At 51.8% G+C, this 113116-nt stretch carries 95 protein-coding genes and 1 pseudogene (1 of these 96 cut by a window edge); 44 read left to right on the forward strand and 52 right to left on the reverse strand.

Translation table 11 applies throughout. The features are described from left to right. The 10 genes from FHS90_RS06540 to FHS90_RS06585 form a co-directional block, all read right to left on the reverse strand. A protein-coding gene (locus tag FHS90_RS06540) for a Gfo/Idh/MocA family protein (RefSeq protein WP_182512435.1) crosses the window boundary here: on the reverse strand, nt 1–1307 show its 5' portion. Its footprint begins 88 nt before the window's first position; only the first 1307 of its 1395 coding nucleotides appear in the window; its start codon is at nt 1305–1307; its stop codon lies off the left edge, out of view. A 40-nt stretch (nt 1308–1347) separates the two neighbouring features. Beyond that, the gene (locus tag FHS90_RS06545) at nt 1348–2670 is read right to left on the reverse strand and encodes an Sb-PDE family phosphodiesterase (RefSeq protein WP_246386728.1); all 1323 of its coding nucleotides are present in this window, start codon (nt 2668–2670) and stop codon (nt 1348–1350) included. A gap of 72 nt (nt 2671–2742) precedes the next feature. After that, nucleotides 2743–3918, reverse strand: a complete 1176-nt coding sequence (locus FHS90_RS06550; protein ID WP_066831847.1) for a phospholipase D-like domain-containing protein — start codon at nt 3916–3918, stop codon at nt 2743–2745. A gap of 357 nt (nt 3919–4275) precedes the next feature. Next, on the reverse strand, nt 4276–5532 hold the full coding sequence (locus FHS90_RS06555) for a DUF5689 domain-containing protein (RefSeq protein ID WP_182512436.1): 1257 nt from the start codon (nt 5530–5532) through the stop codon (nt 4276–4278). 25 nt (nt 5533–5557) lie between these two features. After that, entirely contained in the window at nt 5558–7018 is a 1461-nt protein-coding gene (locus FHS90_RS06560) for a SusD/RagB family nutrient-binding outer membrane lipoprotein (RefSeq protein ID WP_066831851.1), read from the reverse strand. Between the two features lie 13 nt (nt 7019–7031). Continuing rightward, nucleotides 7032–10310 (reverse strand): SusC/RagA family TonB-linked outer membrane protein, encoded by a 3279-nt coding sequence (locus FHS90_RS06565; RefSeq protein WP_066831853.1) that lies wholly within the window; start codon nt 10308–10310, stop codon nt 7032–7034. Nucleotides 10311–10343: 33 nt separating this feature from the next. Further along, nucleotides 10344–11720 carry a glycerol-3-phosphate transporter gene (glpT, locus tag FHS90_RS06570; RefSeq protein ID WP_066831855.1) on the reverse strand — a complete coding sequence of 459 codons (1377 nt, stop codon included), beginning with the start codon at nt 11718–11720 and terminating at the stop codon, nt 10344–10346. Nucleotides 11721–11888: 168 nt separating this feature from the next. Next, nucleotides 11889–12617 (reverse strand): MIP/aquaporin family protein, encoded by a 729-nt coding sequence (locus tag FHS90_RS06575; RefSeq protein ID WP_182512437.1) that lies wholly within the window; start codon nt 12615–12617, stop codon nt 11889–11891. 5 nt (nt 12618–12622) lie between these two features. Next, nucleotides 12623–14143, reverse strand: coding sequence for a glycerol kinase GlpK (gene glpK, locus FHS90_RS06580; RefSeq protein ID WP_066831861.1), 1521 nt, complete (start codon nt 14141–14143; stop codon nt 12623–12625). Nucleotides 14144–14148: 5 nt separating this feature from the next. Beyond that, nucleotides 14149–15714 carry a glycerol-3-phosphate dehydrogenase/oxidase gene (locus tag FHS90_RS06585; protein ID WP_182512438.1) on the reverse strand — a complete coding sequence of 522 codons (1566 nt, stop codon included), beginning with the start codon at nt 15712–15714 and terminating at the stop codon, nt 14149–14151. Between the two features lie 554 nt (nt 15715–16268). Between FHS90_RS06585 and agaR the strand changes: the two genes are divergently transcribed. Beyond that, nucleotides 16269–17039, forward strand: coding sequence for a transcriptional repressor AgaR (gene agaR, locus FHS90_RS06590; RefSeq protein WP_066831863.1), 771 nt, complete (start codon nt 16269–16271; stop codon nt 17037–17039). A gap of 55 nt (nt 17040–17094) precedes the next feature. Here agaR and FHS90_RS06595 read toward each other — a convergent pair whose 3' ends face one another. Continuing rightward, nucleotides 17095–18030 (reverse strand): hydrogen peroxide-inducible genes activator, encoded by a 936-nt coding sequence (locus FHS90_RS06595; RefSeq protein WP_066831865.1) that lies wholly within the window; start codon nt 18028–18030, stop codon nt 17095–17097. Between the two features lie 502 nt (nt 18031–18532). On the opposite strand from FHS90_RS06595, the gene FHS90_RS06600 reads away from it, so the two are divergent. The 9 genes from FHS90_RS06600 to FHS90_RS06640 all read left to right on the forward strand — a co-directional run bounded on the left by FHS90_RS06600 (nt 18533) and on the right by FHS90_RS06640 (nt 28694). Beyond that, nucleotides 18533–19009, forward strand: a complete 477-nt coding sequence (locus FHS90_RS06600) for a Dps family protein (protein WP_066831869.1) — start codon at nt 18533–18535, stop codon at nt 19007–19009. Nucleotides 19010–19054: 45 nt separating this feature from the next. Beyond that, on the forward strand, nt 19055–19612 hold the full coding sequence (locus tag FHS90_RS06605; RefSeq protein ID WP_066831871.1) for a peroxiredoxin: 558 nt from the start codon (nt 19055–19057) through the stop codon (nt 19610–19612). 752 nt (nt 19613–20364) lie between these two features. Then, nucleotides 20365–20949, forward strand: a complete 585-nt coding sequence (locus tag FHS90_RS06610) for a carboxymuconolactone decarboxylase family protein (protein ID WP_066831873.1) — start codon at nt 20365–20367, stop codon at nt 20947–20949. Between the two features lie 588 nt (nt 20950–21537). Then, on the forward strand, nt 21538–22494 hold the full coding sequence (locus tag FHS90_RS06615; protein ID WP_182512439.1) for a glycosyltransferase family 2 protein: 957 nt from the start codon (nt 21538–21540) through the stop codon (nt 22492–22494). Further along, the gene (locus FHS90_RS06620; protein WP_182512440.1) at nt 22491–23729 is read left to right on the forward strand and encodes a glycosyltransferase family 4 protein; all 1239 of its coding nucleotides are present in this window, start codon (nt 22491–22493) and stop codon (nt 23727–23729) included. The genes FHS90_RS06615 and FHS90_RS06620 overlap by 4 nt, the downstream gene beginning before the upstream one ends. Nucleotides 23730–23742: 13 nt before the next feature. Next, nucleotides 23743–24657 (forward strand): glycosyltransferase, encoded by a 915-nt coding sequence (locus FHS90_RS06625; protein ID WP_153042603.1) that lies wholly within the window; start codon nt 23743–23745, stop codon nt 24655–24657. A 10-nt stretch (nt 24658–24667) separates the two neighbouring features. Beyond that, nucleotides 24668–26344, forward strand: a complete 1677-nt coding sequence (locus FHS90_RS06630) for an ATP-binding cassette domain-containing protein (protein ID WP_182512441.1) — start codon at nt 24668–24670, stop codon at nt 26342–26344. A 10-nt stretch (nt 26345–26354) separates the two neighbouring features. Then, nucleotides 26355–27566: a glycosyltransferase gene (locus tag FHS90_RS06635; protein ID WP_182512442.1), complete on the forward strand. Its 1212-nt coding sequence runs from the start codon at nt 26355–26357 to the stop codon at nt 27564–27566. 21 nt (nt 27567–27587) lie between these two features. Next, nucleotides 27588–28694 carry a glycosyltransferase family 4 protein gene (locus FHS90_RS06640; RefSeq protein WP_182512443.1) on the forward strand — a complete coding sequence of 369 codons (1107 nt, stop codon included), beginning with the start codon at nt 27588–27590 and terminating at the stop codon, nt 28692–28694. Nucleotides 28695–29525: 831 nt separating this feature from the next. Here FHS90_RS06640 and rny read toward each other — a convergent pair. From rny to radC, 6 genes are all read right to left on the reverse strand, one after another. Beyond that, on the reverse strand, nt 29526–31118 hold the full coding sequence (gene rny / locus FHS90_RS06645) for a ribonuclease Y (RefSeq protein WP_182512444.1): 1593 nt from the start codon (nt 31116–31118) through the stop codon (nt 29526–29528). A 54-nt stretch (nt 31119–31172) separates the two neighbouring features. Continuing rightward, entirely contained in the window at nt 31173–31463 is a 291-nt protein-coding gene (locus FHS90_RS06650) for a cell division protein ZapA (RefSeq protein ID WP_066831888.1), read from the reverse strand. Between the two features lie 170 nt (nt 31464–31633). Further along, a complete protein-coding gene (locus tag FHS90_RS06655) occupies nt 31634–31930 on the reverse strand; it encodes a hypothetical protein (RefSeq protein ID WP_182512445.1) in 297 nt (98 codons plus the stop codon). 1 nt (nt 31931) lies between these two features. Then, the gene (pheT, locus tag FHS90_RS06660; protein WP_182512446.1) at nt 31932–34346 is read right to left on the reverse strand and encodes a phenylalanine--tRNA ligase subunit beta; all 2415 of its coding nucleotides are present in this window, start codon (nt 34344–34346) and stop codon (nt 31932–31934) included. Between the two features lie 355 nt (nt 34347–34701). After that, on the reverse strand, nt 34702–35310 hold the full coding sequence (locus tag FHS90_RS06665; protein WP_182512447.1) for a DUF1684 domain-containing protein: 609 nt from the start codon (nt 35308–35310) through the stop codon (nt 34702–34704). Nucleotides 35311–36237: 927 nt separating this feature from the next. Further along, nucleotides 36238–36945 (reverse strand): RadC family protein, encoded by a 708-nt coding sequence (radC, locus tag FHS90_RS06670; protein ID WP_182512448.1) that lies wholly within the window; start codon nt 36943–36945, stop codon nt 36238–36240. 150 nt (nt 36946–37095) lie between these two features. Here radC and FHS90_RS06675 point away from each other — a divergent pair, with 150 nt between their 5' ends. The 6 genes and pseudogenes from FHS90_RS06675 (at nt 37096) to FHS90_RS06700 (ending at nt 43106) form a co-directional block, all read left to right on the forward strand. Next, nucleotides 37096–38331 (forward strand): metallophosphoesterase, encoded by a 1236-nt coding sequence (locus tag FHS90_RS06675; RefSeq protein WP_182512449.1) that lies wholly within the window; start codon nt 37096–37098, stop codon nt 38329–38331. 249 nt (nt 38332–38580) lie between these two features. After that, nucleotides 38581–39408, forward strand: coding sequence for a hypothetical protein (locus FHS90_RS06680; RefSeq protein ID WP_153042690.1), 828 nt, complete (start codon nt 38581–38583; stop codon nt 39406–39408). Between the two features lie 75 nt (nt 39409–39483). Then, nucleotides 39484–40173, forward strand: a complete 690-nt coding sequence (locus FHS90_RS06685; protein ID WP_182512450.1) for a carboxypeptidase-like regulatory domain-containing protein — start codon at nt 39484–39486, stop codon at nt 40171–40173. A gap of 78 nt (nt 40174–40251) precedes the next feature. Then, nucleotides 40252–41229, forward strand: a pseudogene (locus FHS90_RS06690) (PLP-dependent cysteine synthase family protein); the annotation flags it as partial. A 177-nt stretch (nt 41230–41406) separates the two neighbouring features. After that, on the forward strand, nt 41407–42687 hold the full coding sequence (locus tag FHS90_RS06695; protein ID WP_182512452.1) for a sensor histidine kinase: 1281 nt from the start codon (nt 41407–41409) through the stop codon (nt 42685–42687). After that, nucleotides 42684–43106 (forward strand): response regulator, encoded by a 423-nt coding sequence (locus FHS90_RS06700; RefSeq protein WP_066834263.1) that lies wholly within the window; start codon nt 42684–42686, stop codon nt 43104–43106. Before FHS90_RS06695 ends, FHS90_RS06700 begins: the two co-directional genes overlap by 4 nt. A 584-nt stretch (nt 43107–43690) precedes the next feature. On the opposite strand, the gene FHS90_RS06705 is transcribed toward FHS90_RS06700, so the two are convergent. From FHS90_RS06705 to FHS90_RS06720, 4 genes are all read right to left on the reverse strand, one after another. Then, nucleotides 43691–44347: a hypothetical protein gene (locus FHS90_RS06705; protein ID WP_182512453.1), complete on the reverse strand. Its 657-nt coding sequence runs from the start codon at nt 44345–44347 to the stop codon at nt 43691–43693. A 264-nt stretch (nt 44348–44611) separates the two neighbouring features. Then, entirely contained in the window at nt 44612–45136 is a 525-nt protein-coding gene (locus FHS90_RS06710) for a hypothetical protein (RefSeq protein ID WP_182512454.1), read from the reverse strand. A gap of 216 nt (nt 45137–45352) precedes the next feature. Further along, a complete protein-coding gene (locus FHS90_RS06715) occupies nt 45353–45739 on the reverse strand; it encodes a hypothetical protein (RefSeq protein ID WP_182512455.1) in 387 nt (128 codons plus the stop codon). A 167-nt stretch (nt 45740–45906) separates the two neighbouring features. Then, the gene (locus tag FHS90_RS06720; protein WP_182512456.1) at nt 45907–46434 is read right to left on the reverse strand and encodes a hypothetical protein; all 528 of its coding nucleotides are present in this window, start codon (nt 46432–46434) and stop codon (nt 45907–45909) included. A 501-nt stretch (nt 46435–46935) separates the two neighbouring features. On the opposite strand from FHS90_RS06720, the gene FHS90_RS06725 reads away from it, so the two are divergent. Both FHS90_RS06725 and FHS90_RS06730 read left to right on the forward strand, forming a co-directional pair. Further along, nucleotides 46936–47178: a hypothetical protein gene (locus FHS90_RS06725; RefSeq protein ID WP_066839336.1), complete on the forward strand. Its 243-nt coding sequence runs from the start codon at nt 46936–46938 to the stop codon at nt 47176–47178. Between the two features lie 211 nt (nt 47179–47389). Continuing rightward, complete coding sequence (locus tag FHS90_RS06730) at nt 47390–48010, forward strand: 3'-5' exonuclease (RefSeq protein WP_182512457.1); 621 nt, start codon at nt 47390–47392, stop codon at nt 48008–48010. An 82-nt stretch (nt 48011–48092) separates the two neighbouring features. Here FHS90_RS06730 and FHS90_RS06735 read toward each other — a convergent pair whose 3' ends face one another. Together FHS90_RS06735 and FHS90_RS06740 are read right to left on the reverse strand one after the other, a co-directional pair. Then, nucleotides 48093–49022, reverse strand: coding sequence for a glycerophosphodiester phosphodiesterase family protein (locus tag FHS90_RS06735; protein WP_074988007.1), 930 nt, complete (start codon nt 49020–49022; stop codon nt 48093–48095). A 189-nt stretch (nt 49023–49211) separates the two neighbouring features. Beyond that, the gene (locus FHS90_RS06740) at nt 49212–49790 is read right to left on the reverse strand and encodes a histidine phosphatase family protein (protein WP_182512458.1); all 579 of its coding nucleotides are present in this window, start codon (nt 49788–49790) and stop codon (nt 49212–49214) included. A gap of 207 nt (nt 49791–49997) precedes the next feature. On the opposite strand from FHS90_RS06740, the gene FHS90_RS06745 reads away from it, so the two are divergent. Both FHS90_RS06745 and FHS90_RS06750 read left to right on the forward strand, forming a co-directional pair. Further along, nucleotides 49998–51221 (forward strand): outer membrane beta-barrel protein, encoded by a 1224-nt coding sequence (locus FHS90_RS06745; protein ID WP_182512459.1) that lies wholly within the window; start codon nt 49998–50000, stop codon nt 51219–51221. Nucleotides 51222–51477: 256 nt separating this feature from the next. Next, nucleotides 51478–52299, forward strand: coding sequence for an IS982 family transposase (locus FHS90_RS06750; RefSeq protein ID WP_182512460.1), 822 nt, complete (start codon nt 51478–51480; stop codon nt 52297–52299). A gap of 79 nt (nt 52300–52378) precedes the next feature. Here the strand turns inward: FHS90_RS06750 and FHS90_RS06755 are convergent, their stop codons facing one another. From FHS90_RS06755 to FHS90_RS06765, 3 genes are read right to left on the reverse strand one after another with little or no spacing between them, the layout of a single operon-like run. Next, on the reverse strand, nt 52379–52906 hold the full coding sequence (locus FHS90_RS06755) for a GNAT family N-acetyltransferase (protein ID WP_182512461.1): 528 nt from the start codon (nt 52904–52906) through the stop codon (nt 52379–52381). A 9-nt stretch (nt 52907–52915) separates the two neighbouring features. After that, nucleotides 52916–53440, reverse strand: coding sequence for a 5-(carboxyamino)imidazole ribonucleotide mutase (gene purE / locus FHS90_RS06760; RefSeq protein ID WP_182512462.1), 525 nt, complete (start codon nt 53438–53440; stop codon nt 52916–52918). Beyond that, on the reverse strand, nt 53437–54564 hold the full coding sequence (locus FHS90_RS06765) for a 5-(carboxyamino)imidazole ribonucleotide synthase (RefSeq protein ID WP_182512463.1): 1128 nt from the start codon (nt 54562–54564) through the stop codon (nt 53437–53439). The genes purE and FHS90_RS06765 overlap by 4 nt, the downstream gene beginning before the upstream one ends. 163 nt (nt 54565–54727) lie before the next feature. Here FHS90_RS06765 and FHS90_RS06770 point away from each other — a divergent pair, with 163 nt between their 5' ends. The 3 genes from FHS90_RS06770 to hemE all read left to right on the forward strand — a co-directional run bounded on the left by FHS90_RS06770 (nt 54728) and on the right by hemE (nt 57103). Next, nucleotides 54728–55222: a hypothetical protein gene (locus tag FHS90_RS06770; protein WP_153042702.1), complete on the forward strand. Its 495-nt coding sequence runs from the start codon at nt 54728–54730 to the stop codon at nt 55220–55222. Nucleotides 55223–55329: 107 nt separating this feature from the next. Beyond that, nucleotides 55330–55947, forward strand: coding sequence for a MarC family protein (locus FHS90_RS06775; RefSeq protein ID WP_182512464.1), 618 nt, complete (start codon nt 55330–55332; stop codon nt 55945–55947). A 124-nt stretch (nt 55948–56071) separates the two neighbouring features. Continuing rightward, complete coding sequence (hemE, locus tag FHS90_RS06780) at nt 56072–57103, forward strand: uroporphyrinogen decarboxylase (RefSeq protein WP_182512465.1); 1032 nt, start codon at nt 56072–56074, stop codon at nt 57101–57103. A 97-nt stretch (nt 57104–57200) separates the two neighbouring features. Here hemE and FHS90_RS06785 read toward each other — a convergent pair whose 3' ends face one another. From FHS90_RS06785 to FHS90_RS06805, 5 genes are all read right to left on the reverse strand, one after another. Continuing rightward, nucleotides 57201–58226 (reverse strand): bifunctional heptose 7-phosphate kinase/heptose 1-phosphate adenyltransferase, encoded by a 1026-nt coding sequence (locus FHS90_RS06785; RefSeq protein ID WP_066839615.1) that lies wholly within the window; start codon nt 58224–58226, stop codon nt 57201–57203. 113 nt (nt 58227–58339) lie between these two features. Then, nucleotides 58340–59548, reverse strand: a complete 1209-nt coding sequence (locus FHS90_RS06790) for a pyridoxal phosphate-dependent aminotransferase (protein WP_182512466.1) — start codon at nt 59546–59548, stop codon at nt 58340–58342. Between the two features lie 256 nt (nt 59549–59804). Further along, entirely contained in the window at nt 59805–61721 is a 1917-nt protein-coding gene (locus tag FHS90_RS06795) for a glycosyltransferase family 2 protein (protein ID WP_182512467.1), read from the reverse strand. Nucleotides 61722–61908: 187 nt separating this feature from the next. Then, complete coding sequence (recR, locus tag FHS90_RS06800; protein ID WP_182512468.1) at nt 61909–62517, reverse strand: recombination mediator RecR; 609 nt, start codon at nt 62515–62517, stop codon at nt 61909–61911. A 15-nt stretch (nt 62518–62532) separates the two neighbouring features. Beyond that, a complete protein-coding gene (locus tag FHS90_RS06805) occupies nt 62533–62814 on the reverse strand; it encodes an ATP-dependent Clp protease adaptor ClpS (RefSeq protein ID WP_182512469.1) in 282 nt (93 codons plus the stop codon). A gap of 200 nt (nt 62815–63014) precedes the next feature. Here FHS90_RS06805 and FHS90_RS06810 point away from each other — a divergent pair, with 200 nt between their 5' ends. The 4 genes from FHS90_RS06810 to FHS90_RS06825 all read left to right on the forward strand — a co-directional run bounded on the left by FHS90_RS06810 (nt 63015) and on the right by FHS90_RS06825 (nt 69067). Next, nucleotides 63015–65171 (forward strand): S9 family peptidase, encoded by a 2157-nt coding sequence (locus tag FHS90_RS06810; RefSeq protein WP_182512470.1) that lies wholly within the window; start codon nt 63015–63017, stop codon nt 65169–65171. A gap of 348 nt (nt 65172–65519) precedes the next feature. Beyond that, nucleotides 65520–67190 carry a M28 family metallopeptidase gene (locus tag FHS90_RS06815; protein ID WP_182512471.1) on the forward strand — a complete coding sequence of 557 codons (1671 nt, stop codon included), beginning with the start codon at nt 65520–65522 and terminating at the stop codon, nt 67188–67190. Nucleotides 67191–67416: 226 nt separating this feature from the next. Next, nucleotides 67417–67968, forward strand: coding sequence for a hypothetical protein (locus FHS90_RS06820; RefSeq protein ID WP_066835216.1), 552 nt, complete (start codon nt 67417–67419; stop codon nt 67966–67968). A 1-nt stretch (nt 67969) separates the two neighbouring features. Next, complete coding sequence (locus FHS90_RS06825; RefSeq protein ID WP_182512472.1) at nt 67970–69067, forward strand: patatin-like phospholipase family protein; 1098 nt, start codon at nt 67970–67972, stop codon at nt 69065–69067. Nucleotides 69068–69370: 303 nt separating this feature from the next. Here the strand turns inward: FHS90_RS06825 and FHS90_RS06830 are convergent, their stop codons facing one another. After that, on the reverse strand, nt 69371–70711 hold the full coding sequence (locus FHS90_RS06830) for an IPT/TIG domain-containing protein (protein ID WP_182512473.1): 1341 nt from the start codon (nt 70709–70711) through the stop codon (nt 69371–69373). Between the two features lie 208 nt (nt 70712–70919). Between FHS90_RS06830 and FHS90_RS06835 the strand changes: the two genes are divergently transcribed. Further along, nucleotides 70920–71564, forward strand: coding sequence for a ferritin-like domain-containing protein (locus tag FHS90_RS06835; RefSeq protein WP_182512474.1), 645 nt, complete (start codon nt 70920–70922; stop codon nt 71562–71564). A gap of 190 nt (nt 71565–71754) precedes the next feature. Here the strand turns inward: FHS90_RS06835 and FHS90_RS06840 are convergent, their stop codons facing one another. The 6 genes from FHS90_RS06840 to FHS90_RS06865 all read right to left on the reverse strand — a co-directional run bounded on the left by FHS90_RS06840 (nt 71755) and on the right by FHS90_RS06865 (nt 78181). Further along, complete coding sequence (locus tag FHS90_RS06840) at nt 71755–72432, reverse strand: porin family protein (protein ID WP_066835229.1); 678 nt, start codon at nt 72430–72432, stop codon at nt 71755–71757. Between the two features lie 250 nt (nt 72433–72682). After that, nucleotides 72683–73168 carry an RlpA-like double-psi beta-barrel domain-containing protein gene (locus FHS90_RS06845; RefSeq protein ID WP_066835231.1) on the reverse strand — a complete coding sequence of 162 codons (486 nt, stop codon included), beginning with the start codon at nt 73166–73168 and terminating at the stop codon, nt 72683–72685. Nucleotides 73169–73510: 342 nt separating this feature from the next. Continuing rightward, a complete protein-coding gene (locus FHS90_RS06850; protein WP_182512475.1) occupies nt 73511–74029 on the reverse strand; it encodes a 3'-5' exoribonuclease domain-containing protein in 519 nt (172 codons plus the stop codon). Nucleotides 74030–74127: 98 nt separating this feature from the next. Then, nucleotides 74128–74631, reverse strand: coding sequence for a hypothetical protein (locus tag FHS90_RS06855; RefSeq protein WP_182512476.1), 504 nt, complete (start codon nt 74629–74631; stop codon nt 74128–74130). 69 nt (nt 74632–74700) lie between these two features. After that, on the reverse strand, nt 74701–75630 hold the full coding sequence (locus FHS90_RS06860) for a M20/M25/M40 family metallo-hydrolase (RefSeq protein WP_182512477.1): 930 nt from the start codon (nt 75628–75630) through the stop codon (nt 74701–74703). A 151-nt stretch (nt 75631–75781) separates the two neighbouring features. Further along, a complete protein-coding gene (locus tag FHS90_RS06865; RefSeq protein WP_182512478.1) occupies nt 75782–78181 on the reverse strand; it encodes a heavy metal translocating P-type ATPase in 2400 nt (799 codons plus the stop codon). Nucleotides 78182–78467: 286 nt separating this feature from the next. On the opposite strand from FHS90_RS06865, the gene FHS90_RS06870 reads away from it, so the two are divergent. From FHS90_RS06870 to FHS90_RS06890, 5 genes are all read left to right on the forward strand, one after another. Next, nucleotides 78468–78962 (forward strand): hypothetical protein, encoded by a 495-nt coding sequence (locus FHS90_RS06870; RefSeq protein WP_182512479.1) that lies wholly within the window; start codon nt 78468–78470, stop codon nt 78960–78962. A gap of 18 nt (nt 78963–78980) precedes the next feature. Then, on the forward strand, nt 78981–79490 hold the full coding sequence (locus FHS90_RS06875; protein ID WP_182512480.1) for a cupin domain-containing protein: 510 nt from the start codon (nt 78981–78983) through the stop codon (nt 79488–79490). Nucleotides 79491–79723: 233 nt separating this feature from the next. After that, a complete protein-coding gene (locus FHS90_RS06880) occupies nt 79724–80680 on the forward strand; it encodes a hypothetical protein (RefSeq protein ID WP_182512481.1) in 957 nt (318 codons plus the stop codon). A gap of 139 nt (nt 80681–80819) precedes the next feature. Continuing rightward, nucleotides 80820–83255, forward strand: a complete 2436-nt coding sequence (locus FHS90_RS06885; RefSeq protein WP_246386730.1) for a SusC/RagA family TonB-linked outer membrane protein — start codon at nt 80820–80822, stop codon at nt 83253–83255. Nucleotides 83256–83261: 6 nt separating this feature from the next. Continuing rightward, nucleotides 83262–83444: a hypothetical protein gene (locus tag FHS90_RS06890; protein WP_182512483.1), complete on the forward strand. Its 183-nt coding sequence runs from the start codon at nt 83262–83264 to the stop codon at nt 83442–83444. 60 nt (nt 83445–83504) lie between these two features. Here the strand turns inward: FHS90_RS06890 and FHS90_RS06895 are convergent, their stop codons facing one another. The 4 genes from FHS90_RS06895 to FHS90_RS06910 all read right to left on the reverse strand — a co-directional run bounded on the left by FHS90_RS06895 (nt 83505) and on the right by FHS90_RS06910 (nt 87859). Further along, nucleotides 83505–84218 (reverse strand): response regulator transcription factor, encoded by a 714-nt coding sequence (locus tag FHS90_RS06895; protein ID WP_182512484.1) that lies wholly within the window; start codon nt 84216–84218, stop codon nt 83505–83507. 272 nt (nt 84219–84490) lie between these two features. Next, on the reverse strand, nt 84491–85597 hold the full coding sequence (locus FHS90_RS06900) for a DNA alkylation repair protein (protein ID WP_182512485.1): 1107 nt from the start codon (nt 85595–85597) through the stop codon (nt 84491–84493). 52 nt (nt 85598–85649) lie between these two features. Beyond that, nucleotides 85650–86228, reverse strand: coding sequence for a hypothetical protein (locus tag FHS90_RS06905; RefSeq protein ID WP_066835249.1), 579 nt, complete (start codon nt 86226–86228; stop codon nt 85650–85652). Nucleotides 86229–86578: 350 nt separating this feature from the next. Continuing rightward, entirely contained in the window at nt 86579–87859 is a 1281-nt protein-coding gene (locus FHS90_RS06910; protein ID WP_066835251.1) for a sensor histidine kinase, read from the reverse strand. 403 nt (nt 87860–88262) lie between these two features. Between FHS90_RS06910 and FHS90_RS06915 the strand changes: the two genes are divergently transcribed. Beyond that, nucleotides 88263–91523 (forward strand): DUF3098 domain-containing protein, encoded by a 3261-nt coding sequence (locus FHS90_RS06915; RefSeq protein WP_246386732.1) that lies wholly within the window; start codon nt 88263–88265, stop codon nt 91521–91523. A gap of 497 nt (nt 91524–92020) precedes the next feature. On the opposite strand, the gene FHS90_RS06920 is transcribed toward FHS90_RS06915, so the two are convergent. The 4 genes from FHS90_RS06920 to FHS90_RS06935 all read right to left on the reverse strand — a co-directional run bounded on the left by FHS90_RS06920 (nt 92021) and on the right by FHS90_RS06935 (nt 97402). Continuing rightward, nucleotides 92021–92932 (reverse strand): universal stress protein, encoded by a 912-nt coding sequence (locus FHS90_RS06920; RefSeq protein WP_066835255.1) that lies wholly within the window; start codon nt 92930–92932, stop codon nt 92021–92023. Nucleotides 92933–93240: 308 nt separating this feature from the next. After that, nucleotides 93241–93882, reverse strand: coding sequence for a DsbA family protein (locus tag FHS90_RS06925; protein ID WP_066835257.1), 642 nt, complete (start codon nt 93880–93882; stop codon nt 93241–93243). Nucleotides 93883–94029: 147 nt separating this feature from the next. Continuing rightward, nucleotides 94030–94812, reverse strand: a complete 783-nt coding sequence (locus FHS90_RS06930; protein WP_066835259.1) for an SDR family NAD(P)-dependent oxidoreductase — start codon at nt 94810–94812, stop codon at nt 94030–94032. A gap of 352 nt (nt 94813–95164) precedes the next feature. Then, nucleotides 95165–97402, reverse strand: coding sequence for a TonB-dependent receptor (locus tag FHS90_RS06935; protein WP_343049618.1), 2238 nt, complete (start codon nt 97400–97402; stop codon nt 95165–95167). Between the two features lie 371 nt (nt 97403–97773). Between FHS90_RS06935 and FHS90_RS06940 the strand changes: the two genes are divergently transcribed. Next, on the forward strand, nt 97774–98148 hold the full coding sequence (locus FHS90_RS06940) for an endonuclease domain-containing protein (RefSeq protein WP_066835264.1): 375 nt from the start codon (nt 97774–97776) through the stop codon (nt 98146–98148). 428 nt (nt 98149–98576) lie between these two features. Here the strand turns inward: FHS90_RS06940 and FHS90_RS06945 are convergent, their stop codons facing one another. After that, nucleotides 98577–99818: a DEAD/DEAH box helicase gene (locus FHS90_RS06945; RefSeq protein WP_066835266.1), complete on the reverse strand. Its 1242-nt coding sequence runs from the start codon at nt 99816–99818 to the stop codon at nt 98577–98579. Nucleotides 99819–100059: 241 nt separating this feature from the next. On the opposite strand from FHS90_RS06945, the gene FHS90_RS06950 reads away from it, so the two are divergent. The 8 genes from FHS90_RS06950 (at nt 100060) to FHS90_RS06985 (ending at nt 107763) form a co-directional block, all read left to right on the forward strand. Continuing rightward, nucleotides 100060–100296 (forward strand): DUF433 domain-containing protein, encoded by a 237-nt coding sequence (locus tag FHS90_RS06950; RefSeq protein ID WP_182512487.1) that lies wholly within the window; start codon nt 100060–100062, stop codon nt 100294–100296. After that, nucleotides 100296–100649: a DUF5615 family PIN-like protein gene (locus FHS90_RS06955; protein ID WP_182512501.1), complete on the forward strand. Its 354-nt coding sequence runs from the start codon at nt 100296–100298 to the stop codon at nt 100647–100649. The genes FHS90_RS06950 and FHS90_RS06955 overlap by 1 nt, the downstream gene beginning before the upstream one ends. 520 nt (nt 100650–101169) lie before the next feature. After that, entirely contained in the window at nt 101170–102159 is a 990-nt protein-coding gene (locus tag FHS90_RS06960; protein WP_182512488.1) for a hypothetical protein, read from the forward strand. Between the two features lie 132 nt (nt 102160–102291). Further along, nucleotides 102292–103335, forward strand: coding sequence for a DUF4238 domain-containing protein (locus FHS90_RS06965; RefSeq protein WP_182512489.1), 1044 nt, complete (start codon nt 102292–102294; stop codon nt 103333–103335). 246 nt (nt 103336–103581) lie between these two features. Next, complete coding sequence (locus tag FHS90_RS06970; protein WP_182512490.1) at nt 103582–104247, forward strand: TetR/AcrR family transcriptional regulator; 666 nt, start codon at nt 103582–103584, stop codon at nt 104245–104247. Between the two features lie 5 nt (nt 104248–104252). Then, a complete protein-coding gene (locus FHS90_RS06975; RefSeq protein ID WP_182512491.1) occupies nt 104253–105572 on the forward strand; it encodes an ABC1 kinase family protein in 1320 nt (439 codons plus the stop codon). A 570-nt stretch (nt 105573–106142) separates the two neighbouring features. Continuing rightward, the gene (gene rlmF / locus FHS90_RS06980; protein WP_182512492.1) at nt 106143–107126 is read left to right on the forward strand and encodes a 23S rRNA (adenine(1618)-N(6))-methyltransferase RlmF; all 984 of its coding nucleotides are present in this window, start codon (nt 106143–106145) and stop codon (nt 107124–107126) included. A 286-nt stretch (nt 107127–107412) separates the two neighbouring features. Next, nucleotides 107413–107763, forward strand: coding sequence for a DUF6370 family protein (locus FHS90_RS06985; RefSeq protein WP_220483006.1), 351 nt, complete (start codon nt 107413–107415; stop codon nt 107761–107763). 124 nt (nt 107764–107887) lie between these two features. Here FHS90_RS06985 and FHS90_RS06990 read toward each other — a convergent pair whose 3' ends face one another. The 5 genes from FHS90_RS06990 to FHS90_RS07005 are packed head-to-tail and all read right to left on the reverse strand — an operon-like array spanning nt 107888 to nt 111666. Next, nucleotides 107888–108850, reverse strand: a complete 963-nt coding sequence (locus FHS90_RS06990) for a sodium-dependent bicarbonate transport family permease (RefSeq protein ID WP_182512493.1) — start codon at nt 108848–108850, stop codon at nt 107888–107890. Between the two features lie 6 nt (nt 108851–108856). Then, entirely contained in the window at nt 108857–109345 is a 489-nt protein-coding gene (locus FHS90_RS06995) for a hypothetical protein (protein ID WP_182512494.1), read from the reverse strand. Nucleotides 109346–109349: 4 nt separating this feature from the next. Then, nucleotides 109350–109988 carry a DUF6671 family protein gene (locus tag FHS90_RS07000; protein WP_220483007.1) on the reverse strand — a complete coding sequence of 213 codons (639 nt, stop codon included), beginning with the start codon at nt 109986–109988 and terminating at the stop codon, nt 109350–109352. 29 nt (nt 109989–110017) lie between these two features. Continuing rightward, nucleotides 110018–110194 (reverse strand): hypothetical protein, encoded by a 177-nt coding sequence (locus FHS90_RS22265; RefSeq protein WP_220483008.1) that lies wholly within the window; start codon nt 110192–110194, stop codon nt 110018–110020. A 35-nt stretch (nt 110195–110229) separates the two neighbouring features. Continuing rightward, nucleotides 110230–111666, reverse strand: a complete 1437-nt coding sequence (locus tag FHS90_RS07005) for an NADP-dependent isocitrate dehydrogenase (protein ID WP_182512502.1) — start codon at nt 111664–111666, stop codon at nt 110230–110232. 146 nt (nt 111667–111812) lie between these two features. Between FHS90_RS07005 and FHS90_RS07010 the strand changes: the two genes are divergently transcribed. Then, the gene (locus FHS90_RS07010; protein WP_182512495.1) at nt 111813–112739 is read left to right on the forward strand and encodes a LysR family transcriptional regulator; all 927 of its coding nucleotides are present in this window, start codon (nt 111813–111815) and stop codon (nt 112737–112739) included. The last annotated feature ends 377 nt before the right edge of the window (nt 112740–113116 follow it).

A 113116-nucleotide genomic window follows, 5' to 3' on the forward strand; every position in this document is an offset into this window, starting at 1 on the left:
TCTATGGTAGACGTGAGCAGCTTGGGGTTCTGCTGGCCCACCGCCTGCACAAAGTCGCGCACCAGGAGCCAGTCGCCGCCGCCGTGGCCGCTGTTCTTGTAGCCGTCCACGTCTTCGGCCTTGGGCACCAGTTTCAATTCCTTACGGGTGCGGAAATCAGTCACCACCAGCTCAGTCATGTCGCCCACCATGTCGCCCATGGTCCCCATGATGCGGGTGCGGCGGCCGTGGTACGAGGTAAAGGCCTCCATGGAGAAGCTGGCCGTCACGCTTTCTGCAAACTGGATGCTGGCCACGTAATGGTCGGGCTGGTCGTTTTCCATGCGGTACACGCAGCGGCCGTAGTTGGTGGTTTTGAGTTTTTCCATGATCACCTCGGGGTGCTTGGTTTTGTCAGCGGGAAGATCCAGCACGGCCAGGCGGCGGCGGTCTTCATAGTAATGCTTGATGGCCGAGTATGGGCACTCACGCTCCACTTTGCAGCCGTCTGTGCAGCGGGCGGTGCTGCCGGCGGGGGCATTTTCCTTCCGGAACCATTTCAAATCGCCCATGGCGGCTACCTTTAGGCTGGGCTTGCCCACTACCCACCGCATGATGTCCAGGTCATGGCAAGACTTGGCCAGAATGATTGGGGTGGTCTCTTTGGAGTTGTGCCAGTTGCCGCGCACGTAACTGTGGGCCATGTGCAGGTGCTCAATGGGCTCAAAATGCTGTACACTCACAATGTCGCCAATGGCGCCCTGCTGAATGAGTTCGCGCATCTTCACGAAGTACGGGGCGTAGCGCAGCACGTGGCAAACGGCCACAATGCGGTTGTTCTTCTTGGCCAGTTTTAAGATATCACGGCATTCCTTCTCAGTAGGCGCAATGGGTTTCTCCAGCAGAATGTCATAGCCCATGGCCAGCGCTTTCATGCACGGCGCGTAGTGCAGGTTGTCTGGGGTGGAGATGATGACCGCATCTGCAAACTTGGGACGCTTGAAGACGTCTTCCCAGGTATTGAAGCGGTTCTCGTCTTTGATGTTGTGCTGCTTGGCGTATTTGTCGTTCCGGAACTGGTTGGGTTCGGCTACGCCGATGATGTCTAATTGCTCCGGGAATTTGGCGGCGTAGTTGCCGTATACCGTTCCCCGGCTGCCTGCGCCAATGGTGATGGCGGTGACGGCTTTGTTGAGCGGCTTGTGCTCCGGGTTGGGCGGAATGGAATAGGAGTATTTGTTTTCTCCCAGTTTGGCCAGCGCCTCTGTGCTGATGACGGCGGCACCAATGCTCGGGCCCAGTGATTTGAGAAGTCTGCGGCGGTTCATGCGGTTTGTTTGTTAAGGGGGTGAGAAAGATAAGGTAAGGTTAGTCTGTGTCTGCGTCTTGCCCCGGGCTGTTGGTTTTCTTGTTTCCGGGAACGGTAGTCAGTTTGAATTCTGTCTGCAGCGGCTCCTCTGGGGCTACCAGAATGTTGTCAACGGTGCATTTTACCAGCAGGGGGGCGGGGTATTCCCAGACCGCACCCAGTGTCACTTTGGTCACGGCTTCTGGTTTCAAGGTGACCGCGCCCAGCGGGTGTTTCTCCAGGTTGTAGTCTGACTTGAGTTTCACCTGGAACGGGATAGTAGAATTGTTCTTGATGTTCAGGACAATGATGGGTTCGCCTTTGCGGTTTTCCTGCACGGCCGTAATGGTGACGGCTGCTTTGAAAAACGGCTCCATCTCAGATGCACGGCCAATCACGTAGTCATCAAAATAGACGGCGGTGCGGCGGGCGTTCATGGCTTCTTTCAGGGCCGCCGGGGTTTTGCTCTGGGCAAACACCAGCGTGACCGGCCGGTGGGTCTCTTTGGTAGAGGCTGGCAGCCCGCGGTGCTCATCTGAGTTGGCGAACATGGCCAGGTTGTATTTAGCGGCTAGTTTGTGGGCTATCACGTTGTAGCCGCCGCGGTTGGCCACCTCAACGCCTTTGAGAATGCCTTTGTCCAGCAGTTCCTGGTGGAAGTCTGTGAACAGCTCTTTACTTTTTTTGTCCCACCAGGAGTAGTTGGGGTGGTTGTAGAACACAAAGGCGTCTTGCTTTTTGGCTTCCAGGAACGGGGCCATGAGTTCTGCCCGGGTGGGGTTGTCCTTCATCTTGAACGACTCTGTGGTTTGCTTCATGTATTTCACCGGCACCTTGTTGCCGTCTTGCATAAAGATGGCATTACAGTGGTACGGCGGTACGCGCGGCGAAATCTCCAGCCCGTTGATCACCAACAGCCCTGAAGTACCGGCAGCTTTCCTGGCGATTTCATAAGACCGGTTCATGTCTCGCTTAATGTCGTTGGGGTACCGTTCAAAGTCTACATGCTCGGTTACTGAGATCACGTCTAACCCGTCACGTATGGCTTCCTGCGCCCGCAACGCCGGCCACACGTACCCGTCAGAAAGGACAGTGTGCATGTGAAAATCGCCTTTGAGTGTGAGGTAGCCGGGAAGGTTGGGCAGCTTGAAAAAAGAGTTGTTGGTGCTGTCTTTCTGGGCAAGGGTAGAAAGACTGTTTAAGAGTAGAAAGCAAGCCCATAAGAAGAGAGTGAACCATTGCCTGTAAAGGGAAATGATGTTGCCAATTAAATTCACTGCTTGATATTTGCTCCCATTCATGGGCTTTGGTTGAAAGAATGACAAAATTTTTAGTGATTTCATTGCCGTTTTGGTCTTGTTTTTTGGAAATTAGACTAAAAACGTCAGAAACAAAACTAGAGAAGCTTAAACCCTTTATGAACTGGGGATCTTCTTCATGTCACTATAGTAGTTGAGATAGGTATTGAAGAGCGTGGGGTGGTTCTTGAGCAGAATCATGGCTTCATTGTTGTTCCGGAGGGCATTGACTGTGAAATTATGCGAGCCGGTGACCAGCAGGTTTACTTGCGCCCCTTTCCATTGACCGGTTATGAGCATGAACTTGGAGTGGTTGTTGGTTTGCGCCATGCTGTAGATTTTCACTAGCGCCCCTTTGCTCTTTAACCGCTGCAGTCCCGTTAGAATCTCTGGGTCTACCTTGTCTTTGGCAATAACCTCAATGGTGGCCCCTTGCTCCCTTAGCTGGATAAGTTTATCTACCACATTCAGGCGGGTGGCGGTCCAATCAGACATGGAGACACGCACAGTGGCGGTGGCGGGTTCAGTTAAGCCTTCCAGAATCTCAATGGCAGTATCAGCCCCATAGGAAGTACCATTGCGGCGTTTTGGAAAAAAGAGTGCTGAAATACCAGCGGCTTCATCATGGTACTCGCGGTAAAAGAAGTTTTTCATGCCGCTGCCCGCTTTCTCTTTCATGTCAGTCCAGTACGAGAGATAGGCACCGTATAACCCGGCATTGGGGAAAATGAGGGCATCTTGAATTTTTTTAGAGTCACTTAAAGTAAAATTATGCGACGTCTGGAATACTACATTTTGCTGTTTGCCAGTAGCAGTAGTAATTTCTGAAAACAGCACAAATTTGTTATGGTTGATAGAAGATCCACTGGCATCACTGGTGATAAGAACCAATTCAGACGTTGGCTTTAAAAAGCCCCTGAGCTGTGAGATTGTGGCTGGGTTGTCTGCGAGAGACTCATCCCGGCTAAAGTCCAGCATGAGGTGCAGTTTTACTCCGCGGTCACTGGCTCTTTTGAGCGCGTCTGTGAGCGCCTGGTAATTAAATATAAATATGCTGAGGTGAATGTTAGCGTTTGCCGGGGCGGCGTCAACCAGGGCTATGAGCTGGTTCATGATATCTGGCGAGGCAAGTCCGCTCCCCACTTTAGACAAGTTGGTGAAAGCGGCGGCAGGTAACTCAATGGTGAAGGGTTTGCCCGCCCCGGGGTCAACGGGCTCTGGGGAGGCATCTTCGCTGCTACTGCAGCCAGTGCATAACAAAAAGATAATGTATAGAAGCGTTATTCTTTTCATGGGGAACAGGTAAATATTCTAACGATCTGTTTGCATTCTGCGCTTCTGGGTATACTGGGTTTAACAGACGGCAGCGTGTGGAATTTTAATTTGAAAGCTAGTCCTATAGTTTGATGATTTTATTTCTTGGAGGTGAGGTTTGCTACAGGTACACCGGTGTGCGAAGCTCTTGGGGTTAATGTTAGGTTAGAGAAGAACAGTTTAATGACAAAAATTAGTCATTTTTCCACGAGTGAAAGTAGTATTAAAGAAAATGGACATTCTTTAAATACTACCATTCCTGTTTTAGGGCTGTTTTGAGAAAAACAGCCCTAAAACAGGAATGGTAGTATTGGTTAAAGCTAGAGGGGCAAGGGATTAGTAGCTTTTGTAAACAGCGAAATCATCCATTCCCAAACGGCCATTGAAAACATTGGGCGGGCTACTTGCTCCCAAGCCAAGCTTCTTAATCCTGAAACGTACCGGACCTTTGATGTCCATCAGGAAAACTGCTTGTTTGGCCTGAAGGCTTTGGTTAGTTGGGTGGGCATCTGATCTTCGGCCAATCTCGGTCCAGGTGGCGCCTTGGTCAGTTGAGTACTCCAGGGCGAAGGTAGAGGAAACGTCTGTGTAATAGGAGCCATACCAAAGGGTTACCTTACTGGCGCCGTCTGCCAGGTCATAGTTCATTTGTAAATAAGCAGGGGTGGTAAGCCCCTGTTGGAAGCGAACTGCTTGTGCTCCTGAAACAATTCTATCTCTATTAGCGGTGTTGCCTAAGATAGCTTGGTTAAAGGTCCAGTTGCCAGTACGCAAGTCAATGGCCTTTGTAGCATACGTGTTCTTTACAGATTGATCAGGGTAGTCAAAATTTTCAGGGTAACCAGGGTAAAGTGGGCCGCTTGGATCAATGATATCTGATTCAAATCTAAGACGCAACTGCTTTTCATTTTGCACCAGCATTGGGATGCCAATATAGGTAGCATTTGGGGCAATACGGAAAGAGGCAAACGAAGCCTGTGGGTCAGTGAAGAGGGTGAAGCTATTACCAGCGCCGTCATCTAGCGTCTTGGCACCCGCCATGGTCTCGCCACTTACAGGGTAGGGTTTAGCATCAGCGGTAAGGCTCACCAGTGTGCTTTCATACTCCTGGAATTTTGAATTCAGTTGAGTAATTGAGACTGGTCTTGCGATCACAGGCCGCCCTGAGGCGACTTTATTTATCTTGTCTGCGGTTAAACCGGTAATCTGTAAAGGACCGGTATTCCTGGTTAACGTGGCTCCTGAAAGGTCTATTACCAAAGAGTCTCCCGGTATATAGGTTGCGGCAGTAGCGGCGTCTAATGCCAAGACAACGCCCCGCATTAGCCCACGCCAACTACCCTGTATGACTACGTAACCGGCTGGCAAATTGCCTCCAGACGGGTTGGAAATCACGGTCCCAGCAGTTTTAAAGGCTCCTGTTAGCACCTCTGGCCCCAATTTCACATCAGTATCTCTGTAGACTTCCCGTACCACATGTAATGAGGCCATTGAGTTAGGTCTTCCTATTGATGGGTTCCCATCATCTTCCAGGCAAGACGTGAATGCCAGGGCAGCCAATGCAACTGCCACTGAACCCATTAGTTTTTTCATTCTGAAGTTTTTCATGACAGTTTAATTATTGGTCCCACCAAACTTTGGTATTGATATCATCTGGACCACCCATGGCGGCCACGGCGGCTTGGTAATTAGCTGCGTTTAACGCTTGTACATTAATAGGGTAGCGCAGACGTGAAGGCATTTGGCCATTATTCATCAAACCAGACCCAGTTGGTAGTATTGGGTGGCCTGTACGGCGATACTCATACCATTGCTGGAAATCTGTAAAGAAGAGCGTGTAATATTTTTGTAGATGAATAGCTTCCAGCTTTTGCTCAAACGTTTCATTCTCATTCCATTTAACATCTTCTTTCTCTAAGTGACCTGCTGGCAGAGCTAATCCCCAGAAAGTAATTGCATTTTCTACCCCTTTATCATAGTAGGTTTTTGCTGGAGTAGTAACGTAGCCCCGCAATGCTGCCTCAGCTAATATAAACTGCACCTCAGCATAATTTAAGATATTACCCAAAAGAGGCTCGTTCTTCAACTCAATTTTAGGATAGGATTGCCTTTCTGGTGTTTGCCCTATCGGGTAACCACTCTGGATACCCATGTATGTACCTCCCGCCAAGGTGGCCCATTTCTCTCTACGTGGGTCAGTCCATGCATTAAGGTTGTTAATGAAGAAATCTGTATAGCCTTTGTCTCCATTGAAATCAAGATCACGGTAGTTGAAGAATTCTGAGGTCAAGGGCGGTGTGGTGGTAAACCGTAAGACAGCAGATTCAGCGTTGCTCTCCATGATTGGGTATTTCGCCTTGCTGGTTTCTACTATGTCTTTAATCTTATCTCCCACATTCATTTCTGGTCTGCCAGACACCCTCATGAGGAGACGCAGATACATTGAATTTCCAAATTTCCGCCAGGCCAGCATTGACCCGTTATATAATGGATCTAGAGGTTTGACCTCATCTGGTAAATCAGTGGTTTCAGAAAGTAGCTTGTTTGCTTCTTCCAGTTTCCGGAAAAGGTCTGTGTAGATAGCCTGCTGTTTATCAAACTTAGGGGTAAGGATGCCCTCTTTGCCTTTGTTCGCTTCAAAGTAGGGAACATCACCGTACATATCTGTGATAAGTGAGGTTACCCAGGCGTCTAAGATGAGAGACATACCCATGTAAGTTTTATAGGCTGGCTGTTGGGTAAAGGCTGCACTCTCATACATATCCCTAAAGTTGGTGAGTTGCAGGTACCAGTTACGCCACATAAAATCTGACTCACTGGGTCTGATGTTGTACCGGTGAAACTCTCTGGAGTTATTGGTGGTTACATGCACCTGCATGAGCTCATTGCCTATTCTGAGCGCCCGGTCTAAGTTGTTAACCACCACATTGTGCAGGGCAGGAGCCAACAGTGATTCTGGAGTGGCTGCCCTTGATGTATTGGGGTTAACGTTCATTTCATCAAAGTCCTGGTTACAGGACGGGGTGCCAGCTGCTACCGCTAGAAAGGTAGCAAAGGCTAAAATCTTTATCTTGTTCATAAGAATCTGCTAATTAAAAACTTACATTTAAGCTTACACCCATGGTTCTGGTAGAAGGGAATTGGGCAATCTCAGAACCAGAAGAGATATCCCCATCACCTAACGTACCAAACTCAGGGTCAAATGCTGGCCAGTTGGAAAATACCAAAAGGTCACGGCCATAGATGCCTATGCTGGCATTCTGCATCTTGAGTTTCTTAGTAAGAGAAGAAGGTAAATTGTAATCTAATCTTAATTCTCTCAGTTTAATAAAGTCTGTGCTGAAGGTGTTGGCTTCTAAGTTATCTCGGTTAAAGTGTGCATAGTAGTAGTCTCTGATAACAGTGGCTACCACATCATTGGGTCTGTAGGTACCATCGCTATTGGCAATGACTCCATCACCAATTATACCGTTGTAGCGGCCAGGCAAAGTTTTTTTCAGCTTACCCTCCTCCATCAACACGGCGTGTGTCAAAGAATACCCAACCCCGCCGAACTGGGCATCAAACAAGATGTTTAATTTAAAGCGCTTGTATCTGAATTCGTTTCCTAAACTGGCTCGCCATTTTGGAGCATAGTTTCCTAAATATATAAGGGAGTCTCCTAATACTGGATACCCATTTTCGTAGATAATCTGCCCGTCTGGAGAGCGTTCATATCCGAAGCCGTACATGTCTCCCAGGCGTCCGCCTACGCGAGCTTCTACAGTTCCTCTGCTGCCGTACACAGTGGTGAGCACTTGAGCGTTGGTAGAGTCAGATAAGCTGACTACAGTGTTTCTGTTGGCTGCATAGGTGCCAAAGACATTCCAGGTAAAGCCTTTCAAGTTTTTGATAGGGGTTCCATTTACCTGAATCTCAATTCCTTTGTTTTCTACCTCGCCAGAGTTGGTGACAATGGATGAGTAACCCGAGGCTGGGTCAATTGGTCGGTTGAAGATCTGGTCAAAGGTGTTGTTTTTGTAAACGGCTACATCTAGGTTAAGGCGGCTCTTAAATAGTCTTAGATCTAGTCCGAACTCAAGGCTTTGTGTGCGCAGTGGCCGTAAGTCTGGATTGGGAAGTGTAGTGGGGTTGCCTAAACCTGAGGCGAAATTAACTTTTGGATTGTACGTGTAGCTGGTTAGGTAAGGCTCAACTCCTCCGCTTCCAACTTCAGCCCAGGAACCTCTCAGTTTTAGTAAGGAAATTTGACTTGGCAATACAAATGCTTCTGATAAAACGGCACTTAAGTTAAATGATGGGTAGAAAAAAGATGGAACAGAGCGTTTCTCTTCTGTAACTGAAGTTGGAGTCACAGGGGTAACTAACGTGCTGGTCCAGTCATTTCTACCAGTAATATCTAAAAACAAGAAGTCTTTGTAGCCCACGGTAAACAATCCATATAAGCTGTTCACTCCAAACTCCTCTCTTCTTTTAATGGGTATCAAATTTACTTTACTGTTTGCGAGTGTATAAATACCGGGATAGAGTAATTTCTCTGCTCTGTATTCATTCATGCTATACTTGTTGTTCATGGTGCTACCCCCAAACGAAACCGTGAATTCAAAGTCACTCAACTTGTTATTCTCATAACGTAACAGGAAGTCGCTATTCTGCTCATGCGTATTGATTTCCTGTTCCCGGTACATGCCATCAATGTACTTATTGGTGTTCTTTGGTCTTTGCTGAGACCTTGCTTCAGACATAAAGTCTATAGAAGATCTTACCATAAGGCTTAGTTCTTTTGTGAAGCTGTACGTAGCAGATACATTGCCTACAAAGTTGTGACGGTTAGATTTGTTAAGCATCTCATAAGCCTGTAGATAAGGATTGTCCAGAAGGTTGCTAAAGGGTTTCCATTGCTCAATTTGCTCTTTGCCTGGTACCCAATAGTTTTTGAACCAGTTGATATCCATGTTAGGGGTAAGCCCCCTAATAAAATACATAATGGTTTGGTTGTTATATCCAGTGGTAGGCAAGTTGTCACTCCAGCGGTTGGTGTAGTTGATTTTGCTGTCTAGCTTCAGCTTGTCATTAACTTTATGGCTAACTTGAAGTGCAACGGTGTTGCGGTCATACCCGGTATTGGGCACAATCCAACTGTTCTGTGAGTTTGTGAAAGAGAGACGGGCAGAGGTATTGGTTGTTCCCCCTGATACACTTACACTATTGGTGAAAGTCTTGGCCGTCTCAAAGAAGTCTTTGCGATTATCTGGATAAGCTCGCCATAATGTCCTTCCTGTTGGTATTTGTCTATAGGTGGCGGGATCATACTGGTAGTACATTTGCCCATTGAACTTTGGCCCCCAGGCCGAACTAGTGCTAAATGTGCTAGGGCCGTCTTCTGTGGCCCCATACGAGTAGTGCAGGTCTTGCGCGGTGGCTCCTTGCCCGTACTCGTTCTGATAATCTGGCCAGCGGTTAATGGTTGCGAAGGTAGTATTGGAGCTAAAGGTGATGCCCATTCCTTTTTGAATGGAAGAGCCTTTCTTGGTGGTGATGATGATAGCACCGTTTGCTCCCCGGGCACCGTAGAGTGCAGAGGCCCCTGGGCCTTTTAGTACAGACACGCTTTCAATGTCTTCCGGATTTATATCTGCTAAACTGCTTCCAAAATCTACTGGAGAGTCATCTGATAAGTAGGCTGAACTACCGTTTCCCGTTCTTCTACCACCACTGGAACTTGTTACAACCCCATCTACAACTATCAAAGCTTCATTATTGCCATCCAGTGAGGTTTCGCCGCGCAGAATAATTTTATTAGAGCCGGCTGGGCCACCATTAGATTTAACAAGATTTACACCCGCAACCTTGCCAGACAATGCGTCTGTCCAGTTATTAGGCATGGTTTCAGCAATTTCGTTTCCTTGCACTGTAGTCACTGAGTAGCCTAGTGCTTTCTCCTCCCGTTCAATCCCTAGGGCAGTGACTACTACTTCATTCAGTTGTTTTGCATCTGTAGCCAACTTAATGATGAGGTTGTCTTCTGGCTTGGTGATGACTAGTTTCTGCTGCTGATACCCTATAAATGTAAAAGAAATGGTGGCACCTCTTGCTACACTCATTTGAAAGGTACCGTCTGCATTAGACATACCAATGGCTTGGTCATTCACAAAAATGGTAACACCTGGCATAGCGGAGCCATCCAGGGGGTCAACAATTTTTCCCTTTACGGGTACTTTGTCAGTTTGGGGGGACTGTTGAAAATAACCAGCCGCCGCGGCTGGAGTTGGCAACAAGTTGGTACCCATCATGAGAAGGCAGGTGCCCAATAGAATTCCCTTGCCCAGGCTTTTTCTGGAAAAAGGTGGTGGCTGTAAAAATGTTGTCATATAAGTAGTTTGTTGCTGTTGAAGATTTGTACTCTATTGAAGATTAAGGTGAAGCTTTTCTCTTTTCCAGGTGAAGGCGGTGAATAGGATGGAAAGCACGCAGGCAGCTACCAGCATGGTAAACCCTCCATCCCAGCCCCAGTGGTCAACAATGAAGCCCATGGCAATATTGGCGAACAGCGCACCTCCCAGGTAGCCGAATAAACCCGTGAGACCGGCTGCAGTGCCGGCTGCTTTTTTGGGTACCAGGTCCAGGGCCTGAACCCCTATCAGCATCACGGGGCCGTAGATCAGGAAACCAATGGAGATCAAGGCCACATTGTCTATCCAGAGATTGCCTGCCGGGTTCTTCCAATACACCAGTACTGCAATTAAAACCAGAACCATGTAGATGATGGTGGCAGGGGCCCGGCGGCCTTTGAAAACTTTGTCACTGATCCAGCCGCAAAGCAGGGTGCCGGGAATTCCTGCGTATTCATAGGCGAAGTAGGCCCAGCCGGTCTCTTTTACTGAGAACCCTTTGGCTTCTTCCAGATATGTGGGAGCCCAGTCCAGAATGCCGTAGCGCACTAAATACACAAACGCATTCGCGAAGGCGATGTACCAAAGCACCCGGTTGTTGAAAACATACTCAAAGAAGATCTGCCTGGCCGTTAGTTCCTGCTCTTGGGCAGCAGAGTAATTGGCAGGATAATCGTTCTTATAAGCTTCAATGGTGGGCAAGCCACAAGACTGGGGCGTGTCCCGCACCAGCATATAAGCAATGGCGGCAAATACCAGGGCTACCAAACCAGGGAAATAGAACTTGCTTTCCCAGGTGCCAAAGATGGCAACTGCCGCAATAGCAATAGGGCCTACCAAACCGCCGCCTACGTTGTGGGCCACGTTCCAGATAGACATTTTGGTGCCACGTTCCTTCGTGGAAAACCAATGGACCATGACCCGGCCGCATGGAGGCCAGCCCATGCCCTGGAACCAGCCGTTCAGGAACAGTAGAATGAACATGATGGTGATGGAACTGGTGGCGATAGGCGCTACCCCCATGAAGACCATGGTCAGCGCCGAAAGCAGAAGACCCACGCTCAGAAAGGTGCGGGCATTGCTTCGGTCAGAGACATTTCCCATCAGAAACTTACTCAGGCCGTAGGCAATAGACACGCCTGACAGGGCAAAGCCTAAGTCAGATTTGGAATACCCCTGTTCAATCAGGTCTGGCATAACCAGTGAAAAATTCTTGCGCACTAAATAATAGCCCGCATAGCCTAGAAAGATACCCAGGAAGACCTGAAGCCGCAATTGCTTGTAAACGGGGTCAATGCGTTGCAGGGGTAACGGTTCTGCATGCGGAGCAGGGGCAAATAGTCCCTTTCGGGGTGGAGTGGCGGTTGCCTCAGAATGGTATTTGTCCAACGTTTTAATTTGTTAATTTCTTTTAAGTGAAGCTTCAGGAAATCGGCTATGGAAGAGCGGTAGAAATCAATTTAGCTTCAAAATTACACTGGTTTTCCTTCATGAAAGCACAAAGGGTATAACTTAACAAAAGGTTAACATGGCAGCCAGATTTATTCCCAATCATAGCTACTCTAACAACAGGTACAACAGGGCAGCTGCCGTTGCTCCTGCTATTGGGCCAAGAATTGGAACCCAGGCATAGCGCCAGTCACTGTGGCATTTGTTCTTGATAGGCAGAAGCGCATGCACAATGCGGGGGCCTAAATCACGTGCCGGATTAATAGCATAGCCAGTAGTCCCACCTAGTGAAAGTCCAATTGCCCAGACCAGAAAGGTGACAGGCAGTGCCCCCAGAGAGCCCATGCCAATAGGTGTTTTCTGATCACCCATCTCAGGGGTGGTGATGTACAGGATCACGTAAATCAAAACAAAGGTGCCTACTGCCTCGCTGAACAGGTTAGAAACCGGATGCCTGATGGCCGGACCAGTACTGAATACCGCTAACTGAGCCAATGGGTCTTCAGTGGAGTCAAAATGGGGTTTGTATAAGAGCCACACCAGAAAAGCACCCAGAATAGCCCCTAGCATCTGAGCGGCAATGTATGGCGCCACCAGACTCCATGAAAATTTACCAACTATGGCCAGGCCAATACTAACCGCCGGATTCAGGTGCGCGCCGCTGTAGGGACCCGCTATGACCACCCCGGCAAACACAGAAAGCGCCCAGCCGGTGGTAATGACCATCCAGCCGCTGTTATTGCCTTTGGTGCCTTTCAGGACCACATTGGCTACAACGCCCCCTCCCAGGAGTATCAGGAACATAGTGCCAATCACTTCTGCCGTGAATGCTGACATGGTTTTTAGGTTAAGGGGGAAACTGTTTCTACCGGAGTATCCTGCGCCCAGGCCTTGGCTGCCCGTACTGCCCGGTGCCAACCCTGTATCAAGTGCTTTGTTTCTGTGCCGGGATTGGCGTCAAAGCTATCTTTCACCTGCCACTGCTCCTGAATATCTTCCAGGCTGTCCCAGAAACCAACCGCCAGCCCTGCCAGGTAGGCGGCGCCAATTGCGGTTACCTCGGTGATGGCTGGCTTAACCACCCGGGCATTCAGAATATCTGCCTGTAATTGCATGAGCAGGCTGTTTTCCGTTGCCCCGCCGTCTACCCGTAATTCTTTGATGGCGATCTCGGCATCAGCCTCCATCGCTTTCAAGACTTCCATGGTCTGGTAGCAGATGCTCTCCAGGGCGGCATGTGCAATGTGCGCGGAGGTGGTGCCTCTGGTCATACCCACAATGGTACCTCTGGCGTGTTGGTCCCAATGCGGGGCACCCAGACCCGCAAAGGCAGGTACCAGGTAGACACCGTCGCTGCCAGAGACTTTTTTGGCAAGTTCTTCCACTTCAGCAGAGCTGGAGATGACGCCTAGCCCATCACGTAGCCACTGGACCACTGCACCGGCAATAAAAATGCTGCCCTCCAGGGCGTAGTGCACCTGGTCCTTGATTTTCCAGGCTACGGTAGTGACCAGCTTGTGCTTTGACAGAATGGGTTTCTCGCCAATGTTCATCAACATAAAGCAGCCGGTGCCATAGGTGTTTTTCACCATGCCGGGTTTGGTACACATCTGGCCAAAAAGGGCGGCCTGCTGGTCGCCGGCTATACCCGCTATGGGAATGCGGGTGGCGAACAGGGAAGAGGAGGTTTCCCCCACCACTTCACTAGATGATGCCACCGTAGGCAGCATACTGGCCGGGATGTCAAAGAGGGCGAGTAAATCCTGGTCCCAGGTAAGGGTGTGTATATTAAAGAGAAGCGTGCGGGATGCGTTGGTCACGTCTGTGACGTGTACCTTGCCGCCCGTCAGGTTCCAGATAAGCCAGGAGTCTACCGTCCCGAAGGCCAGGTGACCGGCTTCGGCGTCTTCTCTGGCGTTGGGCACTGTTTCCAGGATCCACTTTACTTTGGTGGCTGAAAAATAGGCATCAATCACCAGGCCGGTTTTTTCCCGGATCATCTCCTCCAGGCCCTGCTCGTTCAGGCTGTCACAGTAAGCCGCGGTGCGCCTGTCTTGCCACACAATGGCGTTGCAGACGGCTGCCCCGGTTCTGCGGTCCCAGACCACGGTGGTCTCCCGCTGGTTAGTGATACCAATGGCTGCTATGTCTTCCGCCTTCAGCCCCGCTTTAGAGATAGCTTCTGCGGCCACCCCCAGCTGGGTTGACCAAATCTCATTGGCATCATGCTCCACCCACCCCGGGTTGGGGTAGATCTGGGTGAATTCTTTCTGAGCCAAAGAGACAATACTTCCCTGCTGGTTAAAGACAATGGCGCGGGAGCTGGTAGTGCCTTGGTCAAAAGAGAGTATATAGTTTGCCATAGTAGTTAGTTGGTTTTATAGCTCATAGCCGGGGCGGTCATTGCCTCAGCCGGGGTATAAGGCTCCAGTAGATAGTTAGACGCCAGGGAGGTGAAATCTTGTACCTGTTGCCGTTCCCATGCCGCATCCTGGCCAAGCTCCTCCGCCATGAGGCGGGCGGTTTTGGGTGCCATGTCTATGGCGGCGCGGGCGTCCAGAAACAGGATGCGCATTCTGCGGGCCAGTACATCTTCAATGGTTCTGGCCATTTCATTCTTGGTTGCCCATACCACCTCTGCGGCCGTGTTGGGGAACCGCTCGTGCAAAGGGGCCGCCAGTTCTGGGCGTTCTGCCATCATGTCCTGAATCAGGCTCTTATCTGATCCATAGATAGAGAGGTGACCTGAGGCGGCCTTACCTGTGGCATGGCCATGTATTTTCAAGGAAGAAGTCACGCATGCCTTTTGCGGGAGGGTGCCTACTTCCATGGCTTTGTCTACAGTGTCCTGGGCCATTCTGCGGTAGGTAGTCCATTTCCCGCCGGTAATGGTAATCAGGCCAGAAGGGGCAACCAGTAGTTTGTGGCTTCTGGAGATCTCTTTGGTGCTGTTGGTGTTCTTGGTAGGCGCCGCCAAAGGCCTGAGGCCGGCAAAGACACTCAGTACATCTGCTCTGGTAGGCTTGCGCACCAGGTACTTTCCGGCAGTTTCCAGAATAAAGTCTATTTCCTGGTCAAGGGCCTGGGGCTCCAGGCTGTTTTTGTCTAAGGGCGTATCTGTTGTGCCCACCAGCAGGTGATTGTGCCACGGAACCGCGAACAGTACCCGCCCGTCTGGGGTTTTGGGGATCATCAGGGCGTTTTCCCCTGGCAGGAATGTACTGTCAAGTACCACGTGCACACCTTGGCTGGGTCTTACCAGGGGCTGTTGGGTGGGGGCGTTCATCTGCAATACTTCGTTCACAAATACACCCGTGGCGTTTACCACCGTTTTTGCTTTCAGCAGGTATTCCTGGCCAGACTCCAGGTCTTTTGCTTTTACCCCTGCCACTTTGCCGGAGCTGTCTTTGAGGAGCTGTACCACCTGCACGTAATTTAGCAAAACCCCGCCTTGCTCGGCGCAGGTTTGGGCAAGGTTGAGGGCGAGGCGGGCGTCATCAAACTGACCGTCAAAATACTGCACGCCGCCTTTCAGGCCGTTGGGCTGAATGTTGGAGAGCAGGTTGGTTACTTTTTTGCCCGAGAGGAGCCGGGTCTTGTTGAACCGGTAGCGGCCGGCCATGAGGTCATACACGGTTAGGCCCACGCCATATAGCATCTCATTCCACCAGCTGTAGTTGGGGATGACAAACGACTGAATGTTGACCAGGTGCGGGGCGTTCTGCAGGAGCAGGCCGCGCTCATACAGCGCCTCGTACACCAGCTTCACGTCACCCTGTGCCAGATACCGCACCCCGCCGTGTACCAGTTTGGTGCTTCTGCTGGAAGTTCCTTTTGCAAAGTCAGATTGCTCTAACAGTAAGGTTTTGAAACCACGCGAGGCCGCGTCTAAGGCTACTCCCAAACCAGTGGCTCCCCCTCCAATAACAATCATATCCCACTCTGTAGCCGTATTTTGCGCTTTTTTTAAAAACTGTTCTCGCTTGAAAAACTGGCCAGCTGATTCTTTCTCTTTCACGTGGGTTGTAATTAGTAAGTTAAGGTTGCTTTTACTTTCGTTTTAAAATTATGTCACTCAAATAACAAAAGCAAATGAAATGAATTAAAATATTTAACTGAAGCGATGTAGTTTTTGTAAAAATGCCAATAGCACCTTGTGAGGGAAAGGAAGACTGTAAGAATACAGGAGGGGCCAGGGGGAAAGATAGGTTTAGTTTACCTCAGGCGAAGCCGGGCTTGTAGGGTGGTGCAAGGCAGTGGTAGAGTAAAAGTGAATGAAAAGCTAGCAATAGTTAGCTTTCTAACTGCGTGTATTTTATCTTGAGGTGAAGCTTTTAAAGGTAGAGAGAAGGGAGGCCTTCTAAGATGAGGGAGCTTGCCAGGCATGCAGCTGGCGCTGCTGCTGTTGGTTCAGATGGTGAATTCCTCTACATTTGTTAAGGGCAATGCCAGGGGTAGATACTTTCGTTTTATTTTGTTAGCGCTACTATGATTAGTATAACTGAAAGACATCAACATATAATTAATAAACTACAGCAGGAGGGGCAGGTGAATGTATTAGACCTTTGTGACCAGCTGAGCGTCTCATCTGTCACCATTAGAAAAGACCTCAAGCTGCTGGAAGACAAAGGGCTGCTGTTCAGGACCCACGGGGGAGCCACTCAGAACAACCCCTATACCATTGACAGGCCGGTAAATGAAAAGGAGCATCTGCAGATCAGTGAAAAGACCCGGATAGGCATTGCCGCGGCCAAACTGATTGAACCCAATGACTCCATCCTGATTGCCTCTGGCACCACGGTCATGGCGCTGGCCAAAAGCATTCAGCCGCATGCCCTGAAAAACCTGACCGTAATCACCTCAGCCCTGAACGTGGCGCTGGAACTGCTGCGGCACCCCGAGGTGGAGGTGATGCAGCTGGGCGGGCTGTTAAGGCGCAGCTCCTCTTCTGTCACCGGGCCCTACTCAGAGAGCATTCTGGCAGATTTCTCCTGCAGCAAGCTGTTTCTGGGGGTAGACGGGATTGACCTGGAGTTTGGCCTGACCACCACCAATGTCATGGAGGCGCACCTGAACCGGCAGATGATCAACATTTCCCAGAAGGCCATTGTGCTGGCAGACTCCTCTAAATTTGGGAAGCGCGGTTTTGGGCGCATCTGCGGCTTTGAAGACATTGACCAGATCATTACAGACAAAGGCATTTCTGAGCACACCCTCAACTCCCTGCAGGGAATGGGGGTGAAGGTGACAATCGTATAGCTGTTTCAGATTCCTGTTTTTGGGCTGTTTTCTGAAAAACAGCCCGAAAACAGCCCTATTTAATTTTGACTACCCGCACCGGGTGCCGCTCCAGAAGGTCTTTGGGAACGTGGGCCACTATTTCGTCCCGCAGAGACTCAATCATCTTCTTCTTCAGGAAACTGCGGTGCACCACCAGGCTCACCTCGCGCAGCGGCTGCGGCTCAGCAAACGGCCGCACCATGGCTTTGCGGTCTTGCGGGAGTTCCTGCACAGACAGCTCGGGCAGCAGGGTCATGCCGCTCTGGGTCTCCACAATGCGCTTGAGGGTTTCCAGGGAGCCGCTCTCATAGTCCAGGTGTACGTTACGGGTGTTTTTGGCGCGGTTGCAGAGCTGCAGCACCTGGCTCCTGAAGCAGTGGCCGTCATTGAGCAGCCACAGGTCACTGGGGTCAATTGACTCTGAGGTGATCTTCTCCTGCCTGGACAGCGGGTGGTCTGGGTGCAGGTACCCCACAAACGCCTCATAGAACAGCGGAATCTCCAGAATGGTCTTGTCATGCAGCGGCGTCACCAGCAGCCCCACGTCCAGCAGCTCCAGCTTGAGTTTCTCCACAATGCTGGTGGTCACCATCTCCTGGATAGACACGTGCACCTTGGGGTATTTCTGAATGAAGTCAGTGATGAAGAGCGGCACCAGGTACGGCGCCAGCGTAGGGATCACCCCCAGGCGCAGCTCCCCGGCAATGCCGTCGCGCTGCACCTGCACCAGCTCCTCAATCTTCTTAAACTCGGCCACGGCTATGCGCGCCTGCGCAATCACATCTTTGCCCAGCTCAGTGGGGCGCACCGGCACACGGCTGCGGTCAAAGACCTGCACGCCCAGTTCGTCTTCCAGCTTCTGCAGCTGCATGCTCAGGGTGGGCTGGGTGACAAAACATTTCTCAGCCGCGGTGGCGAAGTGGCGGTACGTGTCAACGGCCAGCAGATATTCCAGTTGGGTCAGGGTCATAGGTTCAATGAGTGAAGGGGTAAGTGGTGTTTTCTGTTTTGGGCCTGTTTTCCCAAAAACAGGCCCAAAACAGAAAACACCTGATAGGCGGTGTGGGAAATGAGGGGGAAAGTGTGGCCATTTTACTGAACGTGGTCAATGTTTTCGTTTATCGCTCCGGCGCAGGCGTCTGCTGGTGCCTTTGGGTTTGGTGGGCTCCTGTTGAAAGCTGTTTCCTAAAAAGGAGCCCTAAAACGCCGCACCTGGCCCGCACTTCATGAAAAGGGAAACTGAAAGTTATTAGCAGCCTCCATTCTTGTTCGGCTTTGCCGAAAGGGAAATGCAGCGATTTTACCATCTGTTTTGACGGGCTAACTGGTTAAGGGGCAAGAAACTGAACAAAGGTAATAGTTTATGTTGATAAGGTGATAGCTATTATCAATTTGAACAATAAAATCACTTCGTGCACCTTTGTCGTATGGTAAGGCAGAGAAACTTGTAAGACCTAACCAAACACAAGACTATGGAATCACAAAACGAATTAGGATTGGAACGCAAAGACACCAAAGAACTGGCCGTAAAGCTAAACGAACTGCTGGCCAATTACCACGTGTACTACCAGAATTTGCGCGCTTTCCACTGGAACATCAAGGGGGGGAACTTCTTCGCGCTGCACGCCAAGTTTGAGGAGCTTTACACCGCCGCCTTTGAAACCATTGACGAGATAGCCGAGCGCATCCTTACCCTTCGGCACACGCCGCTGCACAGCTTCTCAGACTTTCTGGCCACCTCTACGGTGCAGGAGCGCAAGAACCTGTCAACCGACGTAGACACCGTGGCCGCCACCGTGGAGAACATTGGCCAGATTATACAGCTGGAGCGCCAGGTGCTGGCCCTGGCCGCCGAGCATGACGACGAGGGTACCCAGGGGCTCATCTCAGATGACCTCAACACCCTGGAGAAAACCCTCTGGATGCTCAACGCCTTCCAGGCCTCCTAAGGCCGCGCCACTAAACCCTTTATTTTCTTTTAACTTCCTATAACCATGTACCAAAACCGAGTTTTATCTGTTGGGGCGGAGTTCCCTGCGTTTTCTAAAAAAGCTGTTGTCTCTTTAGAGAAAGACCAGGAGTTCAGAACCATCACTGAGCAGGAGCACCGCGCCAATGACCAGTGGCTGGTGATGTTCTGGTGGCCCAAAGACTTCACGTTTGTGTGCCCCACAGAAATTGCCGAATTCAACAAAAACTATGACGAGTTCCGGGACCGCGACTGCCAACTGATTGGTGCCTCCACTGACTCTGAGTTTGTGCACGCCGCCTGGCGCCGCGACCACGACGACCTGCGCGGCCTGCGTTTCCCCATGCTGGCAGACACCTCCAAATCCCTGGCCGAAGAACTGGGCATCTTAGATGCCGAGGAAAAAGTAGCCTACCGCGTAACCTACATTGTAGACCCCCAGGGTATTATTCAGTGGGTGAGCGTGAACGGCCTGAGCGTGGGCCGCAACGTGGCCGAGGTGCTGCGCGTGCTGGACGCCCTGCAAACCGATGAACTTTGCCCCTGTAACTGGAAAAAAGGCGAAGCCACCCTTACCGTTTAATTGTTTTAAAGGGGAAGTCTGCGGGAAAGCCGGAAGTTAATGTCTGTCGCTTACCGGCCCCGCAGACAAATTAGAGGTTCGTTCTCAGTGTAGTTATTGGTTCTTAGTTTTTAGTTAGTAGGGGATAGCTTTTTCACGCAAACGGCAGATACAATGTGGGTAAAAAGCAGGTTTTCAGCGCGGTGAATTCTGCAAAGTATTTTTGCCGGTAACGCAGGAAAACGCTATTCCCGTTTCTGGCCTGTTTTCCGGAAAGTAGGCCAGAAACAGAAAAGAGCAACTAACTGAAGCAGTTTCTGAACGTTTCCAACTCCTAATTCCCCATTTAAAGTTCCTAATTCTTTGGGCGTGCCCCTGCGGGCCGGGCTATGCGCTGCAAGTCCTTGGGCGTCGTGCCTTGCCCTGCGGGCTTTCCGCTGCTATCCCTCACGCGGGGGTATTGCCTGAGGAAAGGGAGAGGTCAGAGAAGGCAGGTAAGCAAGATTTGTTTAAATACTCTTTAGCAGAGTTCCCTTTTTCAACAGCCTGCCATCTTCCTCTCTGTCATCCTGAAAGGAACTTGTGGGTGAACTAGAAAAGTAGTGATGTGCAGGTATTACCGTTCGCTACCAGGATTCTTTCAGAATGACAAGAGAGCGCCTATGTCTAAAGCAATCAACACGTCCTACAAGTTAAACAGCAACAAAACAATCAGCACACCACTTCCCTGTCAGAATTATTCAACCATCATCCATTAACCATCAGCAATTAAAATGCTTTCCGTCATACAAGAAACCCAACAAGATTTCCTGAAAGACCTGGGCCTGTCTGGCCAGGAATTTGCCCGCCTGGACCAACTGGTGCAAGGTGATTCCAAGTACCTCAAAGACCTGCGCATCAACCTGAAAACCGCGCTGCAGTCTGAGAACGTGACCAGCAAAGAAGCCTATCTCATTGCCCTGTCGGCGGCGGTGAATGAAGAAAACAACACCTTGTCTGAGGCGTTCAAGGCGTTGGCGGCTTCTCACGGCGCTACTGACGCTGAACTGGCTGAGGCCGTGGCCGTGACCTCGTTGCTGAGCACCAACAACATTCTCTACCGCTTCAAGCACTTCATGCACACAGACTTCTATGAGTCTGCGCCGGCTAAGGTGAAAATGAACATCATGATGAACCCGGTGGGCGGCAAAGAGTTCTTTGAGCTGGTGAGTCTGGCAATCTCGGCCATTAACGGCTGTGAGCGCTGCGTGACCTCGCATGAGGAAAGCGTACGCAAATTGGGCGCCTCTGAGCAGCGCATTTTTGATGCCGTGCGCATTGCCGCCGTGGTGGTGGGCGTGAGTAAGGTGATTAAGTAGTACTTCCACTCTTATATAATATACCCCATTCGCCGCAAGGCAATGGGCCAGGAGAACCGCGGTGACAGAAGTCATTTGCGGTTCTCTTTTTATGTAAATACCAAAGCTGGTTTAGGGTTCTGCTGTTCCTGTGGGGGTGTCTGGTCACGCGCCTGCTTGTCTGACCGTTTTGGGGCTACTTTTCTAAAAACAGGCCAGAAACAGAAAACTCAGCGGCGCAGGCAGACCCTTGCGCCAGAATTCAGGAACATTCAAAACAGCTTTATCTCTTTTAAAGACGCAAACAAACTTTAAGTTCATCTTTAAGAGCATGTGTACAGTTTGGTTTTTGCAAGTGAAAACGGGGAGCGAAAGGTTCTACTATTCCGTTGTTTGAGCAGCGTAGCAGGGCTTTGGTGCGAGGTAACCGCCAGGTCAGTTTCTTTTGATGCCCGTTAGCAGCGCAAAAGGCAAATGTAAACAGGTTCTAAATTGGATTATATGAATTGATATGTTGATTCTAATTAGGATATAATTGTGAACCAGATCCCTTTTAGTTAATTTGTTCTGCTATTCCCCCTGTGAAGATAAAGTTTGGAAGAAGACAGAATGCAGGAAAATATATTTTTCTCCCTGGTGGTGGCTACGGTGGGGAGAACAAAGGAACTACAACAGTTTCTCTTGTCTGTGGCAGAATTGCCCTCTAAGAATTTTGAGGTAATTCTGGTAGACCAAAACAGTGATGACAGAGTAGCTGACCTTGTGCCGCTATTCACAGATAAGCTCCACCTGGTGCACTGCAAAATTGAGCAGAAGAATGCCAGCAAGGCCAGAAATGCGGGCGCTGCCCTGGCCACCGGAAGCTGGATTGGTTTTCCAGACGATGACTGTGAGTATACCCCTGATACCATGCAGAAAGTACAGGGGGTGATCACTGAACATGCCCCTGACGTTGTGACCGGAACCGTGCTTGATTTTGATGGCAGGCCCCTGAACCGGTTTCTGTTGAACCGCTGTAAGGTAAGTCTCCTGAATTTTATTGGCAAAGTGTCTGAACCGGCTTTATTTATCAGGAAAGAGATTTTTGAGCAGTTGGGTGGGTTTAATGAAGATTTTGGACCCGGTGGCAAATATTTTTCCTCTGAGTCTTATGAACTGGCGGTAAGGGCCCTCACCCAAAAAATAGACATACAGTTTGATGCCGGTATCCATATTCTACATCCGCGGGTAATGCCACCGTTTCCAGATTCTTACCTGAAACGGGAATACGGCTATTCCTACGGATTTGGGATGGTTCTCAGAAAGCATTTTGGCTGGTGGGCCGCAGTCTATCTGTCAAAGTATGCGCTTGTCTTCACTACAAAGCTATTCAGGTTCACGGGTACCAGGAGAGCGCATGCGTATGTGACGGCCTCTGGCCTCTGGGACGGTCTTTGGCACCGGAAACCCAAGACGGCTGGCTGTGCCAGTTTGACACCTCCGGTTTTGGCGCCGTTGGCCCCGGCGTTTAACCTGCCAAAGCCTGCGGCAGATGCTATCCCTCAAACACAGGAGGCGGGAAGATGAGCAATATGGTTTCAGACGAAAGCCCGGAGGGGACTTGTCTCCATTATGTTGGGTTTGGCGAAACAACCGGATATGGGGTGGCGGCAAAGACCTTGGTGCAGGCGTTGAGAAAAACCGGGACAACCGTCTTTTTTACACAAGTACAAGCTGGCCCCCCTGAAGATGGTGGGGTGGTACTAACCTCAGATTTGCCCCCCGCTGCCCGTTGCCGGTATACAATTGTGCATACGGTTCCTGAATATTATCCTTATTGGGTCCGCAAAGAAAAAGAAGCTACCCCTCCTCAATCGGTGTGGGGATATACCACCTGGGAGACAGACCGGTTGCCGTCACATTGGCCAGCGCTGTTAAACCAGATGGACGGCATTATGGTCACCAGCCACTGGAACCGGCAAGTCTTTGCCCAATGCGGGGTCACAGTGCCTATTCTGGTGCTGCCCCATGTGTCTGAGTTTGAGGGTAAGGCGGGCAGTGACTCAGAACCTTCCCAGACCCTGCACAGTCTCTTCAGAGCTGCCAAAGGGCATTTCCTGTTCTACAGCATAGGTGTCTGGAATGAGCGGAAGGCCCCCTGGGTATTAATCAAAGCGTTTCAGGAAGAATTTAAACCTGATGAGAAGGTGGCGCTGCTCCTGAAGACCGGAGTAGAAGACTGGACCAGCCCCTGCAAAAGAAGGTGGGATAGGCTGTTCAGGAAAAGATTTGGGAGGGCAGCGGTGGCCTTGAGAAAGTGTAGTGAGAAAGGTGGGGCTAAGGTGTTCCATCTGGATCAGGAACTCTCTAACCAAGCCATGGCGCGGCTGCACACCAGAGGTGATTGCTTTGTGTCACTTACCCGGGGGGAAGGGTGGGGAATGGGAGCCTATGAAGCTGCCTGGTTTGGCAAGCCAGTGATCATGACCGCATACGGTGGGGCTTTAGATTATCTGCCGGAAGAACATGCGTATCTAGTACCTTATGAGTTAGTAGCGGTAAAGACCTCATTTGGGCAGGAATCTTACAGCTCTAATCAACGGTGGGCTGAGGTGGAGGTGCAAAAGGCCAGAGAGGTTCTGCGTGATGTCTTCGAGAACCGGCAGAAAGCTTCTGAAAAGGGGGCCAAGCTACAAAGGCATCTGCAGGAGAATTTCAGTGCAACGGCCATTGCCCATAGATGCCTTCAGATTCTGAGTGGGGCAGAGCAACACGCGGTTGGGTACGCAGAGGGAGAAAAGTCTAATAACAGCAGAGAGTAGAGAAGAAACCGCCATGAGTAGAGTGCCTAAAATATACCACTTCGTGTTCGGTCTAAGACCGCAGACAGAACCTTTTCATCTTTTGTACTATCTGTGCCTGGCTTCCTGTCTGGAGGTCAACAAGCCAGATGCTATTTACTTTCACTATAAAAACCTGCCGTACGGGCCTTGGTGGGACCTTATAAAGCCCTTCCTGACGCTGCATCAGGTAGAAGAGAATGATTTTATACGGTCGTTCCAGTATGAAGACAAACAGATAGAAACGTTTAGGTATGCCCATCTGGCTGATATAGTAAGGCTGGAGGTGCTCCTGAAACACGGGGGGGTATATGCTGACATGGATACTCTCTTTGTCCATGAGCTTCCCGCAGAATTTTATGAGAAGCCCTGTGTAATGGGCCGGGAAAAGGTGAACTGGCAGGAACCGGCAGCCGCCAAGGCCGGAGGGTCTCTGTGCAATGCCTGGATACTGGCAGAAAAAGACTCTTCCTTTATCAAACTATGGCTGGAAAGAACCTACCAGGAATTTGATGGCAGCTGGAGCGCACATTCTACTTTCTTGCCTTATAGGTTAAGCCAGGAGAATCCTGCGTTGATTCATGTGGAACCTGAGCGGTCGTTCTTCTTCTTTGACTGGAGCAAGAAAGGAATCAGAGATTTGTTTGAGCGCAAGGAGACAAAGCTGGAAGGGATTTACAGCATGCATCTCTGGAACCACCTCTGGTGGAGCCCCTCCAGAACAGATTTTACCTATTTCAACCATCTGCGGCTTACGCCTAATTACGTAGCGTTTGCCCCCACCACCTTTGCCTCTATTGCAAAACGGTTTTTACCCAGGCAAGTGCCTGTCTCTGTTTCTGAATATAGAAAAGAAGAACTGCGGGGCAGATTAAGAAACATAAGGCAGTACTTACAGAATAAATTTTAACCTGCGCTACATGGCTATTGCAGTTTCATCTTTACTGGGACTTAAGGAGAAGGTAGCACTGGTATTAAACGCGGCACCAAAGGTGCTCAAACCTAAATTTTACCTTTCTACCCTGTACGTTATCCTTATCCCGCTGCTTGATCTGGCAGTGGCTTTCTGGATGTACGCGTTACTCATGGTCCTGCAGGGGGAGGCGGTGCATGTGCTGGGCACCACGCTTAGGGCCGGTGAAATCAGCTGGGTGATTGGGGCCTTTGTAATGATCACGGTGGTGCGGCAGGGGGTGGAGTACCTGTCTATCAGAGTGTCCAGAACACTTTCGCAGGAGATTTTCCAGTCTTTTTCAATCAGGTTGCTGGAGAAGTACCTGTCACTGCCCTGGCTCCAGTACACCCAGGAAAACAAAGCGGTAAGGGTGAAGCATTGTACGGTGACCGCGTTAGACGGTGCCTATTCTTTTCAGGTGGTGCTCAACTTGATAGGGGCCGCCATTTCCCTTCTGGTGCTAGGGATTGCTGCTTTGGTGAAAATGCCGGTGGTGGCCTTGTCAGGAGCTGGTCTTCTGGCGTTGTTTTCAGTTATCTCTAAAAAGCTGATCAAGTCTAAATTGCAGGAGGCCGTGACTGACCATGATACGTATCAGCGCAGATTCTACCAGCGAATGCACGAGAGCCTCAGCCTGCCCAGGGAAATCAATGTGTTCGGGGCCAAAGATTATTTTCAGGGGGCGGTCTTTGCAGAGCTAAAAAGGCTTAACCATGCCAAAATAGATATGTCTGTATTGCCGCATATCCCCAGAATTGTGCTGGAGGCAATCCTTACCCTGGTATTGGCCGCCACTCTCTTGATTGTGACCTGGGTAGAGACGTACAGTTCTGGTGAACTCATTGCCAACCTGGCTACCATTGTAGTGTTGGCCCGGCGCATCATTCCCGCTATGGCGGCTTTCCTGTCTGCCTTCTCTGAATTAGATGGGAGTGTCTTCAATATAGAGGTGATAGAAAAAGAGCTTGCCCAAAAAGGCCGGCCGGAGACTTATTTGCAAGGGAGCAATTCTTTGAATGCAGAAGAGCTGTTGCAACTCCGGCAGATCTCATTCCAATATACAGCCGGGCAGCCCGTTCTGCAGGATGTTTCGCTCTCTATCTGCCAGGGAGATAGAATTGCCCTGCTGGGGGAAACCGGGCGGGGCAAGAGTACCCTGCTCATGATTTCAGCGGGGTTGATAGAGCCCACTGCTGGGGAAGTGATCATTAGCAGTACTGGGGGGCATACTCCTAAAAGAGCTTACGTGCCGCAGGAAGTGGTTCTGCTGAGCGGCAGTGTACTGGAGAACATCTCGTTTGGCGAAGCAGCGATTGATGAGGCCTGGGCGTGGCAGGTACTGGAGGCCGTGATGTTGAAAGAGTTGGTGTCACAGCTCCCGCAGGGTATTCTTTCGCCCATTGGAGACAACGGGGTCATGTTCTCAGGGGGGCAGCGCCAGCGGCTGGGAATTGCCCGTGCCCTGTACAAACGCCCAGACCTGCTGTTCTTAGATGAAGCAACCTCTGCCTTAGATGAGGAAACCGAGCAGGTAGTGATGGCCAACATAAACACATGCCTTCAAAAAGGCGCGGTGCTGTTCATTACCCACCGCAAGTCTACCGCTGAACTGTTTGCCACTTATACCGTGCATTTAACTTAGCAGAAGCGGTATGGCAAAGGATTCACTTCTCTTTCTTAGCCCTGTTCTCCCCAATGCCAACGGCAGCGGGCGGGAAAAGAGAGCCCACCAGTGGCTGATGCTGCTGTCACAGAAATATACGGTGCAGTGGTTGGTCATTACCTATAGCCAGGAGTTGGCAGACGCGGCGCAACTACTACCCCACACCCAGGCTGTGCTGCTGCAATACCCCAGATGGAAACGGTGGGCGCAACTGCTGCAAACGGTGTTATCTTTTCTAGTGGGGCCGGTGAAGGGGGCCTTTCTGCTGGAATGGATGCCCCTGCGGCAGCCACAGAAAGATGCGCTGCGCCCAATCTATCAGGATCAGGATTTTGCCAAAATACTGGCATTCAGGCTATACATCAGTGAGTATGCCTTCTTTCTGCAACAGCTGACCAATACCCCTTTAGTGGAGCTGGATTTAGATGACATTGAGTCTTCTACCTTTTTGAAAACCAGCCGGATCTTGTTAAAGGGGAAATTATACAAGAAGGCTTTTCTGAAATTTGTGGCGTCTCGCCAGTTTCGCCTGTTTGAAAACCAATACCTGAAGAAATTTGACAAAGTGTACCTCTGCTCCCGGGAGGACCGGAAACTGCTGGAGCAACGGCTGCCAGCGGCGACGGGTGCAGTTTTCCCCAACCGGATGTATGGGAAGACCAATAGTTTTGGGAAACCTGATCAGGTGCAGCGGCTGCTCTTTGTAGGAAGCCTGGACCACTATCCTAATGAGGAGGCCGTCAGGTGGTTTATTGAACAGGTATTGATCCCGCTACGGGAGCAGGACAGAAAGTGGGAGTTGCAGGTAGTGGGCTATGGTGCCTCAGAAAAATTGGAAGAACATTTAGTAAACCAGCCAGGCGTGCTGTTTTCAGGGCCTGTTCCAGATCTGGGGCCTGTGTATGCGCAGGCAGGTATTGTGGTTGCTCCCTTGCACGCCGGTGGCGGTACTAAGCTAAAGGTTCTGGAGGCTATGTGGCACGGCCGTCCGGTGGTAGCAACGCAGGAAGCTGCCTATGGCCTGGGAATTGCAACCGGCACGCATTATCTATTGGCAGAGACTCCGGCAGAGTATATTCAACAATGTGTCAAACTGGCGACAGATTCAGTCGTTTACAGCCAGATAATAGCGGCCGCGGCAAAAGTGGCCAAAGAAAAATTCAGTTATCACGCTGAACATCTCCCGGAAATCTGGGAATAGTGTAGGTTAAATCTTTACGTAATGAGAATTCTGGTAGACCCTGAAATATTCTTCTTTGGTCGTTGCGGCATGGTGCGGTACTACAGCCGTCTTTGTGAGGAATTAGAGAAAAAAGGCCATCAAGTAATTGTACCTTTGGTGCGGTCTAACAGTGATTTCATAAGTGGCAAATGGCAGAAAACCAGTGTCCTGGGAGCCTTGCCTTTTGGCCGTAAATTCCTTGACAAGGTAGATGTCCTTTCTAAGAAGTGGTATTATAGGGCCATAAAGGCCCTGGAGTATGACGTAATCCTGCTTACCTCCCCCGTGTTTGAAGATGGGTTTCTGCAACACCTGCCTCCGGGGAAGCCTTTTGTGATGGTAGTGCATGACACCATGCGCTGCGTTCTGGGTCCAGACGGGTTGTTTGATCCCGCCGGCAGCAATGCTGATAGATTATCTTACCTCATCAGGAGGGCTGCTAAGGTCATCTGTATCTCTGAGACTACCCGGCAGGATACCCTGCGCCTTTCATTGGTAAACAGTACTAGCTTATGCACCATCTATACAGGAAACCTGTTGCAAGCGGGGCCTGAAGAAGCCCCGGCGGTGCCGTTGCCTGCTAAATTTCTCTTGTTTGTGGGAGACCGGACCGGGCGTAAAAATTTCAGGTTTTTCATTATGTCAGTGGCCCCGTACCTGAAGGGCCAACCAGACCTTTACCTGGTGTGCACAGGCAATGTCACTGTGTGGGAGGAAGACCTGCTGGTAAGCCTTGGCCTGAAGGGGCAGGTTCTCTTTGTAAATGCCCCTGATTCAGTGTTGCGGCAACTTTACCAGCGGGCGCTCGCCCTTGTCTATCCTTCTTTGTATGAAGGTTTCGGGCTACCTGTTTTAGAGGCTATGGCACTGGGATGCCCGGTGGTGACCTCTACCTGCGGGGCGTTGGTAGAGGTTGCAGGAGAGGCAGCGCTTTACGTTGACCCAGCCTCCAGTGATTCTATCTTGCAGGCCGTGCGGCAAGTGGTAGAGCAAGCAGATGTACGTGCCCAGTTGCGCCAAAAAGGGCTCCGGCAAGCCGAAATTTTCACGGTAGAAAAAATGGTCTTGGGTTTTGAGGCTGTTTTTCAGAAAATAAGCCAAAACTAACCTGCTTCCAGTTTGCAATTGTTTCACCTTATGAAATGTCTGCCAAAGAAAGTCTCCTGTTTTTGGCCTGTTTTTCAGAAAGTAGCCCGAAAACAGGACGCTTTCTTTATTGCACGTTTTATAGACTCCTCACCTTAAAAGATCCATACCCTGCCATCCTTATGACCGCATGCTCAAAAGACCTCGCAGCGTCTTTCAGACCTGCGAGTGTCTGTGCCGATAGCCTTTGCTTTATAAATCATTTACAGTTAAGGTAAACAGTAAGCAGTAACTTATTAACCCACCGCAACCCCTCCCTGGAGGGGCTGGTTCTATATGTCTGCTCCCTCCGCAGTTCGGGATATACAATCCCGAATTGAAGTATCCCTCAGATTTGCCATCCGCGCTACAGGAACCAAGAGAGAAGGGGATTGGGGATTTCAAATCCCCTCAGTATCTGCTTCCGAATTGCAAATCCGGAAGAGCGGCCTCTTTTCTAGTAGAACTTAACGGCCCTGCCTCCCAGGAGGGGAGGAACAGTTAAGCGCAGGGGGCATACGCGATACGCCCGCACCAGCAATGCGTTTTCTCCTGTGTCAACATCCCCTTCGCCCCTTTCAAAGGGGAGTATCTTGAATGCGTGCGGACACAAGCGGACGCTTGCGCCCGGAGAAGTAGATGTGCTGCAATTACTCTTTATGGAAGGCTAATAATTTTCCTTCCATTTAAAAAACAAAAACGCCTCCCGTTTTTCAACAGAAGGCGTTTTTGGCCTGTTTTCCAGAAATCAGCCCCAAAACGCAGCAAGCGGGGTTCCCCTCTCCGTGGGAGAGGGGCTGGGGGTGAGGTCTCCTACTTCGCGTAAGAAACAGAGCGCATTTCCCTGATCACGGTAATCTTGATTTGACCCGGGTACTGCATCTCTTTCTCAATCTTCTGCGAAATGTCAAAAGACAGCTGGGCAGCGCGTTCGTCGGTCACGTTGTCGGCGTCTACCATTACGCGCAGTTCGCGGCCGGCCTGAATGGCGTAGCACTGGTTCACGCCGTCAAAGGAGTGGGCGGTTTCTTCCAGTTCTTTCAGGCGCTTGATGTACGACTCCATGATTTCGCGGCGGGCACCTGGGCGGGAGCCGGAGATGGCGTCACAAGACTGGATGATAGGCGAAATCATGGCCGTCATCTCAATCTCATCATGGTGCGCGCCAATGGCGTTGCACACGTCTGGGTGCTCTTTGTACTTCTGGGCCAGCTGCATACCAATGATGGCGTGCGGCAGCTCCGGCTCCTCGGTGGTTACTTTTCCAATGTCATGGAGCAAACCAGCGCGTTTGGCGTGTTTTACGTTCAAGCCCAATTCTGCGGCCATGGTGGCGCAAAGGTTGGCAACCTCTCTAGAGTGCTGCAGCAAGTTCTGGCCGTAAGATGACCGGAAACGCATGCGGCCCACCATCTTAATCAGTTCTGGGTGCAGCCCGTGAATGCCCAGGTCAATGGCGGTACGTTCACCAATCTCCACAATCTCCTCTTCAATGCTTTTCTTAGTCTTGGTCACCACTTCCTCAATGCGTGCCGGGTGAATACGTCCGTCGGCAACCAGGCGGTGCAGGGAAAGGCGGGCAATCTCGCGGCGTACCGGGTCAAAGCCTGAGATAATAATCGCCTCTGGCGTGTCATCTACAATGATCTCCACACCCGTAGCGGCTTCTAGGGCTCTGATGTTACGTCCTTCCCGACCAATGATTTTGCCTTTGATATCATCAGACTCAATATTGAAGATAGAAACGCAGTTCTCAATGGCATGCTCGGCGGCGGTGCGCTGAATGGTCTCAATCACTACCTTTTTGGCTTCTTTGGTAGCGGTGAGCTTGGCCTCGGCTACAATGTCTTTGATGTAAGAAGAGGCACGGGTAGAGGCTTCAGATTTCAGGTTCTCCACCAGTTGCTCGCGGGCTTCGTCGGCGCTCAGGTTGGCGATGCGCTCCAGGCGGCTCAGAATTTCGTGGTGGTCCTGCTCCACTTTGGCCAGCTTGTCTTTGTACTGGGTCTCCAGGTCTTCTTTGCGCTTGTTGAAGCCCTCTAGCTGCTGGTTCAGTTTGTTCTGGAGAACGTCTGTATCTTGCTCTTTTTTCTTGAGGTCTTCCAGCTGCTTGTTAATCTGCTGCTCACGCTGCTTAACCTTCGCCTCGTTCTGGATGATGATGTTTTTCTTGTGGTTGGCCTGCTCCTCGTGCTCGGCTTTCAGCTTCAGGAAATGCTCCTTGGCTTCCAGCATCTTGTCTTTCTTCTGGGTCTCGGCTTTGGCTTCCGCTTCGCGGATGATGAGGCTGGCGCGTTCTTTGGCCTGTTCTTCCTGCTCTTTGAAGAGCTTCATGAGCAGCACGCGGCCGGCGTAGAACCCTACGCCCAAGCCCACAATGGCTGCTAAAATGATATAAATAGTCATGACTACAACGTTAAAGGGTTACGTTATAGCAAGGAGACAAATCCAGTTTTCGGCTTAGCCGAGCTGCAGAGAAGAGAGCAGTTGGTTTAAGGACGAGAGTTTCTGTTCCAACGTGTGTTGGGTTTCCAGCGCGGCGTCCTCCGTCTTTATCTTGTCGGCGGCGGTTTCCAGGGCAATCATGGCCAGCAAATCCTGCTTGTCATGAATCCCGAACTGCTCCCTAAACATCTTCAGGCGCTCATTCAGGTATTTGCCGGCCAGCCGTAGCCGTTCTTCCTCGTCCTCGTTTACCCGCATCGGATACTCGCGGTCGGCTATCTTGATTCTAATAGATAACTCACTCATGTCCAGATGCTTTTATGTGCTGCCGTGGTGCGTTTGTTTGTTAGAAGGTGCAAAGTGCGCGTAGTGAAAAATGGCCGCATTCTGTTCCTTTAGGTTCTCTCAACTGTATTCTAGCGCGCCGGAGCGCGGCAAGGTGAAATTATCTATAACGCAACCAGGCAAGCCGTTTTCTATTCTCTTAAATAAGCAATGCACTTGTCAATTTCGCGCAAATACTCGTTTATTTTCAGCTTCAGCTCCGTTGAACTGGCAGTGTCTACTGCTATGGTTTGTACAATTTTACTAATATTATCTTGATTCTGAAAATTTTTTATCTCCTCGTCCCGTTCCTGAATCACCTGTTGCAACCGCTCAATTTCCTGGTGCGCGGCCCGCAGCCGTTCCTGCCCCGCCTGGTACTGCTGTACCAGCTGGTGCACTTTGCCCTCAATACTCTGTATCTGCTGTAGGTAGCTTGGGTTGGCCATTTTACTTCCTGATTACGGCTCCTAACTGGTGCTCAAACTGTTGCATGAGGCGGCTCATGGTAGCATCAATCACTTTATCAGTCAGGGTCTGGTTCTTGTCCTGCAGGGTGAAGCTGATGGCGATGGCTTTTTTACCGGCCTCAATCTTGTCACCCTCATACACGTCAAACACGTTCACGTCCTGCAGAAGTTTCCGCTCCACGCGCTGGGCCACCTGCTTCATCTGGTCAAAAGTCACGGCTTTGTCTACCACCAAGCTCAGGTCACGGCGCACCTCCGGGAATTTGGAGAGTTCCTCAAACACCAGTTTGTCTTTATAGTTGCGCAACAGGTAATCCCAGTTCAGTTCAGCGTACCACACTTGCTCTTTCACGTCAATCTGCTTGCAGACGCTGTCTTTCAGCAAGCCAATGTGGCCCAACGTCACATCCCCTTTTTGATAAGTCACGCCCCCGGCGAGGTACGGGTGCTCGGTAGGTTTGGTCGTGTAATTCGGCTGACGGCAAAGCGTAAGCACCTGCTGCACCTGCCCCGCCAAATCATGGAAATTGGCTTTGGCCGTAGCCTGTTGCCAGCTCTCAGCGGCTTTGTTGCCGGTCTGAAACAGCGCCAAATAGTTATTCTCTTTGAACTTCTCGCCGTCTTTGCGGTACACTTTGCCTATCTCAAACACCTTCAGGTCGCGCTGACGGCGGTTGATGTTGTGGCGCAATACTTCCAGTCCTGAATACACCAAGGTAAGGCGCATGGCGTCTAAATCTTCTGAATTGTAGTTCAGGATAGGCACCAGTTCGGCGGGCGTGTTGCCCTCAGCGTCTTGGTAGTAGTTGGAGTTGGTAAGCGAGTTGGTGATGATTTCCAGGAAACCGTTGGCGGCCAAGGCATCAGCAATGCGCTTGGTAATCACCTCCGGGTCTGGGTTCGGGAACTGCGCCAGGTAGCTGGTCGCCAGGTTCTCGCTGAGCGTGATGTTGTTATAGCCGTAGATGCGCAATACTTCCTCCACCACATCGGCTTCTCGCGTCACGTCTACTTTAAATGGTGGAATAGTTAACAGCAACTCCTCTGCCGTTTCCTCGGCTATCTCAATACCCAAGTCCGTCAGGATTTCTTTGATTCTGGCTTCGCCGACGTGTTGGCCAATGAGTTGGTGCACCTTCGCGTAGCTCACCCTGATTTGCGTAGGCTGCACCGGCGTTGGGTACACATCTACAATCTCTGAAGAAATTTCGCCGCCGGCCACTTCCTGAATCAACAGTGCCGCGCGTTCCAACGCGGTGATGACCATGTTCGGGTCCGTGCCGCGCTCAAACCGGAACGATGAATCAGTTTTAATCCCATGTATTTGACTAGTCTTTCTAATGCCAGCAGGGGAGAAGTAAGCGCTCTCTAAGAAGATGTTCTTTGTCTCAGCAGTCACACCCGAGTTCAACCCACCGAACACACCCGCCAGTACCATCGGTTCCTCGGCGTTGCTGATGGTTAGGTCTTCGGCGCGAAGCGTGCGCTCCACGCTATCTAACGTGGTGAACTTGGTTCCTTCTGTGGCATTTTTTACAATGATTTTTCCGCCTTTAATGGTAGCGGCGTCAAAGGCGTGCAGCGGCTGGCCCAGTTCATGCAGCACGTAGTTGGTCACGTCTACCACATTATTAATAGGCGACAAACCAATGGAGCGCAACCGCTGCTGCAACCACTTAGGCGACTCCTGCACGGCCACGCCCGAGATGGTCACGCCGGCGTAGCGCGGACACGCCACCGTATTTTCAATCTCAATGGAAATAGGCAGGCTGGTATTGGCAACTTTGAAACCGCTCAGGTCTGGCAGTTGGTAAGGCGTTTTGAGCAGCGCCTGCAAGTCACGGGCCACGCCCAAATGTGAAGCGGCATCAGCGCGGTTAGGGGTTAGGCCAATCTCAAACACCTCATCAGACGCCAGTCCAAAATAGTCAGCCGCCGGCGTTCCGTTGGGTAAATCCGTGTCCAGCACCAGAATGCCCGCGTGGTCGGTGCCCAGGCCAATCTCGTCTTCGGCGCAAATCATACCTTCAGACAAGGCCCCGCGTATTTTTGATTTCTTGATTTGGAACGGCTCGCCGCCCGCTGGGTATAACGTGGCACCCACAGTGGCAATCACCACCTTCTGCCCCGCCGCCACATTAGGCGCACCGCAGACAATGTGCTTGGGCTCGGCCTCGCCGATATCCACGGTGGTCACGCTCAGTTTATCGGCGTCTGGGTGTTTGGCGCAGGTGAGCACTTCGCCAATGACCATGCCTTTGAGGCCGCCGGGCACCACCTCTACGGTGTCAATGCCTTCTACTTCCAGGCCGGCATCGGTGAGGAGTTTGCCCACTTCCTGGGCAGGTTTATCTATAGAGATTAAAGTCTTGAGCCAATCAAGGGATATACGCATGGTGTTCTGTGGTTACGGGCGCAGCTTGCGCCGCACTTTGTGCCGTTTCTGGGCTACAATTTTCAAAATTACCAAAAACTGGTAAACATGGATAGTGGAGGGGCGTTATTTTGTGACCTCACCCCCGGCCCCTCTCCCACGGAGAGGGGAGTAGATTTTGCGTTTTCGGCCTGTTTTGGCCAAAACAGGCCGAAAACGCAAAATCAACTGGCGCGAGACTTCAGTCTCGTGACTTGTAGTGGTGCGAGTCTGGAGACTCGCCGGGAACCACATAAATAAAAATGGAGTCTGGAGACTCCACTCATCCATCGGCACGAGTCTGGAGACTCGCGCCAGCGGCGGCGGCCTTCTCAGTTTATTTAAGAGCGAATTCTTTTTCGCCCGCGGGGATCTTCACTTTCAAACGGTTTTCGGCCGGAGGCATGGGGCAGGCAAATTCAGGGTTGTAGGCGCAGAACGGGTTGTAGGCTTTGTTGAAGTCCAGCACAATGGTTTTGCCGTTGGGAATGGCATCCAGGTAACGGCCGCCGCCGTAGGTCTCAAAGCCGTTGGTCTGGTCAGTAAACGGAATGAAAAGCGTGTCTGCCGTGGAACCGGCTTTCTGGAACAGGGTGAGCGTATGCGTCTGGCCGTCCAGCTCAAATTCGGCTTTGCCTTTCACGTAATAGGGTTCCTGCGTGCCGGTGGTCATGGGCATGGCAACGGGTTCTGGACGTTCCTCTGCCATAAAATCAGCGGTGATTTCATAGTCGCGGGTGGGGGCGTAGTAGGTGAGCTTGTCAAACCGGCGGCGTACCGAGTCGGGCAGCGGTGAATTGGTGACGCTCCGGAAGTTAAGGTCTTTGTTTTCACGGTACTTCAAGACGGCTTGGCTGTAGCTCTCATCATTGTAGAACAGGTCTGAGACCCAGTAGCCAATAATCAGCAATACGCCCAGGATGATGATGTATTTGAATCCTTTCATGGAGGCAGGTGGTTGAGCCCGCAAAGTTCGGAAAGAAATTGACAGCTTGTTCAGTTGATTTTTGCAAGAGGTGGAAATGTGGTTTTGGGCCTGTTTTGGGAAAAGTAGGCCGGAAACGCAGTTGGCGCAGACGCTTGCAGGTCCTCCGGACGCTACGAAGTCTTGGGAGCAGGCGGTATTGCGGTGTAAGATGCAAGGAATCTACCCGTACCCCTCTGAGGAGGGGAATATTGTTGAATAGTGGTTGACAACGTGTTTTGCAACAGCAACCCTTCTTACAATTATTACTTCTACCAATACTCCCCTTTGAAGGGTAGGGGCGTTAAGTTCTCCGCTGTTCGGGATTTGCCATCCTGAATGATAATATCCTGAAGTTTTGCAATCTGTTACAGTAGCCAAGAGAGAAGGGAACGGGGATTTCAAATCCCCTCTGTACCTGCTTCCGGATTGCAAATTCGGAAGAGCGACCTCTTTTAGTAGAACTTAACGGTAAGGGGGCGAAGAGGGATGTTTACACCAGCGGGTCTACGTTTCCCAGATAACTCCCCTCCTCGGAGGGGGAGGTTCAATTCGTTTGCCCCCGAAACACTGCCTGCTCAAAAGACCTCACAGGTTTTGGAAACCTGTGAGGTCTATGCCAGGAACTCCTGCCTTTTCCCTCTAAACCCCCTCATCCTACCCTTCTCCTGTGGGGAGAAGGAAGGGCGTCTTTGCGTTTTCAGGCTGTTTTTCAGGAAACAGGCAAAAAACAGGAACCTAGACCCCCGCAATACCGCCTGCTCCCAAGACCTCGTAGCGTCCGGAGGACCTGCGAGCGTCTGCGCCAATTTCCGTTTCCGGCCTACTTTTCCCAAAACAGGCCTAAAACAGAAAAGGCAGCCACTTGTCAGCAACTGCCTTCCTTTATGAAAGAACTACCGGCCATTCCTAAAGCAAATCCTCATCGGCGAAGCTGTAGTAACTGCTATCGGTGAAAATCAAGTGGTCCAGGATGGGCAGGTCTAAAACTTTTCCGGCTTCCTGCAGTTTTTTGGTCAGCGAGATGTCAGCGGCGCTGGGTTTGAGTTGGCCCGAGGGGTGGTTGTGCACCAGGATAAGGGCGCTGGCCAGGTTCTCCAGGGCGTGCTTGAAGATGAGCTTGGGATCAGCCACGGTGCCGGCCACGCCGCCGCTGCTGATCTGGATTTTCTTCATAATCACATTGGCGCGGTTTAAAAGGATGATCCAGAACTCCTCATGCGGCAGGTCCAGCAGGTGCGGGCGTATGTACTCATAAATGTCAGTGGAGCAGGTGATGCGGGTTTTCACCGCGGGCGCGGCTTCCTTGCGTCTTCGGCCAAGCTCCAGCGCGGCCACAATAGAGATGGCCTTGGCTTCACCTATGCCTTTGTGCTTCTGCAGTTCCTTGACGGTGAGTCTTGCCAGGGCGTTCAAGTCATTGTCTACGGCGTTCAGAATGAGTTTGGCTACGTCTACGGCGCTGAGGCTGGGCGTGCCGGAGCCAATGAGAATGCCAATGAGCTCGGCGTCTGAGAGGGCGGCGCGGCCTTTGAGCAGGAGTTTCTCGCGGGGGCGGTCTTCTTCGGCCCAGGATTTGATGGAGAGCGGGGCGGCGGCAACGTAGACGGTAGACATGCGTTTCTGGGCTGTTTTTCTGAAATCAGGTCAAAATTGACTCTACAAGCCTAACCCGTTAGAAATAGTTCACCGCGGCGTTACAATTTCACGTACATCCTTCGTTGTTGCAACATAGATTTGCCGCTTTGCTTCAGGATTTAAAGAAATATGACCAGACTGATCATTACGTTAATACTCGTTTTACTGATAGATATCTATGTTTTTCAGGCGGTGCGCACAGTTACCGACACGTGGGCGCCGGGGCTGAGAAAGGCCATGTACATTGGCTATTGGGCGGTGAGCCTCTTTACCCTGGGCACCCTGTTGCTGGCGCTGCTCTCGCGCGGCACCGCGCCCAACCCTATGCGCATGCAGGTGGCCAACGTGCTGTTCATTCTCTTCATCTCTAAACTGGTGGTGGTGCTGTTCCTGCTCATTGATGATTTGGTGCGGCTTACCCAATTCTTGTCCAACACCTTCCGGGGGCCGGAGAAGCCCCAGTTTGACCTGTCGCGCCACAAGTTCCTGAACCAGCTGGCCCTGGTCATGGGGGCGCTTCCGCTGGCGACCTTGATCTGGGGCATGGTGAAAGGGGCGTACTCGTACCAGGTGAAGCGGGTGACGCTCCAGTTCCCCAACCTGCCGGCGGCCTTTGACGGGTTTAGGCTGCTGCAGATCACAGACATGCACGCGGGCAGTTTCTCCTCAGGTGAACCGCTGGAGGAAGCCGTGGCGCTCATTAATCAGCAGGCCGCAGATGTGGTGGTGTTTACCGGTGACAGTGTAAACAACGTAGCCACAGAACTAGAGCCGTACGTGCCCATTTTAGCCAAGATAAAAGCACCCAGCGGTGTCTATTCCATTCTGGGGAACCATGACTACGGGGACTACGTGCAGTGGAGCAGCCGGGAGGCGAAGCTGGAGAACCTTACAGCGCTTAAACAGCACCAGCGCCGCGCCGGCTGGGACCTGCTTCTGAACGAGCACCGCGTCTTTGAGCGCAACGGGCAGCGCATTGCCCTGCTGGGCGTAGAAAACTGGAGCACGCGCATGCACTTCCCCCGCTACGGCAGCCTGGCCCGCGCCCATTCCGGCACAGAAGACATTCCGTTCAAGGTGTTGCTCTCGCATGATCCCTCGCACTGGGACGGTGAGGTGAACACCAAATACCAGGATATTGACCTTACCCTTTCTGGCCACACCCACGGCATGCAGTTTGGGGTCAACATTCCCGGGTTTAGATGGAGCCCCGTGCAATACGTGTACAAGCAGTGGGCGGGACTCTATAAAAGAGGCAAACAGCACCTGTATGTGAACGTGGGGCTGGGTTTTCTGGGCTACCATGGCCGCGTGGGCTTTCTGCCGGAGATCACGGTTTTTGAATTCAAACGGGCGGGAGCATAGACCCGCTTCGCGGAATTATGTAAGGTTTTTTTAGTTGGAAGTGCAACCGCTGTTTTTGGCCTGTTTTTATGAAAACAGGCCAAAAACAGCGGTTTTTGCTTTTGTAAACCTGTAGAAGGCGCAAGGATGATAGCTGGGGATTATTTAAATAGTGCAATTGGGTAAAAACCTGACCAGGGCGCTGCCGTATCAATGGGGGAAACCAGGGCACTTCTTTGTGCCGGTTTCCTGAAAACTGATACAACTGTTATGAAAAAGCTATTATTCATGTGGATGGCGGTAGGGGCCTTGTCTTTCACCGCATGCCGCGAAGACGCCGGCACCTCCAGAGAAACCAATGAAAACGACAGCCAGACGCCAGACCGCGCCGCTGGCGAAAGCAAAGAGACTTCTTCGCTCAACTATGATTATGACTCTGAGTACCGGGAGCGGGCCAACCGCATGGCCACCCGGGTCTCACAGGACCTGTCATTAGACACCGCTGCCCAGGCCCGCCTGCGTACCCTGTTCTATAACCGTGCCCGCCAGATGGACGAGCTGGAGATGCGGTTCAGTGGCAATAACCAAAGCGCGGGGCTTGCCTCAGACAGCGGTGGTATGATGATGGACGATCAAATGATGTCTGATGACATGGCCACTGACAGCGGTATGTCCGGTAGCAGCAGCGGCGGCAGCAATATGCAGTCCAGTGCCTCCTACTCAAGTGACTACCCCAGCCAGTATTATGACGAGCTGGAGTCTATCAACAGCAATGTAGATGTAGAGGTGAAAGGCTTTTTAACGCCCCAGCAGTTCAAGCTCTATGAGACCAACCGCACCAAGTACTATGACATGGACATGAAGTACAAGACTGACAGCGGAGCCAAGATGAAGGTAGACGGTGACGAGGCCAAGATCAAAGCCGGTGACACCAAAATCAAGCGGGACGGTGATGAGTTCAAGTATGAGTCTGGTGATACCAAACTGAAACGTGACGGTGACGAAGTGAAATATAAATCTGGAGACACCAAAATCAAAAAAGACGGTAACGAGTCTAAAATCAAAACCGAAAACACTAAAATAAAAATGGAGAACTAACCGTTCTCTCGTTAACTTTGAAAGGCTTGCCCACAAAAGGGCAAGCCTTTCCTTTTTAGCATTGCCTTCCTTTCTATGATGAAGCGCCTGAGCTTTCTTGTTTTCTTGTTCTGCAGCCTCCTACCCCTGCTTGCCCTGCAAGCGCAAACCAACCGGCACAACGTGTGGGTAAGTGGCCAGGTGCTGCAGGCAAAAGATAAAACCCCTGTTGCAGGCGCCTCTGTGTACCAGAAGAGCAACGGCGCGGGCGTAGCCACAGATGACCAAGGTAGGTTCAGGGTGCAGATGCCGGCCTCAGATACGCTCGTCTTCAAGGCTTTGGGCTACAAGCAGAAAGTCTATGTGCCGGCCCTGCGCAGCGTAACTGAACTCAGAACCAATATTCTGCTGGAGGAGGAGAGCGTGCAACTGCAGGAGGTGCGGGTGTCACAGCTGAGCCAGGAGAAGGTAGACCGCGTGCTCCGGAACATGAAGCCCCGTCCGCCAGCGCCTAAGCCGCGCATGAACCCCATGGTGCCCCGCATCATCATTCCGCCCAGCCCGCCAGAAGACCCTGCTATTTTCTCCAGCCCGCTCAGTTTCCTCTATGACCAATTCTCAAAAGAAGGCAAGCAGCGGCGGCGGCTCTCCCAGCTCAAAGAGGAGCGCGACCGGCAGAAGGCCGCTGAGAGAGCCATTCTCCGGCAGGACTCCCTCCGGCAGGCCCGGCTGCGGTACAACCGGCTGTTCAAAGACACCACCAGTTTCTATGACCCGCGGTGGTAGTACCCCCTTGTCCGGCAGGTATGAATTTTTTGGTTACTTTTGTGGTTGACTCTGAGTAATAGACTAAAACACGCATAGATGTATCTCAATAATATAGTTGAAGCCATAGGCAACACACCGCTGGTTAAGCTGAACAAGGTAACCGAGGGGGTGAAAGCCACCGTGCTCGCCAAGGTTGAATACTTCAACCCGGGCAACTCTGTAAAAGACCGCATGGCCCTGCGCATGATAGAAGACGCTGAGAAAGCGGGCATCATCAAACCGGGGGGGACCATTATAGAAGGAACCTCTGGAAACACAGGCATGGGCCTGGCGCTGGCCGCCATTGCCAAGGGGTACAAGTGCATCTTCACCATGTCTGACAAGCAGAGCCCAGAGAAGATCAACATCTTGAAAGCGGTGGGTGCTGAAGTGGTGGTATGCCCCACCAATGTGGCCCCAGAGCACCCAGATTCCTATTATTCAGTAGCCAAGCGCCTGAACCAGGAGATTACCAACTCGTTCTACCCCAACCAGTATGACAACCTCTCTAACACCGCTGCCCATTATGACACCAGCGGCCCGGAGATCTGGCAGCAGACAGACGGTAAAATTACCTGCTTTGCGGCGGGCGTGGGCACGGGAGGTACTATCTGCGGCATCTCCAAATACCTGAAAGAGCAAAACGCAGACCTCAAGGTGGTGGGCATTGACACGTATGGCTCGGTGTTCAAAAAATACAAGGAGACCGGCGTCTTTGACGAAAACGAAATCTACCCGTACGCGACAGAAGGAATTGGCGAAGACATTCTCCCCAAGAACGTTGACTTCAGCCTCATAGACACCTTTATTAAGGTAACTGACAAAGACGGGGCGCTCATGACCCGCCGTCTGGCCAAAGAAGAAGGGCTGTTTGTAGGCTGGTCCTGCGGATCTGCCGTGTACGGAGCCCTGGAATATGCCAAAGAGCACCTCACTGAGCAAGACACGCTGGTGGTGGTTTTGCCAGACCACGGCACCCGCTACCTGGGCAAAATCTACAATGATGACTGGATGCGTGCCCAAGGGTACCTGGACTAGCCCGTCTGTTTCCGGCTACTTTTTTGAAAACAACCCCAAAACGGCCAGCCGGAAGCAAATCCGGCTGGCCGTTTTGCTTCATGCCCGCCGGTATTTTCCATTGAAATAGTCTTTCAGGAATTTTATAAACAACTTTACCCCAATGGGCACCGTTTTACTTAAGTTGAACCTCTTATGACTCATCTGGTGCTATTGTTTCAGTTACAAGCGCAGATTTCGCCCAATGCCGCTGCCTCTGAGGTAGGATGGGTGTTTTGGGTGAGTGAACTGCTGGCGGCGGTGGCGTATCTGTGTGTGGCGCCCTTGCTCTTCTACCTTACTGTAAAGCGTGATGACCTGCAACGGCGCATTGTGCTGCTGTTGTTTGGGGTAATGGCGCTGCTGGCGGCATCTGTGCACGTGATCAACCTGGTGGGGACCCGGGAGTGGCTGCCGGTTCTTCTCATTGTGAAGCTGGTGCTGGGGGTGGCGGCGGTGGTCACAGCGTTTCTGCTGTACAAGGCCATACCCGGCCTGCTGGCCATTCCCAGCCAGATCCGGTTACAGAGAGCCAACCAGGAGCTGCTGGAGCAGGTGCAGGAACGGGAAAAAGCCCAGGCGGCGCTCAGGGAAACCCAGGAGGAGCTGGAACGCCGGGTGCAGCAGCGCAGCCGGCAGCTGAATGCCGCCAACAAAGACCTGGAGCGGGAGATAGACACCCGCAAACGCACAGAGAAGCAGTTGATCTCCAAAAACTATGAACTGGTGCGCCTCAACGCTGACCTGGATGATTTTGTCTACTACGCCTCCCGTGATCTAAAAGGGCCGGTGCTGAACGTGGCCGGGCTGGTGCAGGTGATCAAAGAGGAGCTGCCGCCCAACAACCCGGCGCTTGGCGACCTTTTCACGCGGCTTGACAATTCTGTGTCGCAGATCAACCGCAAGCTGAACAACCTGGCCGAAGTCAGTAGAATTCAACGTCCGGTAGACCAGGGGCGGCTGGAGATGGTGTCCTTCTCAGAGGTGCTGGCTGCGGTGAAAACCCAATTGCAAGCGTTGATCCAGACGGCCAACGCTGAGATAACGGCAGATTTTTCCGGGGCACCGGCGGTGTATTTTTCCAGAGAGAACCTGCACAGCCTGCTGTACCACCTGCTCACCAATGCCTTAAAGTACCGGGAGCCGTCAAGGCCTACCCGCGTTGCCCTCACTTCTCAACTGCAGGAGCGTTCCATAGTCCTTGCGGTGCGGGACAACGGCATAGGCATGGACCTGGAGCGGCACGGGCCGCAGCTTTTCTCACTCTTCCGGCGGTTTCATGATCACGTTGAAGGAAGCGGGCTGGGGCTATACATCATAAAACGGATCATGGATAACCACCGTGGGAAAGTGAAAGTGCAGAGCACGCTGGGCGAAGGAACCACCTTCTCTCTTTATTTCGTTCCCCATGTGAAAGACACCTCAAATAAGGCATGAAAAAATTAAAGGGCATTTTGCTCATAGATGACGACGATACCAACAATTTCCTGAACAACCGCCTGCTCAGCAGGATGGAGCTGACTGATAGAATTAAGGAGTTCCGCAACGGGAAACAGGCTTTTGATTACTTATACAACATCAGCCAGGGGCACTATGATGCCTCAGCCCCAGAGTATTTCAAGCCGTCTCTGATCCTGCTGGACATCAACATGCCCGTCATGGACGGGTTTGAGTTCCTGGAGCTTTTCAACCGTCTGAATGAAGACTTCAGGCGCGATGTGGTCCTGGCCCTGCTCACCACCTCAGAACACAGCCAGGATACTGAGCGGGCCTCTGCCAGCGGCGTGGCTTACCTAACCAAGCCCTTGACGGCAGAGAAAGTGCAGGAACTGCTGGAAACATACTTCCCGGAGTAGCTACGCAATTGGGAACAGGAAGCACAGGGGGGGGGTTTGGGGGGGTTTTTTTTAAAAAAAAACCCAAAACACCCACACCGGAAAAAGGCGGGCGCGCCCGCGCAAGAATATTATTTAAATATTTGTGAACCCCCCACAAGCCCCCCCCCCCCGCCCCCCCCCCCCCCCCCCCCCCCCCCCCCCCCCCCCCCCCCCCCCCCCCCCCCCCCCCCCCCCCCCCCCCCGTAGATGTTTTCTTATCCAAGAACCTACCCCTGAAGATGACGCTATCAGGATGTCCATTAGAAAAAACTGAAACTTTGATTTGGCCATATTCGTTAGGGAACCTTTTACTCCCTAGGTAACTGTTTTGCACACATGAAAAACACAGAAATATGACAAGGCATGAATTATAATAAAACAATTTATTCATAACTTGAGGAGTTCACATCTTTAATATAGGGTATAACAAAAGACAAAGTGATTAATTGATACTTAAAGAAGTAAACTAACAGAAAAATGAATATTGTTAAAAAATATATCTCTCCACAATGCAGTATTTTTTTTAAGAGGATATATTCTATCATATTAAAAAACACAAACCATCACAACATCCTATCACTGAATATACAATCAAAGACTTTCACCTTTTCATCACTATACTTATTCGGCACTTTAACATCTGAAACCTCTGAAAAAACAAAACGATGATCAAGAAGTTGGTGATAAGGAAAGTATTGAGAAACCTGTCCTACTATTTTGTGATAGCTGCCTGATTCAAATTCTTCCGGGTTATAAATTTTAATATTCTTCATTATGGGTTCTCTTTCTACCCTTTGGAAATAGATATAAAAACCTTTAACAAGTACACTAATTTGAATATTAAAAACCTCTACAACCTCAGTTTCATTAAGATTCTTAATTGCACACCTATAGCAGGGCTCTTTAAGTATCAGCAATGTGTTATCAGTAACTTGTTCTTCACCATAGTACTTTTTTAGGTAATCTAAAAAAGAAATCCATATTCCATTATTAGCTTCGGCAAGGTTACATATTTTTGAAAGTTCAGGCAGACTTGAATTGGTAGGGTACTTATCAAAACTATATTCCTGCAAACTTGGATAGGCCTCTTTTATTACACTAATTATTTGATTTGCTTCATTTTTCATAATATTACTTACAACCTCCCCAACCAAGAAACACAGGACTAGAAGCTTGATTTGAAGATAAGAAATTAAGGCCGACATTAATTCTACTAACATTTCCTCCTTCCAGTTTATCCATTTATGTTTTAATTTTACTTGAAAATAATTGGTAATAAAAATTTAATGCACCTGGCAAAAAAAAACCGCCCCATAGGTAGTAGCTATATGCTTTTTGCCTTATTTAGTTGCTGTCGTAGTATATTCGAGCCCCATGCCTGGTTTAACTATAGTAGAAAGCCTTATTAATTCGGATTTATTAATGCCATAGAAATACTATTACATAAGCAAGGCTTTTCTATAGCATTATAGAACTAAGTGCAGCTAAAGCAAATCCTTGTAGCGTTGTAGCTTAAGAAGCTGAAATAGTTTAGCTCCATTCATTTCATTTTGATTCAGTTTGAAAGAAAGCTCTTTCAAAATCATTGATTCTAATATTTCAAGTTCTGCTGGAGTAATTATTGTAGTCTTAGGAAGAATGAACTCTAACTCTAATATCTTGCCTAAGTCATTAACATAAAAGGTAATCAACATACTGTAATCTGACGTAGACAGTTGTTCAAGCCTTTTCGTGCCTAGTGCTGATAAAAATATATTATTTAATTTAAGTTCAGAAATCAGTTCAATATTAGTCAAATGGGGTGGGGGATTCTTTTTTAACTTTTCATTAATAATATTTTTGCCATTTGCGACAGCAATAGCTTCCTTATAATTATTTGAAGAGCCGGTTATTTTATAAGTGGTACTTTTTCCCTTTGCATTGCTGCGTTCAAATGCGTTTTGCCCGAGGCAGATGCCCAGTTGTAGGGACAGCACGACGATGGCGGATAACATGATTAATGCTTTCATAAAATTTTATTTACAGTTTGAAGAATTGTACACATTGAATATCGCGCCTGGCTCCAAATCGCTCGCAATTGTATTGGCATAGTCCGGAAAGGCATTCTTAAAGGCAGGTATAAACTTATAATAATCAAGACCAAATTGAGAAAAGGAACTTGGCAAAGTTCTTCCATCATTGGTTACTGTATAAACCCAAGCATTGAAATCAGCATCTGTAATCATTTAGGCAAGCATTCCAGATTGGTATAGTTCATTTATCATGCTAAACAGTTTAGCCTCGAACTCAATGTTGGCGCTGCCGGGCTTACCCAGGTATTGGGCAGTGCCTACTTGATGGTACTTGTCTTGGTAGGCATGGAAGAGTTCCTCTTGGAGCGTGCCGAAGTTCATAGAATTTACGCCTTTGAAAGTTATGCTCTTTTCAATCGGGCTGTAGCTGCCTAATCCGTTCAGGTTTGGATTTGTCTTGAAGTCAAATTTTAAATTATTTGAATGTAATGCATTTAATAATGCGGCTCCGGTACAATTCTCAAAGATTTTATTCAGAATACTCTCCAGTTTGGCTCTCTCAGCATCTGTAAGAGTGGAGGTATTTATTAAATTGTCCAACCTTGGAGATAAGACTTTAGGAATATCAATTACTACTATATTTCCACCACCATACCCGCCACCATCCCAACCATCAGCTGGCTCAAGTTGCTCTGTATAGAAAGTTTGACAAAGAGGTACAGACTCATATCCAACCAGATAGGGCTCAGAACAATAGTCAGGGCCTTCTAGTCTGACTGTACAAGTTCTCTCCCATATCTTACATAACCATAGTCATTACAATAGCTGCGAGCAGATTGCTTTTGTTCAATGACAGACTCTTTTACCGAGGCAACAAGTTTACCTTTCTCATAAGAATAACCGTTTACAAAAACACCCTCTAAGGTTGTGTAGAAGATTAAACCGCTGAAGTCTTTTGGCTTTGTCTTGTATTCAATTTTAGTCAACTCAACACCAGTAGTTGAGTATGCATGCATTAGTGCTGCAATCAGTTCTCCTGTTCTTTTATCCTTTAAAACTAGAAGTTTAGAATTGCCGTTTGGCTTTACAGTTGATCCCTCTAATTTAAACGCTAAACTTTTTTCCATCTTAACTGGTACCTCCACTACGTGATACCGCATATCTTCCACAATTTTAGCCTTTTGCCATTGCGGCATTACATTAGGGTAAACCCTCTTAGTCTTTTTCTTGTTTTCACTACCAGTTTTACCTTTTGAGTTTGCAATTTCAGAAGAATAAAATTCTTGAGCCTGCAAAACAGTTAGATTTTGAGGATCAGATTGTTGGCCTAGTACACTATCATCTTCTTGGCAACTTCCTAAGAAAAGAACAACCGCAAGGGCGAAGAGAGGAAATAATACTTTTTCATGAATTTCAAGTATAGTTAATAAAAATTATTTAGTTAGATACTTAATGAAATAGAAGATGAATAATACTAAACTATTGAAATATCAGATTTGGTACAAATATTAATTTAGTTCTTTTTCACTGGAAGTTACTTTACTGAACAAGCCCTGAAAATTTTAAAAAAATTTAGAAATTGTTTAAAGTTGTCTTTCGGTCTGCAAAGGGGTATCAAAAGAACCTGACTTCGTCTTTTTCTCTCTCCATAGCGCTCTTATGCTGCTCAAAGAATGCATTGCCAGATCCTTTCGCTCCCCATTTTCGCCTGCAAAATCAAAATTTAATCAAGCTCTTAAAAGCTTCTCACAACCAATGCATTACATCCTCGTAAACAGAAGCTTACGAAAAAATTTATGCATTACGCCATCTACTCCCGAAACGGTACCCCCGCCTTTTTAGAAGAGGAAACACTGGTACTTGCCAAGACCACCCTGAAGGTGCTGCCTGAGGTCAGCCCTATTGCTGTACTAGATGAAGAAGGCTGTTTATACCCCATCAGAAAAGAGGGGCATAAGCATTTAGAAGAGGCCTTGTCTGCTGCGAATTATTTGGACCTGGATTTCAAGAAGGTGTCAAACCCCATTGGGCTCAACTAAACAAATCAACACCAGCACCTAAGGCCACTCTACTAAAGAGTGGCTTTTTTTTCGGCCCTGCCGAAAACCCTTTTCCTGTTTTTGGCCTGTTTTTCCTAAAACAGCCCCAAAACGCAACCGCCCTCCCCCTATGGCTTTTTTGATTAACCCGCAGTGTGCGCAGGTCTTCCCACAGAACCGTTGTAACTTGCGGCCTCAAAAAAGTACCTGCATGGATTTTGTCACCCTTGATTTTGAAACCGCCACCCCTGAGCGGGACAGCCCCTGTGAGATTGGATTAACCTTTGTCAGGAACGGGCAGATCACCAACACCCAGGCGTGGCTCATCAAGCCCAAATCTTACCCGTACTTCAACAGCTTTAACATGGCCGTGCACGGTATCCAGCCAAAGGAAGTGGCCCACGCCCCGGAGTTTCACCACCTCTGGCACGAGCTGAAGCCGCTGCTGCAGAACCAACTGGTCATTGCCCATAACGCCAGCTTTGACATGAGCGTTTTGCGCGCCACCCTCAACACCTACCAACTCCCCTTCCCTGAGCTGCAGTACGCCTGCAGCGTGCAGTTCTCCAAACAAGTATGGCAGGGGCTGCCGCAGTATGATCTCAAGTCGCTCTGCAACCGGCACGGCATCCAGTTCAAGCACCACCGGGCCGCGGCAGATTCTTACGCCTGCGCAGAACTGACCCTGCGTGCGCTGAGACAGGTAAACTGCAGCAACCTGGTGGAGTTCCCTGAGAAACTGAAAATCAACTTCGGCCGGCTCTATGACGGGGGCTACACCGCCTCTTCTGTGAAAAAAGCGCCCAAACCCAGAAAAAGCTTTCCCTATTAAAAATAGCGGTGTCTGTTTTCGGCCTGATTTCTGAAAAACAGGCCGAAAATAGACACCGCCCGTGAAGTGTCGCCTTACAGGCTTACCGGTGCAGCCCGCGCCGGCGGAGGTACGCCAGTAGTTCCCTTGGCCGGTCTGTCTGGATGATGTTGGCTCCCTTTTCCAGAACCCAGCCCCAGCTTTCATCAGGCTTTTGTCCTTCCACGGCCAAATCATCATGATGCCGGGCGTTGAGGCTTGGCCACAGCGTGTTCACCCACACCCGGGCCCCGCCCTTTTTAATGGCCTGAAACTCCTGGAGCACGGCAGAGGTATCGGTTTTGAAGACAATCTCAAATGCCGCGGGCTTCAGCTCCCGCTGGTAGTCTGCCATAATCTGGCGGGTCTCCTTCTTCTCCAGCCACACCACCGGCATAAAGGGGACTTTTTGCAAGACCTCCCCATTTTCCCGGGCCACTTTGCCGTAAGGGTGACCGCTTTTCAGAATGGTCTGCTGCCGCGTGCCGGTGGCTTCCAGTACCGCGTAGGCCTCTCTAAAATAATCATAGCCTTTGTCAAGGTTCACCATCACTTTGCCTTTCATGAGCAGCAGGGCCTCCTGCAGGGTGGGAACGCGGTGCTCTGTGACAACGCCGTGCCCGCCTTTGAGGTACAGCTTTTTGACCTGGGCCAGCGTATGGTCAGCCACTTTGCCCTTACCGTTGGTGGTGCGGTCCAGGGTTTGGTCATGCAGGAGCACCAAATGGCCGTCCTGGGTTTTCTGGATGTCTATTTCCAGAATGTCTACGCCCATGTCTATGGCATTCTGAATGGCCTGCAAGGAGTTCTCAGGGGCATTACGCCAGTCGCCGCGGTGCGCCACCACCAGCACCTGTTTTCCCTGGGGAGAATGGAATTCCTTTAAAATTGTGTCTAAAGGATTTCTGGGGACCGGGGCGTGCATTTGCTGGGAGGGGCTGCAGCTTAGCAGCAGCAGCAAGGCCGGAACAACCGTAAATTGCGTGAGTCGCATAGAACGTGCGGGTTAGTTGGCAGCCAATATATTTATTTGTTTCAATCCCCCAAAGCCTGAAGGGGACTCTTCTTAAAATGCCTGAAGCGGTAACAAGTTGATCTGCCTCCCCTGGAGTACCAGGCCCCGCAGGTGGCAGCGTAACAGTTTCTGTTTTCGGCCTGTTTTTGAGAAAACAGGCCTGAAACGCTACTCGCGCCCTAGTTGGGTAACGCCTACGTAGCCGCGCCCACCGTTCACCAGCACTTCCCATTGCTTTTTAACCAGGGCCCGTTTGATAAACTCGTTCACAAAACCGTGGGCCACCAGCACCGCCACGCCCTTCGCCCCCGCCTCCTGGGCTAACTGCTCTGCCGCCAGCGCGGCCCGCACTTTGGCTTTCCTGAAACTTTCCATGCCTTTCTGGTGAAGCCCCAAAAACCATAGAACCCTAGACGGAACCTGCCACCAGCTTAACGGGAACCTCCCCATCGGCAGCCCCCAGATGCTGCTTTCAAACTCCCTGAACACCGGGTCTACCACCAGTTCGGCCTCCGGCCCGAACAGCATGTGCGCAGTGGCCATGGCCCGGGGCAGCGGACTGCAGTAGACTTTTTTAACCGGAGGAAGTACCGGAGGTAGTTGCGGGGATAAGATCTCCTCCACCTCTGCCACCTGGTAGTCCTGCAAAAACTGCTGCGCTTGGGTTTTGCTGAACCAGCCGCGGCGGTCAACCAGAGGCCTGGCGTGCCGAATGAGGAAGATTTGTTGTTTTCTGCCGGAGTCCATACTGGAGCATAGCGTATTTGGCACAAAACTGTTTCCTGCGTTTTAGGTCTATTTTCAGAAAAACAGGTCTAAAACAGGAAGTGCTACTGAACAGCGTCAGCACCTCAGGCTTCCGGCGTTCCTTACTTCCTTTGAAGGCTGCACAAATTTTGCCGCCTATGCCTGTGTTCCAGTAATTGTCTTAGTTTTGTCTCCCAGCCATTCTACATGAAAAAACTGCTCCTCCCCTGCCTGCTCCTGCTGTTGTTTCCATCTGCCTTTGCGCAACGTAATTTCAAACCAGGGTACATTCTCCAGCGGCAGGACACGGTACACGGGCTGGTAGACCAAAGGGGCGACCGCAGAAGCGCGGCCAAAGTTGTCTTTAAAAGGTCACCGGAAGCCGCGGCGGAAATCTATTCTCCTACTGAGATTGAGGGCTATGGTTTGCAGGCGGGCTATCATTTTGAAACTAAGAGGCTGGGAACCGGTGACACGGCCCGTTTCCATTTCTTCACCGTGCTGGTGAAAGGGAACGCCAGTCTCTATTTGTTCCGGGACGCAGATTCTAAAGACCACTTTTACCTCCAGCAAAACGACTCGTTGCGGGAGCTGGTGGAGTACAAAGCCGTTGAAATGGTGCAAGGCAAGCGGGTGTCTGTGCCCTACAATCTATTCAGAGGCACATTGCAGGAAGCCTTCAGCCATTGCCCAGCATTGGCTGCCAGAGCCAAACCATTGCAGTTCAGAGAAAAAGAACTCATCAAATACGTGTCTGACTATAACAGCCAGTGCGGCACTCCCCCGGGCCAGAGCTATGTGGCCCAACCCAAAAAGACGGTTTCTTCCTGGGGAGTTTTAACGGGCGCCACCCACACTACCCTCAAAGTAGAGGCCAGCTCTGTGCGGCCCCGGTATAACCAGACGTTTACCTCTTTTCAGCCTACGGCCAGCCTGTTCTACCAACTCACGCTCCCCTGGCTGAACTACAAACTTGCCCTGCAGTTTGAGCTGCAGTACCAACCCCACAAGTACTCTAAAACGGTCACAGAATCTGAACCTGCAGTACGGTATGACTATGATATTCTGTTGGAGTTTCACTACCTCAAACTCCCCCTGGTACTGCGGTACTCTTTTCCGGTAGGCAAACTTACCCCTTTTGTGAACGTTGGTTTTGCCAATGCCTACGCAGTATCTGTTCAAGATGAGACAGAAATGACCAGAACCCTTATTCATCAAAGCAGCAGTACAACCGAGCAGGCACCTTACCTGAAAGACTACCGGAAGTATGCCCAGAGCTACCTTGCGGGCGTTGGACTAATCCTGCCGGCCTGGCCAAAGCACCAGATAACGCTGGAAGCAAGGTATGAAGGGGGCAACGGGTTCTCTGAGTATATGGGCATCCTTACCAAAACGCAACAAATTTCCGTTGCAGTGGGCTTTGCCTTTTGAGGGCATGTTTGAATATAGACGGTTGTGCGGAAAAGGCTATGACAGAAACCTGCCTTTGCGCATTCTTCGCCGTCAAGGCACCATTATGGGCCTCCAATACAATTTTGGCCAGCGCTTTGCATGGCCGTTCTCGCAGACGAGTCAACTATTTAACTCAAGTTGCGTAATACTCCAGGAGGGTTAAAATAAAAAAATCTGTTCTGCCAGAGGCTCTGGTACGTTTTAAAGTTTGAGAACCTTTTAAACCGTAAAAGCCATGACAGAACAGACCATTACAATATACTGCTTTATCGACGATTTCTTCCATGCCATCGGCAGGAAAGATGACATTCACTGCAAGTTAAGCGATGCCGAGGTGCTGACCACGGCGCTGCTCTCGGCGCGCTTCTTTTACGGCAACCTCCACTCGGCCTGCTCTTACATGCAAAACCACCATGGGGTGCGCATGATCGATAAGTCGGGCTTCGTGCGTCGCCTGCACCGCCTGCAGCCCCAGCTGCTGGCCCTCTTCTCGGCCCTGGCACGTAGCCTGAAGCAACTCAATACCTCCTGCAGCTACCTGATCGACTCTTTTCCCGTGGCCGTGTGCGACAACATCCGCATCGCCCGCTCGCACCTGCTGCAAGGGGAAGCTTACCGGGGCAAGTCGGTGAGCAAACGGCGCTACTTCTATGGCTTCCGGGTGCAAGTCATCACCACGCAGGAAGGGGTGCCAGTGGATTTTTTCATCCAGGCCGGATCCTTTGTCGATGTAACGGCGCTCCAGGCCATGCCCCTGGACCTGCCAGAAGGCAGCCGCATTTATGCAGACGCCGGCTACACCTGCTATGAGGTGGAGGACCTGCTAAATGAGTGCGAGCAGGTGGAGCTGCTCGCCTGCCGCAAGTCAAACAGCAAAAGACCAGATGAACCACACATCGCTTTCCTTAAAAACCACTACCGCAAGCGCATCGAAACCACCTTCTCCGGCATCACTAATTTCTTCCCCAAAAAAATACACGCCGTCACACCACAGGGATTCATCCTAAAGCTAATCCTGTTTATCTTCGCCTATACCTTAAATCAAATCATCGAGTAACTCGCAACTTAAGTTATTTAAGAAGATGCTCAACGTCTGTTTTTAGGGTGTTTTCTGAAAAGTAGCCCAACAACAGAAACTACACCTGGTACACGTTTCTGTACAGCTGCTCTTTCACCTTTTGAAAGGTAGTGGTAGAGAGTTTTTCAGGATAAGACATCAGGAGCAGCGGTACCCAGGGTTTATCCTGGGCGTACGGCGGCTGCCGGTAATCAAACCCATTCAGGCAGAAGCCGAGCCGCTCATAAAACTTGATGCGCCGGCGGTTGCTCTCTGTCTGCGGCGGCTCCACTTCCAGCACCATGGGCGTAGCCGAAGACTGCATGAACTGACGCAACGCTTGGCTCCCTATTCCCTGTCCCCTCAGGCCAGGCACTACGGCAAAGTGCTCAATGAAACAGAACCCCGGCAGCTGCCACACCCCAAGCAGACCTTTAAAAGTAGTATTATCCAGTAAGCTCAGAAAACAGTACTGCGGTTCCCCAAGCAACGCCTGCTGCTGTTCTGGGCTTCTGCGCTCCGCTTCTGGAAACGCCTCTTCATACAACTGCCACGCCTGAGCGAACCCGGGCGTGGCAGAATCTGTCAATTGAAGGAAGTGTATCAAAACGGGTGGTTAATCAACGTCAATGTCTCCGCGGTGCAGCTGCTCCACTGAGCGCATTACTTTCTCGCGCTGGGTGGTGCGGTATTTCTCAAGAGCATCTGCCACTACGGCATTGGTGGTGCCTAAAATCTGGGCCGCCAACAACCCGGCATTGGTGGCTCCGTTCAACGCCACGGTAGCCACCGGTACCCCGTTAGGCATCTGCAGGATAGACAGGATGGAATCCCAGCCGTCAATGGAGTTGCTGGACTTAACAGGTACACCAATGACCGGTAAAGTGGTCAGGGCGGCCACCATGCCCGGCAGGTGGGCGGCGCCACCGGCTCCGGCAATAATTGCTTTCAAGCCTTTTTTACGGGCACTTTCAGCGTACTCCACCATGCGGTGGGGCGTACGGTGGGCAGACACAATGGTCAACTCAAACGGGATCCCTAACTGCTCCAGGATATCGGCGGCGCCTGACATTACTTTCAGGTCAGACTGACTGCCCATAATGATGCCTACCTGCGGCGCACTTTTCTCTGCTTGGCTCATGCAATAATTTTTAGTATATTCTTTACGCGTTCTGCTTTCTGTTTTACTTCGTCAATGGTGGGGGCCAGCACGGTTAAATGGCCCATTTTGCGGTGCGGGCGGGTAAACTTTTTCCCATAGAGGTGAAGGTGCACGCCCGGCTCCTGCAGTGTTTCCCCCAGCCCTTCATACACGGCTTGGCCAGAATAGCCCGCTTCACCCAGAAGATTAAGCAAAACTGCGGGGCAGTGGGGTTCGGTGTCACCCAAAGGCAATCCTAAAATAGCCCGCAGGTGCTGTTCAAACTGGGAGGTGGCATTGGCTTTCATGGTATGGTGCCCGCTGTTATGGGGTCTTGGGGCCACCTCATTCACCAGAATCTGCCCGTCCTGGGTCACAAACATCTCTACCGCCAGCAGACCAACTATGTCAAGAGACGTAGTCACGTGCGTGGCAATCTCAATGGCCAGGCGTTGCAGTTTATAGGCAATCTGGGCGGGAGCCAGCAGAAAGTCTACCAGATTATGCTCTGGGTGCATGACCTGCTCCACCACCGGAAAGGCCTTCACTTCGCCTTTGGTGTTCCTGGCGCAGATCACAGAGATCTCCCTTTCAAAGGGCACCAGTTTCTCCAGTACTGTGGGGCCCTGGAAAGCTTTAGGCATGTCGCTGGCAGAAGAAAGCCGCACTACGCCATTGCCATCATACCCGCCGCGGCGGAGTTTCTGAAAAGCCGGCAGGAAATCTAAGTTCGCCTCCAGTGCTGCAGTGTCTTTCAGCAGCCTGTACTCTGCGGTGGGAATGGAGTTCTGCTGAAAGAATTCTTTCTGCAGGCCCTTGTCCTGGATGGTTTTCAGCGAGGCAGGCGTAGGATACACCTGTACGCCTTCCTTCTCCAGTTGGAACAGCGCCTCCACGTTCACGTGCTCAATCTCAATGGTCAGCACCTCACAGCCCTTCCCGAAGGCATACACCGTGTCATAGTCTTTGAAGTCACCGTGCACAAACTCCTCACAGAGGTAACGGCAGGGGGCATTCTCATCAGGGTCTAGCACCCGCACGTGTAGATTGAAGTCTAACCCCGCCTGAATAAGCATACGTCCCAGCTGACCGCCCCCCAGAATCCCCAATCTTAAATTTTTCATATTTTTTAAAAATATTACACTCTTGCTATATATCGGCAAGAAAATGTTTATCGCGTAAAAATACGGATTTAGCAATAATTAAAACCCATTTGGCTTATTTCCCGTAAATGCGCCTTGTTAACCTGCTACTTTTGAAGCAAATCTCCAAAAGCTATTTTCTTAAATGTCACATACATATCGACTCTTACTCTTAGAAGATGACAAAGCGTTTGCCGGGTCTTTGTGCGAAGCGTTAAATAAGCAAAACAATTATCTCAAACCAATTGAGATACGCTCTTTTTCTTATGAGGAGTATGAGCGGCAGTTTGACGAAGCCAGAAATTCAAGCCGTGAAATCATTGTGTTTGGCGGGCGTGAAGCACTGAATTTTGAACCAGATGTGGCGTTGGTGAAACTGCTTCTAGCCCAGCAGGACAGAACACACCTTTATGTGATGACCCCTTCTTTAGAAGGGAGAAACGTGTTGCACCTCTGGCACCCAGGCGTCTCTGGCATTATAGAGCGCAATGATTCTGCCAAGTCATGGCTTGTATTGGCTTTGCAGCGGTTACAGAACCGTCAGCAGCCCCGCAACAACCCTAAACAGGTGCCGGCAAGATCTTCTGCCCCGGGTTTCTTTGGGCAATTGCGCACAGCCTTGTTCAGCTTCTTTATGTAAGCAACAGAAATAGATTTAAAAGAGAAAGGGAAGGCCATGTGCCTTCCCTTTCTCTTTTAGGCCCCGCCCCAATTGTTATTCCTGCAGAATTCTCTATTTTAGACGCGATGGAAATTCTATTGGCAACCTTTTCGGCCCTTTTCTCGGTGGTAAACCCGTTTGGGGCCATGCCCGTGTTCTTAACGCTTACCCAGGATGACACTACCGCCCGCCGCAACCAGCAGGCGCTGCGGGCCTGTATGTACATGATCCTGATCCTGACGGTCTTTTTCATTGCCGGGCAGGCGGTGCTGGATTTCTTCGGGCTGCGCATTCACGACCTCCGTATTGCGGGCGGCATCATGATCATGCGGGCCGGGTTTGACCTGCTCAACCCCAAAGCCGAGGAAGGCAAGAAAATCTCCAAAGACGTGGTGGCCGAAGGGGTGGAGAAGGAAGACATTTCCTTCACACCGCTGGCCATGCCGCTGCTGTCCGGCCCCGGTTCTATTGCGGTGGTGATCAGCCTTTTCACCAAGTCTCTTACCATCATAGACATGGGGCTTACCGTGCTGGCCATTGTGCTGTTAGGCTTCATCACCTACGTGATCCTGTTCTTCTCGCCGCGCCTCATGATGTTCATGGGCAAAGCCGGGTTAGCCGCCCTGTCTAGGATCATGGGCTTTATTGTGCTGTCCCTGGGGGTGAGCTTTATCGTGACGGCTCTGTTGGCCCTGTTCAGGTAGCAGCCAAACGCCCCTATTTCCGATTTAGGGCTGTTTTTCAGAAAACAGCCCTAAAACGCAACACCTCCCCCTCCTTTTCCGGTAAGATTTACCAGACTCCAACCTCATTCCTTATCTTTGCGCTATGCAATTGAAGAACGATCTATTCTTGCGTGCCGCCTTAGGGCAGCCCACTGAAAGAACGCCCGTGTGGCTCATGCGCCAGGCCGGCCGAATCTTACCTGAGTACCGTGCCGTGCGCGAACGCCTCTCAGGTTTCAAGGAGTTGGTAGAAACCCCTGAACTGGCCGCCGAGGTCACCATTCAGCCGGTAGACCTGCTGGACGTAGATGCCGCCATTATCTTTTCTGATATTCTGGTGGTGCCAGAGGCCATGGGCTGCACCTATGAAATGATTGAGAAGCGGGGCCCGTTGTTCCCCAACACCATCAAAACAGCCGCAGACGTGGAGAATGTGCGCGTGGCAGACCCGCATGAGCACCTGAACTACGTGCTGGAGGCCATAAAAGTCACCAAGCGGGAACTGAACGGCCGCGTGCCCCTCATTGGGTTTGCCGGTGCCCCCTGGACCATCTTTGCCTATATGGTGGAAGGAAGCGGCTCCAAAACCTTCTCAAAGGCCAGGAAAATGCTGTACACGGAGCCGGAGCTGTCTCACAGGCTGCTGCAGAAAATCACCGACACCACCATTGCCTACCTCAAAGCGCAAGTGGCGGCGGGCGCCGATTTGATTCAGATCTTTGATTCCTGGGCGGGCATCCTGCCCCCGGCGCATTACCAGGAGTTCTCTTACCGGTACATTGACCAGATCTGCAAAGCCCTGACAGAGGTTCCGGTAACCGTCTTCGCCAAAGGCGCTTTCTTTGCCATGGCAGATTTTGCCCAACTGGACTGCCAGGTTATTGGCCTTGACTGGAACATGAACATTCAGGAAGCGCGCCAGGCCATTGGCGAAAACAAAACCCTGCAAGGCAACCTGGACCCGTGCGCCCTTTACAATTCTTTTGAAGGTGTGAAGCAGGAGACCAGAAAAATGCTGGATGCCTTTGGGCCGCACCGCCACATTGCCAACCTGGGCCATGGGGTTTACCCAGACACAGATCCGGAGAAAGTGAAGTGTTTTATCCAGACAGTGAAAGAATATAGCCAGCGGTAATATACCTCACCAACCAAAAGCCGTTTTTGGCCTGTTTTCTGAAAAACAGGCCAAAACGGCTTTTGGTTTAATTCTCTACTTCTTTGCTCAAGGGGCACTAAAACACTAACCCAGCCAATTCGCGCTGTAGCACCTGAGATTTTTGGGCCTCCTCCAGCAGTTGGTTTCTGTCTACCGGCACCACGCCCACATGTTCACAGACCAGACCGCCCCCCAGGTTCGCCAGTTCGGCCAGGGCTGGTAACGGTAAGCCCAGCGCCAGGCTCAAGGCGGCAATGCTCACCACGGTGTCTCCCGCGCCAGACACGTCTGAGATGGCTCTGATGTGGGCATCCAGGTAGGTTTTCTCCCCGTTCTTAGACTGGCAGTAAACCCCGCGCTCAGAGAGCGTCACCAACACGTTCTCTACCTGCATCTGCGCCTGCAGCTGTTGCACCGCCTCTTCAAATGCCTCCAGGTTGGCCTCTGCAAAGTCTACCTTCAGCCCCTCCTTCAGTTCTTTGAGATTGGGTTTGAAAAGGGTGCTGCCCACGTAAGACAGGAAATTCTTTTTCTTTGGGTCTACCACGGTGGGTACGCCTTTTTTCTTGGTCAGCTGAAGCAATTCCTGAATGACGGGGGTACTTAACACGCCTTTGTCATAATCTTCAAAGATGACCACATCTGCCTTCTCCAGCAGCTGCGAAAAGCGCTGCACCAGTGCCCGCCGCTCAAACTCGGTCAAATCAGTTTCCACCTCAGAGTCAATGCGCAGGAGCTGCTGGCCCCCTGAGATGATGCGTTGCTTCACCGTAGTGGGCCGCTCCGGGCTGAGCACAATGCCTTCTTCGGTCTGGCCCTGCTCTAAGAGCAATCTTACCAGGGCCGCCCCTTCCAGATCATCGCCCACCACTGAGCAGAGCATAGGCGTGGCGCCCAGGCTTTGCACGTTCAGCGCCACGTTGGCGGCCCCGCCTAACCGCTGCTCCACTTTCAGCCGGTTTACAATGGGCACCGGCGCCTCCGGCGACAAGCGGGAAGACTTTCCCCAGAGATAGGCATCAATCATCACGTCACCCACCACCAGCACATGCAACCGGCGGAAGCGCTCAAACAAGGTGGCAACAGTCTGCTGAATAGACATTCAGTAAGGGCTTTAAAGTAGAAATAAGACATCAGGCCATACTTCTGTGACGAAGCGAAGCCCAATGTCTTATCAGAAATTGACAGGCAAAAGTAAGAAACTTTCGCCTCTTGTTATGAAAGTTTCGCCAGGCTGGCTTTGATTCGGCCCAGGGCTTCGGTCAGTTTGGCATCTGAGGCGGCAAAGGAGAACCTGATACACTCTGGCGCCCCAAACGCGCCGCCTTCTACCAATGACACGTGCGCATCATTGAGCAGGTACATGGCCAGATCATTGGCATTCTCAATCACCCGTCCCTCCACAGATTTACCGAAGAAGGCGCTCACATCCGGGAAAATGTAGAACGCCCCCTGCGGCACATAGGTCTTGATGCCCGGGATTTCGTTCATCAGGCTCAGCACCAAGTCACGGCGGCGCAGGTAAGAGGCACTCATTTCTTCGGCCGAGCCTTTTCCTCCCTCTAAAGCGCCCTGGGCGGCTTTCTGGGCAATGGAGCAGGTGCCGCTGGTGATCTGGCTCTGCATTTTGTCACAGGCGCTGGCAATCTCTTTGCTGGCGGCAATGTACCCCACGCGCCAGCCGGTCATGGCATAGCCTTTGGAGAAGCCGTTCACGGTGACCACGCGGTCTTTGATGGCCTCAAACCGGGCCAGGCTGTAGTGCTCCTCGGTGAAGTTGATGTACTCATAGATTTCATCTGCAATCACATGAATCTGCGGGTGCTTCTCCAGAATACGGGCAAACGCCTCCAACTCCTCTTTGGTGAAGACAGAGCCGGTTGGGTTACAGGGCGAAGAGTACATCACCAGTTTGGTATTGGGCGTAATGGCGGCTTCAAATTGCTCTGGCGTCACCTTAAAGTCGTTCTCCAGGGGACCCCGCACCTGCACGGGAATGCCTTCAGCCAGTTTCACTACTTCTTCATAGCTCACCCAGTAAGGGGAGAAGATGATCACCTCGTCTCCCGGGTTCACCAGGCACATCACCGCGTTGGCGATAGACTGCTTGGCCCCGGTAGAAACCACTATGTTCTCAATGCCATACTCCAGGCCGTTGTCACGCTTCAGCTTCTCTACTATGGCCTTGCGCAGCTCCGGATAGCCGGGCACGGGGGTATAAAAGGTGTAGCCGTCATCAATGGCTTTCTTGGCGGCGTCTTTGATGTATTGCGGGGTCTGGAAATCAGGCTCCCCAAAGCTTAGGTTTATCACATCTACGCCGCTGGCCGCCAGTTCGCGGGCTTTTTTGGCCATGGCAATGGTCTGTGACTCAGCCAAAGAGGTAATACGGTCAGATAAGGTAGGTTTTTGGGTAGTAATCATGCCTTTGCAAGTAGTAAGATGTGGCTCAAAATTAGGAGCTTTTATTCTTTTAACATTAATTTTACTGAAAATTAATTAATTCATCAGGCTTTCTATTGAATCACTGAAAATTTTAAGCCCAAAAGCCTGAAAACTTCTACAAATCAACCTGAATCAGCTATAAGGCAGGGCGGTTTCTGTTTTACGCCTGTTTTTCCAAAAGTAAGCCAAAAACAGAAGAATGTGGCAAACTTTTCCCCGGCACTGGCGGGAAGGGTTATTGCGTGGCAGGCCGTTTGTCTAACTGGCGAAGATTCTTGAGCACAATGGCCAGATCTGAAAAAGCGGTATATTCCTTGGCGTACACCACCTCCACCTGACGGGCCGCCGAGGAGCTGATTCTCTCTGCCGTAATTCTGTCAACGGGAGAAAACACGGCGGGTTTGGTCTCAGACGTGGCAGTAGCCTTGAGCCCCACCCACTGGTACAAGCCCACCAGGCTGGCGAACGCATTCTTGTAAAACTGTTTAGGGCTTTTCAGGCGCCAGATGAGCAACGGTGACAGCACCAGCAGCAGGCCTCCCATCAAGGTGTTCAAAATGGCTTTGTTGCGCCGGTGGTACGGGTTGAGCAGGTTTACCTCAATGTGCAGCGCATAATAATCACCGCGGGTGTTTTTAGACGAGCTCCCAATAATGTAGGCGCTGTTCTCCGGCAGTATCTTGAACTCAACGGCACTGTTATGGATCTGCACCATCCACTCAATGATCTGTGACACGGCCAGATCTTTTCCGCAGAAAATCAGCTCATTGATTTTGTAGATATCAATCACCTCCTTGATCTGCCTGAGGTCTGCCGCAGAATGCTGCGGGGCCAGCTGTGTCACCGGCTCCTGGGCCCCCGCCTGCCGCAGCAGCTGCGCAGCCCTTTTTACCTCCTTGGCGCTCCCAACTACCGCAATGCGTTTGGCTTTGGCCTCTCCAAAACGCCAGTGCCCGTACTGTTTGTAATGCCACAGCAGGCGCCAGAGCGTCATGCCTGCCAAGCCAATAAGCACGGCCGCCAGCAGGTGCTTCTTGTTTGTCTCCCCTATGAGGCTCACCACGCTGGAAAAAGCCATGAGCAATATACTGCCCCACAGCATGCCCCGCACCAGCCGGTACAGACTTGGCGGGGAATCATACGCGCCACTGAAAAACGCCGCCCCCAGCCATAGCCCAAAATAGACCAACCAGGTAGGTGATACTTCTAACGGAAGCGGAGCAGGCACCAGCCTGGCACCCAACCAGGCGCCTACCACCAGGCAGAGGCCGTCCAGGAGAACGGGCAGAAGCCAGGCCAGGCCCCTGCTCACAATGGCCAGCAGCGCCCGCAGGTAGATAGCCAGCCTGATCAAAAACGTGTAAAGCCTGCCCTGCCGCCCGCTAAAGTGCTTCTCGGCAAAAATCATCATGGCCCGGTAGAACATGAACACGTAGTTCACACTGGTTTTGCGGGTGCTTTCGCCTTTGTAGTGAATGATGCGCGTCTCCGGGAAATAATACACGCCATAGCCACCTTCTTTGATCCGGTAGGAAAGGTCTATGTCTTCGCCGTACATGAAGAACGTCTCATCCAGCAGCCCCACCTTCTGCAGCGCCTCAGCGCGCATAAACATGAACGCCCCGGCCAGGATATCAATCTGGCTCACCTCATCCTGCGGCAGATGCCCCAGATGGTACCGGTTGAACAGCGAAGATTTGGGAAACAGGGCGGCCAGGCCGAAAACTTTACAGAACGCCACCCACGGCGTGGGCAGGCCGCGTTTTGACTCAGGCAGGAACTGGCCTGTCCCGTCCATCATCTTTACACCCAGGGCCCCGGCGCCGGGCCGCTCTTCCATGAACTGGAAACATTTGCGAAACGTGTCTTCCTCCACCACGGTGTCTGGGTTCAGGAGCAGCACGTACTTGCCCTGGGCCTGCCGCATGGCCTGGTTGTTGGCCTTGGAGAACCCCAGGTTCTCCTTGTTGGCCAGCAGGAGTACCTCAGGGAACCGCCGCTGCACCATCTCCACAGATCCGTCTACTGAATTGTTGTCCACCACAAAAACCTCCACCTCCAGCCCTTGCACGGCTTTTCTCACTGACAGCAGACACTGCTCCAGGAAATAGCTCACGTTGTAGTTGACAATGATGACAGAAAGGTCTTTCAAGCAGATGGGCGGTTCTTAAGCGGATTCTCGCTTTATGGAAGATACTTTAAGGCAAAAACAAATTTAGGACACATTTATGGCCTTTCTTCAACAAAGAGGAATAAAAATAGAAAAGCAGGAACCAAAGCTCCTGCTTTTCTGCCGTTTTTGGCCTGTTTTCAGAAAAACAGGCCAAAAACGCAAACCATTAGCCTTGGGCGTAGGCGGTTCTGTCCTGTATGCTTCGGCCCAGAGTAATCTCATCTGTGTATTCCAGCTCCCCGCCCACCGGCACGCCCCGGGCGATGCTGGAGATGCGCAACGGCATATCCTTGAGCTTACGGGTAAGGTAGAAGGCGGTGGTGTCGCCTTCCATGGTAGGGCTAAGCGCTAAGATGATCTCTTTCACCCCAGAACTTGGCAGCCGCTCCACCAGTGACTGAATGTGCAGGTCTGAAGGGCCAATGCCTTCCAGCGGAGAGATCACGCCGCCCAGCACATGGTACACTCCTTTGTATTGGGCGGTGTTCTCAATGGCAATCACATCCCGCATGTCACTCACCACGCACAGAAGGGTACGGTCGCGCAGCGGGTTGGCGCAGATGCCGCAAACGTCAGTGTCTGAGATGTTATGGCAGGTGTTGCAGTACCTCACGCCCGTGCGCATGCGCACCAGGGCCTCTGAGAGCTGCTTGGTATCTTCGGTTTCGGCTTTGAGCAGGTGCAGGGCCAGGCGCAGGGCGGTTTTCTTGCCCACCCCCGGCAGCTTTGCCAGCTCTTCTACCGCATTCTCAATCAGTTTTGAAGGAAAATTCATCCAGTTGGGTCAGGGTTATACGATATCTGCTGAGATACCCCTGTCATGGATGGCGGTGCACATGCTCTGCAGCTCAGTGAAAGAACCCAGTTTTACGGTACATTTCCCTTTGTAATGGATCAACATGGTGCATTGCTCCGCCTGCTCCTGCGTATGGCGGCATACCTGTACCAGCGTGTTAATCACGTGTTCAAACGTATTCACGTCGTCATTGTACACTACCAGCTCGCGCATCTCGGTGGTGTCTTCCAACAACATTACGTCTTCCTGCTCCAGTATTTCAGTTAAGATGTCCATACCACAAAATTACGCAATTCAAACGAGTTTTAGAAGCGCCTCCCGCAGAGGTATCAGCAAAAGTAAAACAGTTAAAATATACGGGTTGTTCCTAAAAAAGCGTTCCTTTAAAGTTATTTTTGAAGGGAAATGGCAGACAAGCGACAGTCTCTTTCCCGCACGGCAGCTGCCCTTTCATATGCACCACACAACCAAACCAAATGCTACACCATCGTTTTACATTACTGGTCTTTCTCTGGCTTTCTTCTGCCTTAGCGGTTCCTGTTCTGGCCCAGCAAAAACAGCTGACCGTTGAAGACTCTTTCCTGAACCCCGGCCTCTCCCCTGCCAACCTGCGCCAGCTCACCTGGGTGCCCGGCACCAATGACTACAGCTACGTGAGCAGCAAAGGAGACCAGTTGCTGCGCGGCGGTGTTCGGGCGGAGGCCACGGCCGTTGTCACCACTGACCAACTGAGCGCTGCGCTGGAAAAAGCCGGCGGCGCCAAAGCCAACAACCTGAATGGCCTGCAGTGGCTTAACGCGCAGGAGCTCCTGATCAACCAGAAAGGGCAAGTGTACCGCTACCACGTGCAGAACAAATCGGCGCAGCCGTTCTATAAACTAGGGGCTGGCGCTGAAAACGTAGACTTCTCCCCCAACAAGCAGCGCGTGGCCTACACCAGGGGCAACAACCTGTTTCTCTCCCAGGCGGGTAGTGAGGACAAGCAGGTGACGCAGGAGCAGAACACTGAGATAGTCAACGGGCAGGCCGCCCACCGCTCTGAATTCGGCATTACCAAAGGCACCTTCTGGAGCCCCAGCGGCAACAGCCTGGCCTTTTACCGCATGGACCAGACCATGGTCACAGATTACCCGCTGGTAGACATTGATCCGCTTCCGGCTAAACTGAACAGCATCAAATACCCTATGGCGGGCGGCAAGAGCCACCATGTCACGGTTGGGGTGTACAAAGTGGCTTCGGGCAGAACCATTTTCCTGAAAACCGGGGAGCCTGCTGAGCAGTACCTGACCAATGTGACCTGGAGCCCAAACGAGAAGCATCTTTATGTGGCGGTGGTGAACCGGGCGCAGAATCATCTATGGCTGAACCAGTATGACGCCACCACCGGCGCCTTCGTGAAAACGCTTTTTGAGGAGCAGAATGACAAATGGGTGGAGCCGGAGCACGGGCTGTACTTTGTACCGGGCAAGCCCGACCAGTTTGTCTGGATCAGTGAGCGCGACGGCTATGACCACCTCTACCTTTACAACACCAACGGCCAACTGATTAGGCAGCTCACCAAAGGCGAATGGGTGGTGAAAGATCTGGTAGGCTTTAACCCCAACGGGCGCGAAGCCTATTTTACCTCCACCGCTGAAAGCCCGCTTGAGCGTCACTTCTACGCCGTAGAGCTGGCCACTGGCCGCACCGGCCGAATGACCCAGGGCAGCGGCGTGCACAACGTGCACCTCAGCCCTACCGGCCAATTTTTCATAGACAACTACAGCAGCCCCGTTACGCCCCGCACCATCCGGATTCTGGACACCGATGTAGCCAAAGTAGCCAAGACCCTGCTGGTGGCCAAAAACCCGCTGCAGGAGTACCAGTTGGGGGAAACTACCATTTTCCCCATCAAAGCCGAAGACGGCACCGACCTGTACTGCCGCATGATTACCCCGCCAAACTTTGATGAGAAGAAAAAGTACCCGGTGGTAGTGTACGTGTACGGTGGTCCGCACCTGCAGATGATCAACAGCAGCTGGCTGGGCGGCTCTAACCTCTGGATGCAGATGATGGCCCAGAAAGGCTACATTGTCTTCTCCCTGGACAACCGCGGCTCCGCCGATAGAGGCCGCGCCTTTGAGCAAGCCATCTTCCGCCAGGCCGGCACCGCCGAAGTTGCCGACCAGATGAAAGGCGTGGAATATTTAAAAGGGCTTCCGTACGTTGATGCCAACCGCATAGGCGTACACGGCTGGAGCTATGGGGGCTTTATGACTACTTCGCTCATGCTCAAGCAGCCGGGCGTCTTTAAAGTGGGTATTGCCGGGGGCCCCGTGATAGATTGGCGCTACTATGAGATCATGTACACAGAACGCTACATGGACACCCCGCAGGAGAACCCCGAAGGCTACGAAAAGGCCAACCTCCTCAACCACGTGAAAAACCTGCAGGGCAAACTGCTCATGATTCATGGCACCGTAGATGACGTGGTGGTGTGGCAGCACAGTCTGGCGTTCCTGAAAAAAGCGGTAGATGAAGGCGTTCTGCTGGACTATTTTGTGTACCCCGGCCACCCGCACAACGTGATCGGGAAAGACCGGGCGCACCTGTATAAAAAAGTGACCCAGTACTTTGACGAGAACCTGAAATAGGGAATTGCGTTTTCAGCCTGTTTTTCTGAAAATAGGTCAAAAACAGGAAGGGCTGCCTCAGACTAAGGCAGCTCTTCCTGTTTTTAGAACCAGCTCTTTCGCCTTGACTCCCATTATCAAGCAAGTGAACGAATTCCATGACACATTTTGTCATCCTGCAAGGATCTTGGTGGCGAACGGCAGTAGCGGCCAGCACTTGTTTATCTAGTTCGCCCCCGGGATCCTTTCAGGATGACAAGGAAGAAGAATATATGTTATTTCTATCTAAGCAACATACAGCTTCTCTCAATGAAAAAATAATCCCTATTTTTCTATTCATTAGAAGCTCAATTACACCAACAACTAATCATGCAGAAACCATCCTTCCTGTGGGCAGTGCCGTTCAGCTTAACCCTTTTCACCGCCTGCCATTCTACCAACCCCAAAGACGCCACCGCTAGCACCAGCCCGCTTTCAGCCCAGGTTACAGAGGAAAGCTACCGTGAATATGTGACCGCGCTGGCAGCAGATGACCTGGAGGGCCGCAAGCCCTTCACCAACGGTGAGAAGAAGACGCTGGCTTACCTGGAGAGAGAAGCCAAAGCGCTGGGGCTGGAGCCAGGCAACGGCAACAGCTACCTGCAGGAGGTGCCCATGGTAGAGATCACCTCTGCCCCCGCCCCCACCATGCAGGTGAAAGGCAAGCAGTCGTTTGAGCTGAAAGGGCTGGAGGAGTACGTGGTCTGGGCCAAACGCCCTGAAGTGAACAGCACCATTCAGGAAAGCGAACTGGTGTTTGCCGGCTTCGGGATTGTGGCCCCGGAGTATAACTGGAACGACTATGCCGGGCTGGACGTGAAAGACAAGGTGGCGGTGGTGCTGGTGAGTGACCCGGGTTTCTACTCGGCAGACCCAACCTTCTTCAAGGGCAGAACCATGACCTACTACGGCCGGTGGACCTACAAACTGGAGGAGGCAGCCCGCCAGGGAGCCAAAGGGTGCCTCATTGTGCACGCCACAGAGCCAGCCGGCTACGGCTTTCAGGTGGTGCAGAACAACTGGAACGCCTCCAGATTTTACCTGGACAACCGGAACAAGCCCACCTACAAATGCGCCATGGAAGGCTGGGTGACCACGCCCGTGGCCGAGCGCCTGTTTTCGGCCGCAGGCAAGAACTTTCAGGCTGAGCTGCAGCGGGCCGCCAAACCGGGGTTCAAAGGTATGCCGCTGGGCCTGACCGTGAGCACCTCCATTCAGGCCAAAGTGAAGTATGACAAATCCTACAACTTCATTGCCAAGATTTCGGGCAGCAAACGCCCAGATGAAGCCATTGTGTATTCAGCGCACTGGGACCACCTGGGCATTGGCAAGAAAAACGCCCAGAATGACAGCATCTACAACGGCGCCGCCGACAATGCCAGCGGCACGGCCGGTCTGCTGGCGGTAGCCAAAGCGTTTAAAGCCCTGCCTCAGAAGCCAGAGAGAAGTATTGTGTTCCTGTCGGTGACCGCTGAGGAGCAGGGGCTGCTGGGCTCGGCCCATTATGCTGAGAACCCGGTTTTCGCCAAAGAGAAAACGGTGGCCAACCTCAACATTGACATGCTCAACCCTTACGGTGCCACCAAAGACATGGTGTTGATTGGGCAGGGGCAGTCTGAACTGGAGGAAATCCTGGCGGAAGAAGCCAAGAAAGCGGGCCGCTACCTTGCCCCAGACCCCACCCCCGAAGCCGGCCTCTATTACCGGTCAGACCACTTCAACTTTGCCAAGACGGGCGTTCCGGCGCTGTTCACCGGCATGGGCACAGACCACGTGCAGCTCGGCCCCGCCGAAGGCAAAAAACTGCTGGCCAACTTCACCGCTAACATTTACCACAAGCAGAACGATGAGGTGAACGCTGCCTTCAAATTTGACGGAGCCGTGGCAGATCTGCAGCTGCTCTACCAGATGGGCAAACGCCTGGCGTTCTCCAACCAGTGGCCCCAATGGAAACCAGGTTCTGAGTTCAAAGCCGTGCGGGAGAAATACATGAAAAGATAACCCGTTGCGTTTTGGAGCAGTTTTGGCCAAAACAGGTCAAAAACAGGAAAGGCTGGCGTAACATGGTCAGCCTTTCCTGTTTTTGGCTTCTTTTCTGTAAAACAGGCCAAAAACGCAATACTTTCATTTCCTGCCGGAAAGCCGTAATTTTGAAGAGATTAATGGAGAGTGCTTTACCTAAGCTCAGCCCATTCTAAATTCTTAATGTCTAATTCCTCATTTCAAAATGCCCGTACCCTCCGCTGACTTCAAGCAGGCGTTGAAAAGATTATCTGAGAAGGAGAAGGAAGCCCTCATTCTGCGGCTGGTGCGCAAAGACGCCGAAGCCTATGACACCCTCAGCTTTGAGCTGCTGGAAGACGTGACGCTGGAATCGCTGCAGGAGCGCAGCCGCGAAGCCCTTCATGACATTCTCTTCACCGTCTCGGGCCGCAGCCTGAGCAAAGCCCTGAGCCGGGGCCTCAAGAAAGCCGCCCAGGAAATTGCCCGCTACCAGCGCGTCACCAAAGACCGTAAGGGTGAGATTGACCTGCACCTGTACCTGCTGCAACTCATCTTTGACAACTTCACGGGCCAGTTTGACAGCGTATATAAAACCTTTTACGTGGCCACGGCGCGGCTGGTGCTGCGCAGCATGACGCTCATTCAAAAGCACCTGCATGTAGATTACCACCTGGAGTACCAGGAAACCATCAACACGTTTCTCACAGATCTCAACGGCCGCAGCAAGCGCCGGCAGCTGCCGTTCAACCTTCCCTGGCAATTTGAACTGGAATAAGATGTGCGTCCGTATTTGGCCTATTTTTGGGAAAACAGCCCTAAAACAGCTTTTCCTCATCACGCTACTCTCCCTCACCTTGTACAGCTACGCCGGGGCACAGACTCAGCAGAAAGTGTACAAGAACCTGGCCCTGGAGGGCGGCGGCATTAGGGGCATTGCCTACGGCGGAGCTTTGGCTGAGCTGGAGCGGCGGGGCCAGCTGCAATCTATTGAGCGAATTGCCGGCACCTCGGCGGGAGCCATTCAGGCTTGTCTATTGGCTATGGGCTACACACCGCAGCAGATCACAGAAATTACCTTTAAAACCCCTATCCAGAAGTTTGCAGATGGCCGGTTCCTGTTTGTGGGGGGCATCGCAAGAATGTCTAGCCGCTACGGCTGGTACCGCGGGGAGAAATTCACCCAATGGCTTTCTGACCTCATTGCCCAGAAAACCGGCAACCCAAACCTCACCTTCGCAGAACTGCACGCGCTGGCGGGCAAAAACGGCTACCGGGATCTTTACATCACCGGCACCAACCTGAGCCGGCAACGCTCTGAAATCTTCTGCCACGAGACTTTCCCTCACATGAAGGTCAAAGACGCGGTGCGCATTTCCATGAGCGTGCCCATGTTCTTCCAGGCGGTGTTCATGGACAGCACTGGTCAGGTGTTCCCCAAGCCCCTGCCCAACAATGGTACAGACGTGCTGGTAGACGGTGGGTTGCTCATGAATTTCCCGCTCATGGTATTTGATCACCCTACATATTTTTCCGCCGCAGGCGCCACCGCCCCAGAGGGGAAGAGCCGTTTTATTAACCCAGAGACCATAGGCATACGTTTAGACTATGATGCCCAGATTGCCTATGACCTGGAGCGGAAAGGCTTGGCCCCTAACCCAATCAACGGCTTCGCCGATTACATTACTGGTTTTTACCGCATTATCATTGAAAACCTGAACCGCCATGAGCTCACCCCCGCCGACTGGGACAGAACCGTTTCTGTGAGCACCGCCGGCTACGGACCAAAGATCAAACGCCTCTCAGAGAAAGATAAGGAGACCCTGCTGGAAAGTGGGCGCATGGGCATGCTGCAGTTCTTTGCCGGGTGTGAGTAATTGGTCAGCAGAATCAATCATCAACCCTACATTAGCTCATAAAAACCAAAGCATTCTATTTCTGGCCTGTAATTGCTAAGCCAGGTCAGAAACAGAATGCTTGTTAAGCTTTCAGGTGGTGGCTGCTGCGGGAATAATCTTAGAGCATGATTAAATTTGTCTTTTCCGCTGCAAACGGGAATCAAAAGAACCTGACATCGCATTTTTCTCCCACCATAGTGGGGCGTATGCGGCTCAAAAAACGCTTCGTCAGAACCTTTCGCTCCCAATTTTCGCTCGCAAAACCAAAATTTAATCAAGCTCTTACTCAGAAATAACTTTACAAATTCTGGACAAATCGCTTGGATATCGGTCATTTATTGAGATAAAATACAGATTCCCATTCTTATCAAATGCAAAATCAATAGGTGTATCTACAGTTGCCTCCAGAGCTTTTCCGTCTTTGTATACTAAGGGGTTAGTTCCATCACCTGCAAGAGTAGATACCTGACCCTGTGTATCAATTTTTCTTATCCTATAATTCCCTGCTTCCCCCACAAATAAGTTCCAGTCTTTATCAAAGATAAGGGCACTTGGCCCGAAGAATTGCGCCTGTAGCGCTGCCCCATCTTTATAACCTGCCTGTCTGGTGCCAGCAACGGTACTAACTTGTCCCTGTGGGGTTACCATTCTGATACAGTTATTCTCTGAATCAGTCACAAACAAATTCCAGTTTTTATCAAAATCCATTTTGTAGAGGCCGGCAAATTGGGCTTGATTTCCGGCACCATCACGATATCCTTTCACGCCAGTGCCGGCAAAGGTACTTACCATACCCTGAGGGGTTATTTTACGAATCCGGTTGGCCTCCATCACAATTAAGTTACCGTTGTTATCAACATCCAGATCTGTGATGGCATTGAACTGTGCTTGATTGGCAGGCCCATCTTTATATCCAGATATTTGCCGAATCTCACTGTTGCTAATATAGCTACCTGCAAAAAGACTGACCTGCTTTTGAGGGGTTACCTTATAGATAAGGGAGTGATCAGCTAGAAAAAGGTTTCCTGATTGATCAAAAGTGCTTGCGGTTAAGAACATAAAAACTGCATCACTTAATGAACCGTTCGTGAAAATAGGTACAGTATACAATCTGCCTTTACTGAGCTCTGTCGCCTGTGACCTACCGGTAATTACTTTTAGCATACCGGGTGACAGCTGGGTCACATGCATGGCATTGTTTGCATCAAAATATAAACTGGTAAAGAAAAAGTGATCAAAATAGTTAACTGTAGAAATGGTATTGGTTAATTCATAGGTAAATGAATCCCAAGAAGCATCTTTACTGCCCACCACCACTTTTATAGGGCCGGAACCTGCCCCTTTAGGTACTTTCACTACAAGTTCCTTTCTAGCCGCAGAAACTACTATAGCCTTTTTATCATTAAAAGTGACAGTATTTTCAGTTGTGATTTCCGAGAAATTTACCCCCTTAATAGTTATTTCTGTATCAAACGCAGCTTTGAGAGGAGAAACAGATTCAATTTTAATACCATTGCTGGTACCGTTTTGGGGGGTGGGATCTTCCTCTTTTTCGTCCTTGGTGGCACAAGAGAGCAGGGCCAGGGCAAAAAAGTAAACAAGGAGTTGTTTGAACGTCTTCAAGCTTATATTTTTTGTAATGATTCAAGAATGTTGTTGATACAAAAATAGCTTTATGCAGACTCCTGAGTAATACCCACTTGTAGGTAAATAAGGATGTACTCTAACAACTTTACATTTTTAAATTTTATAAAATCTGGCCAGTTCCTTTTTCCTCTAACTTCCTTAGCTGTTTTCACGTTCATAACAGGTGAAAAACCAAAATGAAACTATGTCAGCGAACGAAAAATCTAAAGTCGTGCAGGTTCTGAAGGAACTGAACGAATTTGTACATGATGGCCGCGAAGGGTATGAGCGCGCCGCGAAAGAAAGCACAGACTCTTTAAGACAAGATGTATACCGCCGCTTCTCCCAGCAGCGTCTGGCGTTTGCCAATGAGTTGAACCAGATTATTCAGCAGCACGGCGGCAGCCCTGAACGTGACACCACTGCTAAAGGCAAATTGTACCGCCAGTGGATGGACTTTAAAGCCACCATCACCGGCAGCAACGAGGAAGCTATTCTGGGCTCCTGCATCTATGGGGAGGAGTGGGCGCAGAAAGCCTACCGTGATGCTCTGGACCATGAGCTGCCAGCTGAGGTACGCGGGGTCATCTTACGCCAGCGCGAAGCCTCTACAGATGTTCTGACCCACCTGCACCAGATTCACGAGGCAGCCGGCTACGCCCCGGCCCAAGGTGGCTTACCTGCCGCCATCGCCTCACCGGCGCTGAGCAAGCCGCTGCGTACCGCGTTGTATGCAGTAGCTGGCGCCGCAGGAGCAGTATTAATTTATGGCCTGGTTTCCAAGAAGATCCCAACCGCCAAATTAGTGGCCGGCCTCTCCTTCTTAACCAGAAAGCGAACCGCTGCTTAGATATTTCTCTTTCTTTTAATTGAGAGCCTGGTTTCTGTTTTTGGCTTGTTTTCTGAAAAACAGGCCAAAAACAGCCTGATTCTAAGAAAAAGCAGCGGCCAGAAACTGGGGCATCCCCAACAAAAAAAGCGGCGGACAATGTCCGCCGCTTTTTTAATCCTATAACACATTCACTATACAACTAAACTCTTTAGAACCTGAAACCAACAGAGGCTTTAAACCCGTGGTTGTATGATTTATAATCTGCCTTGTCATCTATGGTGGTAAGCCCCATGTCATAGCCCCCGCTCAAGCTCAGCCCGTTCTGGAACTGATACCCTAGCCCCGCAGACAGCCCCACGTCAACGGAGCGTTGCGCGGTCTTCCACTCAAAGTCATTGTTGTAGGCAGAGAAGCCTAGCGCCCCGGCATTCACATTCACGTTATTAGACAGCAGGAAAGACACCTGCGGGCCGGCAAACAGGTTAAATCCTTCGCCCACGTATACTTTGGCTAAGAGCGGTATGTCAATGTATTCTGCTTTATTGGTAAGGGTGACTTTGGCATTCAGGAATTCTCCCACGCCACCCGGCACCCTGCCCTCCAGCACCATCCCCTTCTGGGAATACTGCACGCCCGGCTCAAACTCAAACCCGCTGCCCAACGGTATGCTCAGAAACATACCCGCATGGAAGCCGTGCCGCCATTTGGTCTCCACGTTTCCGTTGGAGAACTCCAGCAGTTCATTGAAACTCTTCACGCTTTCGCCTTGCCAGCTGGTGGCGCTGTACCCTGCTTTAATGCCTACTTTTACCCCGTCATTCTGGGCAGAAACGTTGGTGATAAGCCCTGATAACAAAACCACCACCATTAGTATTATCTTCTTCATCTCTCTTGCTGTTTTCATTGTTCCCAATAGCCTGCAGGACTCTTGCCTGGTCTTAATACAAAACCGTGCCAAAAACAGACCACCTGGTAAACACCCTCAGCAAACGGGATTTAGAAAAAGCTGTAAACATCTATAATTCAGAATGTTAAAAATTAACAATTATAGATTCCATCACTAAAGAAAACAGCTGCGGCCAGCCTTTGAAAGGCTGGCCGCAGCTGTTTTACACGTTGCAGCAGACGTTTACCGCCTACAGTTTAATTAATTTTACGTCTTCCCAATAGCCCATGATTTTGTCATGGGGGCCTACCAGAATATCTACCCGGTTCTTGATGCGCCGGTGCATGGCGTCACGCACTACGTAGACACCGTCTAACTTGGGGGAAATACCTTTTACCAGCACAGAGTCTCCGTACTCAATTTCACCGCCCCAACGGGCCAGCAGGTTTCTGGACAATGCCAGCCAACGGTGCTTGCGCGGATTCCGCTCATTGATTCTGGAGCCGTCTGCGGTGATGAAGGGCGTATCATCTGTCTGTTCCTCTTCCGGGTAGTACACAGAAGCGTCTACCGTTATGTGCTCTGGTTCAGCAGGCGTTACAGGTTGGGGAGACCAGACAGGCAGGGTACTTACGTTTACCGGCTTTGCTGGAGCTGGCGTGGTGGACCCTGAGATTTCTTTTAAGAATGGAAAAATGATAAGAAGAATAAGTCCATATGTTTGGTTCTTGACCATGCTTTCGTTGTTGGTGGAACATCGGTTTAGCTAGTGGTCTTTAACGGTGGCTAAAAAAAAGGGTTATTTTTCTTGGAAATGTTACAAATAACACGTATGACTTGTAGGCAGTTTCTATGGCATGCGCTCTGGTTTTCCCCTGTTTTAGCAAAAACAGCCCAAAAACAGCGGCAAGGGTAGCTTCAACACGAAACTTAATTAGATGCAAATAGGTGAGAAATGGGTGAGCAGCCAGCCCTAAGAAGCATTTGTACCTGATACTACACCTCACCTCCCGGGTCTTTCTGTACATTCTTTCAAAGAAAGCAGAGCATCTGAACTTGCCCCCAAAGCAGAATTGTTTTAAAGTCTGATCTTCAGGCCATACTTATTTTTCAACGTTAACAGGGCTTCAGCGTTCCCTTTGGCATCTTCCACCGGATGATGCGTGTGGTCTGTTTTTCTAAGGTGCTTAAACGTCTTGAATGTGTCTTTTACAAGCCCTTTATACAGGCTGCCTAAATTCTGGGAGCTGAACCCAAACGGGTTGCTGCCGGTAAAATGGTGGAAGTACCAGCAAATGAACATCCAGTCAAAGCCGTTGTTGTCACTGATAAATATGGTTCTGTCAGTGGTGTTTTCTTTGATCCAGCGGGCAAACCTGGCCATTACTGTAGCAGGGTCTTCAAAGGCCAGGGTTTCCTCCCGGCTATGGCCGGAAACCGCTAAGGCTTGGGGAATAAATTTCTCTGATATGGGTTTCAGCTTTCCGTAAAAGGTTTTCCCCAGACCCTCCTCTACTACCACCGCCCCAAAGGAAACCATAGAATAATCACCCGGAATGGGACCGTCGCTTTCAATATCTACCATTATGTAAGTCATACCTTTATTCTCTATTAGTAGTGTACCCTCCCCCTTTACCCACCTGTCCTAAAGGTGTCTTATACATTGCAGATGCCCCAATTTCTGAGAACAGAAAGTCACTTCGCCTGAAATTCAGAGATAAGCAGCGTATTAAAGAGCCCGTTGCTGGAGTGCTCATTGAGGAACAGCCCATAGAGAAGCACCTGTTTTTTTGGTTTCACCTCTTTTTTGAATGACTTTTCCAGCTGTTTCTGCATAGGTGCCCAAAACTTAGTCTCCCCAACCTGAAACAAGTATTCATGCACAACATTCTGGCCTAAGGCATCTGGTTCACCGCCAGAGAGCTTGAATACATTTTTCATAGACCCTAGCACCTTTGGGTCTACAGGTCTGGACTCTCCCAGAAAGATAGCCATAAACCTGTATTTATCATGCCTGATGTAATAGCTGCTCTTACCAGCTGTGCGGTCAATGCTGTCTGCATACTGTTGCTCCAGCTTCAAGACCTCTGGCAGATAGACCAGGCGGTAGTTTTTGTCCCAGGTCTCCCATCCAGACTGAGCCGCCCCATCTGGTATAAAGGCAAGGAAGAAGACGAAGGCTATCAAGAGAGTTTTCATAGGGGGGTTGGATGCGTTACGCCTTTTTCAACCTGTACGTCTTTTTCTGGTTCCGCAGACTGGAACCTGCTACTCCGGCAACTTCTCATCCAGCACCTGCACCGCCTTTAAGATCACCTCCACCGCTTTCAGGTAAAAGCTTTGGTGAATGTTTTGGAACTCATCACTCTCTTTGTGGTAATGCGGATGGTCTTCTACCCCGAAATAAAGGAACGGGATCTGCGCCTGGTGAAAACTGCCATGGTCTGACTGCAGGGTCCAGTCATCATGGCCCTGCTCAGGGCGGTCATGCCCGAAGCTCAGCCTAAACTGCTCCGGCAACTTCACCTGCTCCACCAGTTGCCTGATCCAGGGATAGTGGTAGGTACCGGAGGCGTACAGCTCATTCTTGTCTGAAATGCTCACCATGTCCAGGTTCACGTTGAGCAGGATGTCTTCTTTGGGGAAAGGCAAATTAGAGACAAAAGCTTTAGAGCCCACCAGTCCCTGCTCCTCGGCGTCAAAGGCAACAAACACCAGGGTGTGTTTAGGCTTTTCATTTTTAAAATGCTCGGCAAGGGCCAGAATGGCCCCAATCCCGGAGGCATCATCATCGGCCCCGTTGTAAATTTGTCCGTTACGGGTTCCCACATGGTCATAATGGGCGGTGACCACTATCTTTTTTGGCGAAGATCCGGTCCTCACTCCTACCAGGTTCACCCCTGGCACGGTTACACTGCTTCCGCGGGGCGAAAATGTGAAGGTGTGCTGGTACTGCCCCCCCACCGGCTGAAGCCCCACCTGCTGAAAGCGTTTCAGGAGGTATTGCTGCGCCTTGGCATGGCCGGGGGTGTTGGGCAAGCGCCCCTCCATGGAGTCAGCCGCCAAAATCTCTACATCCTTCAGCACCTGGGGCACCGGGGCGGGCTGGTAAGAGCTTTGGGCACAGGAGCCAAGGCAGAGGCTGCAAACGGCCACCAATGCGGCAAGAGAACGAGGGAGGGCAACTGTTTTCTTCATGAGGAAAAGATACAGCAAAAATATGAAACTCAGACAGCTGCCGCCCCAATTCCTGTTTTTGGCCTGTTTTCAGAAAAACAGGCCAAAAACGCAAAGGCCGGAGTTCTCATGACAAGAACCACGGCCCCACTGTTAACGCTACTTTTCTATTTTAAAGCCTTGCTTTCTTAGCGGCCAGCTTCACGCTCAGCACCGCAAAAGAAATCACACTCAGCGTACTCACCGGCATGAGAATGGCAGACACAATAGGCGTAAACTCACCCATCACGGCCATGGTCAGGCCAATAATATTGTAGATAAACGACACCCCGAAGGCGGCCAATATCAGCCGAAGGCTGGTCTGGGAGAATTTAATAAAATGGGCCAACCTGGGTAGCTGCTTCGCGTCCAGAATACCGTCACAGGACGGGGAGAAGCCGGTTACATTATCTGTCAGGGCCAGGCCCACATCACTTTGGCGCAGGGCCCCGGCATCGTTCAGGCCGTCTCCCACCATGATGGGGGAATGGCCCTGGGCTTTGAGGGCATTGATGTACTCCAGCTTCTGCATGGGGCTCTGGTTGAACCGCATCTGGGCCTCCGGCCCGAAGAGCTGGCGCAGACGCGGCTCCTCGCTGTCATTGTCGCCGGAGAGCACGGCCAGCTTTTTGGTTTTACCCAGCTCCTGAATCAGCTCCTGCAGGCCTTTGCGGTACACATTCTGGAAGGTGAAGTAGCCGCGCACTTCCTCATCAAAGGAGATGAACACCCGGGTCTGCTTGTTGTCATGGGCCTCTTTGAATTCGGCCCCAACCCAGACGGCAGACCCCACCTCCACCAGCGTGTCACCCACGGTGCCTTGCAGCCCGGCCCCTGGTTTCTCCAGGAAATTCAAAACCGGTTGCGGTTTGCCTTGCAGTTGGGCGTACAGGCGCTGGCTTAACGGGTGGGTAGAATGTTTCAGAACACTGCGCACCAGCTGCTCTTCCTGCGCAGAAAGCGCATGCCCCACAAAGGTAATCTCGGCAGAGCTGGGTTCGGTCAAGGTCCCGGTTTTGTCAAAGACCACCACATCGGCCTTGGCCAACGCTTCTACCACGCCGCTGTTCTTGAGGTAAAACTTGTGCTTGCCGAAGATGCGGAGCGTAGCGCCCAGCGTGAACGGCGTGGCCAATGACAAGGCACAAGGACAGGCAATCACCAGCACTGAGGTAAAGGCTTTGATGGCCATATCAGTATCACGCGGCACCCAGTACACCAATGAGGCGGCGGCAATAATCAGCGTCACAATCAGGAACGGCTTGCCCACGGCGTTGGCGTAGTTCTCCAGGGTCTGCTTCTCTTCTTTCTTGAAGTTCACGTGGTTCCAGAGTTGGGTCAGGTAGCCCTGCGACACCTCTTTCACCACCTCCAGCTCAATGCCTTCGCCCAGTTGGCGGCCCCCGGCGTAAATCACCTCCCCGGCCACCCGCGCCACCGGCACAGATTCACCCGTCACAAAACTGTAGTCAATGTTGGCGGTGCCTCTGAGCAGAATAGAATCGGCGGGAATGAGCTCGTGGTTACGCACCAGAATGCGCTGCCCTTTCTTGAGTTCTTTCACTGAAGTAGGGATTTCCTCGCCGTTCTTGAGCACCGTCACCGAGATTGGGAAGTACGAGGTGTACTCCCGGTCAAACGCCAGCGAGTCATACGTGCGGCGCTGCACCAGCTTGCCAATGAGCATGAAGAACACCAGCCCGGTGAACGAATCCAGGAAACCGGGGCCCTTGCCCGTGGCGATGTCATAAATGCTCACGCTGAACAGAGACAGCAACCCAATAGCGATGGGCAGGTCCAGATTAATCATGCGTTGCTGCAGTCCCTGCCACGCAGAGGTAAAAAAGCCGCGCGCGCTGTATAGAAACACCGGCAACGACAACAGCACGTTCAACCACCCGAAGAACCGCCCGAAGTGGTGCTGCAGCCCCCCAAAATATTCAGGGAAACTCAACAGCATCACGTTGCCAAAACAGAAGCCCGCCAGGCCGAGTTTGTAGTAAATAGAGCGGTCTTTCTTGGGGGCGGGGCCTTCCATGTCGGCGAGGGTAATCTGGGGCTCGTAGCCAATGTGGGCCATGAGTTCCACCACCTGCGCCAGCGTGGTCACCTGGTGCTCAAACGTAACGGCAGCCTCCTTTTTGAGGAAATTCACGTGCACATCGGTCACGCCGGGGTTGAGCCGGTTCAGGTTCTCCAGAAGCCAGATACACGAGCTGCAGTGCATCTGCGGAATATGGAACGTGATTTTGCTGATGCTGTCGTTCTGGAAGTCCAGCAGTTGCTGCTGCACCTTGGCATCATTCAAATATTTAAACCGCGCCGAGGCAATGGGGTCTTTCACCGAAATGCCGGGGCGGTCGTCTAAAGTATAATAGGTACAAAGGTCGTTTTCAGCGAGTAATTCATAGACTACTTTGCAGCCTTCGCAGCAGAACTCCTTCTCATCAAAGTGAATGGGGGTGCTGGTGCATTCATCGCCGCAATGGTAGCAGGTGTGTACGTCAGTCTCTGGATGTGCGGTCTGGAGCATAACTTCTCTTTTAATTCCAATACAAAATTACCTTCCGGCCCCGCCGAAAAACATGACAAACATCACCCCGTTTCATGACGCTCCTCATGCGCACCGCCCCCCGGAACGCAGATATTTGTACTGCAAATGGCAGCACGCATAGTCCTGAGTCTTGAGTTCTGAGTCATAAATTTTAGAAGTATGTTTCAGAACAGAAAGAAGGAGGCTGTTTTTAGCCTGTTTTCACGAAAACAGGCCGAAAACGGAAAGTGCTGTCACGCAAACTCAGGACTCAGAACTTAACATCATGAAACGCTCCCATACCCTCACGTTTGTCACCGCCGCCGCCCTCTTTGTCTGGGCGGGCATGATTGTGGGTATTTCCTTCATTGAAGCCCCCATTAAATTCACCGCCCCCGGCATCACCTTGCCCTTGGGTCTGGGCATTGGCCGGCTGGTGTTTGGGGTGATGAACAAGGTGGAGATTGCCCTTTGCTCGGTGGCCATTCTGGGGTTGCTTTTCAACCATGCCACCAAAAAGGAATGGACACTGGTGAGCTGTTTCACCGTCATCCTGCTCTTGCAGACCTTCTGGCTACTGCCGGCCCTGGATGTGCGCGCCCTGGCTATTATTAACGGGAACAACCCGGGCAGCAGCAACCTCCATTTCATGTATGTGGCGCTGGAGTTTCTCAAGTTTGGAGGGCTGCTGTACACGGCGGGCGTGGTGCACAAGAGTACAATTCTGGAGAAACACCAGGAGCGCCTTCGCCTCCATCAACTACAGGAACTGGTTTCTTAACTTCTTAGCCCTACCTCTATGAGAACCGCTAGCCAATCGTTAGAAGAGATCACCTGGCTCACCTCCAATATCCAGAGCAACTACCCAGAGCTGTACCAGTACCTGGAGGAGAACCCGCTCACGCTTCCGCCGCAGCCCAACGCCCCCGTTGACCGCTATGAAGACTACCTGGAGAGCCTCAAAAGCCTGCTCAGAAACCATATTACCACGCATAAAATGCAGAAACATATTTTACCTGATCTGGCCGGTACGCTGGAGTATTCAGCATACCGCTTCCAAAGCAAGATTCTCTCTGACCAGGACGGGCAAAAGGTCATTTTCTTTGCGTTTGCCAAAGGCCAGGGCCTGAAAAGCCACACCACGCCCAAAGACGCGCTCCTGATCATGCTGGAAGGCGAATGTTCGTTTGAGTTTCCGCAGGAGGAGAGGGCGCAGACCCTGAAAACCGGTCAAATCATACAGATACCCGCCCATGTGCCGCATGCCGTACACGCGCTCACCAATTTTAAGATGGCCTTGATTAAATAAGGCTTCGCCGGAAGGCACTGTTCTTTAAGGAGGACGGGAAGCGTTTTTAGCCTGTTTTGGGGGAAACAGCGCAAAAACAGCTTCCCTCCTCCTTACTTTTTTTCAGCCCAGTCATTCTGCCTAAACCCATCAGGGTAAATACTTAATTATCAATACGTCACCAACCTCCTTTTACCGGTTGCGTTAGCGGGAGTGGGTACTTTTCTGCCCGCTTTCACTTACGTTATGCTGAGATGAAAAAAGGTCTGAAGATTACCCTGTTGACCCTGCTGGTTTTGGTGGTGGCGGTAGGTTTGGTGTTTGCCCTCACCCCTACCCGCAAGCTGGTCCGGTACTTCGGCCCAGACATTGACTACCTGCGCATCACCAACGTGCAGATAGACCAACAGACTGCCACTATGAATATGGTGACCCAGGTGAAGCCTTCTCTCCTCTCTGGGTTAGTAGACAGCGTAGCCTATGATTTTAAACTGTACGGCACCAGCATCGCCAAAGGCAAGAAGGTATTTTCTAAAGCTGAACTGGAAGGCGATATACAACAACTCAAGCTGCCCGTGACCATGAACCACAACGTAACCCGGGAACTGGTGCGGCGGCAGGTGCGGGAAGGCGGAAAAGTGCGCGCGCACATTATTGCGTTTATAGACATGCGCCTGTTTGGTCGGCAGCAGCTGGATTTTGACCAAGACCTGGACATGATACTCCCCGCGCTACCGGGGCAGGAACTGGTAGATGTGAAAATCACTGATTTTGGGCTGGACAACATGGCCATGCTCATGACCATGCTCATTGACAACCCCAACCACTTTGACTTTTATGTGCGGCGCTATGACATCAAGATGAAACTGAAAGACTTCGCGTTTACCTCTGGCAAGCTCAAGAAGGTGTACCTGGTCAAGGCGCAGAGCAAAACCCCGGTGCAGGTAGAAGCCACTTCAGACATCAGGAGCCCTCTAAAAACTACTTTCAAAGCCGTGTTCGGGGACAAGGACTGGCCGTACCACATGGTGTTGCACTCAGTGCTGGAGCCTAAAAGTGACGTGGTGGGCACCATTGAGATGGACGGGGAAAAAACGGGTTCTATCAACATTGTTGAACAGCTCAAGAAAATCAAAGAGACCAACAAGGCGCAGAAGAAAGCAGAGAAAGCGCAGAAGAAACGGGAGAAGGAAAAGGAAGCGCGTGAGTGATTTCTGTTTTCGGCCTGTTTTTGGAAAATCAGGCCGAAAACAGAAAGTTGGCGGGCACTGGTAAAAGAGAGAAGAAACCGTTGGGAAGCAGCAGGAACAAATGCATATTTGTGCTTATTTTCTTCTTATCTAATATTTTATGCCTTTCTTCTACCGTTTTCATCTCACTAATTTTCCCACTAAGGTCTTTTCTTTCTTCTTCCTTGTCTTAACTGTATTTTCATGGGTGGGGAACGCACAGTCTTTACCCCAGCCAGAAACGCAAGCCTTGGCAGATACCGTGGCCCTGCGGCCAGCCAACGCTAAGAAAACCTCTCTCACTGGCGCTGAAGTAACAGTGCCATCAGAAGCATTTAACAAAGGCCTGATAGTTAACCCAGTGAATTTACTCTCTGGGCAAATGGCCGGATTTCACATCACTCCCACAGACGGTGCTCCCGGTGCGCGCAGCCTCTTCAGGTTGCACCGGGTCACCACCCTTGCGGGCCAGAACACTCCTTTACTGGTGCTTGACGGCATCATCATTGCGTCAGAGGCTATGCAGATGCTGGAATCACCTTTAAGCCTCCTCAACCCCAATGACATTGCCTCTGTTACGCTGTTGAAAGACGCGGCAGCCACGGCACTCTATGGTGCCCTTGGCGCAAACGGAGTGCTCTTGATTACAACCAAAACAGGTACGGCCGGCCGGAAACTACAGGTACAGTTTTCTTCCCGCATGGGGGTTGCCCAGTTGGCCAAGAAAGTACCGGTGCTCTCGGCTGACCAGTTCCGGGAGGCCGTTCGCCAATACGGCATGCCGGAAGCGCAGGCGGGCCTGGGTTCTGCCAGCACAGACTGGCAGGAGGAAGTGTATGAGAATGCGGTGAGCCATGACCAGAACCTGGCCTTGAGCGGCCAACTGGGCTGGCTCCCTTACCGCGTGTCATTGGGTTATTTAAACCAGAACGGCATTTTAACCAATTCGCACTTTACCCGCGCCTCCACGGCCTTATCACTCACCCCATCCTTCTTCAAGAACCATTTAAAAACCGCCCTGCACCTGAGAAGAGGCAGCAGTGATTCCCGCCTCCCCAACGAGAGAATGATAGACCTTCCGCTTTGGTATAACCCCACCTTACCCAATGATGCTGAAGAGAACCATTTAGAATACCCCAACCCTCTCAAGCTCCTGAAAAACCAGAAGAATGACGGTACCGGGGAAAAAGAAATAGCCAATCTGCAGGTAGCATATAGTTTTGGTTTTTTGCCGGGCTTGAGCGCCCATGCACAGGTAGGGTATGATGCTTACAATGCCAAACGGGATGATACCCCCAGCACCAGGAACGCCATGGGCTTATATTCTCAATTTGAGCAAGGCCTAAAGAACAAAACCCAGACCTATTCTCTCTCTTACACAGATACCTTACAAGCCTTGCAAAGCCATGTAGATGTGACAGCGGGGCTATTTAAACAGGACCGGAAAAGGACCTATTCTTATAGTGACCGCCTTGTGTTTGCTGATAACCCCTATGGCAATGATCAGGGCAGAAAGCGTACAGGTTTTGCATCTAGTAAACATTCTGCCTTTTTTGGAAAAATAGACTATACCCTTAAAAATAAATACTTTGCCACCTACGCCATTAGACAAGATGAAAGCGGAATATTCGCGCCGGCGGAAAATAAATTTACCTCTACCGCCCTGGGGGCAGGGTGGCTTTTAACCGAAGAACCCTTTCTTCAACAACTACAGGCCTTATCAACGCTTAAGTTTAGAGCCAGCTATGGGGTGCAGTACAACCTTCCTGTTTCACAGGAGAATACCGTAAACAGTTTTACCCAAACTACCGCAATACTTTATTCGCCAGAACTTACTCCTGAGAAGACTACCTCTATCAATCTAGGGGTAGACCTGGGTTTGTTTCAAGGGAGGTTGCAAGGCTCTGTAGATTATTTCAACAGGACCACCAATAATCTGTTGGTCTATCAATTCCTGAATAGCGCTTCTATTTATGCCTACCTCCTCTCTAATGAGGGGAAGCTCAAATCCTCTGGTTTTGAGGTAGCACTTGACTATACGGTAGTGAATACCCCTAAAGTTAAATGGGCCCTGGCCCTGAACACCTCTTATAGCACCTCAGAAATTCAGGATTTGCAATGGGCGTCTTATGGCAGTTCTGCCTTTTTTATTAACAGCTCGTTCCCCCGTCTGCTAAGCCAGAACGGTGGCTCCCCGTATGCTTTCTATCTCCACCAGCAGAAATACCAGGACGGGAAACCGTTAGAAGGACAGTATACAGACAGTAATTCAGATGGGTTGCCTGATTTTACCGCCTCTCAAAGTGCCATTCCTTCTACTCTTATGGGGTTAAGAAGCCATGTAGCCTATCAGAAATGGTCTTTTGATTTTCTAGCCAGGGCGGCGACTGGGCATTCAGTTTACAACGGTCCTGCTGCCTTTCACGGGAACTACCGAAGTGTAAGTTATGAGGCACCCAACAACATCAGCGCAAGCGTCTTTTCTACTAATTTCAGGAACACCCAATACCTCTCTGATTACTACTTAGAAGACGCCTCTTTCTTTCGGCTGGAATAACTTTCTTTGGGCTATGACTTTGGGCGGGTATTCAAAAACCGGGCTTCCTTACAATTAGAGGCCACCGCCCAAAACGTGTTTGTGCTTACAGATTACTCCGGGCAAGACCCGGAAACCGCGTATGGCTTTGATGGGTTTGCGTATCCCAAGGCCCGTACATTCTCGCTGCAGTTGAACGTCACGTTGTAGCTTCACTCCCAATTTTCCGTTTTCGGGCTGTTTTCGCCAAAACAGCCCGAAAACGGAAAATCACGCCGCCACCTCCAGCTTGTAGCCGCGGCCGTGCACGGTGGTGATTTTCACCGTAGCATCTGGCTGCAGGTACTTGCGCAGGCGCGAGATGAACACGTCCAGGCTTCGGCCCACAAAATAGCCGTCGTCTTGCCAGAGGCGCTGCAGAATCTCTTCGCGGCGCAGCAACTGGTGCGGGTGCTGCGCGAATAACCTTAGCAGCTCGGCCTCCCGGTGGGTGAGGGTGTGGGTGTGGCCCGCCACGTGCAGCTGCAGGTTTTTGAACGCCAAGGTAGAAGCGCCAAGCGTGAAAACATCGCCGGCCGCCGAGGCCGGGGAAGGCTCTGCGGGAGCCGGTTCTGGATGCTGGGAGGTTCGGCGCAGGATGGCTTTTACGCGGTACACCAGTTCCTCCAGCCCGAAGGGTTTGGTCAGGTAATCATCGCAGCCCAGTTCAAAGCCCTGCAGCCGGTCGGCTTTAAGCGCTTTGGCCGTGAGGAACATGAACGGCGTCGGCAGGCCGCGCCTCCGCATTTCTTCGGCCAGGGTGAAGCCATCCAGTTTGGGCAGCATCACGTCCAGCACGCACAGGTCAAACGTGGTTTCGGCCAGGGCCGATAAACCGGCTTCCCCGTCTGGGCAGAGCGTGACGGCGTAGCCCGCGCCCTCCAGGCTGTCTTGCAGCAGGAAACCCAGGTTGGGATCATCTTCCACAATGAGAATGTGCGCCATAGTTAGATACAAGTAGCAAAATGTAAGACACAGGACGTTTCCGTTTTTGGGCTATTTTCCGGAAAACAGGCCAAAAACGCTATTTTGAGGTTCAATTGCCACCACAAGACCTTCTTTCTGCAGCAGCCGGTTTCCCAGCCTTTCGGCCAGTCTATCAGCAGGCCTGGCGCAAGCGTCTGTTGGTACCGCCTTTGCGAAGAAACGCCCTCAACCACCAGCCGCCGCCTGCTTCAGAAAGCCGTACCCCCCAGATGTTCTGGAACGGCGGCGCTTTACCTTACCACCGTAAAATCTGCCATCTCCTTCTCCTGCCCGTTTACAATCAATGAAACGCGGTGCGGACCGGGGTAGTACTTGCGGGTGGTGATGAACTTGAAGCTCTGCTTGCGGGTAACCGCCACCTGCTCTGCCGGCGCGTACTCCCGCTCACTTATTTTAAACACCTTGCGGGCCAGCGATTGATTGGCTTTCTGGTAATACACGCCATACTCCAGCCGCACCTTCTGCGGAAGCTCAGACGTATTCTGGAGCACGAACGAGAAGCGCAAATCATTGCCTAAGGGTACTTGGGGGGTGAGTACTTTGAAATCCTGCAGGGCCAACTGCGCCCCGCCCTCAAAGCCAAAATATCTCAGCACCTCGGTGTGGCCCTGTTTGAGCAAGGTGCGGCAGCCGTGTTTCACCACCCAGTCGGTCTCCGGGGTCTGCCCTTTCCATTGGGCCAGCAGTTGCAGCACCAGCGCGGGGTTGTCTTTGGAGATGTCATTGAGGTTGTTGGCCACGCTGCGGCGCACGAACTCAGAGGCATCGGCTTTCAGGTTCTCCAGAATGGGCAGAATGGGCGCGGGGTCTTTCTTCAGGAACGGCAGCGCCATGGCCCACGGCAACCGGGGCCGGCACCCCTCGCTGGCGAACCGCCTTACCGCATGATGTTCATGTTGTGTCCAGGCCAGCATCTGCGCCATCATCTGCTGGGGGTATTTGAGCAAAAACGGCCGCACCGCAAACTCACAGCTGATGAACTGGGTGATTTCCTCCATGGCCTTGCTAGCGGTGACCGGGTCCTCCAGCCCGTACAGTTCCACGTAATCTGGGAAGAACATGAACTCCACGTGCCGCACCGGAAACCGCTGAGCCTTAATTGCTTCAATGGTCTGCAAAATAACGCGCACCGCCTCTGGAAACTGCTTCGGGAGGAAACCGTGTAGCACCTGCGCCGTGTGCCGCATGCGCTCCTTCAGCTCTTTGGTTGCCCAGCTATCATTGAAGATCTGCCGCTTGAACTCTTCTTTGTTCAGTGCGGGCAAAATCTTCTGCAACACGTTGGCAAAGGCCTCATAAAACTGCGGGGAATAGACTTCTTTGAGTGGCGTGGCCATGGGAGAGCGGGTTTGCTTTTTGGGCTAATTTCCAGAAAACAGGTCAAAAACGCTAGAGGGTGGCAAGATTGACTCTAGATGGCTTTCGAGAGCTCCAGACGTGGTACATAATTCCAGCCAACATACCCACCATGCCGCCTAAATAACTCAGATTATGAATGGTGCCTACCACAAAGAAAGCGAAGTGGTCATGTACTTTGACAGTGGGAGGCACAAAATCAGGCAGGGTAGTTAAATACCGGGCGTAGTGTACGCCACATAAAAGATCGTCCCAAAAGTAGATAGGGACGCATACCACAGGCACCAAAGCAGTCACCAACAGCACCACACCCAGCGCCTTTAGCCCCTCCAGCAACATCTGCTTCGGCTGCTTATGCAAGAAGCTAACCAAGCCAATTAGTATTCCTATTGCCAGTCCCAGAAACCAAGTTGCTTGAACCCCTACAAGGGCAACTCCCAGGCGGGGAGACTGGTAAAAATAGTCTTCTAACCCAAACTGGTAAAACTTGAATTTGGTGTAGTATTCCGGCGAAATGGAGTACGTAATTTGGTCATGCAAAATCCCGTACAAGCCGCTCACGATCACAGAGGCTAAGATTATCAGATAAACGGTTCCAAACTTCTGGAGCATGCTCTTTATTTGTGAAGTTAATTCTTAATAGAATTCCCAAAGCGATTAGGATACTCCCCCTATGAATGGGGCGAAGGGGGATGTTTACCCCTGCCGGTCATGACGTTCGCAACTTTAAAGGTAAAAATTACTTCTGTGTTTCACGTATTGTTAAAGTCACAGAAGTAACCCAACCGTTCATAAGGAAATGTGGTTTAGCAATACGTGGACACTCCTGTGTAAACATCCCCCTACCCCCTTCAAAGGGGGAGTATCGGGTAAAGTAGCAAAAGGTTTACAAGCCTGAACAATAACAGCAGCAACAAGAACCACTGATTTACAATCCCCCACCTTCTGCCACCCTCACCCCGTTACCCTACCGGCAACACCAACCTGAAACACGTGCCCTGCTGCTCGGCGCTCTCTACGGTGACCTGCCCGTGGTGCGCGTCCATGATGGCTTTCACGTAGCTCAACCCCAACCCGAAGCCTTTCACGTCATGCACGTTGCCGGTGGGCACGCGGTAGAACTTGTCAAACAGGAACTTCTGGAATTCTTTCTTGATGCCCACGCCGCGGTCTTTGATGCTGATGAGAATGCCCTGCTCCACGTCACGGGTGCTCACCTCAATCTCTGGCGCCTGGGGCGAATATTTCTCAGCGTTGTCCAGCAGGCTGTAGAGGGCGTTGGCCACGTGCAGGCTATCTGCTTGCACCAGCGGCTGGGTGGCCTGCAAATCCAGCCGCAGCTTCCCAAACCGCTGCTGCAGGCGGGGCGACAGGTTCTGACTGGTTTGCTCCAACAGCGCGTGCAGGTCCACGGTTTCTTTCTTGAGCGCCAGCTCGCGGCTTTCCATGGTGGCCATCTGCAGCACCCGCTCCACCTGCGCCCGCAGCCGCTCGTTTTCAGCGTGAATGAGGTCATGGTAGCGGGTGAGCCGTTCCGCGGGCAAGGTCTCGGCGCGTTTACGCAATACTTCACTGGCCAGGCCTATGTTGGTGATGGGCGTCTGCAGCTCGTGGGTGAGGTTGTTGATGAAGTCGGTCTTCAGCTCGGCCAGTCGCTTCTCTTTCAAAATCTGAACCATGGTATAGGCGAAGAACAGCACCACCAGCAGCAAGGCACCCGTACTGTACCACCAGAATTCCATCTCCTTCAAGATGAACGAGGTCTTGGTTGGGAACACCACCGCCAGATTATACATCGGCGCAGCCCCCTCCTGCGCATGTTTGATCACAGCCGCCTCGGCCCCAGCCGCCGCTATTCCCTGCGAGGCCGGAACATACCGCCCAAACATAAGCGTATCATCCAGGCTGTGGTAGAGGCCAAACTCATACGGCTCCTGCAGTTGGCGTTGCGCCAGTTCCTGTTGCAGCAGCTGCGCCGCCTGCGCCGGGTCAACCGGGGCGTTCAGCTCGGCCACAAAGAAGTTGGAGGCCACCTGTTGAATGGGCTTCGCCGAAGAAGGCGTCTTGCCCGATTGGGTCAGCAGTTGGTCAGAGACATGGGTCAAAGCCACCTGCACGCTGTGGTTGAACGCCCGCTCCTGCACGTTGTACGCCTTGGCCAGCCACACCCCCTGCACGCCCAGCAGGGCGGTCAGCGCCACGCTGGCCAGCACCAGAATGATTTGGATTTTCTTCCTGCTCATGGGTTAAAAGTAAAGGTTTTCTGCGGCTCTGCCACCGCGTTAACATCTCATTAACATCTTTTTACAAACCATTAACCTGGGTGCCTTTCTGTAGCCAGTATGTTTGCAATGGACAGATTTAGGAACAGGAAATAGCATATCTGCCTGTCCCCCTTTGAAGGGGGTAGGGGATGACAAGGCCGCTTGAAATAAATAAAACCCTTGAAATGGAAAGAGTAATTCTGACTTGCGGGAATCACAGATTCTGCTTTATCTCGGCAGTTTCTTCTGCGCTTGCTCAATATCCTATAGCTCCGGTAACTAAGAAACTGGAATGCCTAATCAGCACGAGTCATCATCCCCCTACCCCCTTCAAAGGGGGACGAAATACTTGTCAATAAATCAAAATTTATAATCACCAACCATGACCACCGCCCCTAAAACCACCCAACCGCCAACTACGCACGCAACTTTTCTCTTCACCAGAAAACAGTTCATCCCGTTATTCATAGGCATGGGCGTGATTGCGCTGGGGTTCATCTTGATGGCCACCGACCCCACCCCGCACGGCTACGGGTTTCTGGGACTCACACTGGGGCCGTTGCTGGTGGTGACGGGGCTGGCGTTTCCGTTTTGGGGCATTTTCAGGAAAAACACCCCGGAAACGCAACAGCAGAACTCCCCTCTCCGTGGGAGAGGGGCTGGGGGTGAGCCCCCCTCCCTTTGGAAGTTTTACCACAGGCTCAACACCCTCACCGGTTGGCTGGTGGCACTGGTGGCGCTGGCGGTGTATGTGGCCACGCTGGAGCCTTCTACCAGCTTCTGGGACACCGGCGAGTTCATTGCGGCGGCCTACAAACTGCAGGTGCCGCACCCGCCGGGGGCACCGCTGTTTCTGCTCATCGGGCGGCTGTTCACGTTGCTGAGTTTAGGCGATACGGGCCAGGTGGCGTGGTGGATGAATTTTATGTCGGCGTTGAGCAGTGCGGTTACGGTGCTGTTTCTGTTCTGGAGCATCACGCTGCTGGCCCAGCGGCTCCTCCCGCTTTCGGCCGAAGGCCCTACCTCTGCGCAAAAGGTGCTGCTGCTGGGCAGCGGGGCAGTGGGCGCGCTGGCGTTTGCGTTCACAGACTCGTTCTGGTTCAGTGCGGTTGAGGCCGAGGTGTATGGCATGTCGTCGTTCTTTACGGCCATTGTAGTGTGGGCGGCGCTGAAATGGCAGCAGCAGGCCCACCAACCAGAGTCTGTCCGCTGGCTCTTGCTCCTGGCTTATTTGGTGGGGCTGTCCATTGGCGTGCATTTGCTTAACCTGGTGGCGCTTCCGGCGCTGGCGCTGCTGGTGTATTTTCAAAATTACAAGCCTTCCAAAGCAGGAATTCTGGCCGCGCTGGCCGTGGGCGGGGCGTTGGTATTGGCCGTGATGGAAGGCATGATTCCGGGCTTGCCTTCGGTGGCCGGAGCGTTTGAGGTGTTTTTTGTGAACAGCATAGGGTTGCCGTACGGCGGCGGGGCGGCGGTGTTTCTGCTGCTGCTGGCGGCGACTATGGAGTACGGGCTGCGCTGGGCCAAGAACCACCAGAAACCGTTGCTGCACACGGCCCTGGTGGCCTTTATTCTGGTCTTGACCGGTTATTCGTCTTACCTGATGGTGCCCATCCGGAGCGGCTACAACCCGCCCATTGACGAGAACAACCCGGAGAACATTCTGTCATTTGTGAGCTACCTCAAGCGCGAGCAGTACGGCAGCCGGCCACTGCTGTACGGTCCGCAGTTTCAGGCGCAGGCGCAGAGTTATGAGAACACGGGCCAAGTGTACGCGCCGCAGAACGGGAAATACGCGGTGGTGGACCAGAAATTTGAGAGCGTCTATGACGAGAAAGACAACACGCTGCTGCCGCGCCTCTACTCAGACCAGCCCGTACATTTGCGGGCGTACCAGCACTGGGTGGACGTGCGGCAGGGGCAGAAACCCAGCTTCCCCCAGAACCTGAGCTTCCTGTGGAACTACCAGCTGGGGCACATGTACTGGCGGTACTTCGGGTGGAATTTCATTGGCCGCGAGAGTGAGGTGCAGCATGCGGGCGTGCTGTGGCCGTGGGAGAAAAAAAACGACTTGCCCCAGCCCATGGCCAGCAGCAAGTACCGCAACCAGTTTTTCCTGCTGCCGTTTCTGCTGGGCGTTTTTGGCCTGTTTTTCCAATTTCGGCGCCAAAACAGAGACGCGTGGGTTATGCTGCTGCTCTTCTTCTTCACGGGCATGGCCATTGTGCTCTACCTGAACCAGCCGCCCGTGGAACCGCGGGAGCGCGACTACACCTTTGCGGGCTCCTTCTACGCCTTCAGCATCTGGATGGGTTTGGGGGTTCTGGCCTTGGCCGAAGGATTGCGGAAACTGGTAAAATCTGCCGTGGCGGCGGCGGTACTGGCCATGGTGCTGGCCCTCTCCGTCCCCGCCATTCTCTTCGCCGAAGGGCTTGACGACCATGACCGCTCCCACCGTTCCCACGCCCTTGACTCAGCCAAAAACCTATTGAGCAGCGTGGCGCCCAATGCCATTCTATTCACCAACGGCGACAATGACACGTTTCCGCTGTGGTACGCGCAGGAGGTGGAGGGCTTCAGGACCGATGTGCGCGTGCTGGTTATGACCTACCTCAACACCGACTGGTACGCCGAGCAGGCCATGCGGCAGGTGAATGCCTCGGCCCCGCTGCCCACCACGCTTAAGCTGCCGCACTACGCCTTCAGCAACAACAACTACCTGCCCTATGTACCCAACCCCAGCGTGCAGGACAGCGGCATGGACCTGAACCAGTACCTGCACCTGCTCCAACAGCACCACCCCGCCCTGCAGGTGCAAACCCAGAACGGCCGCACCCTCAACGTGCTGCCCACCAAAAAGCTGAGCCTGCCCGTGAACCGGGAGGCGGTGCTGCAGAACGGGGTAGTGTCACTTGAACGAGCCAGTCAGATTCCGGCCGTCCTGAACTGGGAACTGAAAGCGGAGGCGCTGGAGAAAAAACACCTGTTCCTGCTGGACGTGCTGGCCACCAACCAATGGAAACGGCCTATCTACTTCGCCAGCACCGGCGCCGAGACCGCAGAGCTGGGCCTGCAGCCGTTCCTGCAACTGGAGGGCATGGCCCTGCGCTTGGTGCCCGCCCGCAACCCAGACCCGCAAGCCGAATACTTCGTGGACCGTCCCCGCACCCAGGAAAGCCTGCTGCAGAGGTTCCGGTTCACCGGGCTAAACCAAAACGACCACCCCTACGAGGAGAATTTTGTGACGCAGATTGTGCCTGTGTACCGCCGCAATTTCGCTGATTTAGCGTTGGCGCATTTGGCCGCCGGAGACACCGCCCAGGCGCGGAAAGTGCTGCAGCAATGCCTGGCCCTGCTCCCCGACCAAGGCGCCCCGCACAACTTTGAAAGCGCCGGTTTGGTGCTGCCGCTGGCCCAGGCCGGATTGAAAAAAGAGGCGCAGGCGTTGGCGCAGCTGCTGGCCAGAAGGTTTGAAACACAGCTGCAGTATTACCGCACCCAGCCCGCGTATTTTGAGCGTGAACGGAGTGTGAACTTGTACGGTCTGCAGAACCTGGTGCAGGCGGCGTATGCAGGCGGTTTGCCCCAAGCAAAGCAGTTGGAGGAGGTGTTTCTGCGGGAATACAATTTAATTAGGAATTAGGGGCTCATCCTTATTTGTCATCCTGAAAGGATCTTGTGGCCGAAGTGTAGAAGCTTTTGGCGACTGCGGCTCGTTCTCACTCCTTTGAAAAAATCCCTTCACAAGCAGTTGCTGTTTTTGGGCTGTTTTTTGAAAAACAGCCCAGAAACGCAATTGGCCCAGATATTAGCAAACCTGAAAGACACTGCCAGGTCTTGTGAGCAGAGGCTATAGGTCAGCTTCTATCAGGAAGGGTGCTCTATTTTAAAGATGTTCTTGCGCCAGAGAATCATGGAATGCCATGTAGTTTTCTCTGCCGCCAAGAACAGCTCCAGGAAGCGGACGTAGTTATGCTTACTTCTAAAGATGGTTTCACCGTTGATGCCACGCGTGTACAAATGGTAATACGTAATTGGCTCCAGCAACCTAACCTCCTCCACAGAAAAAGCGGTTATTTAAAAAGACCTGGCAGTGTCTTTAGACCTGCTAGTGGCTGCGCCAGTACCGTTTCTTTGCATTTAGCTAGAGAACAAGGTCCCCTGCGGGGCCTGCCCCTCCTCCAGCGGCGGAAGCGACAGGGTAGGCAACACGTTGTCAAACACTAACCTATCGGCGGGGCTGGTGCCCCCAAAGAGCCTGTTCCAGAAAGAGCGGTGGTGCTTGGCCACCACCAGCAGGTCAGCATTTCTGGCGTGGGCGTATTCTTCAATGGCTTCGGCGGTTTTATCATTGAACTGGCGCGCAAAACGCAGGGAGGGCACCTGAGTAGACCACCTGTTCACAAAGGCCTGCCAGCGGTCTTCGCTTTCCTGTGAGTCCAGATCATCCTGCACGTACAGCACGGTGATCTCTGCCCTGAAAATCTGGGCCAGCGCCTGCAGTTCCCGCAGGTGCCATTCCTCCTCCTGAAACGGGTCTGTCGCGTACACAATTTTCCTGATGCCGTGGTAGTCAGCATGCGCGGGCACGGCCAGTACCGGGCAGGGGGCGTGGTTCATGACATAGGCGGTGTTGGTCCCCGCCCACCGCTCCAGGGCCGAGTCAGCGCCTTTGGTGCCCATCACCACCAGGTCTACGGCCTGGGTTTGCAGATACGTCACGGCAGAATCCATGCCCACACCCAGAATTACCTCGCCCTGCACCTCCAGCCCCTGTGCCTGCTGCCGTATGTCTTCTACCAGGCGCCACAGGTTCTCCCGGGTCATCTTTTCCCGTTCATTGGTCAGTTCCAGTTGGTTGGGCACATACAGCGTGGGGTCTGACCAGTTTACCCCTGAGACCGATGTGGTGGTACCAGGCACATAATTGTTGGGGTCAAAGGAATGCACCACCACCAGCCGGGCTTGCAGCGTACGGCCCAGCTCTACCGCAAAATGAATGGCTTGATGGGCTTCCTGTGAGAAATCAGTGAGTAAGGCAATGGTTTTCATAGTTCTGCAGGTTTCATGAGAAAAGGCTTCCTTTTCGTCTACTCCCCCAAATGGTTTTCCGTTACCTGGCCTAAGGTTCAGAGTCACTGGTGGAACTCAGAAAAAACAAATTTAGCGCTGCAAAGCGGCATCACCTACACAGAGGATCTGCTGACAAATACCTTTCCGGAAGATGTTATTCCGTGCCGAAAGCAAACCTTACAACAGCCCCTCGCTGGTAATTTCCCCACCCAAAGCGCGCTCACATAGCATGGAAACCTGAAAGATCCTCATCAAAGCGGGCTGCCTGTAAAAACAGTGGTGCAGGCTTAAAAAGGGATTTCAAACGCCTGCAGCAATCGTTCCTCCAGTTCTGGGAGGGCGCAGAAGCCGCGGGAGATGAGGCGGGGGCCATTGGGGTGGTCCAGGTAGACGCTGGGCAGCGTACTCACCCCCAGCCGCTCCACCATCTCAAACTCCTGCTGGGTTTGCCTGTAGATTTCCTCGGTCTCAAACAGGGCCAGGAACAAGTTCTCAGAGATCCCAAACGGCCGTACCACCTCCACCAGCACCTCGGGTTTACTAATGTCCCTGCCATCTGCGTAGAAGGCAGAATGCAGAGCCCTCAGTACTTCCAGCGTCAGGTTGGGCCGCAGGTGCTTCACGGTGAGCAGCGCCCGGCAGGCGGGTTCTGTGTCATAGGTCAGCTCCTGCCGAAGGAAAAATTTGTAGTCAAACGGCAACTGGCATTTCAGCTGGGCACGGTGCCAGCTCACGGCCAGATTGTCTTTTTCCAGGTCACTGAGGGGTTCCTGCGCATAAGGCCTCAACCCGCCCACCAGCACCTGCACTGATAACCGGCCGTACCACAGCGCCCGCAGCCGCCTAACAATGGGGGTAAACCCATAACACCAGGCACACATGGGGTCTGTGACATATAAAAGGAGCGGGTTATCAGGCAGCTTCAGCATAGGCATTACACAATGTTCCGGTTCTTTTTACAGGCAAGGGCGGCACAAAGATTCACTTCGGTGGTTAAATATCACCAAAGAACCCACTGAAAGAATGCCTGTTTTCGGCCTGTTTTCTTAAAAACGGGCCGAAAACAGAAATCAGGGCTATTCATCATGGTAAATCATTTTCACGGTCATGCCGCCGTCAATGGTGAGGCGCTGGCCGGTAATAAACCCCGCCTGGTCTGAGCAAAGGAACAATGCCGCCCGGGCAATGTCTTCGGGCGTGCCCACCCGCCCCACCGGGTGCTGGGCCTTGTCTTGCGGGCGGTGGTGGGGCTCATAGCGCTTGCTCTCTTTCTCCCAGGGCCCCGTCTCAATCCAGCCGGGGCTGATGGCGTTTACTCGTATCTTTGGCCCTAAACTTATTGCCAAGGAGTGGGTAAGCGCCTCCAATCCGCCTTTAGAGGCAGAATAGGCAAACGTGTTGGGTTCTGACATGAACGCGCGGGTAGACGTGATGTTCAGGATGGCAGGATGCGCGGCTTTCTTTAGCAGCGGGAGCGCGTATTTGCTGCATAGCAGCGGCCCCCGCAGGTTCACGCCCAGCACCTGGTCAAACTCAGAGATGGGCAACTCTGCCAGCGGAGTCCTGGGCGGCGAGGCAATGCCTGCGTTGTTGACAAGCACATCCAGCCGCCCGAATTTTTCCTGCACCTGCGCCATGAGCTGCTGCACCTGCTGTTCCTGGCTTACATCACAGGCTATAAACGTTAGCGTTAAATTTTGCCCCTTCAGCCGCTCCAGCGCCTCCTGCCCTGCCTCCTGGTCCAGATCGGTGATCACCACCTGGGCTCCCGCCTGCGCAAAGGCCTGCGCCATGCCCAGACCAATGCCCTGGGCACCGCCGGTAATAAGGACAACTTTTGAAGAATAATAGCTCTGCATTGGGTTCAGTTTTAGTCCCGTATTCGAAGGAAAACAGCAGGAAGTTGTATGGGCAGCATTCTCTGGATTTCTGTTTCCGGCTTATTTTTCTGAAAACAGCGCAAAAACGTTCCCTTCCCTGGAGGGAAGTTAGCTGAGAATGCCTGGTTTACTGGTGACGCAGCTTTTTATGAGCTTCGCTGCTGCAGCAAACCCTTATTTGGGCAAACCTCAAGGGCGAATCCCAATTAGAAAACGTAGTTGCTCCTCCCTTCTGGGAGGTTATGAAGACATATTCTGCCTACTTCCCGTTTGGGTTACTCTTGCTGTTTTCGGCCTGTTTTTCCAAAATCAGCCCAAAAACGCACTTCTCTCATTGAAACAGATGATACCGCACGCCTACAAACCCTCTTATCCTTTGCAGCGAGGCGTAGTTATAGCTGGGGTCAAAGGTGTAGCCATGGGGGTTGGTGATGGGGTCATTCGCGGTGCGGTCAAAGGGGTCAAAGGGGCGCATGATGGGGTCCTGGGGCACAAAGTTGAACAGGTTCTTGAGTCCGCCGAACACCTCCAGCCCATGGTCAAACTTCTTGGTGAGCTGCACGTTGACCAGGCTGAACCACGGCGAATATTCTGGCCGGTAATCATGGGGTAGCACAGGCAGGCGCATGGGGCCGTAGAAGGTGCCGGTGAGGTCAACGGTAAAATTGCCCGGCAGCGTGTAGCCCGCCAGAAAATTGCCAGACCACTCCGGCGCGTGCAGCTGCACCCGCTTCACCAGCGGCCCCTCGCCTTCGGCCTCTTTCTGATACACGCGCATGTAGGTGAGGCCCGCCGCCAACTTTAACGGCATGTAAAACGAGAGCTCGGTATTCACAGACACGCCTTGGGAGACCGCGTGCCCGCGCAGGTTGGAGTAGATGATTTTTGTTGGGTCGGTGTCAAAGTCGCCAATGATTTTATTGCTGAACCGGGAGTAGAAACCCGTCACGTCTAACGTAAACAGGAACGGCTGCCAGGCAGCCTGATAGACATAGTTCAGGTTGCTGTTGATGGACTGCTCCGGCTTCAGTTCCTCGGTTATCTCCACCTCGCGGGCACCGGTGAGGGCCGCGTGGTCCTCGGTGAAGAGACTCACCACCCGGTAACCCGTCCCGAAACTCGCCCGCAGGGTATGCTCCTTGCCCGGCGACCACTTGTACGCCACCCGCGGCGACTGAATGTGCCCGTGCCGTTTGTCATAGTCATAGCGGTAACCCAGCAGCAGCTTGTGTTTCTCCGTGAGGGTCCATTCATCCTGCACAAACACCCCGGGCAAGGGCGTGGTCACGGGGGCGTTTCTGGGATTCACCTCATCGGCCGTGGCCGTGGCGGGGGTGTTGTCATCATAGTGGGTGTAGCGGAACGAGGTGCCCAGCAGCAGGTTGTGGCGGGGCGTGAGCGGCTTGTCCCAGTACAGCTGCCCGAAGGCTACGGTTTGGTCGGCGAGGAAGGGCATGGTGCCGTAGAAGGAGTTCTGCTGGTGCCGGTTCACCGACAGCTGAGCCATGATTTTCTGGGGCAGCGGCAGTTGGTACTGGCCAATCAATTCCCAGCGCTTGGTGTAAATGCTTTCGCCGTAGAGTTGGTCTGAGCCGCGGTGTTCTTTGGTCCAGTCCATCTGTCCGCCCCAGCGGTCTTCATAGACATAACGCGCCGCCACGCTGGCCACGCGGTTCTCCTTCCGCTCAAAATCCCACTTGTTGAACACCGAGATGCGCTGCTGCAAGGTGACATCGGTGAAGCCGTCTTTATTTTTATCTAAGGGGTTCTGGTAGTTGAAGTAGTTGATGCCCAGCAGCCCGTGCGCCTGACCGGCCTTGAACTTCACACCCACGTCTGAGCTTACCTCGCCCCAGCTCGTCCCGAACACCTCGGCACTCACCCGCGGCGCCTTCAGCGGACTTTTGGTAATCACGTTAATAATGCCGCCCATGGCCTCAGAGCCGTACAAAGACGCCGCCGGCCCCTTCACCACCTCCAGCCGCTCCACCAGACTGTTGGGGATTCCGTTGAGGCCGTACACCGTGGAGAGGCTGCTCACAATGGGCATACCGTCAATGAGAATGAGCGTGTAGGGCCCTTCCATGCCGTTGATGTGAATGTCACCGGTATTGCAGACGTTGCAGTTGAGTTGCGGCTGCACCCCGTTGATCATGCCCACCGCCTCAAACAACGTGGGCGTGGGGTTCTTCTTGAAATACGCAGGCGTGTACACCTCCACCGGCACCGGACTCTCCAGGCGGCTCATCTCTTTCATGGTGCCTGTGATCACCACTTCCCTCAGGTTCCCGGCCGTGGGCCGAAGGTTGATTGGGTAAGTGGTTTTCCCCGCCTGCAGCGGAAGCGTGTCGTTCTGGTAGCCCAGAAAAGAAACCACCAGTTGGCCGTTGGGTTGAACCTGCGGGAGTTTCAGGGTGAACCGTCCCTTCTCATCGGTCATGGTGCCCAGGCTGGAATTCACCACGCTGATGCTGCAGAACCCCAGTGGCTCCCGCGTCTGCGCGTCGCGCACGGTGCCGGTGATGGTCATTTGTTGGGCAATGGCTCCCAAGTGGAGTAAACAGGTCAAAAGGAAAAGTAACAGTAGTCGCATCTTCAGAATTAAATAGACTAAAACATATTTTTAGGCAAACCTAAAAATAAAATACGAGGCGGTACTACAAATGTTTAGATAAGTTTTATCAGTTTGGATGTGAGTGGGATGGTGAGGAGTTGTTAGAAGGACGGTGGCTGAGGTAGACCTCACAGGTTTTGAAAAACCTGTGATGGCTTTTGCCCAGGCGCGGTTGCTATAGGTTATAGCTTAGTATAAGCTCTCAAAAGCAGTTGTTACTTTTTAGTTCTCCCCTGATGATTGCCCAAGCGGGAATTTGAGGCAGCGGGCGCAGCTCTAAAGACGGGTGTTTATACCTGTCGGTCACGCATTCCTTACTATTCTTAATGCCCAACAGAATCATTCCATACCGCCCAGACCTTAGAGAAAAGGCAAAATATCTCCGCAAGAACAGTACGCTGGCGGAGGTACTACTTTGGGAGGAAATCAAAGACAGAAAATTAGGGGTTCAATTCCACCGGCAAGTGCCAATGCTCCACTACATTGTGGACTTCTACAGCCATGAGCTGCAACTGGCCATTGAAGTTGACGGCGACAGCCATGATGACAAAGTAGCGTATGACCACCAGAGGGAGCAAGAGTTAAAGGCGTATGGAGTGACGTTCCTTCGGTTTGAAGACATTGATGTGAAGCGGAATATCAGATTTGTGGTGGAGGAGATTTACCACTGGATAGAGGAGCATAAGAATCAGCAAAAGTGACTCTCCTGTTTAAACATTACCAGTACCTCAGTAAAACAGTTTACCAACCACGGATTCTCCCCAGGATTACCCAAACGAGAGTTTGAGGTAGCGAGCGCAGCTCTAAAGAGGGGTGTTTACACCAGCCGGTCATGGCGTTCCCAACTTTGGCGCGGAATTACTTCTGGATCATAAAAGAAAGAATGTTTCACAATGCGTGCTCTCCTGTGTAAACACCCCTCTTTATCTCCCCTCAAGGGGAGAATCTGCGTTTAGTGGGAGCTATTGGTTAACTTACCCTTTGTTGAAAAAGCCTTTTCAATAGGAAGCATCTTGCCTACTGCTCTATAAATAAAAAAATCCGTTTCCAGCCTGTTTTCCTGAAAACAGCCCGAAAACGGATGAAACGCCTCCCCTCTCCGTGGGAGAGGGGCCGGGGGTGAGGTCCTCTACTTCTTCTTATGCTTCTTGCCTTTCTTCTGGCTCTCAAACTCCTCCACCTCACGCAGCAATGACTTCAAATCCGGCTTTACCTCAGAAGAGAAGTCTATGGTGGCGGTGTAGTCGTCTTTCTGGATTTCCAGCACTTTGATGGGTTTGCCCAGGTATTCCTCAATCACGTCTAGAATAGGTTTTTCCTCGGGGCTGCAGAACGAGACGGATTTGCCTTTCTGGGTTCCGCGGCCGGTGCGGCCTACGCGGTGCACGTAGTTTTCGGGCACGTCGGGCAGGTCATAGTTCACTACGTACTCTACGCTAGGGATGTCAATGCCGCGGGAACTCACATCGGTGGCGATGAGCACTTTCACGTCGCCGCGTTTGAAGCGGTTGAGCGAGGTGAGGCGGTCTTTCTGGTCTTTGTCGCCGTGCAGGGTTTCGGTGGTGATGCCCACGCGCTCCATGGCGTTGTGCACGCGCTCGGCCCGCACTTTAGTGCGCACGAACACCAGTATTTTGCTGCCTTCGTTCTCTTTCACCACGCGCTCCAGAAAGAAGCGTTTGTCGTCCATGCCCACGTAAGCCACGCTGTGGTCTACGTTCTTAGACACGGGGTCTTTGGGCGAAATCTGGATTCTAATGGGCTTGGTCACCAGCGAGTACGCCAGGTCTTTGATGTGCTCATTGATGGTGGCCGAGAAGAACAGCGTCTGCCGCTTGCGGGGCAGGTGGCGCAGCACGTCGCGTATGTCTTTGATGAAGCCCAGGTCCAGCATGTGGTCGGCCTCGTCCAGGATGAGCATTTCTACGCGCTCCAGCCGGATGTGGCCCTGGCTCACGAGGTCAAACATGCGGCCGGGGGTGGCCACCAGCACGTCTATGCCGTCTTGCAGTTTCTCAATCTGGGGCGCCTGCTCCACGCCGCCAAACACGGTCATGGTCTCTACGCGGGTGTGCTTGCCCAGGGTCTTGAACACCTCGGTAATCTGGATGGCCAGTTCGCGGGTGGGCACCATGACCAGACACTTGATGCCATCTGCCCGGCCGTACTGCTTGCGCTCATGCAGCAGGTGCAGCACCGGAATGGCAAACGCGGCGGTCTTGCCCGTACCCGTCTGCGCAATGGCCAGCACGTCTTCGCCCTTCAAGATGGGCGGAATGGCCTTGAACTGGATATCGGTGGGTTTCTTGAAGCCCAGTTTGTCCAGGGCTTTCTTGATGGCGGGGTTGATATGGTAATCCTCGAATTTCATGGGCGCAATGGTTCCGGCCGGCGGCCTAGGTGGTGGCGGTTCTCCCCTTTTACGGTTCCCCCGCCGAAACTTCTACAAAGGTGCGATTTCTTTCTGGGTTTTGCACCTCACCCCTGGCCCCTCTCCCGTAGAGAGGGGAGTTACTAAAGTGGGGGTTGGAATTATTCTAGTCCAGTAGCGTGCGTTTCTTTAACCGTTTGCCTCAATAGGCAGAAAGCTAAAATAGTTCGTATATTGGGGTATGAATTGGCAAGACTACATTATTGAAGATGAGCAAGTGCTGGTGGGCAAGCCTACCATCAAAGGCACCCGGCTGTCAGTGGAGTTTCTGGTCGGGCTGTTGGCGCAGGGCTGGACGGAACAGCAAATCCTGGACAACTACCCCAGGTTGGGCAAAGAGCACCTGAAAGCTATTTTCTCCTACGTGCAAGATTGCTTCCGGGACGGTTTGATGTATAAAAGAACCTATCTTGATTGATGCGGTTGCTGGCGAATGAAAACTTTCCGAAAGCCTCTGTCTTAGCGCTACGGGAGCAAGGCTATAATGTGTTATCTATTGGCGAAGACAACCCCAGCATCACCGACCCCGACGTCATTGCCATTGCCATGCAAGAAGAACGGCTCATCTTAACCTTTGACCGCGACTACGGCGAATTGGTTTTTAAAAAAGGGCTAAAACCGCCCAAAGGCATTATCTATTTGCGCTTAGACAACTTCACCCCAGCAGAACCGGCTGATATCATCCATAAACTAATCACCTCTAACAAGTTTAACTTCGACCGACATTTAACGGTGGTGGACAACAATTTTGTAAGGCAGCGGAAGTATTGAAACTTACCCAAATTACTCATACATAGAATAATCCGCTTAGGTAAGAAAAACCTGGACTCAATCTTTGAGAACCACAGGTTTGAAAGGACTTTGGCTTAAATAACTTTACCTTCTGAATTTGTGCCACAAGCCGTGGCACAATTGCTCTTAGCCTATTTCAGTCTCGAATATTGTTTCAGGCTACCTATGTAAGAAAGGCTTTTCTTGAGGACGGGGTTGATATAATACTCCTCGAATTTCATGGGCGCAATGGTTCCGGCCGGCGGCCGAGGTGGTGGCGGTTCTCCCCTTTTACGGTTCCCCCGCCGAAACTTCTACAAAGGTGCGATTTCTTTCTGGGTTTTGCAGGCGGAGGCTGGAGTTTTGCGTTTTGGGGCTGTTTTTGGGAAAAGAGGCGGGAAACAGAATGAAAAATTATATATTGAATTCTAAAACTTTAAATAACATTAACTAGGTACGGTTATCCATTTTTGAAAAATAACTGCACCAGTACAGTTTTAAGATTTTTATCCTAAATTAAATGACCGACCCAAAACCAACAAATAAGTGGAAAACAGGATTTCTCAAAACGGGACTTCCATTGGAATATGTCACTTCAAATATTTTAACCAAACTTGGACATGATATTTTTGGTGAATATCCATATATAAGACCTGATGAGAGAAAGGAGTTAAAGGAATTTTCTATTGATTTAAGAACATACAAAACTTTAGATAATAACAATAGATTAATTGTTTTATCAATGTTAATCGAATGCAAATATCGACAACACGGTACTTCTTGGATATTTTCTCCATTTCCTAGTAAAATAGTTCCTATTGGATTAATTAATTCTACTGAAGATATTGTTCCTGTTAGAATTGGGAATAAGAACATTCTGAAGTTCGAAGAAAATATAGGTTACTGTATTAGCGGCGTTGAATTATCAACAGATGGAAGTGGCAATACAACTGGAGCAAAGCATGGAGTATTTCAACTTCGATATGCAATGCCAGAATTTCTAAAGAACGACTATGTGAGTGGGCTTGACCATACTTGGTACGATGGCAGATTTATTGATTTATCTTGTGCAGTTTTAGTTACCACAGCAGATATTCGGGTTATAAAGCTGAATAAGAATTTAGAAGATTTTACTTCTGCAAATGAATTAGATGAAGTTACTGAAATCAAAGAAGCAATTATATTAAATGAGCGACCTGGCCCTCAATTGCAAGAGTTTGCTAATAGGATAGGTGACGAACTAATAAAAGAACATCCTGAATTAGAGAATCGGCTATTAGATATCGAAAAGGCATTAATCGGTAAAGAGTGGAAAAACAGGCACGCCCCAGATTTAAATACAATTAAAAGGAGTATAGGTTATAGTGTAGAGAGGATATTAATAGTAAATCATAAGTTTTTAGAGAAAACCATTAAAGATTTAGAAAAGGCTTTGCAAAAAGATATAAAGATGGAAAAAGTTTATGGTAAAGTATTAAAAACAAATGATGGATTTGAAATTACAAATTGATTGTATGTTAAAATAATTATTATGAGCATAAGAATTAAATCTACCCAAGTTGAAAATACTTAAACATACAATATTGAATGCAATTAATTAAATATTTTTATTAATTAATTCAATATTCAGCTCAATACAATTATGGCAGAGAAAAAGAATCAACATTATATCCCTAAGTTCTATCTAAAGCACTTCTCCATTGAGGGAAATAACAGCCAAATTGGTTTATTTTATATTGAAAAAGAATATTACAAGAAAGCAGTACCTTTGAAATCCCAAGCAAAAGAAGATTACTTTTATGGCTCAGATGGTGTAATTGAAGAAGACTTATCAAAACTAGAATCACTTGTTGCTCCTGTCTTAAGAAAAATCGACTTAACAGGTTCTCTCCCACCTAAAGAAAGTGCTGAATACCATAATCTATTAGCTTTTACAATTTTAATGTCTAGCAGAACAAAAGATTCCGCTGAACAGATGAAGGAAATTACAGACAAATTAGCAAGAGAACTAATGAGTCATGAAGAACAATTCAAAGATAAAATTAATGATTTAAGAGTTTATCCAGAAAATCCAGCAGCACTCGCATTATCAGGAGCAGTTGAAAGTATTCCTGTGGCCTATGATTTGAAAGCAAAGGTTTTAATCAATAAAACAGGAACAAAACTAATTACCTCTGACCACCCTGTTGTTAAATACAACCAATTTTTAGAACAGAGAAATCACAAAGGAGGCAATATTGGGATTGCAACAAAAGGGCTGCAAATATTTTTTCCTATATCTCCAAATAAAATGCTTTGTTTCTTTGACGAAAATATTTATAAAATAGGCGATAGAACAAAAAACTCAATAGAACTAAATAACAGTAATGATATTGAAAAATTAAATTTATTACAAGTTTTAAATTGCTACAACCACTTATATTTTAATCATGAAGTCACCGATAGACATATAAAAGTTCTTTACAACAAGGCAAAGAGCAAAAGAAATGCAGATTACACAACATTAAGAAAAGCAAGTTCTTACATTGATTCGGAGGGTCAGGAACATATTTTATATCATTCTTTCGGGAATAACATCGAGATTAAACTTCTACTAAGCTTCATTAAACAAACAAAAAAGGCTAAACAACTGGTTTTGAATGATTATGTTGTTCAGCTAAGAAATGAAGCTTTGAGAGGTAGCTAACTCTAGGATTAACGATAATTTATTGAATCTACAATAACCTTTAGAATTTCACCTCAAAATAAAAACCTTCTTACTTCTACCACCTTCGGCTTTAGCCAAAACCCTCCTTTCCTAACCCCCACCTCCCGTTTTCGGCCTGATTTCCAGAAAACAGGCCGAAAACGGAAAACTTTCTGCCACATTTTGCGCCAGATGTAAACCTCTCCCCCGCCCTGGTTGTTTCCATGGAAAGAAGATACGAACCCAATGGAAAACATAGAAAAAACCAACCTTTCAGCAAAAGACACCAGAACCAGAATTCTGGAAGCCTTTGTGCACCACGTACTGGAAACGGGCCAGGAGCCGGTGTCGGTGTACAAGTTCGCGCAGAGCCTGAGCATAAGCGAGCAGGAGTTCTACAAGTTTTACACCTCGTTTCAGGGGGTGAAAGGCGGCGTGTGGGATGCCATTTTTGAGCAGACCCTGGCAGACATGCACGCGCAAGAGCCGTACGCCCATTACTCGGCCAAAGAGAAGCTCCTCTCCTTCTATTTCACTTGGATAGAGGAACTCAAAAAGAACCGCAGCTACTTGCTGGCCCTCTATGAGAAGCAACCTGATTTCAAAAAGGTCACGCCGCAGGAAGTCCAGAGCTTTAAGACTAAGTATCTGGCCTTCGCCAAAACCCTGGTGCAGGAAGGCAAGGAAACCGAGCAGATTGCAAACCGCAAATACATCTCAGACAAATACCCCGAGGTGCTGTGGCTGGAAACCCTGTTCATCTTCCAGTTCTGGCTCAAAGACACCTCACCGGGCTTTGAGCGTACTGATGCCGCCATTGAAAAATCGGTGAACCTGTTTTTTGACGTGATTGGGAGAAACGCGGTAGACTCCTTCTTTGACTTCGCCAAATTCCTGTACCAGTCTAAATAACCCGCATGAGCCACACCCCTGAAGAACAAGACCATATACCCACCTCCAAGGTACAGCGGGCCACCAAGTTTCTGGGGGCCGGGGCCAAGGTAGGCGGCAATTACATTAAGCACTACGCCAAGAAGATAGTGAACCCCTCGCTCAGCAAAGAGGAGCTGCACGAAAACAACGCCCAGGACATCTATACTTCGTTGAGCCAGCTGAAAGGCAGCGCCCTCAAAGTGGCCCAGATGATGTCTATGGACAAGACCATGCTGCCCGGCGCGTACCAGGACAAGTTTACCATGGCCCAGTACAGCGCCCCGCCCCTGTCGTACCCGCTGGTGGTGCGCACGTTCCAGAAGGCGTTCGGCCGTACGCCTGAGGCCCTGTTTGACACCTTCTCCACCTCGGCGGTCAACGCGGCCTCTATTGGGCAGGTGCACAAGGCCACCAAAGACGGAAAGACCTTCGCCGTGAAGGTGCAGTACCCCGGCGTGGCCGAAAGCGTGAGCTCCGACCTGAAAATGGTGCGCCCCTTTGCCTACCGCCTGCTCAACATGAACGAGAAGGAAATGGACCATTACATGGACGAGGTAGAGGAGAAACTGCTGGAGGAAACCGATTACGAGCTGGAGGTACAGCGCTCCCAGGAGATTGCCGCCGCCTGCCGTCATCTGCCCCACCTCAACTTCCCTAACTACTACCCTGCCCTGAGCACGGCCCGCATCATCACCATGGACTGGCTGGAGGGCGCGCACCTGAAAGAATGGCTCCAGACCAGCCCCACCCAGGAAGCCAGAAACCAAATTGGGCAGGCCCTCTGGGACTTTTACCACCACCAGGTGCACCACCTCAAACAAGTGCACGCCGACCCACACCCTGGCAACTTCATCATTCAGGCGGGCGTGACGCTGGGCATCATTGACTTCGGCTGCGTAAAGGTGATACCAGAGGATTTCTACCGCGGGTACTTCTCCCTCATCAAGAAGGAGTCGCTGCTGAACGAGGCCGAGCTGAACCAAATCTTCTTTGACCTGGACTTCATCAGTGACCGCGACACCCCCGCCGAGCAAGCCTACTTCAAAGGCGTGTTTAAGGAGATGATTGCCTTGCTGGGGCGGCCGTTCCACGGGGAGACCTTTGACTTCGCCCAGGACAGCTACTTCCAGCAGATTTACACCCTGGGTGACCGTGTTGCCAAAGATAAGATGTTCCGGCAGTCCAGGCAGGCCCGCGGCTCCCGGCACGGGCTGTTCATCAACCGCACCTATTTCGGTCTGTACAGCCTGTTGAACCAGTTAGGCGCGCACATTAGCACCACTAAACCAATGTGGCTGGCTTAAGAAGACCTGCATACATATATTGCTGGCTCTACTACAGATTCTCCCCTTGAGGGGAGAATCTCCATCTAAACGGCTGGGAAGTTAATTTTCTACGCATTCCGTCCCCCTTTGAAGGGGGTAGGGGGATGATTACTCGTGCTGAATAGGTATTGCCGAATAAGCATTCCCGAGGGGTTATCTTTCTATTCCTGTAGTGAAAGCTGGCGGTTCTTCTACTGCCTTGGTCATCCTAGGCCTTCAAAGGGGGACGGAATGCGTGAAATGAATCGCTCAATAAAGACGCTAAAGTCGAGCTATAATAAAGGGGTATGGGGTTTCTGCCACCAGCTTATGGTTGTACCTTTGCCGTACACCCGCCCGGGCTGGTGGCTTTTATATTTGTAAGAAGTGAGACGGAAATTTCTTATCTATCCTCCTGAAGGGACTTGGTGGGCGAATGAAGAAAGCCTGTAGAAAGCAGAAATACAGCTTGCCCACAAGTTCCTTTCAGGATGACAAAAAATATATAAAACTATTTTTGTCTACTTGCTTAGCAAAATGTAAAAGGCACGTACCTTCATCTTGGCATTTATGCACCCTCCCAAAAAAGAACACCCCGAAGAAAAGTCGGGCTTACACCCCAGAAACAAGCACCGGGCGCGCTATGACTTCCCGGCGTTGATAGCGTCTAGCCCGGAGCTGAAACCCTTTGTGCAGGTGAATGCCTACGGCGATGCCTCCGTGGATTTCTTCAACCCCCAGGCCGTGAAGGCGCTGAACAAGGCCCTGCTCAAACATTACTACGGCATTACACATTGGGACATTCCCGCCAATTACCTCTGCCCGCCCATTCCCGGCCGCGCCGATTACCTCCACCACATCGCTGACCTGCTGGGTGACCAAAACACGGTGGGCACCGAAAGGAACATCCCGCGGGGTGCGCAGGTGAAATGCCTGGACATTGGCGTGGGCGCCAACTGCATCTACCCCATTCTGGGCACCAAAGAATACGGCTGGTCTTTTGTGGGCGCAGACATTGACCCGGTGGCCATCAAGTCCGCGAACAACATCATTCAGGCCAACCCATCTCTGAAAGGGAAAATTACCTGCCGCTTACAGCCGAACGCCGCAGACATTTTCAGGGGGATAATTCAGCCCGGCGAGCAGTTTGACCTCACCCTGTGCAATCCCCCGTTCCATGCCTCGGCGGCCGAGGCGAAGGCGGGCAGCCTCCGGAAGGTGCGCAACCTCAAAGGGCAACGCGTGGCCAAGGCAACCTTGAACTTTGGGGGGCAGCACAATGAACTCTGGACCGCCGGCGGGGAAGCCGCGTTTCTCACCAACCTGGTGCGGCAAAGCCAGGAATTCGCGCAGTCGTGCTTCTGGTTCTCTACGCTGGTGTCTAAGTCAGAAAACCTGAAAAACGTCTACAAAGCGCTGGAACAGGTTAACGCCCTTGAGGTAAAAACCCTGCCCATGCACCAGGGCAACAAAGCCAGCCGCCTCCTGGCCTGGACCTTCTTCACCCCGGCCCAAAAGGCCGACTGGGTGCAGCGGAGGTGGGCAAAGAAGTAAAGAAATTTGCGGAGCAAGCAACTCAAATTTAGAGGATTGCAATCGAACAATGTCATCCTACCTCTTCTGGGCAGGGAATCATCTTCAAAAGGGTCGGGAGAAAGTCCCTTCCCGGCAGGAATATGATATTCGCCGGTGGCTTTAGAAAGGATAAGTTGAGTTCAGGACCTGGCACGTTCGGTAACCGCCGCAAAACTGGAGAGGGAAAGACAGGCGGCCTTGGTTCTACCTTTGCGGCAGACTCCACGAATCTTTGTAGAGACATCAGCTAAACAAAACCAACAAGATGAAAGCACTTTTCCTCTCTTTCCTGTTCAGCCTGGCAGCGGGCGGGGCCTTCGCCCAGACCGCAACGCCTGCCCCCGCTCTAACAAGGCAAAATCCACCGGTGCAGACCGTTGAGGCGGCCTGTGGCCAATGCAAGTTCGGGTTGAAAGGCCACGGCTGTGACCTGGCCGTACGAATAGACGGGAAAGCCTACTTTGTGGACGGTACCGACATAGACGCCCACGGAGACGCCCACGCCAAAGACGGCTTCTGCAACGCCATCCGGCAGGCCCGGGTACAGGGCACGGTGCAGAACAACCGCTTCAAGGCCACGTCTTTCCAACTGGTGACAGAACCCGCTAAAAAATAGCCCTTCCAGAAAGAAGGACTTGTTTTCCGTTTTTGGCCTGTTTTGGCTAAATCAGGCCAAAAACGGAAAACCTACAGTCTCGCCCCCTCCGGGGAAGTACAGGTTCTCTGCCCCGGCGGCTCCCCTACCACCCGCTAATCAGGGCCAGGTAAAGCGGCATGCCCAGCGTGATGTTCAACGGGAACGTCACAGCCAGCGCCATGGGCAGAAAGATACCGGGATTGGCCTTGGGTACGGCCATTTTCATGGCGGCGGGCACGGCAATGTAAGAGGCACTGGCCGCCAGCACCGCAAAGATAAACCGGTTGCCCACCTGCTGCGTCACCCCGCTGCTGAGGACCGCCACCGCGCAGCCGTTCACCAACGGAACCACCACCGCAAACAGAGACGTAAACCAGCCGTTCTGGAAAAAAGCGCTCAACTTGCGGCCACTCACCAAGCCCATGTCCAGCAGAAAAACCGCCAGAAAGCCCTTGAACAGATCAGTGGTGAACGGTTTAATGCCCTGGGCCTGCTCCTGGCTGGTCAACAAGCCAATGACCAGGCTGCCCAGAATCAGCAGAACACTTCCGTTGGTGAAGGAATGGGCCACCACCTGCCCCAGATTCACAGATGCCTCCTGCTTGCCGCGGTAAAGCATGACCAGAGACACGCCCACAATGATTGCCGGGGCTTCCATCAATGCCATCACGGCCACCATGTGCCCGCTGAACGTGAGCCCCTGCATCTCCAGAAAAGAGACGGCGCTCACAAAGGTTACCGCGCTCACTGAGCCGTAGGCGGCGGCAATGGCCCCGGCGTTCTCCACGCTGAGCCGCTTCTTCAGGAGGAAGAACGTGTACAGCGGCACCCCGCAGGACAGGGCAATCCCCAGCAGGGCCGACCAGACAATCTCCATGGAAAAGTGGCTGTGGGCCAGCTCCTGGCCGCCTTTGAAACCAATGGAGAGCAGCAGGTACAAGGAAATAAACTTTGAGGTAGAGGCGGGAATCTCCAGATCGCTTTTCACCCGTACCGCCAGTATCCCCAACATGAAAAACAACAGCGCAGGGCTGGTAAGATTGTCAATGAGTAAGTGTAAATCCATAAGGGCTTAGGTCTGGGGCTGAAGATCAAAAGTGGCCCGCACCGGCGCCTGGTCGGTGACCCGCACCTGCAGGGCCACCTTCCCCTGGGTCAGCAGAGCGCTGAAACCAGGCAAACGCCGCAGTTGCTCGGCCTGGCGGTACAGGTTCAACTGGGCCAGACATTTCTTTTGCCCCGCCAACGTGGGGTGCTGCAGAATCTCTGCGGAATGGTCTTTGGCCAGTTGCCGTAGAAAATTATGGGCGCAGGTCTCCATACCGGACGATGGGTTCAGGGCGTGCGTGAGCACCGGGCACGACGTGTCCTGCACCAGGTACACCTCAGTGATCTGATTGCGCAGAACCAGGTCCACCAGCGCGTCTCCGTACCCGGTCTCCGGTTCCAGGGCAAAAACGGTTCCCAGGGCGGTCTGGAAATAGGTATTCTGCCCAAACTCCTGCTGCAACTGCTGTTGCAGGTGTGCGGCAATGCCGGTAAGAATCAACGTATTTTTCATGGGTCTAAGGGTTACAGTTTTCACAGTAAGTAGGGTCTTCGGTCTGGGCCCCTCCGGGAAAATCATCCTGGCGGGTGAAGGAGCAGCGCTGGCAGGCAGATTCCAGGCTCCTGACACTCTGGGTGGGCAACCCGCAGAACCGGCAGGGCAAGCCCCTGATGGCCTGCGTCACCCCAAACCCAGGTGTGTGGCAAGCGGGGCAACAGGTAGTGCACCGCTCCATCAACAACTGGGCCGCCTGCTTAATGACCTGCAGACGGGTAGGGTTGTAGAGCGCGCGCATGTCGGTTTGCACGTAGGCGCTGCCGTGGCTGGCCACCAGAGAGCGGAACGCCGCCAGCAGTTGCGGCCAGGAAGTAAGGCCCTTTTGGAGCCCCTCGGTGCTTCCCGCCGCCGCGCTCAGAATAAGGCCATGCGACGGGAAAAGCACCTGCCGGGCGAAGGCCTGTAGCTCCTCCTGCGTGTGCACCTGGGCTCCCGCGAAGTTGGTTTCCAGGCTGATCTTGCGTACCACCACCTCCAACTCCCGGGCAGTGTCCAGCAGCAGCAGCACCTCTTCATTGGCCGGGGCAAACCACGCCGAGGGGTGTGGCCCAAACGATCCCTCACTCGCTATGCCCAGTGTCTCGCCGGTGAGCGCCAAGGCTTCCAGGCACTTTTGGCGGGCGGTTTTCAGGGGGGCTGGGTACGTTCCACCTCCCCGGAGAAGGTACCCAGCGCATCAGAGTCAAAGTGGAGAGGCACCTGGCAGGTGACTCCCAGGTATTTTTCCGCGAGGGGGGCAATCACCTCCTCTTTGCGGTGCATGGTGGCAATTACCAGGGTACGGCCTTCAAAACCAGCAGACATGGCGAACGGTCAACGTACATGAAAACTTGATCAGGTTACTGCCCCTGGCCCATGGAGAAGCCCGGCTTGCCGTTGAAGGCGTAGAGGTTCTCTGTCTTGATGGTGTCTATGCCCCGGTGCACAGCTTCCTGCAACAGCTCCACCACCTGCAGGGGCGCCAGGGCAGCCCCGGTTCGGCTTTGGAAGCGGCAGCGCCAGTGGTCTGTGCAGAAGGTTTCGTCAAAGCCCTGCGGCCAGACTTTCACGCCCCGGTTGGTGATCATGCGCAGTTCCAGCTCCTGCTTGGCCAGGGGTTGTACCAGCTGGGCCAGTTCTTCGGGGTCGGTGCCGCGCCAGTGCACAAACACATCTACCCCCAGTAGTTCTTTGTGGGCCGCCGCCGCGCGCTGGTACGGCGGCACCTGGATGGGACGGTTCTTAAACGTTGCGGCCGGCGGGAGATGCGCCGGTGCCTTACCCAGGTTGGAGATGACGGCCAGCGCGAAATCTTCTGTCCCTACCAACTGGCGGCTCACGCCCTCGCGGTAGATGTCTCGGGTGTGGGTGCCGTCTTCCAGGGTTTTCAGCCAGGCATTCTGCACTTTCTGGGCTACGCGCGCCTGGCCCAGGTGCGCCAGCATCATGATGGCCGCCTGCAGCAGTCCGCTGGGGTTGGCCACGTCCTGCCCCGCAATATCTGGGGCTGACCCGTGAATGGCCTCAAAGATGGCGTAGTTCTGCCCAATGTTAGCCGACCCGGCCAGCCCCACTGAGCCGGAGATCTGGGCCGCCACATCAGACAGGATATCACCGTAGAGGTTTGGCAGCACCACCACGTCAAATTTCTCCGGGGAATCGGCCAGCAGGGCCGCCCCAATGTCTACAATCAGGTGCTGTGCTTCCAGCTCCGGGTACTCCTGCGCCACCTCCCTGAACACCTCATGGAACAGCCCATCGGTTTGTTTCATGATGTTGTCTTTGGTGAAGCAGGTCACTTTCTTCCGGTTGTGCTGGCGGGCGTACTCAAAGGCATACCGCACAATCTTCTCGCACCCGGGCCGGGTGATGAGCTTGAGGCACTGCACCACCTCATCGGTCTGCTGGTGCTCAATGCTGCCGTACACATCTTCTTCATTTTCCCTGATGATGACCATGTCCATGACCGGGTGTTTGGTTTGCACGTACGGGTGCAGGCTCCTCACGGGCCGCACGTTGGCATATAGGCCCAGGGTTTTGCGCAGGGTCACGTTCAGGCTCTTGTAGCCGCCGCCCTGCGGGGTGGTGATGGGCGCTTTGAGCATGACCCGGTTTTCTTTAATGGAATCCCAGCTTTTCTGCGGAATGCCAGAACTGTTGCCCGCCAGGTATTCATGCTCACCCAGGGCTACCTCCTCTATCTCCAGTTGGGCTCCCGCCGTAAACAGAATCTTTAGGGTGGCATCCATGATTTCGGGACCTATTCCGTCGCCGTGGGCCACCGTGATGCGGGGCATCACCGGGGCGGCAGGTGCCGCTAGTATCTCAGTCACGTCTTTTGTCTCCATAGCGTCAGGTTAAAAAGTTTTCTCTGGCGCAAAGTTGCAGACTGGCGTTTATAAATATTAGTTTATAATTTTAATGCCAGGCATAAGCATTTTTTATGAACTACACCCTGCACCAGCTCCAGGTCTTCCTGAAGATTACCCAGACCCAGAGCATCACGCGCGCCGCCGAAGAGCTCCACCTCACCCAACCCGCGGTCTCCATCCAGTTCAGGAACCTGCAGGACCAGTTTGAGATTCCGCTGGCCGAGGTGGTGGGGCGCAAGCTCTACATCACTGATTTTGGCAAGGAGATTGCCCAGGCCGCCGAGAAAATCCTGAACGAGGTACACGCCATCAACCACCGCACCCTGGCCTACAAAGGCCACCTGGCCGGCCGACTCAAAATCTCGGTGGTTTCCACCGGAAAATACGTGATGCCCTACTTCCTGGCAGATTTCCTGAAGCTGCACCCCGGCATAGACCTGGTCATGGATGTGACCAATAAAACCAAGGTGCTGGAAAGCCTGCGGCAGAACGAGGTGGATTTTGCGTTGGTATCTGTGTTGCCAGAGCAGCTGCAGATAGAAAAAGTAGAGCTCATGCCCAACAAACTCTTCCTGATTGGGAACCGGGAACAAACCCGGCACCACCACCTCCCCCATGACAAGGGCATTTTTGAGCAGGTCCCCCTCATTTACCGCGAGCAGGGCTCGGGCACCCGCCTGGTGATGGAGCAGTACTTTGCCCAACAGCAACTCACCGTGCGTAAAAAGCTGGAGCTTACCTCCAATGAGGCGGTGAAACAGGCGGTGATTGCGGGGTTGGGCTATTCCATCATGCCGTTGATTGGCATCAGAAATGAACTGGGCGCGGGGGAGCTGCAGATTGTGTCGGTCAAGGGGTTTCCCATCTCCTCTACCTGGCACCTGATCTGGTTAAAGAACCGCCGCTTCTCCCCGGTGGCCGCCGCCTATCTGCAGCACCTGGAACAGGAGAAAGAACGCATTATACAGGAGCGGTTTGGGTGGCTGGACCTCAAGTAAGGTGGTATAGGCAGGGCGCCAACCGGAGGTGGCATGAATGAAATTTAATAGAAGTAAGACCGGCGCAAGGTGCCCTGCCCGCATTTTAGGCGCGAGTTTTGAGCACAAAATGCAACCTCCAACTAGTTCTTAAGCGAGAGAAACTGTTTTAAGGCAGGTATAGAAAATAATCTGACCGTTTTGCCCATTCCTGCAGTGAAAGCCCCGAATCAGGCTGTTTTCGGCCTGTTTTCAGAAAAGCAGGCCAGAAACAGAAAATTAGAATTTTCCTGGTATCTTTATTAGAGGATATATAGAATAAGCTCTTATTGGTTGAGTTTTATTTTAAAGTTATGGAGAGCACATGCGATGAGCATGACCTCATCTCTTAATTTATG

It is taken from the genome of Rufibacter ruber (genome assembly GCF_014138425.1).
Classification (GTDB): Bacteria; Bacteroidota; Bacteroidia; order Cytophagales; family Hymenobacteraceae; genus Nibribacter; species Nibribacter ruber_C.

Excerpts from the sequence above, each read along its gene's own strand:
- FHS90_RS06545 (WP_246386728.1), bottom strand. The coding sequence starts at position 2,670 with ATGAAATCACTAAAAATTTTGTCATTCTTTCAACCAAAGCCCATGAAT.
- FHS90_RS06550 (WP_066831847.1), bottom strand. The coding sequence starts at position 3,918 with ATGAAAAGAATAACGCTTCTATACATTATCTTTTTGTTATGCACTGGC.
- FHS90_RS06555 (WP_182512436.1), bottom strand. The coding sequence starts at position 5,532 with ATGAAAAAACTAATGGGTTCAGTGGCAGTTGCATTGGCTGCCCTGGCA.
- FHS90_RS06560 (WP_066831851.1), bottom strand. The coding sequence starts at position 7,018 with ATGAACAAGATAAAGATTTTAGCCTTTGCTACCTTTCTAGCGGTAGCA.
- FHS90_RS06565 (WP_066831853.1), bottom strand. The coding sequence starts at position 10,310 with ATGACAACATTTTTACAGCCACCACCTTTTTCCAGAAAAAGCCTGGGC.
- FHS90_RS06575 (WP_182512437.1), bottom strand. The coding sequence starts at position 12,617 with ATGTCAGCATTCACGGCAGAAGTGATTGGCACTATGTTCCTGATACTC.
- glpK (WP_066831861.1), bottom strand. The coding sequence starts at position 14,143 with ATGGCAAACTATATACTCTCTTTTGACCAAGGCACTACCAGCTCCCGC.
- FHS90_RS06585 (WP_182512438.1), bottom strand. The coding sequence starts at position 15,714 with ATGATTGTTATTGGAGGGGGAGCCACTGGTTTGGGAGTAGCCTTAGAC.
- agaR (WP_066831863.1), top strand. The coding sequence starts at position 16,269 with ATGATTAGTATAACTGAAAGACATCAACATATAATTAATAAACTACAG.
- FHS90_RS06595 (WP_066831865.1), bottom strand. The coding sequence starts at position 18,030 with ATGACCCTGACCCAACTGGAATATCTGCTGGCCGTTGACACGTACCGC.
- FHS90_RS06600 (WP_066831869.1), top strand. The coding sequence starts at position 18,533 with ATGGAATCACAAAACGAATTAGGATTGGAACGCAAAGACACCAAAGAA.
- FHS90_RS06605 (WP_066831871.1), top strand. The coding sequence starts at position 19,055 with ATGTACCAAAACCGAGTTTTATCTGTTGGGGCGGAGTTCCCTGCGTTT.
- FHS90_RS06610 (WP_066831873.1), top strand. The coding sequence starts at position 20,365 with ATGCTTTCCGTCATACAAGAAACCCAACAAGATTTCCTGAAAGACCTG.
- FHS90_RS06615 (WP_182512439.1), top strand. The coding sequence starts at position 21,538 with ATGCAGGAAAATATATTTTTCTCCCTGGTGGTGGCTACGGTGGGGAGA.
- FHS90_RS06620 (WP_182512440.1), top strand. The coding sequence starts at position 22,491 with ATGAGCAATATGGTTTCAGACGAAAGCCCGGAGGGGACTTGTCTCCAT.
- FHS90_RS06625 (WP_153042603.1), top strand. The coding sequence starts at position 23,743 with ATGAGTAGAGTGCCTAAAATATACCACTTCGTGTTCGGTCTAAGACCG.
- FHS90_RS06630 (WP_182512441.1), top strand. The coding sequence starts at position 24,668 with ATGGCTATTGCAGTTTCATCTTTACTGGGACTTAAGGAGAAGGTAGCA.
- FHS90_RS06635 (WP_182512442.1), top strand. The coding sequence starts at position 26,355 with ATGGCAAAGGATTCACTTCTCTTTCTTAGCCCTGTTCTCCCCAATGCC.
- FHS90_RS06640 (WP_182512443.1), top strand. The coding sequence starts at position 27,588 with ATGAGAATTCTGGTAGACCCTGAAATATTCTTCTTTGGTCGTTGCGGC.
- rny (WP_182512444.1), bottom strand. The coding sequence starts at position 31,118 with ATGACTATTTATATCATTTTAGCAGCCATTGTGGGCTTGGGCGTAGGG.
- FHS90_RS06650 (WP_066831888.1), bottom strand. The coding sequence starts at position 31,463 with ATGAGTGAGTTATCTATTAGAATCAAGATAGCCGACCGCGAGTATCCG.
- FHS90_RS06655 (WP_182512445.1), bottom strand. The coding sequence starts at position 31,930 with ATGGCCAACCCAAGCTACCTACAGCAGATACAGAGTATTGAGGGCAAA.
- pheT (WP_182512446.1), bottom strand. The coding sequence starts at position 34,346 with ATGCGTATATCCCTTGATTGGCTCAAGACTTTAATCTCTATAGATAAA.
- FHS90_RS06665 (WP_182512447.1), bottom strand. The coding sequence starts at position 35,310 with ATGAAAGGATTCAAATACATCATCATCCTGGGCGTATTGCTGATTATT.
- radC (WP_182512448.1), bottom strand. The coding sequence starts at position 36,945 with ATGTCTACCGTCTACGTTGCCGCCGCCCCGCTCTCCATCAAATCCTGG.
- FHS90_RS06675 (WP_182512449.1), top strand. The coding sequence starts at position 37,096 with ATGACCAGACTGATCATTACGTTAATACTCGTTTTACTGATAGATATC.
- FHS90_RS06680 (WP_153042690.1), top strand. The coding sequence starts at position 38,581 with ATGAAAAAGCTATTATTCATGTGGATGGCGGTAGGGGCCTTGTCTTTC.
- FHS90_RS06685 (WP_182512450.1), top strand. The coding sequence starts at position 39,484 with ATGATGAAGCGCCTGAGCTTTCTTGTTTTCTTGTTCTGCAGCCTCCTA.
- FHS90_RS06695 (WP_182512452.1), top strand. The coding sequence starts at position 41,407 with ATGACTCATCTGGTGCTATTGTTTCAGTTACAAGCGCAGATTTCGCCC.
- FHS90_RS06700 (WP_066834263.1), top strand. The coding sequence starts at position 42,684 with ATGAAAAAATTAAAGGGCATTTTGCTCATAGATGACGACGATACCAAC.
- FHS90_RS06705 (WP_182512453.1), bottom strand. The coding sequence starts at position 44,347 with ATGTTAGTAGAATTAATGTCGGCCTTAATTTCTTATCTTCAAATCAAG.
- FHS90_RS06710 (WP_182512454.1), bottom strand. The coding sequence starts at position 45,136 with ATGAAAGCATTAATCATGTTATCCGCCATCGTCGTGCTGTCCCTACAA.
- FHS90_RS06725 (WP_066839336.1), top strand. The coding sequence starts at position 46,936 with ATGCATTACGCCATCTACTCCCGAAACGGTACCCCCGCCTTTTTAGAA.
- FHS90_RS06730 (WP_182512457.1), top strand. The coding sequence starts at position 47,390 with ATGGATTTTGTCACCCTTGATTTTGAAACCGCCACCCCTGAGCGGGAC.
- FHS90_RS06735 (WP_074988007.1), bottom strand. The coding sequence starts at position 49,022 with ATGCGACTCACGCAATTTACGGTTGTTCCGGCCTTGCTGCTGCTGCTA.
- FHS90_RS06740 (WP_182512458.1), bottom strand. The coding sequence starts at position 49,790 with ATGGACTCCGGCAGAAAACAACAAATCTTCCTCATTCGGCACGCCAGG.
- FHS90_RS06745 (WP_182512459.1), top strand. The coding sequence starts at position 49,998 with ATGAAAAAACTGCTCCTCCCCTGCCTGCTCCTGCTGTTGTTTCCATCT.
- FHS90_RS06750 (WP_182512460.1), top strand. The coding sequence starts at position 51,478 with ATGACAGAACAGACCATTACAATATACTGCTTTATCGACGATTTCTTC.
- purE (WP_182512462.1), bottom strand. The coding sequence starts at position 53,440 with ATGAGCCAAGCAGAGAAAAGTGCGCCGCAGGTAGGCATCATTATGGGC.
- FHS90_RS06765 (WP_182512463.1), bottom strand. The coding sequence starts at position 54,564 with ATGAAAAATTTAAGATTGGGGATTCTGGGGGGCGGTCAGCTGGGACGT.
- FHS90_RS06770 (WP_153042702.1), top strand. The coding sequence starts at position 54,728 with ATGTCACATACATATCGACTCTTACTCTTAGAAGATGACAAAGCGTTT.
- FHS90_RS06775 (WP_182512464.1), top strand. The coding sequence starts at position 55,330 with ATGGAAATTCTATTGGCAACCTTTTCGGCCCTTTTCTCGGTGGTAAAC.
- hemE (WP_182512465.1), top strand. The coding sequence starts at position 56,072 with ATGCAATTGAAGAACGATCTATTCTTGCGTGCCGCCTTAGGGCAGCCC.
- FHS90_RS06785 (WP_066839615.1), bottom strand. The coding sequence starts at position 58,226 with ATGTCTATTCAGCAGACTGTTGCCACCTTGTTTGAGCGCTTCCGCCGG.
- FHS90_RS06790 (WP_182512466.1), bottom strand. The coding sequence starts at position 59,548 with ATGATTACTACCCAAAAACCTACCTTATCTGACCGTATTACCTCTTTG.
- recR (WP_182512468.1), bottom strand. The coding sequence starts at position 62,517 with ATGAATTTTCCTTCAAAACTGATTGAGAATGCGGTAGAAGAGCTGGCA.
- FHS90_RS06805 (WP_182512469.1), bottom strand. The coding sequence starts at position 62,814 with ATGGACATCTTAACTGAAATACTGGAGCAGGAAGACGTAATGTTGTTG.
- FHS90_RS06810 (WP_182512470.1), top strand. The coding sequence starts at position 63,015 with ATGCTACACCATCGTTTTACATTACTGGTCTTTCTCTGGCTTTCTTCT.
- FHS90_RS06815 (WP_182512471.1), top strand. The coding sequence starts at position 65,520 with ATGCAGAAACCATCCTTCCTGTGGGCAGTGCCGTTCAGCTTAACCCTT.
- FHS90_RS06820 (WP_066835216.1), top strand. The coding sequence starts at position 67,417 with ATGCCCGTACCCTCCGCTGACTTCAAGCAGGCGTTGAAAAGATTATCT.
- FHS90_RS06825 (WP_182512472.1), top strand. The coding sequence starts at position 67,970 with ATGTGCGTCCGTATTTGGCCTATTTTTGGGAAAACAGCCCTAAAACAG.
- FHS90_RS06835 (WP_182512474.1), top strand. The coding sequence starts at position 70,920 with ATGTCAGCGAACGAAAAATCTAAAGTCGTGCAGGTTCTGAAGGAACTG.
- FHS90_RS06840 (WP_066835229.1), bottom strand. The coding sequence starts at position 72,432 with ATGAAGAAGATAATACTAATGGTGGTGGTTTTGTTATCAGGGCTTATC.
- FHS90_RS06845 (WP_066835231.1), bottom strand. The coding sequence starts at position 73,168 with ATGGTCAAGAACCAAACATATGGACTTATTCTTCTTATCATTTTTCCA.
- FHS90_RS06850 (WP_182512475.1), bottom strand. The coding sequence starts at position 74,029 with ATGACTTACATAATGGTAGATATTGAAAGCGACGGTCCCATTCCGGGT.
- FHS90_RS06855 (WP_182512476.1), bottom strand. The coding sequence starts at position 74,631 with ATGAAAACTCTCTTGATAGCCTTCGTCTTCTTCCTTGCCTTTATACCA.
- FHS90_RS06860 (WP_182512477.1), bottom strand. The coding sequence starts at position 75,630 with ATGAAGAAAACAGTTGCCCTCCCTCGTTCTCTTGCCGCATTGGTGGCC.
- FHS90_RS06865 (WP_182512478.1), bottom strand. The coding sequence starts at position 78,181 with ATGCTCCAGACCGCACATCCAGAGACTGACGTACACACCTGCTACCAT.
- FHS90_RS06870 (WP_182512479.1), top strand. The coding sequence starts at position 78,468 with ATGAAACGCTCCCATACCCTCACGTTTGTCACCGCCGCCGCCCTCTTT.
- FHS90_RS06875 (WP_182512480.1), top strand. The coding sequence starts at position 78,981 with ATGAGAACCGCTAGCCAATCGTTAGAAGAGATCACCTGGCTCACCTCC.
- FHS90_RS06880 (WP_182512481.1), top strand. The coding sequence starts at position 79,724 with ATGAAAAAAGGTCTGAAGATTACCCTGTTGACCCTGCTGGTTTTGGTG.
- FHS90_RS06885 (WP_246386730.1), top strand. The coding sequence starts at position 80,820 with ATGCCTTTCTTCTACCGTTTTCATCTCACTAATTTTCCCACTAAGGTC.
- FHS90_RS06895 (WP_182512484.1), bottom strand. The coding sequence starts at position 84,218 with ATGGCGCACATTCTCATTGTGGAAGATGATCCCAACCTGGGTTTCCTG.
- FHS90_RS06900 (WP_182512485.1), bottom strand. The coding sequence starts at position 85,597 with ATGGCCACGCCACTCAAAGAAGTCTATTCCCCGCAGTTTTATGAGGCC.
- FHS90_RS06905 (WP_066835249.1), bottom strand. The coding sequence starts at position 86,228 with ATGCTCCAGAAGTTTGGAACCGTTTATCTGATAATCTTAGCCTCTGTG.
- FHS90_RS06910 (WP_066835251.1), bottom strand. The coding sequence starts at position 87,859 with ATGAGCAGGAAGAAAATCCAAATCATTCTGGTGCTGGCCAGCGTGGCG.
- FHS90_RS06915 (WP_246386732.1), top strand. The coding sequence starts at position 88,263 with ATGACCACCGCCCCTAAAACCACCCAACCGCCAACTACGCACGCAACT.
- FHS90_RS06920 (WP_066835255.1), bottom strand. The coding sequence starts at position 92,932 with ATGAAAACCATTGCCTTACTCACTGATTTCTCACAGGAAGCCCATCAA.
- FHS90_RS06925 (WP_066835257.1), bottom strand. The coding sequence starts at position 93,882 with ATGCTGAAGCTGCCTGATAACCCGCTCCTTTTATATGTCACAGACCCC.
- FHS90_RS06930 (WP_066835259.1), bottom strand. The coding sequence starts at position 94,812 with ATGCAGAGCTATTATTCTTCAAAAGTTGTCCTTATTACCGGCGGTGCC.
- FHS90_RS06940 (WP_066835264.1), top strand. The coding sequence starts at position 97,774 with ATGCCCAACAGAATCATTCCATACCGCCCAGACCTTAGAGAAAAGGCA.
- FHS90_RS06945 (WP_066835266.1), bottom strand. The coding sequence starts at position 99,818 with ATGAAATTCGAGGATTACCATATCAACCCCGCCATCAAGAAAGCCCTG.
- FHS90_RS06950 (WP_182512487.1), top strand. The coding sequence starts at position 100,060 with ATGAATTGGCAAGACTACATTATTGAAGATGAGCAAGTGCTGGTGGGC.
- FHS90_RS06955 (WP_182512501.1), top strand. The coding sequence starts at position 100,296 with ATGCGGTTGCTGGCGAATGAAAACTTTCCGAAAGCCTCTGTCTTAGCG.
- FHS90_RS06960 (WP_182512488.1), top strand. The coding sequence starts at position 101,170 with ATGACCGACCCAAAACCAACAAATAAGTGGAAAACAGGATTTCTCAAA.
- FHS90_RS06965 (WP_182512489.1), top strand. The coding sequence starts at position 102,292 with ATGGCAGAGAAAAAGAATCAACATTATATCCCTAAGTTCTATCTAAAG.
- FHS90_RS06970 (WP_182512490.1), top strand. The coding sequence starts at position 103,582 with ATGGAAAACATAGAAAAAACCAACCTTTCAGCAAAAGACACCAGAACC.
- FHS90_RS06975 (WP_182512491.1), top strand. The coding sequence starts at position 104,253 with ATGAGCCACACCCCTGAAGAACAAGACCATATACCCACCTCCAAGGTA.
- rlmF (WP_182512492.1), top strand. The coding sequence starts at position 106,143 with ATGCACCCTCCCAAAAAAGAACACCCCGAAGAAAAGTCGGGCTTACAC.
- FHS90_RS06985 (WP_220483006.1), top strand. The coding sequence starts at position 107,413 with ATGAAAGCACTTTTCCTCTCTTTCCTGTTCAGCCTGGCAGCGGGCGGG.
- FHS90_RS06990 (WP_182512493.1), bottom strand. The coding sequence starts at position 108,850 with ATGGATTTACACTTACTCATTGACAATCTTACCAGCCCTGCGCTGTTG.
- FHS90_RS06995 (WP_182512494.1), bottom strand. The coding sequence starts at position 109,345 with ATGAAAAATACGTTGATTCTTACCGGCATTGCCGCACACCTGCAACAG.
- FHS90_RS22265 (WP_220483008.1), bottom strand. The coding sequence starts at position 110,194 with ATGTCTGCTGGTTTTGAAGGCCGTACCCTGGTAATTGCCACCATGCAC.
- FHS90_RS07005 (WP_182512502.1), bottom strand. The coding sequence starts at position 111,666 with ATGCCCCGCATCACGGTGGCCCACGGCGACGGAATAGGTCCCGAAATC.
- FHS90_RS07010 (WP_182512495.1), top strand. The coding sequence starts at position 111,813 with ATGAACTACACCCTGCACCAGCTCCAGGTCTTCCTGAAGATTACCCAG.